This is a genomic window from Arthrobacter sp. UYCu712 (assembly GCF_040547005.1).
Lineage (GTDB): Bacteria > Actinomycetota > Actinomycetes > Actinomycetales > Micrococcaceae > Arthrobacter.
Window position 1 is genome coordinate 1 of record NZ_JBEPOZ010000006.1, and the last position, 114147, is coordinate 114147.

Consider the following 114147-nt stretch of genomic DNA (forward strand, 5'->3'; position numbering starts at 1 on the left):
GATCCCGGTCACCGCTTCGGTGAGCGGCAACACCTCCTCGCTGAAGTTGCCGGCGGACCGCGGCGTGCTGGTGCCGGGCACCTATCTGCTCTTCGCCATGGACGCCAACGGGGTTCCCAGCGTCGCCTCGACGATTAAGATCAGTTGACCCCCGGTTGAGCTATCACTTGGAGTCCCTCTGGGGGCCATCCAGTCATCGGGTCAGTGCAACGTCCGCTCCAACGAGACTCTCGAACTTGGCTATGGCGCCAGCCACATACTGATCTGCATCAAACTGGGCCGGTTGGACATTGCCGGCCAGATACGCGCGCATGCCACCAACAAGGCCTGCTACCGAGTTCGGCACGAGCAATCCGTGTTCTCCGTCCGGACCTGCGAGGACTCCCCTGGAGCCGTCAATGTCTGTCGCAACAATGGGCATGCCAAGAACCATGGCTTCCAGCAGGACCATTGGCTGGCCCTCATGGTTGGACGAGAGGATGAAACAGTCGCTCCTTCGCAAGATCGCGAATGGATTGTCCTGCATTCCGGCAAATAGGACGGAGCCCTCCAGACCAAGCTCGCTGGACAACCTCCGCAACTCCCCTGCAAGTACCCCGTCACCGATCATGATGAGTCGCGTGTCCGGTGACTCGTCGACTATTTGCTTGAACGCCCGCAGTAGCTTGGCGTGGTCCTTCTCCGGGGAGAGGCGCGCACTTATCGTGAAGACCTTGCCGGGGCCCGACATCCAACCAGCCAAGGCGGGGTCCACAGGCTCGGCGGCCCGGGCGAGAATGCGATCCGGGATCACGACGTTGGGCGTATAGCCAAATTTCTCGTTCGGGATACCGAAGCTGTCCGACAATTTTGCGGCGTTGACGTCGCTGAGCGCCTTCGAAACGGAAACCACTCCGTCAAACTCGCGATAAAGCGCAAACATTTCACGCAAGTACGGATACTTGGAACTGGACTCGGCCAGCATGTCGTTGTGCAGAAAGATCTCACTCTTGTTCGTGTCATCGCGGCCGCCGAGCAAGATCGAAGCCATAAAGGGTGAGTAACCGTCAAATTCCACTAGGGCATCGAAGGCAGACTTGCCGAAAAGCCGACGGAATTCTCGGCTGTACGCCTGAAAATAGAGCTGCTTTTGCTCTTCTGTTGCAAAGCTATTCAACCTGTTGAAGGTTGAAATTATCCAGCGCTCCTCCACGGAGGCGACGTGGCGACCCACCCGACCAACCGTGCGGACATTACCGGGAAGCGATTTGAAAGCTGCCTGCCGTTGGGGATCGTTTGAGACCCCCGCCGCATCAATGAGCAGCGTCAAGGCATGGCGTTCCGGATTCAGTGCCTGAAGCAGGTTGAGCAAGGAAGCCGTCATGCCATTTGGGTTCATGCCGTGCCTGAAAAGTAGGGAGCTTTCCTTCTTCGGCAGCAATACCTCGCGGCTGGTGTCGCCCTCGAAGAAGAAAGCAACTGCCCTCGCTGCAGCGTTTCCGTCCTCGGCCGGCGTGAAGCGTTCCTGGTTCGCCGCATACGAGGGATGGACCTGGTCGGAAGCAAGTCCGTTCCGCACGCCAGCCAGGACCTCTTCGACGGTGCCGCATACCGCACCTGGGAGGCTGCCCATATCAAAGTAGAGTCCCCGTTCCGCCGCATATTCGTCGAGGTCGGGGACATAGAACACCACTGGGCGTCCAGTGGACATGTAGTCGAAAACGACGCTCGAGTAGTCGGTAATCAGTACGTCAACCACGGACAACAAATCATTCGTTGTGAGCGTCCGCGGCACGACGGCGATTGACTGGTCACTCCCGACAAGGAGGTCCTCGGTGTAGTGGTGGGCACGCACCACCAAGTGGAAGTCCTTTGATGCAGCCAGAGCTTCGATGTCGTGAGCCATGGCCTCCGCGTCAAGGACCTTGGCGTTCATGCTTCCCCGCCAAGTGGGGGCGTACAAGACAACTGGCTTGTGATCCTCGGGATCTATCCCAAGCTGGCGGAACACCTCATCGCGGCCGGCAGCGGAAGATCGAACCGTCTTGTCAATGCGGGGATAGCCGGTAAGCGCAACCCGACCGCTGAAGATGTGATCAACACCGAATGCGCGGGTAAGCACATCCGTCGTGTGCTCGTTCGAGCTGAGGACATGGGTGGCCTGCAGCAGGTTGCGGGTGACGTTGGCGTGCTCGAGGGCGGCACCCTCGACGTCTGTCCCCATCTTCTTCAGGGGTGTCCCGTGCCAGGTGTTCAGATAGGACTGGCCGTCCTTGCGGATGAAGTAGGACGGGAACGTTGAGTTGTTGATGAGGTACTCGGCCGTGGCAAGGTAGCGCAGATATAAATCAGACTGTTTCGCCACGATGCGAACGTTTTCGCGTTCAAGGAGGCTCGCCGGCAGCGAGACATCCCCGTCTGCAACCGTCCAGATATGCGTGTAATCCGAATATTGCGGATCATCGACAATTTTTTCATAAATGGACAACGGGTTGCAGTCGATAGAGGCGGCCAAGTTGCTTTCGTAGAGAACAGTATTCTTCACGATGGGCAGAGTCTCGTAGTACTCGACATATTCAATGACAGTCTTTACGGCAGAGTCCTTGGAATAACCCTGTTCACTCACGCCATACGGTCGCGCGAAAACGCGGCTCATGCGGAAGGCGTCGCAGGCCTTCTCCGCCTGGCCGGATTTCGCGAGCGCGTGCCCGAGCCGGTTGTACCACGCGGGTCGGTGGTCATTACTCCGCTGCACGGCCTGCTTGTAGAGCTCTGCTGCTGCCAGCCAGTCCCCCAGCTTTTCGGCGTCCTGTCCGACGTGATAAAAGGAATTTGCGTCCAGTTTGTTCTTTATGGATCCGGCGAGCTGCCTCACCAAGCCAATAAGCCGGTCTTGCACATCTGTCGTCTGGGCCCCAGCCGAATTGCCGAAATCTCGTTCAAGCGTGGTCAGGTTCGCCGCCGCGATGTACGCTTCACTGGCTTCCTCGAAGCGACCCATCTCCTGGAGGACATAGGCCGACCGGAACAGCCAGTATGGTTTCCGGGTTTCGCTGACTTGAATGGCAGCTTCATACGAATCTGCCGCTGCCTGCATATTCTGCAGCCGCTCCTGTGCGAAACCCAGCCGATAGTGCCAATAGGCATCGCCAGGATTCAGGGCGACAGCAGCTTTATATGAAGAGACTGCTTCGGACCACATGTAGGCCCGGTCGCATGCAAATCCGTGTCGATAATGCAGTTCTGCATCCAAGGGCACGCGCTTGAGTTGTTCCAGATACGCCCCAGCCGCACTGTTCCAGTCCTTCTGGGCCTCGAAAAAGACGCCGTGGCCATATCGGGCTGCGTCCAACTCACGGTCAGCATCCACTGCGCGGGCGAACCATGGATGGGCAGCGGCGGGACCGCCATTACCGGCGTGAGCCAGGCCGGCAGCGAACAGCAAGCCTGCATCCTTGGGACGCAGCAGCAGTGCTCGCTCGTAGAGTTTCGCGGCCTCTGAGAAGCGTTCCATTTCAAAGTAGGACCGGGCAAGCTTGATCAGCCACTCCGCGTCCTGCTGGTGGAGCGCCAGGCCATCCTCCAGCGCTTCGATCTCCTGCCAGCGGGCTGCGCCTTGGCCCAGCAGTTTTCCCAATGCCTTGTGGAACTTGGCGCTCTTCGGGTCGAGATGAATAGCTGAGCGCAGCGACTCCTGCGCCGCAACCTTTTCGCCCAGTGACTGTTCGCACTGGGCTTTCCGGTAGAACCATTCGGCCTGCTGGGGGTCCAGACGGGTAGCCGAAGTGTAAGAGTGCAGCGCCTCTGCCCACAATTTCTGGCGTTCCTGGATGAAGCCGAGGCGGTAATGCCAGGCGGCGTTTTTTGGATCCAGCCCAACGGCACTGGAGATATACTGCCGGGCAAGGTCAAGGTTGTCCAGCCTGAAGTAAGCATGACCGAGTTTGTAAGCGACCCTGGCGTTGGCAGATTCCCCCTGGTCCCAGAGCTTCTGATAGACGGAGGCAGCTGATTTCCAGTTGCCGCGTTTCTCGAGCTCGCGACCGCCCCAGTAGCCGAATTGCCAACCAATCATCAATTTCCTCCATGTTAAAAGAACCGCCGGGCAGACACGCTGCCGGCCCCGTCCATCTCTAAAGTTTACGTTGCCAACTAGGCGTGCCCACGATTCACCACTGGCTGCTCACACTTTCAGCGGGCCAAATTTTGCCGACTACCCTGTCGGCAGCTCCGCCGTCATCCAAGGCCGCATACGTCGCCTGGAAGCGACGGTAGGCAGCGTCATCAACTTGCCTGCCCGACCCGATGGCTTCACAGAGCTGGTCCGTATCCGAGCACAATGGTCCGGGAGCTGTTGCTTCCCAGTCCAGGTAAAAGCCGCGTATCTCATCCCGGTACTGGTCCAGGTCAGGAACCAGGAAGTACATTGGTTTGCCGGTGACGCAATAGTCGAAGGAAATCGACGAGTAGTCTGTCACGAGCAAGTCCGAGGCCAGGATCAGATCGTTGATCTCCGGATACATAGAAACGTCGATCAGGTTCGATCCAACTTGGGTGGACGAGCCGCCGGCAACGTTGTGGTGCCCACGGATAAGGAACACATAATTCGAGCCGAGGGACCTCCGTGCCCTGGCGAAATCCAAATGAGTCACCAAGGTATGGCGCTCAGAACCGTCTTTGGCACTATCGCGCCACGTGGGGGCGTACAGGACCACGATTTTCTCCGGGGTAATACCCAAATCCAGCCGTATCTGTTGGGCCCGGCTTTCCCGGTCAGGCGCCGCCAGGGCGTCGTTGCGGGGATAGCCGAGCGTCAGAACATCGCCGTTGTAACCAAAAGCTTCGGGCAGGACTTCCGAGGCAAACCCGTTTTGGGCCAGCATGACGTCCCACATCCGGGCTTCCCGTTCCATGAGCCGTCGATAGGATGCCGAGAGATACCGGGTGGGCGCGTGCCGGGCCAGCTTTTTCAGCGGCGTTCCATGCCATGTCTGAACGTAACGCTGTCCCTCGGATTTCCTGAAGAAGGACGGGAAATTGTTGTTGTTGACAACTGTCCTGGAGGTCTTCAGCCTGTCGAACCACTCGCGCGAGCCCCGGAGGACCGGGACCGCGTATTCGGGATACTCCACGGAGAAGTCGTTGATGGACCAGTAGATGGGCACATCGGCTGACGTGGCATGCAGCGCATCCGAGATGGCGCGCGGACTGTCGGTGCAGCTCTTGCCAGCAAAGCTCTCGAAGAGGACGGTTTCAGTGAGTGCGCGGGCGCCTGTGGTCGCGGCGTACTCAGCGCGCAGCAGGCGTTGGTTGTACTTCCCGCGCTCCGCCGGTTGCAGCGGCGGCGCGATTCCCACGGCGCAGGCTCCGGACGAGGCCTGAAAAATCCGGACCGTGGCGTGTGGATACCCGTGTTCCAGGGGCAGCAGACCCGTCCATCGATCATCGGTCATGACGGGCATCGACGACTGGTTCAGGCCGTTTCCGCCGCTCGCGTAACGCAGCGTGTAGGCGCCGGGGATCGGCGCAGCGGTTTCCCTGCCCCACGTGGTCTGTTTGAGGGGAAAAGTAAATACCCGGCCGTCCGGACGGAGCTCCTCGACCGACGTCGGACGCACAGTATTCCGGGCAGTCACCATGGCGACGTCAAGAGTCGCAAGCGCCGGCGCCATGGCGCGCGGGACCCGTACGCATACGCTGAACTCGTCCCGCTCCATGTCGAAGGTGACGTCGGTGGCCACGGGATGCAGGGGTGCGGAGCCGTTCCCGGCGCCGATGGCGTCCCGGAGCGGAGGACTCACCACGTGCCGGCGCTCAAAGACTTCCTGGCCTACAGCCAGTCTGATGCGAACCTGGATCGGTGCGGTGGGGACGTCGCCGAGGAAGTCGGCGCCGATGCGGCACGTGAATCCCGACCCGGCGTGGCTGGCGTGCGGATCGTTGCCGAGCATGTCCAGGTGCGGATCCTGGACGCGGTTGACCTCCAGGTCCCGGAGCATGCCCGCTTCGTCCTTGACAAGGACGCTGATCCCACCGGGGTAGGCCGCGGAATCGAGTCCGGGCAAGTAGAAATGTCCGGCCAACGTCAGGGAGCCATCCTGTGACCACCCGGCGCTCCGCACGTGCGAATCCGGTGCCAAAGCTGCGGAGGGGAATTCCAGCAGGTCGTCCGGGAAGCGCGTGGCCAGCGAGTCCAGATATTCGAGCCGCGCAAAAAACCGGTTATTGCGGATTTGGGATTCAAACCCGGTGCCGTTTTCGGCCCGATAGATGAGCACGTCTTCGAGGTCACCGCGCGCTCCTTGTGCCGCCAGGCTGCACAGGATCTGCTCGTGCGGCCCGATGTTCCCCAGCACAGTCGCCGAAAGTTCGCCGCCCAGGCTCCGCACAGAGGAGAGGATTTTTGCCAGGCCGGTGTGAAGAGTGTCCCAGTAGTCATCCCCGGCGTACGGCACCTGTTCGAAGTAGGGAACGAGGTCCGATCCCAGGACTCTTGTGAACCAGACCAGGAGGGCATCCGGTCCGCCTTCGGCCACCAGCAGTTGACTGACGGAATCCACAACGCACAACCGGTCTTCCAGGTCCCGAAGGGAGTGCTTGTTCTGCGTGATGGAGGATCCATCCTGACGGATCCGCCAGTGGTAGACAGTGTCCGGAATAATGTCGAACGCCCGGGCCCGCGCATACGCCCTGGCCGTAGTTTCCTGATCCTCGTAGAGGACATCCTCGGGAATGGAGCCCATGGCCGAGTCCCAAAAGTCCTTGCGGAACATCTTGTTCCACAAGAAGACGTCGGACATGATGTCGGGGTAATCAGCCAGGCTGATCGAGTCCCGCGGGATGGCGTGAAGCCTGTCCATCATCTTCACCCTTGACCGCTTCCGCCCCAGCAGCCGGTCGGAGGAGCCCACAACGAACTGGGACGACGTCTCATGCAGCTTCGTGATCATGGCCCCGTAGGCGTGTGGTGCCACCACGTCATCGGAATCCGCAAAGGTGATGAACTTGCCCGTGGCCTTTTCAAGGCCCGCGTTCCGCGCGCGGCCGTTACCGCCGTGGGCTACGCCGAGCACGTGGATCCTTCGGTCGCGGCGGGCGAAATTCTCGGCTATGGCCCGTGAGCCATCCGTGGATCCGTCGTCGATCACGATGATCTCCAGGTACGGATAGCTTTGGGCGACGATGCTTGCCAGGCAGTCGGCCAGATAGGGCTCGACATTGAATACGGGCACTATTACGGTCAGCCGCCCCAGCTGCTTGTGACGGCCCCGGACCAGGCGATGAAGCCGCGACTTGTCAGCCGGATGCATGGCCCCGCTAAGACGGGACGTCATGCGTCGCAGCCGGGGGGTCAGCCCGAACCGGGGTGACCCTCCCATGCCGGTGGATTTCATTGCCGTCCGTTGCGTGTCTTCATAGCTCAGCGCCAGAACCCCCGGGTATCGATGATCCTCTTTCCCTCGAGGCTGGCGGGCTCGATCTCACGGAACTTGTCGTGGTCGACCAGCAGCACCACCACGTGGGCGGCCGCGATCGCCGTGTCTGTCTCCACGAGACGGACGTTGGGAAGTGCGGCGAGTTCCTGCGGGAGCCGGTTCTTGTGCGGCGCCGCGACGAGGATCTCGGTCTCCGGCTCCAGCACGGCGACGCGGCGGACGATCTCCAGCGCCGGCGACTCGCGGACGTCGTCGATGTTGGCCTTGAATGCCAGGCCCAGGCAGGCAATCACAGGACGGTCAATGTCGCGGACGGCCTTCCGGACCTGGTCCACGATGTAGCCGGGCTTTCCGTCGTTGACTTCACGGGCGGTCCGGATCAAGGCGGAGTTCTCGGGGTCGGCAGCCACGATGAACCACGGATCCACGGCGATGCAGTGGCCGCCGACGCCCGGGCCGGGCTGGAGGATGTTGACCCGGGGATGGTGGTTGGCGAGGCGGATGAGTTCCCAGACGTCGATGTCCAGGTTGTCACTGATGACAGAGAGCTCGTTAGCAAACGCGATGTTGACGTCACGGTAGGCGTTCTCGACCAGCTTGGACATCTCTGCCGTGGCCGCGTCCGTGAGGTGGATTTCGCCCTGGCAAAACACGCCGTAGAGTGCGGACGCGGCCTCGGCGGCCTCGGGCGTGAGGCCGCCTACCACCCGGTCGTTGGTGACGAGTTCGATCATGATCCGGCCCGGCAGCACCCTCTCGGGGCAATGTGCAACAAGCAGCACGGGCTTGCCGTCCTGGCCGTCGAGGCTGAGGTCCGGGCGCAGCCCGAGGATCAGCTCGGCCAGCCGGCGCGTGCTCCCGGGCGGCGACGTCGACTCGAGGATCACCAGCTCACCGCCGCTCAGCTTCGGGGCGATGGCCCGGGCAGCAGCGGCGATGTAGGACATGTCCGCGGACTTGTCCGCCTTGAACGGCGTCGGCACGGCCACAATGTAGGCATCCGCGCAGGGTGTTTCGAGCTGGGCCCGCAGCCGGCCTTGGCTGACCGCGCCCGCGACGTGTACGCCCAGGTCGGGTTCCACAAAGGGCACGTCGCCGTTGTTGATGGCGGCCACAGTGTCCGGATTGACGTCGACGCCGATCACCTCGAGACCGTTGGTGGCCAGAACGGCCGCCGTGGGCAGTCCGATGTAGCCGAGACCGACGACGGCGACCGTCTTGATCGGGGCTTCGGTCTCCGCAGTCCTAGATGTCAACATGATCATTTAGCTTTCCATAGAATTTGAGGTCCCCGGATGCGAGGAGCTCAGCGTCCTCGACCTGCCAGGTGTGTCCATCACCGGTACGGACCTGAAAGTAGTTGAAGCGGTCCGCCGAGTAGACGATCTTACCGGCGGCATGGGCTGCGCGGAGAAATCCTGTGTCCTCGCCCACTGTTACGTGCTGGAACGGATGGTCGATAAAGACGTCCCTGCGGGCCATGATGGTTGGCCCCATCACGAAGTCGGTGAACCGGTGCTCCCTGCCCGCGAACCGCAGGATTGCGGCGTTGGAGGTCTCAAGATGCATGTAGTGGGCCTGTTTGCCCACGACGTCGGCACCTGAGTAAGACAAGGCATGCAGCTGGTCGCTGAGGTAGTTCGGTCCATAGTGGTCGTCGTCGTCCATTTTCGCCAGGACTTCCCCGCTGGCGGCAGCAACGCACCTGTTCAGGCACTCCCCCAGCGAGACGTCCTTCGATGCTTCGAGGAGCACCACGTTGTGCAGCCCGAACGTGTTGGAGAGTTCAGTGAGGCGTTCCTGGGAGAGCCGGAAGCCGTGCGTGAGCAGCACCAGTTCCTGTTCCACTCCGCGCTGTCCGGCGATGGTGCGGAAGACGCTCTCCAGGTTTTGCGGCCGGATGGTCGGCAGCAGCACCGAGACGGAGGCCCTTTGGACGCCTGTACCACTGCCCGGCAGTGCGTGCTGCAGCACTGTGTCCGCGCGGTGTGCGTAGGTGTGGGCCGCCCAGATGGCGCGTTGGGCCAAGTGGGCCGTGCGGTCGTTGAGTTCCGGGTTGGAAACCAGCGCCCGGGTCAGGTGTTCGGCTTCCGTGCGGGTGGTGGCCACAGGCACCGCAGCCTGGGTGAAGAACTGTCCCATGGCCTGGCTGGGCGCAGTCACCACCGGTGTCCCGGAGGCCGAGATCTCGAAGATGCGCCTGGCACACATGCTGGGCGAGTCAACAACGGAGTTGACGTTGAGGAAGACCTTGTAAGCCTTGTAGGCGGAAAGCGTCTGGGCGTAGGTCAACGATCCGACTACCCGTGAGTCCAGCGGCGCGGGGAACTGGTACTCGGCGTTGCCGCCTAGCTGGCGGGAGAAGATTTCCAGCCCCGTCCCCATCCGGGCGGACGCGTCCAGCGCGCCCCCGAGGAGGAAGTCCATCTGGGCCCGGCGCTCGGGATACTTGTGGGCAAAATACATCCCCGCAAAGGCAACGTCCCGTTTGTGCCGGCCATGGCCAGGCCGCACCGGGTTGTGGATCGCCGGCTGGGCTGCGAACGGAAGCACCGCGACGCGCTCGTGGCCGAGATCCGCCGTGTATTGCGCGATCCGGCCGGCATCGGACGTGAAGACCTGGTCAAAGAGCCGGGCGGAGGGCAGGAAGTCGTCATAGTGCGGCGGGTCTTCTTTGTTCCAGAAAACCGTGGGGATTGCCTGCTCCCGGCACCACTGGACCAGCTCGCGGAACTCGTCGCTTGGGCCGTTGGGTCCGGCCAGTTTGCCGCGCCACAGCCCGCCGTTTCCGGCCCATGCCGACTCGACGAACAGGAGATCGATGTCGCCGGCGGCCAGGTCGCTGCGCCAGGTGTGCGGGTGGACGGGGTTGGTGGCCCACTCGTAGCCGAAGGCAAGCGCAGAAAAGTCGTCCAGGATCACCGCGGCGCGGACATCCGGCCTCGCCGGCTGCTGCGACGGCAGGTCCGCCGGAACCAGCGACAGCCGCCGCTTGCGCCCGCGGCCAGTCCACGCCGCTTCCACGCCCTGCACGTTACGGGGTGCGGCGAAGCCTTGTTCGATCCGCTGGCGGGAACGCCAGGACTTGAACTGGGCGGGGCCGCCGCGCCTGAGGTGCCACAAACCGGTGCGTAGATCCTGCAGGGCCGGCATCAGCCTCGGCTCCGGCGCGAGGACCGCCCGCGGACTTCGGTGGCCACGAGATTCGCTTTAGCGTCGTCGAGAATCTTGGTGGCGGAAATGTTGTTGCCCTTGGAGAGGTGGCGGGTGAATTCCTGATAGGCCTTGATGGCCACATCCGCGTCCCCGTCCATGATGAGGTCACCCTTGTCCAGCCAAATCACCCGGGTGCACATGTCCTTGATGGTTTCCAGGCTGTGGCTGACCAGGAAGACGCAGCCTGCCTGTTCGCGAAGTTCATCCATCCGCAGCTTGCTGCGATCCGCGAACTGCGCGTCACCGGTGTTGAGGGCCTCGTCCACGAGGAGGATCTCGGGGTCGACGCTCGCTGCGATGGCAAAGCGGAGACGCGAAGCCATACCCGAGGAGTAGGACTTCATCGGCAGGTGGATCGACTTCTCAAGACCGGACAGCTCCACGATGCTGTCGAACTTCTCGTCCACCTGGGCACGGCTCATTCCCATGGCGAGGCACCCGAGGATCACATTCTGGTCCCCCGAAAGGTCCTGGACCAGGGCGGCGTTGACGCCCAGCATGATCGGCGTGCTGGAAGCGTACACGGCTCCCATGGAAGGCTTTGACTGGCCGCAGATGATCTTCATCAGCGTGCTCTTACCGGAACCGTTCCTGCCGATGATCCCCACCGATTCACCGCGTTCAACGACGAGGGAGAGCTTGTTCAGGGCCTGCACGGTCACCATGTTCGGCTTGCTGACGGCCCGGCGCAGGAAGCGCGGCCGGCTCGATTCGTCAGCCGCCGCGGCAGCGCTGGAGGCGACGCGGTAGCGCATCTCAACGCCGTCCACCACAACACAGGGATGTCCTTCGATGAATAGTTCCTGATCATCCGCGTCCATAGGATTCCTCCCCTTTCCAGAAGTACACCAGGCCAATGGCCAGCGCCCCCAGCGCCCAGGCGGCAAGGATTGCCCACGACTGCCATTGCGGAACCCGCGCGTAAAGCACGCAGTCCCGCACGATGTCGATCACGTTGAACAGGGGGTTGAGCTTGATGGCCGCCAGCACCTCGGGATGCGTCACGAAGCGGTCGTAGGTGTAGAAGATGGCGGAGCCGTACATCCAGGCCCGCAGGACGAAGGGCAGCAGGTGGGTGACGTCGTGGACACGGGAGATGATGCGGGCCAGGATGAGCCCCACTCCGAGGTTGAAAAGTGACTGCAACACGATGGCCGGGATCACCAGTATCCAGAGCCAGGTGATTTCCTCGGCGGGCGGCAGCACCACCACGATCAGGAGCATTGCCAATACGAGCGGCACGGCGGCCAGCAGTTCCCTCACATTGGCCCCGATGGGGAGCGCGGCTCGCGGGAAGTTGAACGCCTGCACCACGGACTTGTTGTTCCGGATGGACCGTGCGCCGGATGTGATGGCCCCGGAGCTGAACTGGAACACGAAGATTCCCACGACGAGGTATCCCACGAAGTTCTCGACGCCACGGCTGGTGTTCAGCAGCAGCCCGAAGATCAGGTAATAGGTCAACCCGTTGAAGATCGGGTTCAGGAGCAGCCAGGCGCTGCCGAGGCGGTCGCGGCGGGTACCGCTTTGAACGCGGGCCCGGGCATCGTAAAAAATAAACTGCCGGAAGTCCCAGAGCTGAACAAGGTAGTCCAGGAAACTTGGCCGCGAACCGACACGTGTCAGCCGCCGCATATCCACGGAGAGCGGCTGTACGGCCACCTGCTCCGGGTCTATTGCACTATCTGCGGACACTACTCGTTCTCCTCATGTTCATGGTGCAGCCCAGCGTATCGTGTGGCCAGGGCCTTGGCGTTGGCAGCCCAGGTCCTCTCGGCCAGCACTGCGGCCCGGCCGGCGAGCCCCATCGATGCCCGGCGGCTCCCGTCAGAGAGCAGCGCAGAAATCGTGCGTGCCAGTTCACCCGGTGACGCGGCAGGGGCCAGCAGCCCGTTGCCGCCGTCGTCTATTATCTCCCGAAGGGCGGGTAAGTCACTGCCAACCACCGGCCGGGCACTCGCCAGGGCCTCCACCGGCTTGAGCGGAGTGACCGCACGGGTCACGTCCAGATCCTTGCGGGGAACCACAAAAACGTCCAGGGCCTGATGATAAAGCGGTGCCAGATCCCGCGGTACCCGGCCCGTGAAAATTGCCCTCCCGGACAGTCCGAGGGTACGGACCTGCTCCTGCAGGGCGGGGCCGGCCACTCCGTCACCAACAATCAGCAGGCGCAGCTGCGGAAAGTCCGGCGCCAGCAGAGCGAAGGCGCGCACAAGGTCATCCAGGCCTTCATACCCGACCAGGCTGCTGACGGTTCCGATGTAGAGTCCGTCCTCCGGCAGGCCCAGCGCCCGGCGTGCAGCGGCAGTATCCAGCGGCGGCTCCAGGAAAGCTCCGCCCACGGCATTCGGGGCGATCATGACCTTCGCCGCCGGGATGCCTACCGCCACGATGTTGGCTTTCATGGCATGTCCAAGCGTCACCACCAGGTCGGCAGTCCGCATGACATCGGTTTCCCGTTCCTGGAACTGCCGGTACTTTTCACTGTCCCGGGACTGGGGCCCGCGCGTGGCTGCCCAGGTGTCGGCCAGCTGGCCGCGGACCTCATAGACCCAGGGAATCCCCAAGGCTTCGGCCACCGCCCGGACCACCAGTCCGTTGACGAAGTGTGTGGTGGTGTGGAGTACGCTCGGCCGGAATTCCAGCGCCACGTTCAACAGTTCGTCGGCCTGCTGCTGCAGGCGCGCATCCATGGTTGTTGCCAGCCGTGACGGGAGGAGGCGCTGATAGCGGATGCCGTCAACGACGTCGGCCGCCTGGGCCAGGAGCTTGCCCACCTGCACCGGATACGCCAGCCGGGTGACGGCCAGCACCTCCCAGCCTGCTTCCTGCTGGGCCACCATGATGGAGTGGGACCGCTGGGCGTAACCGCTGGCGGTGTGGGGCAGGGAATTGGTCAGCAAATGCAGGACCCTGCCGGGCGCCGGCGTGAACTCCTGCCGGGGCAGCGAAGGTGCCGTGCCGGCGTAGACGGCCGCTTCGCCGGCAAGCCGCGCCTTCTGCCGCCTACCCGCCGGGCGGGAGCCGTTCAGGACGGCGACGGCGCCACTGAGGTTCCCGTCGTGCCAGAGCCTGCGGGCCAAAGCTGATTCGAGACCTGGCGCCTGGGCTGCGCCGGATAACAGCAGGTCCGCTAGCTCCAGCCGGTTGGCGACGAGCGCGATGTCGGCGAGCTTCCGGGCCTTCTCGCCCGTGACCTGACGGTCTACGGCGAGCCGGAGGCGGCGGGAGACGTCGTCGTCGTCACCGCAAAGGAGCGACGCGAGCAGCACTGGGACCGCCGCTGAAGACTTCGGTGCCGCCGCGCACGTGAGGCGGGCCAGCGGACGGACAACAGCGGACGGAAGCCGCCGGGACACCTGGAGGAACAGCACCATGGGATCGTCCGTGAGGTGTTGTCCCGCGGTGTGTGCGGCGAGCCGGGCATTTTTTAGAACCTGGATCATCGCGTGGTTACGGATGCCTTGCCCAGGAGGTCAGAGATGAGTTGCATGTAGCGGACGGAAAGCTGTTCGTATTCAGCGTGGGTCTTGACCCACTGCCGGCTGTCACCGTTGCGGACGAGCCGTCCGCGGTCGGCGGCAAGCCCGCGCCACAGGGCTGCGACCGCCTCCGGGTCGCTGGCCACGATGTCCCCGGCTTCTGCGTCGGCGACGATTCGGGCCGCCTCGCCGCGCACCATGGCGGTAACGTGGCGGCCCAGGGCCAGGACCTCGTAGGTCTTGGACGGGACGGTGGTTTCGAAGGATTTCCAGTCATCGCGCAGGGAAACGAGGCAGGTATCGGCGGATGCGTAGCGCTCCATCATGGCGTCGCCGTGAAGCGGCGCGTGGAAGGTCACCGGGGCCTTCAATTCGCGGGCGAGCTTTTCCAGTGCCGGGCGCTGGGTCCCGTGGCCCACCATGTGCAAGTGCATCGAGTCGCCCACCAGCGCGCTGGCACGGATGGCGACATCCAGCCTCTGGCTCTCTCCGTGGTTGCCCAGGTAGAGGGCTTCGAAGACGGGTCGTTCCAGTTCAGGGGCGCCAAGCACCGGGATGGCGTCCAGGGTGAGTCCGTTACTGACGGTTGCCACGTTGCGGATGCCGCGGGACCGGAGAGTATCGGCGAATCCCTCGGTAACGGTGACTACGAGGTCCGCTCGGTGCTGGACGAAGTCCACAACGTGCTCAACGACGCTCTTCACGCTGCCCTGCACCAGGCGCGCATCGCGGGCGAGGTCCGGCCACGCGTCGCGCATTTCCACGATCAGCGGCACTTTGCGCAGCCGGGCCAGGGCATAGCCGGCCGCGAGTGACGGCAGGCCCGGCGCGGTGACAATCACGACGTCGGGCTTCCGGAGAAGCATGCCAGCCGGGATCGAGAACGCTGCCGAGTAGCACTGGTCCACGAGGCGCGCGGCGCGCGAGTTGCCGTGCCGGAGATAGGGCACCCGGAGAATCTTCTCGGTAAATTGCCCTTTCTGCAGCCGGAAGGGCCGGCCGGCCATCTTCCGCGGCAACGCCCGGCGGCCGAACGGATAGTGGGCGACGGGCGTGACGACGTCGACCGCCCAGCCGGAGCGGGTGAATTCCTTGACCATGGCGGTCCAACGGCGCTGGGGCGGGCTCTGCTCCGGCCAGTACGAGTGGGTCAGCAGCGTGATCCGTACCGGGGCAGTGCCAGTTCCTGTGCGGGCAGCTTCACTCCCGGCGTCATATCGCATTCTCGTTGCTTACTTTCCGGCCTTGGCGGCAAAGCTTGGGGTCTTGCCGGCCAGGAATCGGAAGTACACGACGCCGGCTGCAAGGAGGATCATCACTGTGATGAGCTGGACCACCAGCGGGCTCCCGGTCGCAACGGCCACGGCGGCCTGGATCTCGGTCTTGATGATGGTGGGCGGCTCTGCCGGGGCCGCAATCGCGGCAGCTGCCCGGGAGGACGCCGGCTCAGGCGTGAGCGTGGGGGTGGGCGTCGGGGTAGCCGTCGCGGCGGACTGGTCGACTCCAGCAGGCGTCGCCGCCGGGCGGACCGGCTTGAGCGTCGGGACCGGGGTGGCTACGGCGGCGGGTGAAGTCGCAGGCGGTGCGACCGGGGCGGGGGCTTCAGGAACGGGTGTAGGGGCTGGCTCCGTCGGGGCGGGGGTGCCCGGGTCAGCGGGCGAGGGCACCGGCGCCGGGTCACCCGGCGTGGGTTCAACCGGGGCGGGGTCAGCCGGTGGGGGCTCCACTGGTGTCGGCTCCACCGGGGCCGGAGCGGGGTCCGTGGGGGCGGTAATCACGATCACGGGATCAGGAAGTGTCGTGTCCTCAGCGTGCGCCGAGCTGACGGGTCCGGCGAAGGCCAGGCCCAGGCCGACTGCAAGCGCGAGCATTCCAGCGCGCACTGAATTGGCCATGCGGCAACGTACAGACATAAATACTGTCTCCCCCTTGGATACGAGATTTTTCCAACCGCGCCTGTGTTCCGGCCACAGCTGACCTCGCTGTCGGCAGTGCCCCAGAATGCACGATCTTCCCATTCTACGCGATGGCACCTAGCAGCCCCGCCAACGACGTTCCCGTGACGGCCTCCGGTGAGTCGGTTTTGGCGGCCGGACCGGCCGCACCGCACGTCGGGGCGGCCGTCTCCGCCGGGATAGGCTTGAATAATGCACCAGCTCCGCACCCCGGTTTCCGCACGCCTGCTCCGTATCCTGGCGGTCGCCGCAGCCTCCGCCGCGGCGCTCACAGCGTGTGCGCCCGTGGTGGATGTGACCCCGGCCAAGGACAGCGCGAACGCAGCCTGCGCACCCATGATGGTGTCACTGCCGGATGCCATCGGCGATTCCAAAGTTCGCAAGACAAACAGCCAGGGAACGGCTGCCTGGGGCGACCCTTCACTGGTGATCCTGCGCTGCGGCGTCAACGTGCCGGGTCCCACCACGGACCGCTGCGTCACCGTGAACGGCGTCGACTGGGTCATCAAGGAAGGCGACCCGGTGTGGACGCTGACGACGTTCGGCCGCGAACCGGCCACTGAAATCCTGATGGACCCGAACAAGATCAGCTCCGCGACGGTCCTCGCAGACCTGTCCGCCTCGGCCGCCAAGATCAAGGCGACCCGGGGCTGCGTTGGCCAGGAAGACCTGCAGAACCTGCCGCCAAGCTAATAGGCGGCGTGCTAGCGCAGCCCGGTGTTGCGGTGCAGTGCCAGGTGGATCAGCTCGTCGATCAGCTCGGCGTAGCCCAGGCCCGATGCCTTCCACATTTGCGGATACATGCTCTTGGGCGTGAAGCCGGGCATGGTGTTGATCTCGTTGATGATCAACTCGCCGTCCGGCGTGTAGAAGAAGTCGACCCGGCTCAGCCCTTCGGCGCCGACGGCGTCGAACGCGACCGCGGCAAGCTCGCGGACCCGGGTGATGGCCTCTTCGGGGAGGTCGGCCGGGCAACTGAGCGCGGCGGCGTCGTCCTCCACATACTTGGCGTTGAAGTCGTAGAACTCGTGCCCGCCGCCCGCGACGGAAATCTCCCCGGGCATGGACGTGCGTGGGGCTTCGGTTCCGCGGCCTTCGAGCACGGCGCACTCAATTTCGCGGCCGAGGATTCCGGCCTCGATCACGAGCTTCGGATCGTGCTCGCGGGCGGCCTCGATGGCGGCGTCGAGCCCCTCCAGGGAATCGACCTTGGAGATGCCCATGGAGGACCCGGCCCGGGCGGGCTTGACGAACACGGGGAAGCCGAGCTGGTCCACGCGTTTGCGGACCTTTTCCGGATCGTTGCGCCACTGCCGGTCCGTTACGGCAATGTACGGCCCCACCTGGAGTCCGGCGGATTCAAACATCACCTTCATGAAGTGCTTGTCCATGCCGACGGCGGAGGCCAGCACGCCGGCACCCACGTACCTGGTGTCGGACAGTTCCAACAGCCCCTGAATGGTGCCGTCCTCGCCGAACGGCCCGTGCAGCAGCGGGAAGACCACGTCCACGGAGCCAAGCTCCTGGGGGACTTCGTTCGGGGAGGCCACGATGAGCTGGTGCTCACCGCCGATTTCGGCCAGCGCGACGGTCTGCTCCGAGGGAGCGACCTCGGGCAGCGAGGCAGCCGAGAGCGACCACTCCCGGGTGTCGCCGGAGGCCAGCACCCATTGGCCGGTCTTGGCAATGCCGATCGGGATGACCTCGTATTTGGACTGGTCGATCGCGCCAAGGACACCCGCCGCGGTCACGCAGCTCACCGCGTGTTCGCTGGAACGGCCGCCGAACAGCACCGCGACGCGGGGCCTGGACCGGACGGGACGGCCCTCTGTGCTCACGTTTTCTTCCGACACGCTCAGTAATCGCCTTCGGGTTTCAGGTCCCTGGACAGCAGCAGCGGTCCCAGTTCGTCGACGGACAGTTTTCCGGCCAGCACGGCGACGACGGCGGCGGTGATCGGCATTTCGACGCCGAGCTTTCCGGCCAGTTCGTGAACGGCCTGGCTGGACTTGATGCCTTCGGCCGTCTGCTTCATTTCGGCCGTGACCTGGTCGAGGGTGAGGCCCTTGCCCAGCAGCCTGCCTGCGGTGTGGTTCCGGGACAGCGGCGAGGAGCAGGTTGCCACGAGGTCGCCCAGGCCGGCCAGGCCGGCCATGGTCTGCGCCTCGCCGCCCAGGGCGAGTGTCAGCCGGGAGGTCTCCGCAAGGCCGCGGGTGATGACGGAGGCTTTGGTGTTGTCGCCCATCCGCTTGCCCTCGCAGATCCCGACCGCCAGGGCAATGACGTTCTTGACGATCCCGCCGATTTCGACGCCGGTCACATCGGTGGTGGTGTACGGCCGGAAGTAGGGTGCCGTGCAGCTGCGGGCGATCCAGCCGGCCGCTGCGGAGTCGGTGCACGCAACGACCGAGGCCGTGGGCTCTTCCCGCGCGATTTCCATGGCCAGGTTGGGGCCCGACACAACTGCGATGCGCTCCGCGGGAATCCCCAGCTCCTCGCTGATGACCTCGCTCATGCGCGCGTCAGAATGTAGCTCGAGGCCCTTCATCAGGGACACCACGAACGCGCCGGGGGGCACGAGGTCTTTCCATTCGCGCAGCTGCGGCCGCAGGGTCTGGGCGGGGACGGCGAGAATGACCAGCTCGGCGCCGTCGAAAACCTCGGCCACGTCGGTGGAGGCGGTGATGCTGGGCGGAAGGACGATGTCCTTGAGGTACTGCTCGTTTTTGTGCAGGGTATTGATTTGCTCCACGATCTCGGCACGCCGGCCCCAGAGGCGGATGCGGCGTTCAACACCGGAAGCGGTGGCAGCATCCGCGACGATCTTCGCAAAGGTGGTCCCCCAGGAGCCTGCCCCCATGACGGCTACCGTGCTTGCCGATGTTGCTCGTTCAAGATTGACCGTCATTCGGTATTGTCCCCATTATTCTCGTTTGATGCGCCGCCCTCGCGGGGGGCCTTGCCGCGGCCAGTCTCGCCGCGTTCGATGAAACGGCCGTGACTGGCCTGCTTGTGCGCCGAAGGATCCCAGCGTACCGCCGGCGGCTGCCCGCCGCGGAGTGTGGCAAGCAGTTCGGTAATCGCGTCCATGATCGCCTTGGTTGCCTCAGCGAGGGTGGCCCGGTCCAGCGGCCGCCCGGCAAAGGCGCTGAGGTCCACCGGTTCACCGATGATCAGGCGGGACGTTTTCCTCGGGAAGATGTGGAACCGCTTCGCGTACCGCGGAAAGACCTCGTGGGCGCCCCAATGGGCCATCGGCACCACTGGGATGCCACTCTCGAGCGCCATCCTGGCGGCACCGGTGTGGCCCTTCATCGGCCACAACTCCGGATCACGGGTCAGGGTTCCCTCGGGATAGATGATGATGGCACCGCCCTCGTCGACTACGTCCTGGGCGATCTGCAGCGAGCGGTTGGCGCCCGACGTCGACCGTTCCACCGGAATCTGCTTAGTGGCGCGCAGCACCGCTCCCAGGACCGGGACCTTGAAGAGTCCGGCCTTGGCGAGGAAGTGCGGCATCCTTTTCTGGTTGTAGAGCATGTGCCCGACCACCAGCGGGTCGATTTCGGTGCAGTGGTTGGGGGCAGCGATGAAGCCCCCGGCCGGGAGCTTCTCGAGGCCCTCCCACTTTTTCCTCATCAGGAGGTTCATCGTGGGCCGGACGATGCCGGCAACAATGACAAAGGTGATGTGACTCTTCGCGGGTTCCTTCACAGCTCCCCGTTACTCGGCTGTGGTGATGTCAAAATCGGCACCAAGCCCGGCGAGCTTCTCCGTGAAGCGCTCATATCCGCGGTTGATGATGTCGATTCCGGTGACCCGGGAAGTACCGGTGGCCGCGAGGGCGGCGATCAGGTGGCTGAATCCGCCGCGCAGGTCCGGCACGTCGATGTCGGTGCCGGACAGCTGGGTGGGCCCCGAGATCACGGCGGAGTGCAGGAAGTTGCGCTGGCCGAAGCGGCACGGCACGCTGCCGAGGCACTCCCGGTGCACCTGGATGTTGGCACCCATCCGGATCAGCGCGTCGGTGAATCCGAACCGGTTCTCGTAGACCGTCTCGTGGACGATCGAGACGCCCTCGGCCTGGGTCAGGGCGACGATCAAGGGCTGCTGCCAGTCCGTCATGAAGCCGGGGTGCACATCCGTCTCGAGGACCAGCGGATTCAGCTTGCCGCCCTTGTGATAGAACCGGATACCGTCGTCGCCGATGTCCATGCCGCCGCCGACCTTGCGGTACGTGTTCAGGAACGTCATCATGTCACGCTGGGTGGCGCCTTCGACGAAGATGTCGCCGCGCGTGACGAGGGCAGCGGATGCCCAGGATGCGGACTCGTTCCGGTCGGAAAGTGCGCGGTGGTTGTAGCCGCCCAGGTCCGGGACGCCCTCGATCCGGATGGTGCGGTCAGTCTGGACGCTGATGATCGCGCCCATCTTCTGCAGCACCGCGATGAGGTCGACGATCTCGGGCTCAGTGGCGGCGCCGCTGAGTTCGGTGATGCCATCGGCCCGTGTGGCGCTCAGCAGCACCTGTTCCGTCGCCCCGACAGAGGGGTACGGAAGGGAAATCTTGGCACCCTTGAGGCCGCCGGGCGCGGAGATGTGGATACCGCCGGGGCGCTTTTCCACCACGGCGCCGAACTGCCGCAGGACGTTCAGGTGGTAGTCAATCGGCCGGTCGCCGATCTTGCAGCCACCAAGGTCCGGGATGAAGGCCTCGCCGATCGCGTGGATCAGCGGTCCGCAGAGGAGGATCGGAATGCGGGAGTCGCCGGCGTGCGCATCGATTGCCGTGCTCGACGCCGTCTTGGCACCCTTCGGGTCGAGGGTCAGGTCCCCGGTGACGGGGTCCTTCTCGACGGTGACTCCGTGCAGTTGGAGCAGGCTGGTGACAACCTCCACGTCCTTGATTTCAGGGACGTTGCGCAGCACGGACGGCTCGTTGCCCAGCAGGGCGGCGACCATCGCCTTGGGGACAAGATTCTTGGCCCCACGGACGGTGACGCGGCCAGTCAGCGGGACGCCTCCGCGGATTGTCAGAACACTACTCATATACCGGTTTCCTAACGACTACTCGCCCCCAAATCCTTACAAAGGCTCCAGCTAAGCATAGGAGCTTGGGTTACCGATCTGAAATACGTGCAGGTGTTGGCGCCATTGGGACCTCGGATTCACCGACGCAGTAAGAGCCGCTCCGGTGTCACAGGTGACAACGTTATGGCCGCGTTGAGTCGCCCCACAACTTAGCCGCAGCCCACAGATGCGCCCCGCCGGTGGCCGGTCCGCGCTCCCTCCCGGAAAAGCAAGTATTCGCCGCCCAAAGACAGGTACTGCTCCCCATTAAACGGGTAGCCGGCCTCGTAGCCTGACGTGCTCCGAGGCCACCATCCTCAAAAGTAGCCGCTTGTCGAATGCAACGACACAGTGCGGCGTGGTGACCAAGGAGGGTGAGTCCAATGCCGTTTCCCCGGCTTCGTCGATTGTCCCGGCTATTCCTCGCTGCAGCTGCAGTTGCAGCGCTGGCGGGGAGCACGTCGGCGGCCCCCCGCGCCTTTGCGGATTCCGGATGCCCGGCTGGCTCTGCAATGCACATCGTTGCCCACCAGGACGACGACCTGCTGTTCCAGAGCCCCGCGCTCATCGCGGCGATCCGCGGCGGAATGTGCGTACGCACCGTTTACGTCACGGCCGGAGACGCGAACGAACCGGCCACATATTGGGCATCGCGAGAGAGTGGAGTCAAAGCGGCGTACGCGCAGCTCGCCGGCGTCGCCAACACCTGGACGACGGCAGATGCCGGCATTGCCGGCCACCCGATTCCGGTTGCGACGCTCGACGGTGCGACGAATATCTCGTTGGCATTCATGCGGCTGCCTGACGGGTTCCCAACTGGAGGAGGCGCATCAAATAGCGGATACCAGAGCCTCCAGAAACTGTACGGCGGCGTCATCAACTCGATGACCGCAGTCAACGGCTCCTCCTCTTACACTCTCTCGACGCTTCAGGGCACTTTGCTGGCGTTGATGAACAGCTACCAACCGAACCAGATCGCCACACTGGACTTCGCCGGTAGCTACGGCGACGGGGACCACAGCGACCACCACACCGTCGCCTACCTCGTGCTGGCCGCTCAGCAGCAGTACAGCCTGCCTCACACGGTCACCGGATATGAGGGATACGGTATCGCCCAACGCCCGTCGAACGTGTTCGATCCCGACCTGACGACCAAGACTAATGCCTTCCTGACCTACGCCCAGTACGACTACAGGACGTGCAACACTGCCGACGCGTGTGCCGCCGGTGCGATGGGCGCCCGGTTCTCGCGGTCATACACCGTACCCTTGCCTGCCATGACGCCAAATGGCGCCACCAGCTCCACCGGCCCCAACGCAACTGGCACGAACATCGCTGCGTCGGCGACGGTCACCGCCAGTTCCCAGAACTCCACTACCGGCCAGGCGGCCAGTAAGGTCATCGACGGCGTCATCGCCGGCTACCCCACCGACTCAACCCGGGAGTGGGCCACCGCCGGCGGCCAAGCCGGAAGCTACCTCAACCTTGCTTTTCCCGCCGCGGTGAACCTGAGCCGCATCGTGCTCTACGACCGGCCCAATACCGCCGACCAGATCACTGCCGCGACACTCACCTTCTCCGACGGCACCACAGTGCCGGTGCCTTCCCTGGACAACGCCGGCAAGGCGACCTCAATCAGCTTCACCAGCCGCTCCACCACCAGCTTGCGGCTGACAGTCACCACCGTCAGCGGCACCACCAGAAACGTCGGACTCGCCGAATTCCAGGCCTACACGAGCACCAACATCGCTGCGTCGGCGATGGTCGTCGCCAGTTCCCAGAACTCCGCCACCGGGCAGACCGCCGTGAAGGTCATCGACGGCGTCATCGCTGGCTACCCCACCGACTCAACCCGGGAGTGGGCCACCGCCGGCGGCAAAGCTGGAAGCTACCTCAACCTTGCCTTTCCCGCCGCGGTGAACCTGAGCCGCATTGTGCTCTACGACCGGCCCAATACCGCCGACCAGATCACTGCCGCGACACTCACCTTCTCCGACGGCACCACAGTGCCGGTGCCTTCCCTGGACAACGCTGGCAAAGCGACCACAATCACCTTCTCCGGTCGCTCCACCACCAGCTTGCGGCTGACAGTCACCACCGTCAGCGGCACCACCAGTAACGTCGGACTCGCCGAACTCCAGGCCTACGGGGATTGATATCTGGCGTCCCGAGATGACCCGGTCGCCTCCGCACAGAAGTGCCGCCGTCGAGCTCGACGGCGGCACTTCTAAATTCGGGTCCGGCTGCGGCCGGACGGTCAGGTCAGGCCTGGCCAGGTCAGGACAGCTCAGTCCAGGTCAGGACAGCTTGGCCGGCAGCGTCTTGGGCTTGAAGGCGGGCCTCGTGGCCTCGTACGCGGTGATGTCTTCCTCATGCTTGAGGGTCAGGCCGATGTCGTCCAGGCCTTCGAGCAGCCGCCAGCGGGTGTAGTCGTCGATCTCGAAGGGTGCCACGATGTTGCCGCACTGCACGGTCTTGGAGACGAGGTCCACGGTGACCGCGGTGCCGGGCGCGTTTTCCAGCTCTTTCCAGATGAGTTCAATGTCGGCCTGAGCCAATTCAGCGGCCAGCAGTCCCTGTTTCCCGGAGTTGCCGCGGAAGATGTCCGCAAAGCGCGAGGAGAGGACAGTCTTGAAGCCGTAGTCCTTGAGCGCCCAGACGGCGTGTTCCCGGGATGAACCGGTCCCGAAATCGGGTCCGGCCACCAGGACGGAACCTACGTCAAAGGGCGGCTGGTTCAGGATGAAGGCCGGGTCCTTGCGCCAGGCGGCGAAAAGGGCGTCCTCGAAGCCGGTGCGGGTGATGCGCTTGAGGTAGACAGCGGGGATGATCTGGTCCGTGTCGACGTTGCTCTGGCGCAGCGGTACGCCGATTCCGGTGTGGGTGGTGAACTTTTCCATGGCGGATCCTTTTTCGGCTGTGTGGATCGGGGCTGTCGGCAGCTACGCTGCGTCGATGCGGACGGCAGCGGGCTCCGGGGCGGGGTCCAGGTCCGACGGCGAGCTCAGCGTGCCGCGGATGGCCGTGGCTGCGGCCACCACCGGGGAGACGAGGTGGGTGCGTCCGCCTTTGCCCTGGCGGCCCTCGAAGTTGCGGTTGGACGTGGAGGCGCAGCGCTCCCCCGGTTCCAGCTGGTCCGGGTTCATGCCCAGGCACATGGAGCAGCCGGCGAAGCGCCATTCGGCGCCGAAGTCCTTGAACACCCGGTCCAGGCCCTCGGCCTCGGCCTCGAGGCGCACACGGGCGGAGCCGGGCACCACGAGCATCCGGACGTTGGGGTCCTTGGTGCGGCCGCGGACAATGTCCGCCGCGGCCCGCAGGTCTTCCATCCGGGAGTTGGTGCAGGAGCCCAGGAAGACCGTGTCCACCCGGATGTCCTTCATCGGGGTGCCGGCTTCCAGGCCCATGTACTGCAGCGCACGTTCCGCGGCGGCCTTGGCGTTCTCGTCGCCGAAGTCCTCGGGCGAGGGCACCTTGGCGGAGAGGGAGACGCCCTGGCCGGGGTTGGTTCCCCAGGTCACGAACGGTTCCAGGGTGTCGGCGTCGAGGTCCACTTCGACGTCGAACGTGGCGTCGTCGTCAGTGCGCAGGGTGTCCCAGTACTCGACGGCGTCGTCCCATTCGGCGCCCTGGGGCGCGTGCGGGCGGCCGTACATGTAGTCGTAGGTCGTCTGGTCCGGGGCAACGAGTCCGGCGCGGGCTCCGGCCTCGATGGACATGTTGCAGATGGTCATCCGGGCTTCCATGGACAGCGCCCGGATCGCGGAGCCGCGGTATTCGAGCACGTAGCCCTGGCCTCCGCCGGTGCCGATCTTGGCGATGACGGCCAGGATGATGTCCTTGGCGGAAACACCCGGGCGCAGGGTGCCCACGACGTTGATGGCCATGGTCTTGAACGGCTTCAAGGACAGCGTCTGGGTGGCCATGACGTGCTCGACTTCGGAGGTGCCGATGCCCATGGCCAGCGCGCCGAACGCGCCGTGCGTGGAGGTGTGCGAGTCGCCGCAGACCACCGTCATGCCCGGCTGGGTCAGGCCCAGCTGCGGGCCCACCACGTGGACGATTCCCTGCTCGGCGTCGCCGAGGGAGTGCAGGCGGACGCCGAACTCCCGGCAGTTGTTGCGCAGCGTCTGGATCTGGGTCCGGCTGGTGAGGTCGGCGATAGGCTTGTCGATGTCCAGCGTGGGAGTGTTGTGGTCCTCGGTGGCGATGGTGAGGTCAGGCCGCCGCAGCGGGCGTCCGGCCAGGCGCAGGCCCTCAAAGGCCTGCGGTGAAGTCACCTCGTGCACCAGGTGGAGGTCAATGAAGAGAAGGTCAGGCTGGGCGTTGGCTCCTTCGCCGTCGCCTTTGCGCACCACATGCGCGTCCCAGACTTTCTCGGCCAGTGTCTTTGCCACGGCCTTCTCCCTTCACTGCAATGTTCGTTGATACCGACTTAATATGTCCACTGAATCAGCAGTCCACTGTGCGGCGCCAGCGCGTTGACTTGCATCTCAGATAATGAGACGGCAATATCATTACATGGACAATTCTAGTGGAGTCGGTGTCATCGATAAAGCGGCCCATGTGCTTGACGCACTTGAGGCCGGCCCCACCACCCTGGCGCAGCTTGTAGCCGCCACGGGGCTGGCGCGGCCAACCGTGCACAGGCTTGCATTGGCGCTGGTTCACCACCGCCTCGTGAGCCGCGATATCCAGGGCAGGTTTGTCCTTGGCAGCCGCCTCGTGGAGCTCGCCTCCGCCGCCGGCGAGGACCGGCTGATCGCCTCGGCCGGGCCGGTCCTGATGCAGCTGCGTGACGCCACCGGGGAGAGCGCCCAGATCTTCCGCCGGCAGGGCGACTGGCGCGTTTGCGTCGCCTCCGCCGAGCGTCCGATCGGCCTGCGCGACACGATTCCCGTCGGCACGCAGCTTTCCATGAAGGCCGGTTCCGCGGCCCAGGTGCTGCTCGCCTGGGAGGACCACGACCGTCTCCTGGAAGGCCTGCAGGCCGCCCGCTTCACCCCCACCGTCCTGGCCGGAGTCCGACGCCGGGGCTGGGGACAGAGCCTCGGCGAACGCGAGCCCGGGGTCGCCTCCGTTTCGGCACCGGTCCGCGGTCCGTCCGGCCGTGTGATTGCCGCCGTCTCTATTTCCGGACCCATCGAGCGCCTGACCCGCCAGCCCGGACGTCTGCACGCCGAAGTGGTCTGCAACGCCGCCCGTGTCCTCACCGAAGCGCTGCGCAAGACGAACGACTGACAGCATAGGCTGTGCGCATGAACAGCTATGCGGTGTTCCTGCGCGGCATCAACGTGGGCGGGATCAACATTAGGATGGCCGACCTCAAGGAAGCCTTGAAGGCACGGCCCTTTTCCGGTGTGAAGACACTCCTCGCCAGCGGCAACGTGGTACTTGCCAGCGAACTGCCGCCGGCCAAGGTCAAGGCCGAGTTCGAGGCCTGCCTCCGCGAGGCGTTCGGCTATGACGCCTGGGTGGTAGTGCTGGAGGCAGCCCGCGTGGCGGAGCTGGTGGCGGCGTGTCCCTACCCCGCGGACGATGCCTCCACCCATACCTACCTCACGCTGGCCTCGGATCCGGACATGCTGACGGAGCTCTACGACGCCGGAACAGGCCTGGACGGTGCCGAGCTGACGCGCCTGGGCCCGGAGGCCATGGCCTGGCTGGCTCCTGCGGGCGGCACCCTGGACAGTCCGTTCAGCAAGCTGTCCGCGAAGCCGAAGTACAAGGCCACCACCACCACCAGGAACCTGCGCACCATGGTCAAGGTCCGCGACGCCGCAGCGGGCCTCTGACGGAAGCCGCACGATCATAGGTTTCTCAAGGCTCACCGGTTCACAATGGCCGAGGAAACGTTGTAACCCGGGTGAAAGACGGCTCGTCATGTCCGTGACACGTAGAAGTGCCATTATTGTCGGGGGTCTCGGACTAGCTGCCGCCCCGCAGGGTATCCAGGGCGCCTCGGGTCACTCCGGCGCGGCGCTGGATCCCCCGTCCGGCCACGGCGGAGTTTTCATCAACGCCCGCGATTACGGCGTGACCGGCAACGGAACGACTGATGACCGGGCTGCATTGCTGGCAGCGGCGAACGCGGCGGTGGCCCTCGGCTACCCGCTGACCATTCCTTCCACCTTCACCATGATCCTCGGCGCCGCGCTGGTCCTCCCCGCGGGGCTTTGCCTGCACACCAACGGCGCGAAGTTCCGGGCCCGCGCCCGGACCGGCCGCACCCCGCAAATCCGGATCGGCTCAAATACCACCGTCACCGGGGGCATCTACATCACCACGCTGGGCGGCCCCAGCGGCTCTGGCCTGTCCATCCAGGATGCAACGAACGTCCGGATCGACGTGGTGGACGTCGAATCGAGCACCCCGGGGCAGGGCAGCGGGAACGTCCGGGACAATGGGCTGAACATCAACGGCTCCAGCTATATCACCATTGACCGGGCGCGGATCAAGAACTTCGACTACGCGGTGTTCGCCGAGACCGTTCCGAACCTGACGATCAACTGGCTCGAAATCGAAAGGTACGTCCGCGGCGCGGACTTCCGCGACGTATCGCACCTCCGCCTCAACGGAGGCTGGATCCGAGGCGCCTCCCCGAACTCGACCTACACGCCCGGACACAACGGGATCCTGCTGGAATCGAACAACCCGGCCGAGGACCTCCGCATTGACAACGTCGCCGTGCACGACGCCGGCGAGCACGGTTTCCGGATCTCCGGCCCGGCCCAGATCAGGAACCTCTGGATCAACAACTGCTCCGCCATCAACTGCACCGGCACCGGGTTCAAGGTTCTCGGCAGCCTTCGCGCCTTGAGCGTCTTCAACGAGAACCTGTTCCTGGTGAACTGCCTCGCGGAAGACTGTGGCCTCGTGAACCGGAACACGTGCGGGTTCCTGATCCAGATGGCCAACTACGTCAAGATCGTCAGCCCCATCGTCCGCAACCGGAACAAAGCAAGTTCGGGGTACTCCGGTATCCGCATCGGCGGTGTGACGCACCTGCAGATCACCGATCCGGACATTAGAAAAGCCAACAACTACGGCATTTTCATCGATTCCGAGCTGGGCAACGTATCCGATGTGAAGATCAATGGCGCGAACATCGACCAGGCGACAGGGTGGGCGATCTACCTCTCCAACGGTCAGTCCGGCGGGGCCGCGAACAACTTCAACAATCTCGAGATCGACGCCACAATCAACATCACGGACGGCAATGCCGGCGGATTCTACGCCGGCAAAGGCGCCTACGCCGTCGAGGGCTCCTGGACGGGATTCAACCGGGTAGCCCTCCGGTTCCAGGATTCGGTGGTCCAGACCGTGTCGGCGTCGGCCTCGTCCCGGCAGTTCCACGCCGACATCATCGGAAAGAAGAACACGACCGCGGTGTTCAAGAACGGTTCACGCTGGACGGACACGACCACCGGTAACTGCCTGCTCGTCAGGGCCGGTGCCTGGGTGACGGCCTAGCACCGCCCCTGCGTTTGGCCCGTCCTAACGCGCCGCCGCCTGCAGCGCTTTCCGGAACGAACGCAGCCGGCCGACCTCGGCGTCCACCGGCTCCACCACGAGCTTCCCCGCGACGGTCTCCACGGAAGACTTGAGCCGTTTCCGGGCAGCCGCCCCGCGCGCCCGGGCGGCTGCGCCCGCAATGAACTTGCCGGCGATCGCCAGGACGATCCCCAGCAGCGCTCCCCCGGCGATCATGACCGTGGGGACCGGCCAGCCTTCCACGAGGGGTGCGTCCGGGACCGGCAGCTGCAGATACCCCAGGGCGGCCAGGACACCCAGCCAGGCGAACCCGCCGAGAGCGGTCAGCAAGGCCAGCCACTGGATGACGTTGAAGACCGTCCACCACCAGGACTTCCGGCCCGCCTTGAGGTCCGTGGACGCGATCGCCTGGTCCAGGGCGTCCGGCAGCTGTTCCCGGCCCTCGCGGGCCGCACCGCGGATGACCGCACGCCAGGGTCCCGGGACGCCGTCGGACGCCGCGTCCGCGAACTCACGGACGGCGGCATCGGTGCGCGCCCGCTCCGGGGCGCCCGCAGGCGGCAGCGAGGTCCGGTTCAGCTCCGGCTTGGCGCCGTCACGGCGGAGGTTCAGCCGCCTCAGGGGGTCCGGCCGGAACCGGACCAGCCAGCGCGTGACCGGCCAGCCGGTGCGGCGCGTTGCTTCCTGCCGGTAGGAACGGACCACGGCATCCACCACGAGCGGGACATTGGCGGCGACAGCCAGCTCCTCGGCCAGCCTGGCCCGGGAGGCCGCCTTCACCCCGGCCGGTTCCCCCTCGCCCGAGGCGTCCGCGAGCCGGGCCGAGACCCGGGTGACGTCCGCGGCCAGGCGCTGCGAAAGGGCCTGGCGCTGCATGGCCGCCTGGCGGATGGCAGCCCTGACCTTGTCCACGCCGGTGCCCACCACAGCCGAGGCTCCCAGGACCTGGACCTTGCCCAGGCCGTCGCGCGCGAGGATGCCGTGCAGGGATTCCAGCACCGGCCGCACATCGTGGTCCGGCAATCGGTCCACCTGGTTAAGCACCACGAGGGTGACTGCCCCGTGGGAGGCCAGGGGCACCAGGAAATCATTGTGCACCGCGGCATCGGCGTACTTTTGCGGATCGAGGACCCAGACGAGCACGTCGACGAGTCCGACCATCCGTTGCACGATCTCCCGGTTGGCTGCCCGCGTCGAGTCGAAGTCCGGCAGGTCCAGCAGGATCAGGCCCGTGCTTTCGTCGGCGAAGCCCGGCACGGGGGCGGCATGGTGCCGCTTACGGACCTCGAGCCAGTCGAGCAGGGGCTCGCTGCCTTCGGCGCCCCAGATGCCGGCGAGCGGTTCCGAGGTGGTGGGGCGCCGGGCCGCCGCCGTCGCGATCTCCGCGCCGCTGACGGCGTTGAAGAGGGAGGATTTTCCGCTGCCGGTCGCGCCGAAAAAGCCCACCACTGTGTGCTCGGCCGAGAGCGACCGCCGCGAGCTGGCACGGTCGATCACGCCGAGGGCCTCCTGGAGGACGTCCTCCGGGAGCGCGCCCGCGGCCAGCCCGCGTGCCTCGTCCAGGGCTTCGAGCCGGCGGCGCAGCTGGGAAGCTTCGCGGGCGGCGCCGTGGCGGCTCATGCTGCGGCCGCCAGGCGGCGGAGCGCGGCGGCGTGACCTGCGAGGACATCCGGCGTAGCACCCCCGGAGGCGTGCAGCCGGGAGAGGAAGCGTTCCTGTTCGGCCTGGAGCAGCTTCTGGCAGCGGGCGTGCAGGTCCTCGCGGGCGGTTTTGGCGAGCCGGCGGACGGCGTCCTCGCCGAACACCGCTTCCAGCAGCCGCTGCCCGACGACGGCGGTGCCGCCGGCGACGCCGATCTCGAGTCCCGTCAGCCCGGCGGTCATCGAAAAAACGACGATCATGAGGGCTGCCCCGAGGCCGTTGACGCCGAAGGACAACCAGCGGGCCTGGGTGCGTTTGCCCTGGCCCTCTGTCCGGATGAGCTCCATGAGGCTCCCCTGCCACGCCCGGATCTCGGCTGCCACTGTCTCGGGAAAACCGTCCGAAGTCCCGGAGAGGTCGTCACTTCCCAGCAGTTGGCGGCCGGCGGGGTCGGAACGCCAGCGCTGGTCTGTGTCTTCCGCGGCGTTGGCGGCTTCATCGATGATGACCGACTGAAGCCCGGATTCGATTGCTGTCTCCACTCTGACCGCCGGGGCCGGCTCACCGCGGAAGAAGGCGCCCATCCGGTCCCGGAACCTGCCGATGTTCTGCTCCATGACCCGGAAGAACTCACCCGTGCCGACGAAGTCCTGCCAGCGGGCCAGGACTTCGCCGCGCAGCAGGGCGCCGTCGCGGGTCGCTTCGAGGATCCGTGCCACAGCATCCTGGTAGGCGGCGCGGGCGTCTCCGGCGAGGACCTGCGCCGCATGCTGCTGCTCCCCGGCGGATTGTGCCACGGCCTCTACCCGGGCACCGAGCTCCTTCACGGTTCCGTTGAGGGTCCGCCGTGCGATGCCGGCCCGGCCCGCGGCGTCCGCCGCCAGGTCTTCGAGCCAGGACCGGATCGGGGCCAGGGCGTCGGCCGGCAGCATCCCCATCGCGTCCAGCACCAGCTCGGGCACCACAAACAGCCGTGCTTCGCCGAGTCCCTCCCTGCTGAGCATGGCCTGCAGGTCGGCCCGGACCTCGGCTTCGGCGGCGGGCGGCACCCGGTCCAGGACCACAGCCACCATGATGTCCCGCGAAGCGGCGCCGAGCAGCAGCCGCCAGGGGACGGCGTCGGCGTAGCGGTTGGCGGTGGTGACGAACACCCACAGGTCGGCGGCGGCGAGCAGCTGGCCCGCCAGCTTGCGGTTGTCATCCGAGATGGAGTCGACGTCGGGGGCGTCCAGCAACGCAACCCCGCGGGGCACCGCGCCGTCGGAGACCAGCACGAGGGAGGAGACCGCCGCCGCATCCGGCGTGGGTCCGGCCTGGCTGGCCGGCAACGGGCCGCTGACGAGCGTGCCGCGGATCCGGTTGAGGCTGGGCAGGACACGCTGGTCCTCGAACCAGGCGGCATCCGAGGGGTGGTGCAGCAGGATCGGCTGGCGCGTCGTGGGCCGGATAGCCCCGGCGCGGGTGACGGCGTGCCCCACCAGCCCGTTCACGAGGGTGGACTTCCCGGCGCCGGTGGAGCCGCCCACCACGGCGAGCAGGGGTGCCTCGAGGCTGCGGTAGCGGGGCAGGATGTAGTCATCCAGCTGGGCCAGGGAGTTGCGGATGTCCTGCCGGGCCCGCTCGGCATCCGGCAGGGCCAGGGGCAGGGCTGTTGCGGCCAGCGCGGCGCGGACTGCTTCCAGCAGTTCGATGGCGGCGGCTGCCCGCGGTGCCGGGGTCCCGGCTGTGCCGGGAGATTCGTCGGAGGTCACAGCATCATCATGCCAGTTCAGCTCCGGTGTCTGGGCGTACAACAGAAGCGGCCCCGGGCTGATGCCCGGGACCGCTCCATTCTGTGACCCCAGCGGGATTCGAACCCGCGTTACCGCCGTGAGAGGGCAGCGTACTAGGCCGCTATACGATGGGGCCGCGTACTCTCCAGAACAGCATTCCTGCCGTCCGCGCTCAGTGATTATTTCATACACTCAGCAAGCGTTTCAAATCGATTCAACCGTTTTGAAACCCCTGATTCACCGCTGAATTCCGCGGAATTTATCAGAGCTGGGATACCAGGACTCGAACCTAGAATGACGGTACCAGAAACCGTAGTGTTGCCAATTACACCATATCCCAATGGAACTTTCGGGCCGGTTCCGCAGGTTCAAACCCGCGCTCCCAGCGCCTCAGCACGAGTAATTACTTTACCCGAGAGTTTTCACATCCACAAATCGACGTCGCCGCCGCCGCCCGAAAGTGTCCGACGTCACGCGGGCGGCAGCAGCTCAAGCAGCTCCAGCAGGGAGCCGACCTCGCGGCCGGTGAAACCCGGGGCCGGCTCCCCGCCGCGGTTCAGCCAGACCCCCAGCAGGCCCGCCGCCGTCGAACCTTCCGCGTCGAGCAGCCGGTTGTCCCCGACATAGAGGGTTTCGCCCGCACCGGTTCCGAGGCGGCGGACTCCCTCAAGGTAGATGGCAGGGTCCGGCTTGGGGACACCGATCGTGTCCGTGCCGACCAGCACGCCGATGCGTTCCAGCCCGGCGGCGTCCAGCTTGACCCGCTGGTAGTCGTGGACGTTGTTGCTGACGGCGCCATAGGGGATGCCGGCCGCGTCCAGGGCGTCGAGCAGCGGCGTGACGTCGTCGAAGGCCCGGATGTAGCCATGCTGGCGGCTCGCGTACGAACTGACCCAGTGCTGGGCCTGCTCGCCCTCTTCCAGTTCGACGCCGAAGTGCCCCAGGGCCGCCCGGCCGCGCAGCAGGCGCTGTTCGTTGAAGCTCAGCTCGCCGGTCAGGTAGCGGTCATAGTAATGCGTGGTTTCGCGGGTGAAGATCCGCCCGAACTTCTCCCACCCGGCCTGGTCCAGGCCGGGCAGGAGATGCTCGCTGGCGTCACGCACCGCTGCGGTCATCGCGAATTCCAGGTCCACCAGGGTGTCGTCGATGTCGAACAGGACACCGCGGATGACCCCCCGGCCGTTTGCCAGGAGCCCGCTCGCGGCCTGCGGTGCGCCCATCATCAGCCGCGGAACGCCCGGAGCCGGGCCAGGGACGAATCCTTGCCCAGGATCACCATGGATTCGAACAGCGGCGGGGAGATGCGGCGGCCGGAGATGGCCGTGCGCACGGGTCCGAAGGCCAGACGGGGCTTGACGCCGAGTCCCTCCACGAGAGCCTCCTTCAGGGCGGCCTGGATGTTTTCCGCGTTCCACCCGGTGACCGGCTCAAGGGCCGCGAGGGCCGCGTCCAGGACCTCGGCCAGGTTCTCCGGGAGTCCCTTGCGGGCGTCGTCCGCGACGTCGATCGCGTCGTCGTTCTTGAAGAGGAACGCGAGCATCTCGGGTGCTTCGCCTAGCAGTGCGATCCGTTCCTGGATCAGCGGCGCCGCTTCGGCGAGGATCTCTTCCTGGCGGGCGGTGAGGTTCTCGCCGACCAGGCCGGCCGTGCGCAGGTACGGGACCAGCCGGACCCGGAAATCCTCGGGCTCGAGCATCCGGATGTGGGTGCCGTTGATCGCTTCGGCCTTCTTGATGTCGAAGCGGGCGGGGTTGGCAAGCACGTCGTTGACGTCGAAGTGCTCGATCAGCTGCTCCACGGTGAAGATGTCCTCATCGGCGGAGAGGCTCCAGCCGAGCAGCGAGAGGTAGTTCAGCAGGCCCTCGGGGATGAAGCCGCGGTCGCGGAGCAGGAACAGGTTGGACTGCGGGTCGCGCTTGGAGAGCTTCTTGTTGCCGTCGCCCATGACGTACGGCAGGTGGCCGAAGACGGGCATGTAGCTGGCGACGCCGATGTCCATCAGTGCGCGGATCAGGACCACCTGGCGCGGGGTGGAGGAGAGCAGGTCCTCGCCGCGGAGCACGTGGGTGATGCCCATGAGGGCGTCGTCGACCGGGTTGACCAGGGTGTACAGCGGGGAACCGTCTGCACGGACGATCACGTAGTCGGGAATGCTGCCGGCCTTGAAGGTGATCTCGCCGCGGACCATGTCGGTGAAGGTGACGTCCGAGTCCGGCATCCGCACGCGGAGCACGGGCTTGCGGCCCTCGGCCTGGAACGCGGCGAGCTGCTCCGCGGAGAGCTCGCGGTCGAAGTTGTCGTAGCCGAGCTTGGGGTCGCGTCCGGCGGCGCGGTGGCGGGCCTCGACTTCCTCCGGCGAGGAGAAGCACTCGTAGGCGTAGCCGGCGTCGATGAGTTTCGCCACAACGTCCTTGTACAGGTCCAGGCGCTGCGACTGGCGGTACGGCTCGTGCGGGCCGCCGACTTCCACGCCTTCCTCCCAGGAGATGCCAAGCCATTTGAGGGCTTCGAGCAGCTGCTGGTAGCTCTCCTCCGAGTCGCGCGCCGCGTCTGTGTCCTCGATGCGGAACACGAACGTGCCCTTGGTGTGGCGGGCGTGGGCCCAGTTGAAGAGGGCCGTGCGGATAAGGCCGACGTGCGGGGTGCCGGTCGGTGACGGGCAGAACCGGACACGGACGGGAGTGTCGGCGGTGACATCACCAGTGGAGGCAGCAAGCGGGGCGGAGCTGGAGGCGGCGTCGGGCGCAGTAGGAGTAGTCATAGTGACACCAACTTTACCGCCTGCCCGGCGTGCCCTACCGGCGCCCGGCGGGGCGTCCCCTCCGCGGGCCGCGCAGCGCCCGTACGAGGTAATACCCGGCCAGGGCCAGACCTATCCCGGCGAACAGGAGGCCGAGCCATGCCGGCCCGTCGAGCCAGTGCACGGCCCGGGCCGCGATCACGAACGTGCCGAGGGAGCCCAGCGCGTACAACAGGAAGGAGCGGCGGTTCCCGGACCGTGCCCGGGCACCGCTCCAGCCGCCGTTGACCATGGCTTGCTCCCCCGCCCTGGCTAGCGGCGGACGACGGGGTTGGAGAGACGGCCGATGCCCTCGATTTCGACCTCGAACCGGTCGCCGGCCTGGACGAGCCCGACGCCGGCCGGAGTCCCGGTCATGATGACGTCGCCGGGCAGCAGGGTGAAGGCCTGCGAGACGATGGAGACGAGCTCGCGGACTCCGCGGATCATCTGGCTCGTGCTGCCGTCCTGGCGGATTTCGCCGTTGAGCCGGCCTTGGATCTGCAGGTCCTCGGTGTCGAGTTCGGTTTCGATCCACGGCCCCAGCGGAGCGGACGTATCGAAGCCCTTGGCCCGGGCCCACTGCAGGTCCGTTTTCTGGACGTCGCGGGCGGTGAGGTCGTTGCCGCAGGTGTAGCCGAAGATGACGTCGTCGACGCGTTCCTCGGGGACGTCCTTGCAGATCCGGCCGATGACGACGCAGAGTTCGGCTTCGAAGGACACTTCGTCGGAGAACTCCGGCAGGATGATCGGATCGTTGGGCCCGATCACCGAGGTGTTCGGCTTCAGGAACAGCAGCGGCTGCTTGGGGACCTCGTTGCCGAGTTCCTGGGCGTGTTCCGCGAAGTTGCGGCCCACACCGATGACCTTGCTGCGCGGAATGATCGGGGCGAGCAGGCGCACGTCCTCCAGTTTGTGCCTGACGGCGGTCCGTTCCACACCGTGGAAGAAGGGGTCACCGTTGATGACAGTGATTTCCTCACTGCCGGGCTCACCTTCAACAATGCCGTAGAGGGGATCAGAATCAGCTACAAACCGGGCGATACGCATGGATCCAAGCGTACCTGCTCACCAGGGCGTGCTTCCGCCGGACCGGAGGTAGTCGAGCTGGGCCGCGACCGAGAGTTCCGCCGCCGGCCGCACGGCAGGATCGACGTCGGCGTACACGGCGTCGGCCACGTCCTCCACCCCGGCCCCGGCGCCGAGATCCGCCAATGCAGAACGGATCTGCGCGAGGCGGTCCTGCCGGTGGTCCCGGTAGGCACGGACGACTTTGTCCAGGGCCGGCAGCATCGGGCCGTGGGCCGGCAGGACGGTGGCCGCACCGAGGGGCTCCAGCCGGTCCAGGGAAGCCAGGTAGTCCGCCAGGGTGCCGTCGGGGTAGTCGAGTACCGTGGTGCCAAGGCCCAGGATAGTGTCTCCCGTCAGCACGGAACCGTGGGCGCCGTCATGCGGGAGATGGAAGCACACCGAATCGGACGTGTGGCCGGGGGTGGCGAGCACCCTGATTTCAACCCCGGCCGCGTGCAGGACCTCGCCGCCCTTCAGGGGGCTGCCGCCGTGGCAGTGGGCGGGGTCGGCCGCCCGCACCGGCGCTCCGGTGATTCCGGCGAACCTGGCCGCGGCGGCGGTGTGGTCGGCGTGCCGGTGCGTGATGAGGATGAGTTCCACCGGACCAGCGTCCGCAAGCTCCTGCAGGTGCTGCCCGTCCAGGGGCCCCGGGTCCACCACGACCGTCGACGCGGACCCGGGGGCAGCGATGACGTAGGAGTTGGTGCCGTGCAGGCTCATCGGCCCGGGATTCGGGGCAAGCCGGAAGCGGGTCAGCTCTGTGCTGCGGACAACGTCGCTGGAGTCTTCGGGAATCACTGTCCCATCTTCCCAGAACGACGCCGGCCCCGCACGAAGGTGCGGGGCCGGCGCCGAACGCTAGTGGAACCGGACGCTGCTAGGCGAGGCGGGTCAGCCAGCCGTGGGTGTCCTCGACGGTTCCGGTCTGGATGCTGAGGAGCTGCTCGCGGATGGCCATGGTGGTCTCCCCCGCCTTTGCGTCCTCGGAGCCGATGAACTCGGTGTTGTCCTTGAGCACGCCGATGGGCGTGATGACGGCGGCGGTGCCGCAGGCGAAGACTTCGGCGATCTCGCCGCTGGCCACACCGTCACGCCATTCGTCGAGGGTGATCTTGCGTTCGGTGACCTCGCGGCCCATGTCCTTGGCCACCTGAATGACGGACATCCGGGTGATGCCCTCCAGGATGGTTCCGCTGAGCGCGGGGGTGACGAGGGAGCCGTCCTTCATCACGAAGAACACGTTCATGCCGCCGAGCTCTTCCACGGCGTTGTCATTGAACTGGTCCAGGAAGAGGACCTGCTTGCAGCCGTGGGCCTCCGCCTCCTGCTGCGCGATGAGGGACGCGGCGTAGTTTCCGCCGCATTTCGCGGCGCCTGTTCCACCGCGGCCGGCGCGGGCGTATTCGCGGGAGATCCAGATGGAGACGGGCTTGAGCTCGCCGCCGAAGTAGTTGCCGGCCGGGGACGCAATGACGCGGAAGGACACTTCACGGGCTGCCCGGACGCCGAGGAAAGCCTCGGTGGCGATCATGAACGGGCGCAGGTAGAGCGCCTCGCCGTCGCCGGCGGGAACCCATTCCTTGTCCGCGGAGACGAGTTCGCGGATGGCGCCCAGGAAGAACTCTTCCGGAAGTTCGGGGAGGGCCAGCCGGCGGGCAGACTTGTTGAGCCGTGCGGCGTTCGCTTCGGGCCGGAAGGTCCAGATGGAACCGTCGGCGTGGCGGTAAGCCTTGAGACCCTCGAAGATCTCCTGGCCGTAGTGCAGCACTGCGGCGGACGGGTCCAGCGAGATGGGGCCGTAGGCCTCGACGCGGGCATCGTGCCAGCCGCCTTTGCCCTCGTCGTCGACGCTGTAGTCGACGATCGCGGTGTGGTCGGTGAAATAGTTGCCGAATCCCGGGTTCGCCAGGATGGCTGCACGCTCTTCAGCGGACTTCGGGGTGGCCGAAGGTTGCTGGGTGAATTCGACGCCATGGGCAGTCTGAGTCATGGTTCCTCCACGGTCGGCTGCCTGGTGTGTGAACGTGGTTCATCCTCGGACCACGGCAGCATGTTGGTGATTCGAAACAAGCTTACGCCCGTTGGCCGGGCCCAGGAGCTCGCCTAGAGGGCTGCGGCGATGGCGTCGCCGACGGCGCTTGTGCTGCGGACGGTGCCGCCCCGGCCGGCGACGTCGGCGATGACGGCAACCTCGATCTTCCGCGCCGCGGCGGCGTAGCCGAGGTGGTCCAGGAGCAGGGCGGCGGAGAGGATGGCGGCGGTGGGATCCGCCTTCTGCTGGCCGGCGATGTCCGGGGCGGAACCGTGGACGGGTTCGAACATGGACGGAGCGGTCCGTTCCATGTTGATGTTGCCGGAGGCCGCCAGCCCGATTCCGCCGGTCACCGCGGCGGCGAGGTCGGTGATGATGTCGCCGAAGAGGTTGTCCGTGACGATCACGTCGAAGCGCGCCGGGTCCGTGACCATAAAGATCGTGGCGGCATCGACGTGCAGGTAGTCGTGGGTGACCTCCGGGAATTCCTGGGCGACGGCCTCCACGGTGCGCTTCCAGAGGTGGCCGGCGAAGACAAGGACGTTGTGCTTGTGCACGAGCGTCAGCTTCTTGCGGGGGCGGTCATTGGCGCGGCGGAAGGCGTCCCGGACCACACGCTCCACACCATGCGCGGTGTTGAGCGAGACCTCGGTGGCGACCTCGTGGGGCGTGCCGGCGCGCAGCACGCCGCCGTTGCCGACGTAGGGGCCTTCGGTGCCTTCGCGGACCACGATGAAGTCGATGTTCCCGGGGTTGGCGAGCGGGCTGCCGACGCCCGGGTACAGGCGGGAGGGCCGCAGGTTGACGAAGTGGTCCAGGCTGAAGCGCAGCTTCAGGAGCAGTTCCCGTTCGATGATGCCGGAGGGAATCCTGGTGTCGCCGGGGGCCGCCCCGACGGCGCCGAAGAGGATGGCGTCGCGGGTGCGGAGATCGGCGAGGGTCTTGTCCGGCAGCGTCTCCCCCGTTTCGAGCCAGTGCTGGGCACCGAGCTTGTAGTGGGTCTGCTGCAGCACGATCCCCTCGGCCGCGGCAGCCTTCGCCAGAACCTTCAAGGCTTCGGCCGTGACTTCGGGCCCGATGCCGTCGCCGGGAATAACGGCCAGATCAATCGTGGATGCGCTCATGTTTTCAGCGTAGCCAAGTCATCCACATGCTGGTCAAGTCGTCTCAGTATCCGAACAGCCCACCCGGGGTGCGGGCGGGCAGGCGTCGGAGTGGCCTAAGCCTCGGTGGGTTCCTCGTACTTAGGGAAGACCGGGGCCGGCGCGGGCAGGGCCGTCCCCGCGACAATCGGTTCCGGCAGCGCGGTGAACCGGCGGGCGTCGCCCTCGGGCTGGCCGAGGGTTTCCAGGATCGCCGCCGCCGCCGCCGGCATCACCGGCTGGGCGAGGATCGCGACGATCCGGAGCACCTCGAGGGTGACATAGAGGACCGTGTTCATGCGCTCGACGTCGGTCTTCCGCAGCACCCACGGCGCCTGCTCGGCGAAGTAGGCGTTGGTGTCACCCAGGACGCCCCAGATCGCTTCGAGGGCGCGGCTGAACTCCTGCTTCTCGAACGCGGAACGGGAGATGTCCAGGAGCCCGTTGGCCTGGCCCAGCAGCGCGGCGTCCTCGGCGGTGAACCCGGCCGGCGCCGGGACGCGGCCCTCGCAGTTCTTGGCCACCATGGACAGCGAACGCTGGGCCAGGTTGCCGAAGTTGTTGGCGAGGTCGGCGTTCATCCGGCCCACGATCGCGTCGTGGCTGTAGGAACCGTCCGCGCCGAAGGGGACCTCGCGGAGCAGGAAGAAACGGACCTGGTCCAGGCCGTACTGGGCAACCCAGTCGGCGGGCGCCACAACGTTGCCCAGCGACTTGGACATCTTGACGCCCTGGTTGTGCAGGAAGCCGTGGATCATGACGCGCTTGGGCAGTTCCAGCCCGGCGGACATCAGGAAGGCGGGCCAGTAGACCGCGTGGAAGCGGGAGATGTCCTTGCCGATCACATGGACGTCGGCCGGCCAGTACTTCTTGAATGCCTCGGACGCGGTGTCAGGGAAGCCGACGCCGGTCAGGTAGTTGGTCAGTGCATCGACCCAGACGTACATGACGTGGTCCGGGTTGCCGGGGACCGGGACACCCCATTTGAACGAGGTGCGGCTGATGGACAGGTCCTCCAGGCCGCCCTTGACGAAGCTGACGACCTCGTTGAAGCGGTTGTGCGGCGCGCCGAAGCCGGGGTGGTCCGCGTAGAGGGCAAGCAGCCTGTCCTGGTAGGAGGCGAGCTTGAAGAAATAGCTCTCCTCTTCGGTCCAGGTCACTTCGGTGCCGGTTTCGCTCGCGTAGCGCAGGCCGTCGGCCTGCACTTCGGTCTCGTCCTCCACGAAGTAGCGTTCGTCCCGGACGGAGTACCAGCCGGCGTACTTGGACAGGTAGATGTCGCCGTTGGCTTCCATCCGCTCCCAGAGGGCCTTGGCCGCCTCGTAATGGTCCTGGTCCGTGGTGCGGATGAAACGGCTCAGCGAAATGCCGAGGTCATCGCTCATCTGGCGGAATGCGGCCGAGTTGCGGTCGGCGAGTTCCTTGACCGGGATGCCTTCCTTCTCCGCCGTCTGCTGCATCTTGAGGCCGTGCTCGTCGGTACCCGTCATGAAGAAGACGTCATAGCCGTCCAGCCGCTTGAAGCGGGCCATGGCGTCCGTAGCGATGACTTCATAGGCGTGGCCGATGTGCGGCACGCCGTTGGGATAACTGATGGCCGTCGTGATGTAGAACGGGGTCTTCTCGGAAGTTGTCACAGTTTTAACCTAGATCAGTTCGGTCAGGGTATCGCTCTGGCGGACCAGTTCGTGGTCATGTGAAGCGACCAGCACGGCGATGCCGTCCGAGGTGGTGTCCTTGAGGATGCTGATGATGCGGTTGGCCGCGGAGCGGTCCAGGCTGGCGGTCGGTTCGTCCACCACGAGCACCCGGGTGCCGAGGATCAGGGCCCGGGCGATCGCCACGCGCTGGCGCTCACCGCCGGAGAGCTGGGCCGGGCGGTGGCGCATGCGCCGGCCGAGGCCAACGAGGTCCAAGAGGTCCTTGGCCATGTCGCGGCGCTTGTCCACCTCGCCGTCGGGAACGGCCGGGAGCAGGACGTTCTCGAGGGCGCTCATCCCGTCAATCAGGGCACCGCCCTGGTCGACGTAGCCGATCAGGGCCCGGCGGCGGTCGGCGATTTCGTCGTCGCCCATGCTTTCGAGGGAGTCGCCTTCCCAGAACACCCGGCCCGACGTCGGCAGGGTCAGGCCCGCACCGACGGTCAGGATGCTGGTCTTGCCCGAGCCGCTGCGGCCGGCGATGCAGTGCATCTCACCGGCGTGCAGCGTCATGTTGAAGTCGTCCACCACGTTGACGGCTTCCGCACCGCCCTTGCCACCGCCGTAGTGGATGGTGATGTTGCTCAGTTCCAGCGGGGTGGCGTGGTCCGTTGCTTTCACGATCGTGTTGGCGCGGGTCTGGTGGGCACCGCGGCGGGTGCTCTCCGTCATTCGGTCGTGAGCCGCCCGGTCAAGGTTCAGGTCGTTGTTCATCGGACCACTTTCGTTGCAATGGGAATCCAGCAGAGTACAGCCACGAGCCCGGCGATTGCGGCCCAGAGCGCGGCATAGGGAGCGAGGAGCAGTCCGACGCCCAAGGCGCCGACCACACCGAGGGGCAGCGCGACCGCACCGACCATGGCATTTTCGAAGAACCGGACCTGGCCGAGCATGTCGGGGTTCCAGCCCATCGCCTGCAGGGTGCTGAGGTACTGCCGCTTGGCCTGCAGCTCGAACCGGCCGGTGACCATGGTCAGCAGCAGCCCGACGGCCACGCCAGCCAGTCCCAGGACGATGCTGGGCAGCGCGATGCTGGCCGCGGCCAGCCCGCTCAGGGCGCTCGCACCTGCTGCCCGGGGGATGTCGATCAGCAGCGCGATCAGCCCGCCCACCGCGGCACCGAAGACGCCGACGGCGACGGCCAGGGAGATGGTGTTGAACTTGTTGGTGCTCAGCTGCCGGTTCGCGAAGGTCAGCGGCGAGTCGACGGCGATGAGGCGCTCGTCGTGCTGCGGTTCCTGGTCGATGACCTCACGGTGCCGCAGCTGCTGCGCGGCGAAGAACGCCGCGCCGATGTAGAGGGCCACGACGGAGGCCGAGACGACCGCCGTTTCCACGTTCCAGCTGATCAGGCTGAGGACGGTTCCGGCGACGGCCAGCAGGGCCGCTCCGACGCCGAATTCGGCCAGCACCCAGGAGCGGATCTTGCGCTGGGTCCAGCCCATGGCGCGCAGGGTTCCGGCCTCGCTGCGGCGTTTGCGGACGTAGCTCACGGTGGAGGCACCGGTGAGCAGCGCGGCGCCGCAGAGCGTGATGAAGAGGAGGGTCAGGTTGGTCGCGGTCAGGGATCCGGACACGGCGTCCGCGGCGTCCTGGCGGACCCACGATTGCTGCACGGTGCCGAGCGGGGATTCCTTGCCGGCGTCGTCCTTGGAGTAGCCGGGAACGGAGATGCTGGCGTCCTCACGGGCCGAACCTGCGACCACTGTCGCCTGCAGGCCCATGTCGCGGATCTCGTCGGCAAGCTTTGCAACCTCGGGCTGGGCCTGCTTCCAGCTGCCGGGCACCTTGGCGCGGACCCGGATGGCGTCGATCACGTTGGCGTTCTGTTCGAAGCCGCGGGCGGCGGCCAGGCCGTAGTAGTCGGTGATGGCACCGGCGGACTGGCTGGCCAGTCCGGTGGCGCTCAGCGAGGGCTTGAGTTCGGTGTTCTCGACGTCCTTGCCGGACGCGTCCTTCGTCAGGGTGAGGGGCGTCGGGTCGTAGCCGCCGAGGGGCAGGCGGTTGACGTCACCGGCAACATCCTTGACCTGGCCGGCGTCGAACGTGCCGTAGACCATCGCGAGGGGCGTGGCGAGCTTCTTGCCTGTTTCCAGGTTTTCCCGATAGGAGCGTTCGTCAACGGGTTCGCGTTGCGTCTGGTCGACGGCGTCGCCGTTGGCGCCCTTTTCGGGCAGGCGGTTGACGGTGACCCATTCGCCGGGGGTCGCGCTCTTGTCCACGGCCCCGTTGCCGGCGGTCTCGCCATCCTTGTATTTCGGTGCGGCGGCGAAGTCGGTGCTCCAGGTGGCCGGGTTGTAGAGGCCCTGGCTGAAGCTGCCGGTATCGCCCATCAGCTGTGTCAGGTCCTTGGAACCGGGCCAGGCGAGGGAGAACGGGGACTTCGAGACGAACGGGAGGTAGTCCTTGTCCAGGGAGCGGGTCACGGTGCCGACGTCCTTGGTGACGTTCCCGGACGCGTCGATCTCCTCGATCTTGACGGAGTATTTGAGGTCCAGCGACGTGCCCGAGCGGACGATCAGCGGGATGGCCTGCGAATCGGCGGTCAGCTGGCCGCTGCGCTTCGCCTGCTGGTACTGGGTCATCAGCGGGGCCCAGTACTTGAGCTTGACGCCGAGGAAGTCCGGGCCTTCCTTCAATTCGTCCATGCCGATGCCGTTGGTGAAGAGGCTTTCGAAGTGGCGCCCGATCGCGCCGGCGTTGCGGGCGTCTGCGGGCGGCGCCTTCTCCAGCGGGGCCAGGAAGTCACCGGCCGTTCCGAGCAGGGCGCGCTCGGAGACGGGATCGACGGCGACGACGGATTCCGTCACCTGGGGGGCCTGCGGCAGCGAGACTGAGAGGTTGAAGAGGTTGTGCTCCGAGCCGCCGGCCGGGGCCGGGAACTTGATGCCGGTCTCCCCCTCCGGGCCTGCGATACGGACGTTGGTGCCGCCGTCCACCTGCTCTTCGACGAGCTCTGCCTTGCCGAGGGAGCCCTCGGCCATGGTCTTGAAGAGGGTCTGGTCGGAGTGCCCGTCCGAGCTGACGGCGCTGGCCGTGAGGCGGTACTTCTTGGGGGTGTCGGAGAGGACGGATTCGGGGGCCGGCCACTTGGCCGGGTCGGTGGCGCTCGGGTCTCCGGCGGTGCCGGCGAGTCCGGCGTTGAAGCCCAGGTAGTCCGTGGCCTCCAGCCGCGGGGCCTCCAGGTTCTGGGTCACGCGGGAGACGAGGCTGATCGGGGCCGCCACGGACGTGCCGGAGAGTTTCCTGATGCCGTCCAGCTGCTCGAAGCTGATTCCGCCCTGGCCGGTGGCGATCTCGGGCTGCATCAGCCCGCCGTTGTCGTCGGCCTTGGCCTGGACGAGAACGTCGTAGAGCCCCCGGGAGTTCTGGTCAACGGTCCGGTTCAGCGCAGCCTGGGACTGCCCCTGAACGAGGACCGAAAGACACATGGCCACGATCAAAATGGACGCGGTCAGCAGAAGCACTCTGCTTCTGATGAACCTCTGGACGGCGTTCATTGGGCTCCTGAAAGCTGGATTGCGTGCGCACACCATGGTCCACTCCGCGTGGAAGTGGAGGCGTCCCCTGCCGGGTGTGCAAAAAGTAAAGGCCGGGCTACCGGCTGGATCCGAGATTCGGACCTAGCCATTGTACGCAGAACGGCCGGTGCTTCGCGGACGCCGGCGGCAAGGTGCCCGCCGCCGGCGTGCGTTCAGAGGACATCAGTCCTCGAGGTCGACTTCCCGGACCATGTCCGCGCCGATGCCGGCCTTGATCGCATCAAGGACCTGCTGCGGCACCGAACTGTCGATGGTCAGCAGCGCCAGCACCTGGCCGCCCTCGGTCTGGCGGGCAACCTGCATGCCCGCGATGTTGATGTTGTTCATGCCGAGGATGTGCCCGATGGTGCCGATCACGCCGGGGCGGTCCGAGTAGGCCACCACCACGAGGTGTTCGCTGATCGGGATCTCCACCTCGTAGCCGTTGACGCCGACCAGTTTCTGGATCTGCTTGGGCCCCGTCAGGGTTCCGGCGACGGAAATCTGGCTGCCGTCGCTGAGGGCGCCGCGCAGGGTCAGGACGTTGCGGTACGACTCCGTGTCCGGCGTCGTGATGAGGCGGACGTTGATGCCGCGCTGCTCGGCGATCACGGGGGCGTTGACGTAGGAGACCTGCTCGGTGACGACGTCGGCGAAGATGCCCTTGAGCGCCGCGAGTTCGAGCACCTTGACATCGAGCGAGGAGATTTCGCCGGCCACCTCGACGTCGAACTGCGTGAGCGAGGCGTGCGTCAGGGCGGTGAAGATGCGGCCCAGCTTCTCCATCAGCGGGATGCCCGGGCGGACGTCCGGGGCAATGATGCCGCCGGCCACGTTGACCGCGTCGGGTACCAGCTCGCCGGCGAGGGCCAGCCGGACGGACTTGGCCACCGAGACGCCGGCCTTCTCCTGGGCTTCGTCGGTGGAGGCGCCGAGGTGCGGCGTCACCACCACGTTGTCGAGCTTGAAGAACGGAAGGTCGGAGCTGGGCTCCTTGACGAAGACGTCGACGCCGGCACCGGCGATCTCGCCGGCCTCCAGGGCCGCGTACAGGGCTTCTTCGTCGACGAGGCCGCCGCGGGCGACGTTGATGACGTAGGCGGTGCTCTTCATCTTCTTGAAGGCGTCGGCCCCGAGCATGCCGACGGTCTCCGGGGTCTTGGGCATGTGGATGGTGATGAAGTCCGACTGCGCGAGCAGCTCGTCAAAGGTCACCAGCTGCACACCGAGCTGGGCGGCCCGGGCCGAGGTGATGTAGGGGTCGTACGCGAGGATCTTGGTCTCGAAGCCCTTGAGCCGGGCCGCGACGAGGGCGCCGATCCGGCCCAGGCCGATGATGCCGATCTTCTTCTCGAAGAGTTCGATGCCGGTGTACTTGGAGCGCTTCCATTCGCCGTCTTTGAGGGCCGCGCTGGCCTGCGGGATGTGCCGGGCGAGGCTGAGGATGTGGCCGACGGTGAGCTCGGCGGCGGAGACGATGTTGGAGGTGGGCGCGTTGACCACCATGACGCCGGCCTGGGTGGCGGCCTTGATGTCCACGTTGTCGAGTCCGACGCCGGCGCGGGCGATCACCTTGAGGTTCTTGGCCGCGGCGAGGGCTTCGGCGTCCAGCTGCGTGGCGGAGCGGACGAGGATCGCGTCGACGTCGGCGATCGCAGAGAGCAGCTGGGAACGGTCGGCGCCGTCGGTCTGTCGGATTTCGAAGTCCGGGCCGAGGGCCTCGATCGTGGCGGGCGAAAGTTCCTCAGCGAGGAGTACTACAGGTTTGGTGCTTGTCACCGGTGACCTCTTTAGCTCTCTTGTATAACAGGCGGGGATTTTGGTGCATCGCGTGGTGCAAAAACGCAGGGAAGCCGGACCCCAGAAATGGTGTCCGGCCTCCCTGCCGGTCAGTGCCTAGCGGGCGACTGAGCCTTCGGTGTAGTCGTCTTCGTTCTTGATCCAGGAGAACAGCTTGCGCAGTTCGCGGCCGGTGGCCTCGATCGGGTGGTCCTCACCCTTCTGCCGCAGCGCCTTGAACTCCGGCGCTCCGGCGTCCTGGTCGTCGATGAAGCGCTTGGCGAAGGTGCCGTCCTGGATGTCCGCCAGGACAGCCTTCATGTTTTCCTTCACCTCGGGGGTGATGACGCGCGGGCCGGAGACGTAGTCGCCGTATTCCGCGGTGTCGGAAACGCTCCAGCGCTGCTTGGCGATGCCGCCTTCAACCATGAGGTCGACGATCAGCTTGAGCTCGTGCAGGACCTCGAAGTAGGCGACCTCGGGCTTGTAGCCGGCCTCGGTGAGGGTCTCGAAGCCGTACTGGATCAGCTGCGAGGCGCCGCCGCAGAGGACAGCCTGCTCGCCGAAGAGGTCGGTTTCGGTCTCTTCGGTGAAGGTGGTCTCGATGACGCCCGCACGGGTGCCGCCGATGGCCTTGGCGTAGGACAGGGCCAGTTCCTTGGCCTTGCCGGACGGGTTCTGCTCGACGGCGATCAGGTCCGGCACGCCGCGGCCGGCTTCGAACTCGCGGCGCACGATGTGGCCCGGGCCCTTGGGGGCGACGAGGGCGACGTCGACGTCGGCCGGCGGGTTGATGTAGCCGTAGCGGATGTTGAAGCCGTGTCCGAAGAACAGGGCGTCGCCGGGCTGCAGGTTCGGGGCGATGTCCTCGGCGTAGACGTGGCGCTGGACCTGGTCCGGGGTGAGGACCATGATGAGGTCCGCTTCGGCGACGGCGTCGGCAACGTTGAGGACGCGCAGGCCCTCGGCTTCGGCCTTGGCGCGGGACTTGGAGCCTTCTTTCAGGCCGACGCGGACGTCAACACCGGAATCGCGCAGGCTGAGGGCGTGGGCATGGCCCTGGGAGCCGTAACCGATGACGGCAACGGTGCGGCCCTGGATGATCGACAGGTCGGCGTCGTCGTCGTAAAACATTTCAGTCACTGGAGTGTCTCCTTTTGAATGGATTCTTGGGTTGGCTTGTCTGTGGGTCTTGCTGTGGTGCGGTACTGCGGCATGCGTGGGCGCCCGCCGGGTGCGTGCCTTAAGCGGTGCGCAGGGCCCTGTCACTCATGGAGCGGGATCCCCGCCCGACGGCCAGGGTGCCGGACTGCACGATTTCGCGGATGCCGAACGGCTCGAGCACTGAAAGGAGTGCCGTGAGCTTTTCGGGGTGGCCTGTTGCCTCAATGACGACCGACTCGGTGGAGACGTCGACCACTGAAGCGCGGAACAGGTCTGCAGCCTGGGTTACCTGCAGACGTGTTGCGGCATCCGCACGTACCTTGACCAGGATGTGGTCACGCTGTACGGAAGTTTCTGGGGTGAGCTCAACGATCTTGATCACGTTGACCAGCTTGTTCAGCTGCTTCGTGATCTGCTCGATCAGCTCGCCGTCGGCGTCGACGACGACTGTCATCCGGGACATGCCGGGGACCTCCGTCGGGCCGACGGCCAGGGAGTTGATGTTGAAGGCGCGGCGGGCGAAGAGGCTGGCGACGCGGGTCAGTACACCGGGTTTGTCTTCGACCAGAACGGACAGTGTGTGGCGGGTCATGTTCAGTCCTCCTCTTCCCATTCCGGGGTCATGTTGCGGGCAACCTGGATCTGGTCGTTGCTGACTCCGGCGGGGACCATCGGCCACACCATGGAGTTGGGGCTAACGACGAAGTCGATGACCACGGGGCGGTCATTGATTGCCAGGGCCTTCTGGATGGTCTCGTCGATGTCCTCGTCGCGTTCGCAGCGGAACGCGGCGCAGCCGTAGGCATCCGCCAGCTTGACGAAGTCCGGGATCCGGACGGTGTTGTGGCCGGTGTTGAGGTCGGTGTTGGAATAGCGGCCCTCGTAGAAGAGGGTCTGCCACTGCCGCACCATGCCGAGGGAGGAGTTGTTGATGATGGCGACCTTGATCGGGATCTTGTTGATCGCGCAGGTGGCCAGTTCCTGATTGGTCATCTGGAAGCAGCCGTCGCCGTCGATCGCCCAGACCACACGGTCCGGTGCACCGACCTTGGCACCCATGGCCGCCGGTACGGCGTAGCCCATGGTTCCGGCTCCGCCGGAGTTCAGCCAGGCGTGCGGGCGCTCGTATTTGATGAACTGTGAGGCCCACATCTGGTGCTGTCCCACGCCGGCGACGTACACGCCCTCGGGACCCGTGAGGGCTCCGATGCGTTCGATCACGCGCTGCGGGGCGCTGAGGCCGTCCTCCGGTTCGGTCCAGCCGAGCGGGTAGGTCTCCTTGAGGTTGTTCAGGAAGGCCCACCAGTTGGTGAGGTCCGGGGTGCCGGAGGCCTCGAACTGGAGCCGCAGGGCCTCGCTGAGTTCCGGGATGATCTCCTTGACCGAGCCTACGATCGGGACATCGGCCGTCCGGTTCTTGGAGATTTCCGCCGGGTCGATGTCGGCGTGGATGACCTTGGCGTTCGGGGCGAACGACTTCAGGATGCCGGTCACCCGGTCGTCGAAGCGGGCTCCGAGGGTGATCAGCAGGTCGGACTGCTGCAGCGCCGTCACGGCCGAGACCGTGCCGTGCATGCCGGGCATGCCGACGTGCTGCGGGTGCGAGTCGGGGAAGACGCCGCGGGCCATGAGGGTCGTGACCACCGGGGCACCCGAGAGCTCCGCGAGCTCGCGCAGTTCCGCCGAGGCATGGGCCTTCACAACTCCGCCACCGACGTAGAGCACCGGCTTGCTGGCCGCCGCAATGAGCCGGGCGGCCTCGCGGACCTGCTTGGAGTGGCCGCGGAGCACCGGACGGTAGCCGGGGAGGTCGATCTTGGGCGGCCAGGAGAAGGTCATCTGACCCTGCTGGGCGTCCTTGGCGACATCCACCAGGACGGGTCCCGGGCGGCCGGTCGAGGCGAGATGGAAAGCCTCGGCCATAACGTGCGGGATGTCGTTGGGGTCCGTGACCAGGAAAGAGTGCTTCGTGATCGGCATGGTGATGCCGACAATGTCCGCTTCCTGGAATGCGTCGGTGCCGATGACCCCGCTGGAGACCTGGCCGGTGATGGCGACGAGCGGCACGGAATCCATGTGGGCATCCATGATGGCGGTAACGAGGTTGGTGGCTCCCGGGCCGGATGTGGCGATGCAGACGCCAACCCGTCCGGTGACCATGGCGTAGCCTTGCGCGGCGTGGCCGGCTCCCTGTTCGTGACGGACCAGAATGTGGTTCATTCGGGAAGCCATCAAGGGGTCGTAGGTGGGCAGGATCGCGCCACCGGGCAAACCAAAAATATCGTCCACGCCGAGTTCTTCGAGCGAGCGGACAATTGCTTGTGAGCCGGTCATCACCGTCGGGGGTACGACGTTGTTCGGCCCAAGGACAGGAGAGACGGCAGCAGTGTCGACGCCGGCGCCAGCCGGACGTTCGACGCGTTCCGAAGCCTTGTGGGCTCCAGCGGACTTCGTGGCCATCAGCGAGGGGCTGATCGGCGATCCTTTGCTCATCGGACTCTTCCTTTGGGGATCTGCTGTGGTGATCTTCTGTGATCGTGGGACTGCTGGTAATGCTTGGTACTGGTGGTGCGGGTGGTGCGGAAATAAAAAAACCCCTCAGCCTGACGGCTCTTCGAGGGGTTGCGCGTGACGGTTCGTTACCAGTGAAGGCTATTGAGCCACGCGCTTGGTAAGTACGACGGATACACCTGCAGTGGTGCCGGCGGTAACGAATTCGATCATGCGTTCAGTTTTCCCTCTTAGCCAGACGGGTGTCAACGAGCCCGCCCCCTATCTCACTATTTGGACAACGCTGTCCACAAGCTGGTCCTGTCGGAGGCGGCAGCGCCGCCTCCGACAGGCAGTATTACCCGCAGTAGGCGCCGGTGGAGGCGCTGTGGACCAGCTTCGCGTACTTGGCGAGGACGCCCTTGGTGAACTTGGCCGGGAGCGGCACCCAGCCGATCTTGCGGCTTTCGAGCTCCGCCTCGTCCACGAGCAGATCGAACGTGCGGGCAGCCATGTCCACGCGGATCCGGTCGCCGTCCTTGACGAAGGCGATGGGGCCGCCGTCGACCGCTTCCGGCGCAACGTGGCCGATGCACAGTCCGGTGGTTCCGCCGGAGAAGCGCCCGTCCGTGAGCAGGAGGACATCCTTGCCCAGGCCGGCGCCCTTGATGGCGCCGGTGATGGCGAGCATCTCCCGCATGCCCGGGCCGCCCTTGGGGCCCTCGTAGCGGATGACGACGACGTCGCCGGCCTTGATCTTGCCGTTGTCCAGCGCGTCCAGGGCTCCCTGCTCGCGCTCGAACACGCGGGCGGTGCCCTCGAAGACGTCGGCATCGAAGCCGGCGCTCTTCACGACAGCGCCTTCCGGAGCCATCGAACCGTGCAGGATCGTGATGCCGCCGGTCTTGTGGATCGGATTGTCCAGTGCGCGGAGGATCTTGCCGTCCAGATCCGGCGGGTTAATCGCCGCGAGGTTCTCGGCAACCGTCTTGCCGGTCACGGTGAGGCAGTCGCCGTGGAGCAGTCCGGCGTCGAGCAGTGCGCGCATGATGACCGGAACGCCGCCGATCTTGTCGACGTCGGTCATGACGTAGCGGCCGAACGGCTTCAGGTCGCCCAGGTGCGGGATCTTGTCGCCGATCCGGTTGAAGTCATCGAGCGTCAGCTCAACTTCGGCTTCGCGGGCGATGGCGAGCAGGTGCAGGACGGCGTTGGTGGAGCCGCCGAATGCCATGGTCACGGCGATGGCGTTCTCGAACGCCTTCTTGGTCATGATGTCGCGGGCAGTGATGCCGAGGCGCAGGAGGTTGACCACTGCTTCGCCGGACTTGCGGGCGAATTCATCGCGGCGGCGGTCCGCCGACGGCGGGGCGGCCGAGCCGGGCAGGGACATGCCCATGGCCTCGCCGATGCAGGCCATGGTGTTGGCGGTGTACATGCCGCCGCAGGCGCCTTCGCCGGGGCAGATGGCCTTTTCGATGCGGGTCAGGTCTTCGAGGCTCATCTTGCCCGCGGCGCAGGCTCCGACGGCTTCGAACGCGTCGATGAGGGTGACTTCCTTTTCGGAGCCGTCCTCAAGCTTGACCCAGCCCGGCATGATCGAGCCGGCGTAGAGGAACACGCTGGCCAGGTCCAGGCGGGCCGCTGCCATCAGCATGCCCGGGAGGGACTTGTCGCAGCCGGCCAGGAGGACGGAGCCGTCAATGCGCTCAGCCTGCATGACGGTTTCGACCGAATCGGCAATCACTTCGCGCGACACGAGCGAGAAGTGCATGCCCTCGTGGCCCATCGAGATGCCGTCCGATACGGAAATTGTGCCGAACTGCATGGGGAATCCGCCCCCGGCGTGGACGCCTTCCTTGGCGCCCTGCGCGAGCCGGTTCAGCGAGAGGTTGCACGGAGTGATTTCATTCCACGAGCTGGCAACACCGATCTGCGGTTTCGCAAAGTCGTCGTCGCCCATGCCGACCGCCCGGAACATCCCGCGCGCCGGCGCGGCGTGGATTCCATCGGTAACGACCCGGCTGCGGGGTTTGATGTCCGGTTTGGTGTCTGTTGCTGTTTGGGTGTCCTCACTCATGGCTCAAAGTCTAGGGCTCCGTTGCGCAGGGCAACGACCCCGGATGGAGCATTAAGCGGAAAAACGGGAATGTGTCGATCAAATAGTGGACTCTCGTCTCACCTGATGGACTTTGCACTTTGCTCCCCGTCAACTAAGGCGGGCGGCGTCCCGCAGCTCGGGGGCGTCCGCGAGCGCCAGCGCCTCCGCCTTGAGCAGGGACAGGACCTGCTGGATGGTGGTCCGGGCCGCGACATCGGGGCGCGCGAGCGCCACGATGCTCCGGCTGGCCTTGACCCCGGCCAGGGGCCGCAGGACGAAGCCCCTGCCCTGGTTCTTCAGCGCCGTGTAGCGCGGCAGCAGGCTCAGTCCGTGCCCCGCGCTGACAAGGGCTTCCAGGACGCGCAGGTCCGGGTAGAGCTGGGCGCGGACGGCCGGCGAGTCCGCCTGCACTTCGATCTGCCGGAGCACCGTGTCGAACGGGAAGCCGTCGGGCACGCCCATCCACGGATAGCCGATCACGTCCCGGGCGAACAGGGTGTCCTTGCCGGCGAGGACATGGCCCGCCGGCATGGCGACGTCCAGCGGCTCCTCCAGCAAGGGTTCGACCACGAGGCCCAGCCGCGCGAAGACCTCGGGACCGTCGACGCTGTGGGCCAGGACGATGTCGTAGTCGGCGGTCAGCCCCGCGAATCCGGCCACATTCGGGTCCTCGAAGTGGGCCTCGAACCGCAGGCCGTCGATCGCCTTGACCCGGTGCAGCAGCCCGGGCAGGAACATCTCCGCGGCGCTGGGGAAGAAGGCGGCCTTGACGTGCGTCTGCCATCCCAGCCGGTAGGTGTCGATGGTGGCCTCCGCGCGCGCCATAGCCGTGGAGACCTCGGCCGCGGCTGCGGCCATGGCCAGTCCCGCCTCGGTCAGGCGCACTCCCCTGCCGGATTTCTCCACGAGGACCACACCCAGTTCGTCCTGCAGGGTCTTGAGCTGCTGGGAGACGGCGGACGGCGTCACCTTCATCGCCTCGGCGGTGGCGCCGACGGTGCCGCGATCGGCGAGCTCCCGGAGTATCCGCAGTCTCTTGAAATCCATGAGGAGAGGCTACCTTGCGGGCGCCCGGGAGGGTGGACAGCCGCCGCGGCGCGGACGTACCGTCAAGCAACGGCAACCTTGCCTCCGGACAGAAGGGCTGTGCTATGGACTGGATTATCTGGCTCATCGTCATCGTGGCGATCGTCGCCATCGTCTGGGGGCTGCTGAACCGCAACTCCCGTAAGGGCAACGGCACGTCGGATGCAGGAACAGGCGCAGCCGCCGGTCCCGCCGCGTCCACGCCTGCCTCCGCGAACCAGGTCGCCCACGATGGCGCACTGTCCGGCGGCAGCGCCGCGGCATCGGCCGCCGCAGCCGCCACCACAGGCATGCCGGCCGCTGCGGGGTTCGGCAACGCCGAGCCGATAGCACCCACCACCGCAGAGGACTCGAAAGCCGCTGGGCCTGCTGCGCAGGAGCCTGCCGCGGGAACGTCCGCGCCGACTGCTGTGCAGACTTCCACGGAACTTGCTGCGGAACCTGCCACCGCGACGTCCGCCGGCGTCAGCGGAGCCGCCGGCGCCGCGCCGGCCGAGTGGGAGACCCAGTGGTCCGAGACCCCGCCGGTGGATGAAGCACATGCCGCGGTGCATCTCGGGCACGCCCAGGGCGGCACGGCAGCGTTGCCCGGCCCCGGTGCGGCCGGAGCGCCGGTCCACCACGCCGAATACACCGAATCCCATGCCCCCACCCTCCCGGGCGCGGAATCAGCCGCAGCCGAAGCAGAGGCCGAGGCTGAGGCAGCACCTGCCCTGCCGGAGGCCGCTGCCCTGCCGGAGGCCGCTGCCCTGCCGGAGGCCGCTGCCCTGCCGGAAGCCGAGACGGCCCAGACCGCGATGTCGTCCGCCGCGGCCGAAACCGCAGCCAGCCACACCGCGGAGCCCTCCGGGCACCTCGCCCTGGATCAGCCCTACGGGGAGGGATCGGCGGCACCGGCCGCGGACGGCACCGGTCCCGAAGGCTTCACCGTCAAAGGCAATGCGTCCTCGATGATTTATCACGACGAGACCAGCGCCTCCTACGAAGAATCCCGGGCAGAGGTCTGGTTCGAGTCCGCAGCCCATGCCGAAGCCGCCGGTTTCCGGCCTCCGCGCCGGTCCCGGCTGTAGGGTACGGCAGGCGGGCCATGGTCACGGGCGCGCGGGACGGGACGGGCTGATGACCAGCCACGGTCCGGGCAGGAACGCCGGGGCGGCATTGGCTGCCGCGGCGACGATCCTGCTCGCTGGCTGCACCGCAGCCGGCAGCGGAACGCCGGGTACCGCATCCGCAGGTTCCCCTCCGCCGGCAAGCGGCAGCCCCGCCGCCAGCAATCCGGCAACAGCGCCGGCAATTGCTCCGGCCGGCGAACCGACGGTCACCGGCCGGATCGAAGCGCAGCTGCAAACGCCCTGGGCCACGGTCTTCCTGCCCGATGGCACCGCGGTCATTTCCGAACGGGACAGCGCCCTGCTCCGAACGGTCAGCAGGGACTCCGGCGCCGGACCGGCCGGAACACTGGGCAAGGTGCCCGGCGTCGTACCCGGCGGTGAAGGCGGGCTGCTGGGACTGGCCCTTTCCCCGGATTTCACCGCCGATCGCTACCTGTACGCGTACTTCACGGCAGAGAGCGACAACAGGATCGCCCGCCTCCGCCTTGAAGAGAGCAGCGGCGGGCTGCGCCTCGGGGCCCCGGAGATCATCCTCAGCGGGATCTCCAAGGCCTCGACCCACAATGGCGGACGGATCCGGTTCGGGCCGGACGGGTACCTCTACGTCGGTACCGGCGATTCGCAACGGCGCGAGCAACCCCAGGACACAAATGCCTTGGGCGGCAAGATCCTGCGGATCACCCCCGAGGGCAGGCCGGCGCCGGGGAACCCGTTCGGCGACAACCCGGTCTACAGCTTCGGCCACCGCAACGTCCAGGGCCTCGCCTGGGACGGCGCGGGCAGGCTCTGGGCCAGCGAGTTCGGCCCCACCGTGGACGACGAGCTGAACCTGATTGTGCCCGGCGGCAACTACGGCTGGCCCGACGTCACTGGCGCCCCGCACCGCACGGGCTTCATGGATGCCAAGGTCGTGTGGCCTTCGACGGCGGAGTCCTCCCCCAGCGGACTCGAAATAGTCGGCGATACCGCCTACCTCGGCGCCCTCCGCGGCCAGCGCGTCTGGTCCGTGCCGCTCCGCGGCGAGTTCGCCGCGGACCCTGTGGGCTATTTCACACGGGCGTACGGCCGAATCCGGGACGTCGCACGGGCTCCGGACGGCAGCCTGTGGGTCCTCAGCAACGGCCAAAACCCTGATTTTGTGCTGATTTTGACCCTCCCCGGCTAGGGCACCCCGCGGCGTCCCCGGCCGATTTCACAGTCCGCCCAAACTCGTGTAGAGTTTCATGTCGTTGCGGAGAACAACGAGGGAAACAAAAAGCCCCGGTGAACGAAAACAACAGCTGCACCTCTAGCTCAACTGGCAGAGCAATTGACTCTTAATCAATGGGTTCCGGGTTCGAGTCCCGGGGGGTGCACCAACAAAAAACCGCTCCATTACTGGCGAAAGTCGGCACTGGAGCGGTTTTTATTTGCCCAAAAACAGGGCTACTCGTCGTTTAGTCGTCGTCTGAACGGTGGTCTACATTGCCGATTCCTGGACCAGAATGACGCCTGGTTCATCTGCTCCAGAATCAGCGACGAATCCGGGGCGTTACGATTCCGCTCAATGTAGTGCTTTTTCGTGATCGCATCAGAGCTGTGTCCAAGCTGCCGGGAAGCAATCAAGGATCCAGACTCACGCTCGATCAGCGTAGCAACCGCCTTGCGGAACGATGACGGCTTGACCGCCTCCCACTGCTTGCCCCTGGCCTCACGCCACAGCCTGCGGAAATTCGCCGGCTCCATCGGCTTGCCGTTGCGGTTCGGGAAGATCAGGTCACCGTGGGACGAAGCCTTGCGGCGCCGCACCAGCTCGATGCCGAACAGCGGGAGCGTAAGAACCCGCTTGCCCGACTCCGACTTGGGTAACGCCTGCCGGTGTGGCCCGTTGACGGAATCCCGCTTGACCGTTCCGGATACAGCGATCGTACCCATGCTGAAATCGACGTCGGAGAACTGGAGTGCCAGCAGCTCCCCCGGCCGTAGACCAGTCGCCAGAAATAGGTCCATAGCGTCGAGGGTGGCGGCGCGGCCCGGCTTCTCACCCGCCCACTTCGCAATTTGGATCCGCAACTCCTGGACTTCCTCGACGGTCAGTGCGGAAACGTGGTGCTTCTCCCCGGCCTGCATCATCGCTTCCCGCACCGGGTTCATGTCGATGATGTCGTAGCGGACGGCGAGGCCCATCATGAGAGACAACACCACGCGGCTCTGCGATGCCATGGATGGTGCCGTTGCTTGCAATGGACCACCGGCCCGACCGTCCTCCAGCACCTCCCCCGAGGAGGAGGACATGTTCGAACAGACAGACCGCGACAACCTCGAAAAGCTGGTCAACGGCGAGGCCTGGGAAGGCATCCTGCTCAACTGCCTAAACGCGAAGATCGACGATCTGGTGAAGGCGTCCATCGAAGGCTCAGCCTACGAGCAGCGCGTCAACGAGAAAGTCGACGAGGTAGTCGGGAACCTCCGCAAGGCAGTCTGGAACAGCGAGGAAACGAAGATCATGCTGCGGAACCAACACAGGAGGCCAACCCGGGGCGCGCCGCCATCAGGACGGCCGTGCAGGTCGGCATCCCCGCGTTCGTCGGCCTGCTGGGCATCCTGCCGCTGATCATCATGACCATCGTGGACGGGTTCGGGCAGCATCTCCCGCCCTCGCTGTACTTGTGGCTGACCGGGGCGGCCGCGGTGATCACCGCGGCGTCGGCCACGCTGGCACGTATCAGCGCGATCCCCGGCGTCATCGTCTGGACCCGGCAGTGGGCGCCCTGGCTGGCACCCGACACCAAGTAACCAAAGCGCCCCACCCCTCACAGGGTGGGGCGCCTCCGTCGTTGGCCCCGCTACCATTGACGGACGAATCAATTCTCGGCTAACCGCAGTCGCGGACGTAAGGTTTCAAGTGAGTGATTTTCAACCCATCAAGGTTGCCGTCTTTGGTAGCTGCGTAACTATAGACAACTTCAACAGGACATTCAATCCCGGATACAAGGATCTGTTCGAATGCGTGGCCATGGCCGACCACGTCTCGATGGTGAGCTTGATGAGCGACCCCATCAATGTTGACCCTGCCACCCTGGATGGTTTGGAAACTCGAATCTTCGACAAGTTGCAGCGCGAGTTTTCGCGAGCGTATCTGTCCGAACTCAAAGACTCACAGCCCGACTACCTCGTCATGGACTTCTGGCCAGACCTCATTTTTGGATTCGCTCGGCTAGGTGGCGGCGAATACATCACCAATAACGCATGGTCCACCGTGAACACCATGTTCTACAAGGCCCAAGAGGCTGATGTGTGCCGGATCAACAGCCGAACCGATGAATTCATGACAGTCTGGACGGCAGCCGTAGATCGATTCATGGCCTACATCCAAGAGGAATGCCCGCACACACGGGTTGTTGTGCACCGCTCCCGCAACGTCGGTTCGTGGCTCGACAACTCCGGCGCCACACACGATTTCAGTCCCTGGGCCGCGTCGATGAACCGGCATTGGGAAGCGATGGACGACCATCTCTCCGCGAACTACGAAGTCGACTGCATCGACGTCATGCCCGAGGGTCTGCAAAGCTTCGAGGGCCACCCGTGGGGTAAGTTCCCCGTCCACTACACCTTCGACTATCACGCATTGTTTCTGGCCCGCATGGCCCAGATCGCTTTGCGGCACCGAAGCATGCACTGGATGCCAACCAAAATCAGCCGGCACAACCTCCCCCGACACCGAGCGGATGCGCCTTAGGTGCCGTCTACCATTGCCCCATGGCATCCTTCACCCTCAGCGGCGTGACGTACGAGTACCTCACGCCGGACCCGGACCACGGAACCATCACGATCACCAACGGCGGCAAACACGTCGCATAACAAAAGCCCCGCACTCACCACGAGTGCGGGGGCTTTTTGCTTCTAGGTTGCCAGGAATGCCCTCAAGGTCACCCCGAACTCCGCGGCGATACTCTCCAGCTTCTCCTGGGCGCCCACCGTCACGTACCCGGGGTAGGTCTCAACCTGATCCCGCAACGCCAGGTAATCGGCCGCCAGATCCAGTAGCTTCTTTTCCATTGCTCCCCATAAGTAAGATATACCTTTCACATAGTAAACCAAATTAGCCAGTTCACTTACTATGTGTCGATGGCATCCTTCGCCCTCGACGGAATGACGTATGAGTACTTCCGGCAGGACTCTTACTACGGCCCGGGCGCGATCGGTGATTGGACCTACGGCGAGTACCCGAAGGTGATGGCATCAGTCCCTCTGGCTGGCGGCAGGACCGTGGGTGTGTACGCCCGCGCCAGCCGCTGGAACCCCACGCAAATCCTCGTGTCCTGGCAGGACGACGACATGCGCCCGCACTCGGCGTGGGTCCCTGCCGCCAACGTCCATAAGCTCAACGACTCCGAGTGGGACATCGAGGAGCACCGACGGTGCCCCGAAATCCTCCGCCACATCCGCTGGGCGAAGCGGCTTCCTGGGTTCCCGCCTGAGACTGATGTGGCGGACTAACCCGGATTTTTCATCGGACGGTGGTCGGGGCGCCGGGCCCGGTTTTTGCCGTCCGGGCGGGCTGAATCGGATTTCGGGCGTGGCTGATGGGCCCGGTGTTGGCGGGCGGGGGGCGGGCTTCCACTGGTCCCGTTGGTGTTCTTCTTTCCTGCTCGTTGGTTGGCGGGGGCTGCGGTGTCAGGTCCGCAGCAGGAGTGCGGGGCGGTTCGCGGCTGCGGCGATCCGGCTGATGGCTTCGAGCAGCGTGGCGATGAGGGGTTTCTCCGGTGCGGCGTCGGGCAGCAGCAGGTGGTTCCGGCGGGCGCGGGTGATGATCTTCCCAGCGGTGGCGAAGAGCCGGTAGCGCCAGCGTTTGATGTCCCAGCCCCGTGCCTTGTGGCCGTCGGGCAGGGCGGTGAGCTGGAGCCAGGAGGCCTGGTTTGCGGCCAGGACCGCGAGGTTCGCCCAGGCCTGGTTCGCGGGAAAATCGAAGAACGGGAGCTTGCCCAGGCCGGTGTTCTTCAGCGTCTTGATGCGGTTCTCGCAGCGGCCGCGGGCCCGGTGCCGGGCATCCAGGAACAACAGGCTTCGCGTCGTATGACATGGGCAGCAGCTGGTATGCGAGTGGTCAATCCATTCAGCCATGGGCAACACTCTGGCACGACCCGTCGTTGTTATCGCGGTGGGTAGTCACCTGCGTCAACGACGCTGCCATCTATTCGTCGTTTGGTCGTCTTTTAATCCGTGGTGAATCCAAGCGGCTCGTGGAGCGCAGTGGATGGAGCGGCCCAAAAACCCCGGAATCTAGCGGGATACACATGGATGATGGGCCACTGTCGTGGAGGATCGTGGAGCATGCAAGAGTCAACATATTCAGGAACAATGGGTTCCGGGTTCGAGTCCCGGGAGTGCACCAACAAGGAAAAGGCTCCTCACCTGCGGAAACGCGGGTGGGGGGCCTTTTTCGTGTTCGGGGTCGATGTGGCGTCAGACTTGCACGCGCCCCACGAAGCACTCGTTGCCGGGGAGGCTTACGCGGGCTGCCGCGTGCGCGGCCGGGCCGGCAACCTGGCGGCCGGCCTGGGCCGGCCGGGAATCGGCAGTTCAAGCTGGATGGGGCGGTCGCCGATTGGCTCGTCGAGCAGCTCGTTGATCGAGCGCTGCCCTTCCAGCTCCGGGGGCGTCAGCGGGTCCATAAAACGACCCTATCGGGAGCGCTGTCCGGTCCTGATGCCGGACACGCGGGGCCTGCACGGCGGAATGCAACAGCCGTTCAGTTGATGCGCGTTGCCTCGACGGTTACGCCCGGCTCCGCAGCGGTGACGATGGCCTTGGCGTCCGGCGCGGAAATGCGGGTGGCCAACTCGGAGACGACGGCCTGGAGTTCCTGCCGCAGCACGTCCGGATCGATTGATGCTGCAGCGAGCACCGAGCGCTCCATGTCCGCAGCCTCGAATACGGCCTGGCGGCCACGGTCCGTCAGGCTCACGACGTGGCTTCGGCGATCGGAGGTGCTCCGCTGCCGGGAAATGTGGCCGTGGGCTTCCAGACGGCTGAGGGTCTTGCCCATGGTCTGGGCCTGGACCCTGACCAGCTGGGCCAGTTGGGCCTGTGTCATCGGGCCGTTAACGGAGAGCACTTCCATCGCGATCACGCCGGCATGCGTCAGGCCGATCGCCCCCAGTTTTTCGTTCCAGGAGTGTTCAACGAGGCGAGCCGCCGTGGACAATAGGCGCCCAGTGGGCCAGCGATCCATATCAGGCATACCACTGAGTATAGCGAGCACGGGATTCGCTGCCTGCACCAACGCTCACTAGGCTGGTATACCGCCACCCTCCGAAGGAGAATAACTTGCCTGATCGACTCGTTCCCGGAACCCCTGCCCCGGACTTCACACTGAAGAATGCGGACGGGAAGGACGTCAGCCTGGCCGACTTCCGGGGCCGCAGCACAGTGATCTACTTCTACCCGGCGGCCTCCACCCCGGGCTGCACCAAACAGGCCTGTGACTTCCGGGACTCCCTCGCCTCCCTGCAGCAGGCAGGCTATGAGGTAGTGGGGATCTCCCCCGACGCGGTGGGCAAGCTGGCCACATTCGCCGCCACGGAGGGCCTGAACTTCCCGCTGCTCTCCGATGAAGACCACGCCGTGGCCGAGGCCTATGGGGCCTGGGGTGAGAAAAAGAACTACGGCCGCACCTACGAAGGGCTCATCCGTTCCACGGTGGTTGTAGATCCGGAGGGCAGGATCGAGGTGGCGCAGTACAACGTGCGCGCCACCGGCCACGTAGCGAAGCTTCGCCGGGACCTGAAGGTGGACGCCTAGCCGGACAGGCCTCCGGGACCGTCCCCCGCCGGCGATATCAATCGGCGGACTGCACCGGCAAACTGTATGATGGAGGCTGGCATCCGCCGTCGAGGTCAGCAGACCTGCAGCCGGCGCCGCCGAGCGCGAGTGGTGAAATTGGCAGACACGCAGGATTTAGGTTCCTGTGCCTTCGGGCGTGGGGGTTCAAATCCCCCCTTGCGCACAGATACAGAGAGAACCCCGGTCTTCGGACCGGGGTTCTCTCCTGTTTAACCGCCGCTATCACGCCACCGTCCGGCGCCCAAAAAAGAATTTCAACACTCCACCCATCCGTTTCCCCCGAGCCCGCGAATACCCTTTGAGACACCAACCAAGGGTCGGTGCCCAACCAGTCGGAAAAGGGCCACAGCGGCAAATTTCGTCGCAGGCAATGATCGGCAAACTAAAAGGAGAAACCAAAATGCAGACCATCAAGCGCACTACTTTCGCCGTCGCAGGTATCGCTGCTGCAGCCATGCTCAGCCTCACTGCCTGTGGCGGTTCCAGCAGCACCGCTCCCAGCTCCTCGGCTCCGGCCTCCACGCCGTCGGCCTCCAGCATGGCGCCGTCACCGGCCACGAGCTCCTCCGCTGCCGCCATGGATCCGGCCGCCAACCTCGTTGGTTCCGGCTGCGCCGCCTACGCCGCCCAGGTTCCCAGCGGTGCCGGCTCGGTTTCCGGTATGGCCCTGGACCCGGTAGCCGTCGCGGCCTCCAACAACCCGATCCTCACCACCCTGACCGCCGCTGTTTCCGGCAAGCTCAACCCCAAGGTCAACCTGGTGGACACCCTGAACGGCAGCGAATTCACGGTCTTCGCACCGACGGATGACGCCTTCAAGAAGATCGATGCCGCCACGATCGAAACGCTGAAGACGGACGATGCCCTGCTCAGCAAGATCCTGACCTACCACGTAGTCCCCGGCAAGATCAGCCCGGACCAGATCGTCGGCACGCACAAGACGGTCGAGGGCGGTTCCGTGACGGTCACCGGCACCAAGGACGCACTCAAGGTTGACGACGCCAACGTCGTCTGCGGCGGCGTCATGACTGCCAACGCCACCGTTTACATGGTCGACTCCGTCCTGATGCCCAAGTAGGCAACACCAGACGCTCCTGCTGCGGTTCCAGCCTGACTCCCTGGACCAACAAGGAGAACCGAAGGCCCGCACCGGACGGTGCGGGCCTTCGCTTTGCGCTGGTTGACCCGGCCGTCAATTAGACTGGGGCTGTTCCGCAGCCGGCGATCCATCCAGTTCCCCCGAGGTGATTCACGAGTGCCCAGCAGTACAGTGGCCAGCAAAACTTTGCGCCGCATTACAGCCGGAATCGGCGCCGTCCTCCTCATGCTGCCGCTCGTATCCTGCACCGGGGTGCCCACGCCCGGCCCCGCCCCGTCGACTGCCTCGGCCGGCACAACCGATGCAGGCCCCAGTGCCGTGTTCACCTTCGGCACGGCCTCGCAGCCGCTCGGCCTCGATCCGGCCCTCGTGTCCGATGTGGAGTCCTACCGGATCACCCGGCAGGTCATGGAAGGCCTCGTCGGAGTCGACCAGACCACCGGCCAGCCCACCCCGCTGCTAGCCACAGAATGGCAGAACAGCGACGAGGGCCGCAGCTACACCTTCAAACTCCGCGACAAGGTGACCTTCCAGGACGGGACCCCGTTCGACGCGGCATCCGTCTGCAGCAACTTCAACCGTTGGTTCAATTTCCCGGAAGCGCTCCGCCAGCAGGCCACCGGAAGCACCTTCAAGGGCGTCTTCAAGGCCCACGCCGACCAGGCCGCCCTCTCCATCTACAAGGGCTGCACGGCCCTCGCCCCGGACAACGTCCGGATCGACCTCACCCAGCCTTTCACCGGGTTCCTGCAGGCCCTGACCCTGCCCGCTTTCGCCATGTCCTCGCCGCAGGCACTCGCCACGCAAAACGCCGACGTCCTGGACCAGAGCCGCGACGGGCAGGCCGTCTCCGCCTACGCGCTGCACCCGGTGGGCACCGGGCCCTACTCCTTCGATTCCTGGGACGGCGGCAGCATCACGCTCTCCAGCAACAAGAACTACTGGGGGGACAAAGGGCAGATCGGGACCATCCAGTTTGTCACCTACGACCACCCGCAGACCCGGATGCAGGCCCTGCTGGACGGCAAGATTGACGGCTACGACACCGTGACGGTGGGCAACTTCGACCAGCTGGTCAAGCGGGGCCAGCAGATCATCCAGCGGGACCCCTTCTCCGTGATGTACCTGGGCATGAACCAGGAAATTCCGATCCTGCAGAACCTCAAGGTCCGCCAGGCCATCGAAATGGCCCTGGACAAGGACACGTTGATCCGGCGGTTCTTCATCGACAACACCGCCCAGGCCTCCCAGTTCGTCCCGCCCAAGCTCAGCGGCTTCAACAACAACGCCCCGTCCCTGGGCCACAACCCGGCCAAGGCCAAGGAACTGCTCGCCGAAGCCGGGTATCGGGGTGAGGAACTGAAGTTCTACTACCCCCTGAACGTCACCCGGCCCTACCTGCCGACCCCGGAAAAGGTGTACGCGGAGATCAGCCGCCAGCTGACCGCCGTCGGGCTGAACGTCAAACCGGTACCGGTGGAATGGTCCGAGGGGTACCTGCAGAAGGTCACCTCCCCCGGCGACCATGCCCTGCACCTGCTGGGCTGGAACGGTTCCTACTCCGACCCGGACAACTTCGTGGGCCCGCTCTTCGGCGAGAACACCGGCGAGTTCGGCTACCAGGATCCGCAGGTGTTCTCCAAAATCGCCCGGGCCCGCGGCCTGCCCGACGGCAAGGAACGGACCGGGGAGTACCAGACCATCAATGCGCAGATCGCCGCGACGGTTCCCGCTGTTCCGATCGCCTTCCCGATCTCGGCCCTGGCCTTGTCCGACCGTGTCCTCAAGTACCCGGCATCACCGGTCCTGAACGAAGTTTTCACCAAGGTCGAGCTAAAGCCTTGACGGACTGGCCCAATTTCAGTTAGTGGGCGGTGCGGGATATTCTGTGACAGCCAGACCCGCTGCTATCGGAGACTGATTGTGACTTTCATTTCCAAGACCCAACATGCCGACGTCGTCCTGATTGGCGGCGGCATCATGAGTGCCACTCTTGGCGCCTTCCTCAAGCAGCTCGAGCCGGACTGGACCATCTCCCTGTTCGAGAAGCTGGATGAGCCGGGACTGGAAAGCTCCGGACCGTGGAACAACGCCGGCACCGGACACGCCGCCCTGTGTGAGCTTAATTACTCCCCCGCCGCCAAAGACGGCTCGGTGGACCCTTCCAAGGCACTGCTCATCAACGAACAGTTCCAGCTTTCCCGCCAGTTCTGGTCCCACCTGGTCACCAACTCGCTGATCGGCTCCCCCAAGGGCTTCATCAACACGGTGCCGCACATGAGCTTCGTGATCGGCGACAACAACGCCAAGTTCCTGCGCACCCGCTACGAGTCCCTCAAGCCGAACCCGCTGTTCCGCTCCATGGAGTACTCCGAGGACCACGCCCAGATCGCCAAGTGGGCACCGCTGATCGTCAAGGGCCGCGACCCGAAACAGCGCATTGCGGCAACCCGCGCGGCGGAAGGGACCGACGTCGACTTCGGCGCCCTGACCCGCGAACTGACCGGTTACCTGGGCAACAACGGCGTCGAAATCAACTATGGCCACGACGTCTCCGGCATCAAGCGCGCGTCCGACGGCGGCTGGGACCTCGCGATCAAGCACCCGCAGTCCGGTGAGCACGGCTCGATCCACGCGAAGTTCGTCTTCGTGGGGGCCGGCGGCGGCGCGCTGCACCTGCTGCAGGCCTCGGGCATCCCGGAAAGCAAGGGCTACGGCGGCTTCCCGGTCTCGGGCCAGTTCTTCCGCTGCACCGACGAGGCCCTCGCGGCACAGCACAGCGCCAAGGTCTACGGCCAGGCGTCCGTCGGCGCGCCGCCGATGTCCGTGCCGCACCTGGACACCCGCTACGTCGACGGGAAGCGGTCGCTGCTGTTCGGCCCGTACGCCGGTTTCTCCACCAACTTCCTGAAGAACGGGTCCTACCTGGACCTGCCGCTGTCCATCCGGGCTTCGAACATCATCCCGATGCTGGCCGTCGCCAAGGACAACATGGACCTCACCGCGTACCTGGTCAAGGAAGTCGCCAAGCGCCACGGTGCGAAGGTGGAGGCCCTGCGCGAGTACTACCCGGAAGCGCAGGACGGCGACTGGGAACTCATCACGGCCGGCCAGCGTGTCCAGATCATCAAAAAGGATCCGAACAAGGGCGGTATCCTGCAGTTCGGCACCGAAGTCATCGCCGGACGCGACGGCTCCATCGGCGCCCTGCTCGGGGCATCCCCGGGCGCCTCCACGGCGGTTCCGATCATGATCGAGCTGCTGCAGAAGTCCTTCCCGAAGAACTTCAAGGGCTGGCAGTCCAAGTTCAAGGAGATGATGCCCGGCTACGGCGTCAAGCTCAACGAGAACCCGGAACTCGCCGCCAGCCTGGAAGCCGAGACGGCCAAGGCCCTGCAGCTCGAACCGGTCAGCGCCACCCGGAGCTGACGCCCTCCGCGGGTCACGGCAGGCCAGCGCTTTGATTTCCCCCTTCGAAGTACCTCCGTCGACCCATCAGGAGACCATGAGATGTTCCGGCTCGCAAAGCTATCCCTGGCAAACCGGGCACTGATCGCGCTGATCACCGCGTTCGCGTCGGTTTTCGGCGTGATCACGATGTCCTCGCTCAAACAGGAGCTCATCCCGTCCATCGAGTTCCCGCAGATCACGGTCATCACGTCGATGCCGGGGGCCTCGCCGGAAGTCGTGGACAAGCAGATCAGCGGTCCGCTGGAGACGGCGCTCAACGGCGTCGAAGGCCTGGAGTCGACGTCGTCGACCTCGCGCAACGGGGTCTCGCAGATCAGCATGGTGTTCACCTACGGGTCGAACCTGGACCGGGCCCGGAACCAGATCGACCGGGCCATCTCCAACGCCAAACGCTCGCTGCCGGACGATGTCCAGCCCCAGGCCATCGCCGGCAGCATCAGCGATTTCCCGATCGTGTTCCTCGCCGTGTCCTCAGACAAACCGCTCAGCGAGCTGAACGCGGACCTCGCCCGGCTCAGTGTGCCCCGGCTGCAGAAGCTCGACGGCGTCCGCGGCGCCGAAGTGACCGGCGGCGCCAGCCAGCACATCAGCATCCTCCCCCGCACCGAGGCCATGGCGGCGTCCGGGGCGACCCTCCAGTCGATCAGCAACGCCCTGAAGAACAACGGCGCGCTGGTCCCGGCCGGCACCGTCGAGGAACAGGGCAAGACGCTCTCGCTCCAGATCGGCAGCCCGGTGGACTCGCTCGACGCGATCAAGGCGCTCCCGCTGGGTGGCACCAGCAACGCCGCCACCATCGGCAGCGTCGCGGACGTCAGTATCACCGAGGACGCCCGCACGTCGATCACCCGGACCAACGGCAAGGAAACCCTGGCCCTGTCCGTCACGAAGAAGCCCGAGGGCGACACCGTGGGCATCTCCCACGCGGTGAAGGATTCCATCCCGCAGCTGGAGGCCGAGCTCGGCTCGAACGCCAAATTCACGCCGATCTTCGACCAGGCGCCTTTCATCGAGAAGTCCATCAAGGACCTCACCACCGAGGGCCTGCTGGGCCTGGGCTTCGCCGTCGCGGTGATCCTGCTGTTCCTGATGTCCGTCCGCTCCACGCTCGTGACGGCTGTTTCCATCCCGCTGTCCCTGCTGATCACCTTCATCGGGCTGTCTGCCACCGGCTACTCGCTGAACATCCTGACCCTCGGCGCGCTCACCATCGCGATCGGCCGGGTGGTGGACGACTCGATCGTGGTCATCGAAAACATCAAGCGCCACCTCAGCTACGGCGAGCAGAAGATCACCGCCATCCTGACCTCCATCCGCGAGGTCGCCGGCGCCATCACGGCGTCGACCCTGACCACCGTGGCAGTGTTCCTGCCTATCGCCTTCGTCGCCGGACTCGCCGGGGAGCTGTTCCGGCCCTTCGCGCTCACCGTGACCATCGCGCTGCTGTCCTCGCTGCTCGTGTCGCTGACGATTGTCCCGGTGCTGGCGTACTGGTTCCTCCGCAATCCGGCCGAGAAGGCCGGCGCGTCGGGAGCATCCGCACGGGAGATCGCGGCGAAAGCCCACGAGGCCGAGCAGCGCACCCTCCTGCAGCGCGGCTACCTTCCCGTCCTCACCAAGACCCAGAAGCACCCGGTGGTGACCCTGATCGCGGCCGTGCTGGTCCTGGGCGGCACCGCGGCCATGACCCCGCTGCTCGCCACCGACCTGCTGGGCCGCTCGGGCGAGAACAGCATGACGGTCCGGCAGGCCCTGCCGGCCGGCACCAGCCTGGCGGAGGCGGGCGCCGCGGCAGTCAAGCTCGAAGACGTGCTCCGGGACATCGACGGCATCAAGGATGTCCAGGTCACCACCGGAAATGCCCAGACCGGCTTCTCCGCGCTGCTCTCCGCCGGAGCCTCCAACTCCAGCTTCACCGTGGTGACCGACGAGAAGGCCAACCAGGGCAAGCTCCAGGAGACGGTCCGCAGCGAGCTCGCCAAGGTCCCCGGCGCCGGCAAGGTCACCGTCGGATCCCAGCAGGGCGGCTTCGGCACGGCCTCGACGGTCGACATCACACTCAAAGCCGCCACCACCGCGGACCTCCGGACGGCCAGCGATGCCCTGGTCAAGGCCCTGGACGGGGTGCCCGGCAGCAGCGAGGTCGCAACCAACCTGGCCGCAAGCCAGCCGGTGGTCCAGGTGAAGGTGGACCGTGCCAAGGCGGTGGCCGCCGGCCTCAACGAGGAACAGGTCGCCGGCGTGCTGGCTTCCACCATCAGCCCGATCCCGGCCGGCACCGTGCGGATCGACACGAACGACTTCCCGGTACGGATCGGCGAAGGCACCCGCTTCACCAGCATCGACGCCGTCCGGGCCATCCCGCTGCCCACCGCGGCGGGACCGGTCCCGCTGGCCAGCATCGCCGCCGTCGAACAGCTTGACGTGCCCGTCTCCATCACCGCCAGCAACGGCCAGCGGACCGCGCGGGTGTCCGTCACGCCGTCGGGCTCCAACCTCGGCGCCGTCAGCACCGAGGTACAGGCCCGGCTCAAGACCGTCGAGCTGCCGGCCGGTGTCACCGCGACGATCGGCGGCGCGACAACGCAGCAGGCCGAGTCCTTCGGACAGCTTGGACTGGCACTGCTGGCGGCCATTGCGATTGTCTACGTGATCATGGTGGCCGCGTTCAAGTCCCTTGTGCAGCCGCTGATCCTGCTGGTCTCCGTCCCGTTCGCGGCCACCGGTGCCATCGCCCTGCTGCTGGTGACAGGTGTCCCGCTGGGACTTCCCTCACTGATCGGCATGCTGATGCTGGTGGGCATTGTGGTGACCAACGCGATCGTGCTGATCGACCTGATCAATCAGTACCGCCAGCCCCGGAACGATGAGCCCGGGATGAGCGTGGCCGAGGCCATCACGCACGGTGCCCGCCAGCGGCTCCGGCCGATCCTGATGACGGCCCTGGCCACCGTGTTCGCGCTGACGCCGATGGCGCTGGGCCTCACAGGCGGCGGCGGGTTCATCTCCCAGCCGCTCGCGATTGTGGTGATCGGCGGACTGATCTCCTCCACCGCCTTGACCCTGGTGCTGGTGCCGGTTCTCTACCGGCTGGTGGAAGGGCGGCGGGAGATGCGTGCCCTGCAGAAGGCGGACGCCGCGCCGCCGGTACCGGTACCGGCCTCCCGCGGCCGCCGCGCGAAGCCCACCCCGCCCGACGCCTCGGCTGACCCTGACGCGGCACGTGACGCCGACGTCGACCTCGACGTCGAAGAGGCCGGCGAGCCGGACCAGGCCCCGGCGCTCCGCTGACAGCCAGCTCAACCCCCCGGCGTTGCTCCGACTAGTTGACTTTGCCCCCGGCCCATAAGGACGCTAAGTGCCAGCTCAACCGGCACGGGCTCAACCGGCGCGGGCGGGTAGGACGGCGGCGGCGGGAGCCGGGTCGGAGAACGCCAGCCGCGGCACCAGGACCAGCGCGGCGGCCGCGGCCAGGCCGGTCATCCCGCAAATGGTCCACACCGTAAGGTAGCCGGCCAGGGGCGCTGCGGTCTCCCCGGAAGCCACCGCGGCGGCGCCGGCCTCCCGGAGGACGTGGCTCAGCAAAGCGATGCCGAACACGGCTGAGGCGAAGGCCCCGCCGATGGTCTTGGTCGTGTTGGTGAGGCCCGTCGCCATCGCGGTCCGGTTCAGCGGGGCCGCCGACGCGGCGGCCGAGGGCAGCGCCGCGACCAGCGCTCCGGAGCCGACGCCGGCCACCGCCATGTTCGCCAGCGCTTCGGCCAGGCTGCTGTGGAAGGGCAGGAACAGCAAATAGCCCAGGCCCACCAGCGCGGCGGCGCCCACAAGGGTCCAGCGCGGCGTGATCCGCCGGGTCACGAGCGGGTAGAGCAGCGCACCCACCAGCAGCGCCAGCACATAGACGCCGATGATGATCGAGACCTGGCCGGCGCGCAGGCCCAGGCCGTAGCCGTGCAGCGCCGGATCGGTCCGCGCGAAGGTCGACAGCGGCGCCTGCGCCCCCAGCACGGAGACGCCGAACAGCCCGGCGGTCAGCTGGACCGGCCACATCGACTTGTCCCGCAGCATCCGGATGTCCACCAGCGGATCTGCGCGTCCCAGCTCGAAGCGGGTGAACGGGACGAAGACCAGGAGCCCGGCAGCCGCCAGGGCCCATGGCCACCAGGCGCCGGGACCGTTGAGGCGCATGAAGGTCAGCCCCGAGGTGATCAGCAGGAGCCCGAGGGCGAGCAGCGTGAAGCCGCGCGTGTCGACCCGGCCGCCGCTGCGGGCCGTGGACTCGGGGACCCCGAACCGGATGGCAAACCAGCAGGCGGTCACCGCCACGGCGGGAACCAGCAGCACCAGCTGCAGCTGGCCGGCGAAGGCCTCGACGAGGGCTCCGGCGGCCAGGGCGCCGGCGATGACGCCGAATTCCAGGGCGCCGACGAGGATGCCGGCCGCGCGCCGGGTGCGGGCGGCGCCGTCGGGAAGCTGGTGCACGCGGCTGAAGATCAGGGCTATTTCCAGTGGCAGCCAGACCACATAGAAGCCCTGCAGGGACCACGCCGCGAGGAACGTCCAGAAGTCGGGCGCCAGGGCCACGCCCCAGGAGGCTGCGGCGGTCAGCACCGTGGAGGCCAGCAGGATTTTCCGCTGGCCGTACATGTCGCCGAGCTTCGCGAGCACCGGCACCGCGAGGGCGCTGACCATCAGCTGGGCGGCCTCGAACCAGTTGACGTCGCCGTCGTGGATGTTCAAGTGCCTGGCGATATCCGTGAGGATGGGCGTGTAGTACCCCTGCAGGATTCCGCTGGTGATTTCCACCAGACACAGAAAAGCGACGACGCGGCGCATGGCTACCTTCCGGGCGGGCTGAACACCTGACGCCAGCCGATTGATTGCATCCTAGGCCAGCGCTCCGCGCCGGCGGGGATACCGGCACGGGAATATTCGTCCGTGACGGGCGTTATACCCGTCGATAGATGCAAATGCATGTATACCGGTTATAGTAGAAGCAGCTCCCGGATCCATCCGGCCACGGAAAGGCACACCATGCAGATCGGCGTATTCAGCGTCAGCGACATCACCACCGACCCCACCACGGGCCGCACCCCGACGGAGCACGAGCGCATCAAGGCGTCCGTGGCCATCGCGAAAAAGGTCGAGGAAATCGGCATGGATGTCTACGCGATCGGCGAGCACCACAACCGCCCGTTCTTCTCCTCCTCCCCCACCACCACACTCGCGTACATCGCGGCCCAGACCGAGCGCATCATCCTGTCCACGGCCACAACGCTCATCACCACCAATGATCCGGTGAAGATCGCCGAGGACTTCGCGATGCTGCAGCACCTCGCCGACGGCCGCGTGGACCTGGTCCTGGGCCGCGGCAACACGGCGCCGGTGTACCCCTGGTTCGGCAAGAACATCCAGGACGGGGTTGAACTCGCGATCGAGAACTACTCCCTCCTGCGCCGCCTCTGGGACGAGGACACCGTCAACTGGTCCGGCAAGCACCGCACCCCGCTGCAGAACTTCACGTGCACGCCCCGCCCGCTCGACGGCGTCGCCCCCTTCGTGTGGCACGGCTCCATCCGCACGCCGCAGATCGCGGAAGTAGCCGCCTACTACGGCGACGGTTTCTTCGCGAACAACATCTTCTGGCCCAAGGAGCACTACCAGCAGCTGATCAGCCTCTACCGCGAACGCTACGAGCACTACGGCCACGGCAAGGCCGACCAGGCGATCGTGGGCCTCGGCGGGCAGTTCTTCATGCGCAAGAACTCCCAGGACGCCGTCAAGGAATTCCGCCCCTACTTCGACAACGCGCCGGTCTACGGCCACGGCCCGTCGCTGGAGGACTTCACCTCGCAGACCCCGCTGACGGTCGGCAGCCCGCAGGAAGTCATCGAAAAGACGCTCACCTTCCGGGAGTACTTCGGCGACTACCAGCGCCAGCTGTTCCTGATCGACCACGCCGGCCTGCCGCTGAAGACCGTGCTGGAGCAGCTGGACCTGTTCGGCGAAGAGGTCCTGCCGGTCCTGCGGAAGGAATACGCCGCCCTCACCCCGGCCCATGTCCCGGAACCGCCCACCCACGCCGGACGCGTGGCAGTTTCCTTGGCCGGAGCCGGCGAGGCGTCCGGCCCGGCTGAAATCCCCGCCAATGAGAGTGCGTGATGTCCGCCAAGACCACAGAATCACCGGTTCGCCTGGCCGCGGAAACCTGGGAGTCCCTGTTCCGCGCCCAGGTGGCCGTGATGCGCAGGCTGCAGGCGGGGCCGGCGTTCAAGAGTATCGCCCTCAACGAGTACGACGTGTTGTTCACGCTCTCCCGGTGCCCGTCCGGCTGGCTCCGCCTCAACGAGCTTAACGACCACGTCCTGCTGAGCCAGTCCAGCCTGAGCCGGCTGGTGGAACGGCTCGAAAAGCGCGGCTACGTGGCCCGGATGCCGGCCCCCGACGACGGCCGGGGGGTCCTGCTCAAACTCACGGAATCCGGCTGGGAGCTGCAGAAGCAGATCGGCCGGGAGCACGTCCGCGACATCGCCGCCCTAGTGGTCCCGGCCCTCACGGCCGCCGAACAGCAGGAGCTGCTGCGGCTGACGGAAAAGCTGCGGGCGTCGGTGGCCGCCCGCTAAGGGACCCCGGCCCTGAGGGACCCCGCGCTAGTGGATGACGACGAGCCCGGCCGGGTCCTCCACCGGCAGTTCGCCGTGGACGATCGCCGTGACCCTGAGTTCCTTGAGGATCAGGCTGCCGCCCACCGTGGACAAGAAGGCCGTGTCGGAGGAATCGCGGCCGGCGGTGATCCGGATCATGCTGCTGCGCGGCGCCAGGCCGGTGGGGTCGATGACATGCCACTCCCCGCTGATGTACGCCTCGGCGACCGCGTGGAAGTCCATCGGGCTCAGCCCGGGGGCATATACCGCGGCCAGCCGGGTCGGGACGTTCTTGGAGCGGAGCAGGGCAATCGCCAGGTGCGCGAAGTCCCGGCAGACGCCGCGGCGGTGCAGCAGCGTCTCGACGGCGCCGTCGGTCCCCCGCGAGGACCCGCTCACGTAACTCAGCTCGCTGAAGACCCAGTTCCGCACGGCGTTCAGGAGCTCTTCGCCCTGCAGCCCGCCGAATTCCGCATAGGCGGTCGGCAGCAGCCGGTCGGACTCGGCGTAGCGGCTGGGCCGGACGTAGCGGATGAGCTCCATCAGGCCAGGTTCCTCCGGCAGGGCGAAACCGGCGACGGTGGCGGAGTATTCCACCAGGACCTCGGTGGGCTCAGCGAATTCCATGTAGTGGAACCGCCCGCCGTGGTGGTCCGAGAGTTCCGTCAGGGCGACGTCCACACCTTCGGCCGTGACGGACAGCGATTCCTCGAAGCCGCTGTAGCCGGCGTTGCGTGCCACTGACACCGCCAGTGCGACTTTGGTGTCGGCCACGGTCTTGAAGGCCATGCGTGCGGCGACAGAGCGTTCCATGTATCTCCGGGGGTGAGGTGGCAACAGATTGGCAGAAGGCCGTCCGCCGTCGCTGGCCCGTCGGTGGCCGGAGCGGCGCGGTACTAGTTTTTGACCTTCAGAGACATTAGCATCCGCTGGACGTTGGCGAATTCAGTGCCTTCGTTGACGTATTTGGCGGCCTGGACGAGGGTATCGAAGGACTTCGCCGGGGCCACCTTCTGGTCCGGGGCCAGCGCCTTCAACATGGTCAGGTCACCGAAGGAGTAGTCGCCCTTCCCCTGGGGTCCGCGGACCACGTTCTGCAGGCCGCAGGATTTTCCGCCGGCGCCGCCCACCACGTTGGTGATGCCGTAGGAGCCGAAGAACTTGTAGCCCTGGATCACCCGGAACACGGCGTGCGGGTCGATGGTGCCGTCGCCGCCGCGGTGCGGCAGGTCCACCGGAACGCTGCTGACCACGACGTACTCCTTGGCTGCGTCGTCCGGGCAGGCCGGGACCGGCTGGGGCTGAAGCCCGGTCTGCAGGGTGGCGAGGTAGCCGCCCGTGGCGTCCTTGACCTCGATCTTGAGCGCGCCGGGCAGGGTGCCCTGATCCGGCGTCACGGACTGGGCAATCCACTCCTCCGGGAGCTCGAAGCTCACGGTCTTGGCCGGATCGGTGAACACCTTCCAGGCCGACGCCGTCGAACCGGGCGAAGAGCCGGGCGCCGCAGAGCCGGACCCGGACGCCGTGGCCTCCGGCGATCCGCTGGGGGATCCGGTGCCCGCGGACGGTACCGCCGACGTCGTGCTTGCGCCCGGGCTGCCGCCGGCGGTCCAGACCGGTGTGCCCTTCCCGTCGCTGCTGCATCCCGAAAGCGCGGCCGCGGTGAGCGCCAGCGCCGCGGCGATCCTGATCCCCAGGGAGATAGCCGTCCCAGTCATGCTGCCAGCGTAGTCCGGCCCGGCGGCGGCTCAGAGTTCCCGGATCAGCGTTTCGTAGAAGCGGACGCCCCGGCACAGGGTCTCGAGCGAAATCTTCTCGTCCACGCCGTGGATGGATGCGCGCGCCGGGACATCCATGGAGAAGGGTGCGAACCGGTAGACCGCGTCGCAGATCCCGGTGAAGCGGCGCGAGTCCGTCCCGCCCATCATGATGTAGGGCGTGATGATCGCGTCCGGGAAGGTCGCCGCGATGGATTGCTCCACCAGGTCCCATTGCGCGCCCGTGGACAGCGAGACCGGGGAAGGCTCGTTGGACTCCACCACGCGCAGTGCCACATTCGGGTCACGGATGATCTTCCGCAGCCGTTCCACGGTCCCCGCGACGGTCTCCCCCACGGCCACCCGGATGTTGGCGTTGGCCCGGGCCGTTGCCGCCAGGACGTTGGCCCCGGCACTGCCCTCGAGCATGGTGATGGCCACGGTGGTGCGGGTCATCGCGTTGGTCTCGTTCCCGAGCCGGCCGAAAAGCCACGTCAGCGGCACCCTGAGCAGGGACACGTTGGCGAAGACGGCCCGCATCGGTGCCGGGGTGTGCGGGCCGAACCGCCGCAGCATCTCCTCGGTCACCGCGGGCAGGGACTGCGGGAAGGGATGCCGCTCAATCCGGACGATTGCCCGGGCGAGGCGCGCGGTCGCGCCCATCCGGGGCGGCGCCGAGGCGTGCCCGCCGGGGTCGCGGGTGAGCAGCTCCACGTCCAGGATCCCCTTTTCCGCCACCCCGACGACGGCGGCCGGCTGCCGCACGCCGGGGAACGCGCCCCCGGCCACGGCTCCGCCTTCATCCAGCACGAGCCAGGGCCGGATTCCCCGGACCTCCAGCAGTTCCGCGGCGGCCGCGGCGCTGGCCCCGGCCGTTTCCTCATTGTTGCCGAAGGAGAAGTAGAGGTCATGGGCCGGGGCGAACCCGACGCCGAGGAGCGCCTCGGCGGCTTCCAGGACCGCCACCAGCTGGCCCTTGTCATCCAGGGTTCCCCGGCCCCACAGGAAGGTTCCGTCGTTGTGGCCCGAGAACGGCGGCCGGGTCCAGGCGTCCGGGTCCCCCGCCGGAACGACGTCGTAGTGAGCCATCAGCACCGAGGGCCGGGAAGCTGCGCCGTGGCCGGTCCCGGGCCAGCGGTACAGCAGCGCGTGGCCGTTCACCCGTTCCAGCTCAAGCGCTGCGTGCACGGCTGGATAAAGCCGGGCCAGGGCGGCGATGAAGCCCTCGAACGCGCCGGTGTCCACCTCGCTCCCGGTCCGGCTCGAGACGGTGCGGAACTGCACGAGTTCGGACAGGGAGGCGGCGGCGCGGCTGGCGGACCCGGGGGCGGCGGTATCTTGCATGCGCGAAAGTCTATGTCCCGCCGGGGGCTTTACCGCGGCGCGGTGCGGTTGAGAACGCCGCGGGGAAAGCGGGATACGCTTGGGGGCATGGCGGAGCAGCGTTTTGACGGAACGAATTTTGGTGACGAGGACAGCGTGGCGGACATCTCCGCCGTCGACATCGCTGACTGGAGGCTCCGGACCTTTGCGCTCTATGCCACGGTGCGGAAGCTCGCCGCGGAGGACCCCGCCGAGGCCCATTCGTACTGGCGCCACGAACGGGACCGGATGTTCGGCACCCACCCGGCGTCGCCGCTGACCGCCGCGGCCAAGTCAAACTTCGGCGGGCTCAAGACCGCGGACTACGATCCCATCTACCGCTTCCACATCCCGCTGACCAGCGAGGGCGCCGGGCGGGAAATGAACGTGGATGCGGGGACTGACGGCCTGGTCCGCTTCGTCCGGCTCGGCACCTTCGACCTTCCGGAGCTGGGCCAGCTGGCCGTCTGGAAACTGAACGGCTACGGCGGCGGCATCTTCGTGCCGTTCCGTGACGCCACCGCCGGGCAGCCCGGCGGCAGCTACGGCGCCGGCCGCTACCTGCTGGACACCATCAAGGGCGCCTACCACGGGGTGAACGGGTCCGGCCCGGACGCCGAGTTCGTGGTGGACTTCAACTTCGCCTACAACCCCTCCTGCGCCTACAACGAGGCGTGGGCATGCCCCCTCGCCGGCCCCTCCAACCGGCTTGCCGTGGAGATCCCGGTCGGCGAACTGTACTGAGCGGATGGATTCCCAGCTCGAACAGCAGGCTCCTCCCGCCGCCGTCGTCCGCAGTCCGGCCAGCCGCCGCCACCGCGGGATCCTCCGCTACCCCCTGATCCGGCAGCTGATCCGGTTCACCGGAGTCGGCATCGTCTGCACTATCACGTCCCTGGCCCTGTACGCGTTTCTCCGGCCGTGGATCGGCGCCCAGCCGGCCAACGCGGCGGCGCTTATCCTCACTTCGCTGATGAACACCGCACTGAACCGCCGCCTGACGTTCAAGATCACCGAGCGCCGGCGGATGAAACGCGACCACCTCAACGGGCTGATCGTGATCCTCGTGGCGCTGCTGATCACCGGCGGCAGCCTCGGCATCCTGCACTGGATCAGGCCGGACGCCACCGTGACCGAGGAGCTGTGGACCACAACGCTGTCCGGCTTCGTTGCCACGGCCGTGCGCTTCACCATGCTGCGGCACTGGATTTTCCGCCGGGCCCGGCACCGCTAAACCCCTCGTCAGCCCTACCTCCGGTTAAGCTATCTGCTGGAGTCGCTATTCGGGCCCGATAAGGACTCAAAGTGGTAGCTCAACCCGGTGGTGGGGGCGGCTAACCGGCGGGGCGGCTGCCGAGGGCGCGGACGCTTGCGACGGCGGTGCGCACCGCGGCTGCCGCCTCCTGCAACGCAGCGGCCGTGATGGTCGAATCGAAGCTGAACCGCACGGCCGTGTGCGCTACTTCGGCGTCGATCCCGAGGGCGAGGAGCACCGGGGACGGCGCGTCGGACCCCGCGGCGCAGGCGGAACCGCTCGAGCAGATGACTCCCTGGCGTTCGAGTTCCAGCAGCACGGACTCGCCGCTGGTCCCCGGAAAGCAGAAGGACGCCACTGAGGGCAGCCGTCCGGTGGGGTGGCCGGTGAGGACCGCGCCGGGGACATCGTCCAGCACGGTCCCGATGAATGCGTCGCGCAGGGCGGAAACCCGTGCCGCGAGCTCCTGCTGTGACCCCCGGGCCAGGGTGAGCGCCGTTGCGAGGGCCACGGCGCCGGCAACGTTTTCGGTGCCCGAGCGACGGCCGCGTTCCTGCCCGCCGCCGTGGATCACGGGCTCCAGCCGGGTCCGGCCGCGCACGAAGAGCGCCCCGTTCCCCTTCGGCGCCCCCAGCTTGTGGCCGGAGAGGCTCAGCGCATCCACGCCGAGGGCTGCGGTGTCGAGCGGCAGCCAGCCGGCGGCCTGGACGGCGTCGGTATGGAACGGGATGCCCTGCGCGCGGGCCAGCTCGGCGAGCCGGGCGATGGGCTGCACCGTACCGACCTCGTTGTTGGCGTACATGATGCTCACCAGCGCCGTCTCCGGCCGGAGGACCGCGGCGAGTGCCTCCTCGGTGACGCGGCCGTAGGGGTCCACCGGGACCACGTCGACGGCGAAGCCGTGCACCCGTTCGAGGTACCGGGCCGATTCCTCCACGGCGGGATGCTCGACGGCGCTGATCACCACGCGGTCCAGCCGCGGGTCCGCGGCGCGGCGGGCCAGGGCAATGCCCTTGACGGCCAGGTTGTCCGCCTCCGTGCCGCCGGAGGTGAAGATGACCTCGCCCGGGCGGCAGCCGAGGGCCGTGGCCGTCGCCGCCCGGGCACCCGCGAGCGCCGTGGCCGCGGCGTCGCCGAGGGAGTGGTGGCTCGAGGGGTTGCCGAACTCCCCCGTGAGGTACGGCCACATGGCTTCAAGCACCTCGCGGCGGACCGGGGTGGTGGCGGCGGCGTCCAGGAAGATCATGGCGGTCCTCAGCCGGCCGGCAGTTCCGTGGCGGGAACGGGCTCGAGTTCGATGTCGAGTCCGAGGTCCAGCGCGGTGACGCTGTGGGTGAGCCCGCCGATCGAGATGATGTCCACCCCGGTCGCGGCGATGCCGGCCACCGTGGCCAGGTTGACGTTGCCGCTGGCTTCGACGCGGGCGCGGCCGTCGACCAGTGCCACTCCGGCGGCGAGCTCGGCCAGGGAAAAGTTGTCCAGCATGATGGTGTCCACGCCGGCGGCGAGCACGGGTTCGATCTGCTCCATGCTGTCCACCTCCACTTCGAAGTGGGTGGTGTGGCCCAGCCGGGCTTTGGCCTCCTGCAGCACCGCCGTGAGCTTGGACGCGTCTCCCCCGGTGAGGACGGCCAGGTGGTTGTCCTTGGCCAGCACGGCGTCGGAGAGGCTGAAGCGGTGGTTCGCGCCGCCGCCGCAACGCACGGCATAGCGTTCCAGCACCCGCAGCCCCGGCGTCGTCTTCCGCGTGTCGGTGATCCGGGCCCTGGTGCCGTGCACCAGCGCCACGAACTCCGCCGTCTTCGTGGCGATGGCGCTCATCCGCTGGACCAGGTTCAGGGCCACGCGTTCGGCAAGCAGCACCGCGCGCGCGTTCCCGCGGACCCTCGCCAGCGGCGTCCCGGCGGCAAAGCCCGCACCGTCCGCGACCAGGAGCTCGACGTCGGCAGCGGCGTCCGTGAGCTTCATGGCGGCGGCGAACACTTCGCCGCCGCTGAACACGCCGGGCACGCGGGCGGCCAGCACCGCGGTCGCCCGGGCCTCCGCGGGGATGAGGGTCTGCGAGGTGATGTCCCCGTACGGGGCGTCTTCCTGGAGGGCGGCACACAGCACGGCCTGGACGGCGGATGCGGGCAGGGTCCCGGCGAGCGCCGGCGGCACGGCGGGGCGTGCGGTGGTTGCGGTGGTTGCAGTGGCAGCGGGTGCTGTCATGACGAGATCCTTTGCTTGGGCCGGGATGCGGAGGCATGCCGGTGGCCGGACGTACCGGCCATCGAGAGGGAGCGGGCGGGCGCAACCAGCACCGCGGAGTGCGCGGCGCCGGCCGTGCTGTCGGAGCGGAAATGCGCGCCGGCGGAGACTGTCCGCTTCCGCGCCGCCGCCACTAGAAGCTGCGCGGCGAGCAGCAGGTTCCGGTCCTCGTGGGCGGTCTGCTCGGGTTCGGTTCCGGGCTCCGCGGCGGGGGCTGCCGCCCACAGCGCGAGCCGCACCGCGGCGTCGTCGAGCCCGGTTCCGGTGCGCATCACGCCTGCGGCGCCGGTCATCAGCCCGCGCAGGGCGTCCCGGCTGAACGGGACCGTCGACGTGCCGGGCTCAGCGGCGGGGAGTTCGTCCCTGCTGCCGGCGACAGCCGCCGGGACAGCCGCAAGGCCGTTCTCCGTGCCCGGTCCGCCGAGGAAAGCTTCCACCGCGCGACGGCCGAAGACGAGACCCTCCAGGAGCGAGTTGCTGGCCAGGCGGTTGGCGCCCTGCACCCCAGTGCAGGCCACCTCGCCCGCGGCGTACAGTCCCGGCACGGAGGTGCGTCCCCAGATGTCAGTGGCCACACCGCCCATCCAGTAGTGGGCCGCCGGGGAGACCGGCAGCGGTTCCGTGGCCCAGTCGTAGCCGGCGGCGCGGGTGGCCGCTGTGATGGTGGGGAAACGCCGGGCCAGGAAGCCCTGTCCGCGGGCTTCCTCGACACCCCGGGCGTCCAGGTACACCGGGCTGTCCGGCGCCGCCCCCGTGGCGGCGAGATGCAGGGCGATGCTGCGGGAGACGACGTCGCGCGGGGCCAGTTCCGCGTCCGGGTGGTAGTCCGGCATGAAGCGGTGGCCGGCGGCGTCCAGCAGCACTGCGCCCTCGCCGCGGACGGCCTCGGAAATCAGCAGCGCAGGGGGGCCGCCCGGGACCTCGGCCGCGGCCAGGGTGGTGGGGTGGAACTGGAAGAACTCCAGGTCCCGCACCGCCGCGCCGGCTCGCCACGCCAGCGCGAGGCCGTCGGCGGTGGCCACGGAGGGGTTGCTGGTGCGGGCAAACAGCCGTCCGGCACCGCCGGTGGCCAGCAGCACCGCGTCCGCGGCAAGCTGGCTGCGCTCGCCGCCGGAGAGGTAGGCGATGCCGGTCACGCGCCCGGACATCGGATCGGTCAGCAGTTCGGTGGCGAAGGCGCCCGCCAGGATCCGGAGCCGGCCGCCGGCTGCGCGTGCCAGGACGGCCGCCACCAGCCCGCGGGCGATGCAGGCGCCGGTGGCATCCCCGCCGGCGTGCAGGATGCGGGGGGCGGAGTGGGCGGCCTCGAGCCCCAGTGCGGGGCCGCCGTCGGGCTCCGCGTCGAAATGCACGCCGAACCGCCGGAGCCCGGCGATGTCCCGGACAGCTTCGGTGCAGAGGATCCGCACGGCCTCCGGGTCGTTCAGCCCGGCCCCGGCGGCCAGGGTGTCGGCAATGTGGGCCGCCACCGAATCGCCGGGGAAGGCGTCGCCCGGTGACAGGACGGCGGAGACGCCGCCCTGGGCGTAGAAGGTGTTGCCCTGCTCGAGGGTCCCCTTACTCAGGAGCACCACCTCGACTGCGGGGCTGCCGCCCGGGGCGCCCGGGGCGCCCACAGCCTCGGTCCCCGCAGCCTCGGAGGCGAGCAAGGCGGCGTAGAGACCGGCGATGCCGCTGCCGACAATCACAAGCCGCCTGGTCACGGCCGCGCCGCCAGCATCCGCTCGAGGGCAACCCGTGCCGGGGCCGCGACGCCGTGGTCGACCGTTATGCGGTTGAGCACCTCACCGCGGACGAGTGCCTCCAGCACCCAGGCCAGGTAGCCCGGGTGGATGCGGTACATCGTGGAGCAGGGGCAGATCACCGGGTCCAGGCAGAAGATCGTGTGCTGCGGGTACTCCGCGGCCAGCCGGTTGACCATGTTGATCTCGGTGCCGATCGCGAACGTGGTGGGTTCGGTGGCCGCGGCGATGGCCTTCTTGATGAAGTCGGTGGACCCGGCGGAATCGGCGGCATCCACCACCTCCATGGGGCATTCCGGGTGCACGATCACCTGGACACCCGGGAAATCGGTGCGGGCCTTCTCGATCTGGCCCACGTTGAAGCGCTTGTGGACCGAGCAGAAGCCGTGCCACAGGATCACCCGGGAATCGAGCAGGGCCTGCTGGTCGTTGCCGCCGAGGTCCTTGCGCGGGTTCCACATCGGCATCTGCTCCAGCGGTACGCCCATGGCCTTGGCGGTGTTCCGGCCCAGGTGCTGGTCCGGGAAGAACAGCACGCGCTGGCCGCGGTCGAACGCCCACTCCAGCACCGTCGAGGCGTTGGAGGACGTGCAGACGATTCCGCCGTGCTCGCCGCAGAAGCCCTTGAGCGCGGCCGAGGAGTTCATGTAGGTGACCGGGATGACCGGGACCCGGCCGTCGGCGTCGGGCTCCGTGCCGAAGAGTTCCTCGAGCTGTTCCCAACACTCGGTGACGGAGTCGATGTCCGCCATGTCCGCCATCGAGCAGCCCGCGGCCAGGTTCGGCAGGATCACGGCCTGGTCCGGCCGGGACAGGATGTCAGCCGTCTCAGCCATGAAGTGCACGCCGCAGAAGATGATGGCCTCGGCGTCGGGGCGGGTCAGGGCGGCGTTGGCCAGCTGGAACGAGTCGCCGACGAAGTCCGCGTACTCAATGACTTCGTCGCGCTGGTAGAAGTGGCCCAGCACCACGGCGCGGTCCCCGAGGGCTGCTTTGGCGGCCCGGATCCGGAGGTCGAGTTCGGCGTCGCTGGCGAGCTTGTACTCCTCAGGCAGCTGGCCCTGGCGCGGCGTGGCCACGGGGGCGACGTCGGCGCTGGAGGCACCCGGGCCGTAGGCAGGCACGCCGGCGAGGGCCTCGGCGAGGTCGTAGTCCCAGGGGCCGCGGGCGAGTGCCGGGCTGCAGGTGGAAGCGGTTGCTGCAATGCCTGCCGTAGGGCCCATGGCCCCCTGTTCGGCCTGTTCGCGCGTGATCAGCTGGATGGCTGTGTTGACGCTGCTCATGGTGTGCTCCTGTTGTCTGGATCAAGGCCCGGGCGGCCGGTAAAACGGTAGAGGCGGGGCGGCCGGTGTTTGCCGCCCTGCAGGTACTGGTCGGTTTCTTCGATCTCGGGCGTGGCCTTGACCTGGCGGCGGAAGTTCGCCGGATCCAGTTCGCGGTCCAGGACGGCCTCGTAGACCTCCCGGACCTGGGCCAGGGTGAAGTATTCGCCGAGCAGGTGGTAGGCGATGGAGCCGTAGGCCATCTTGTTGCGCAGCCGCCAGAGGGCGTAGTCGATGATCGCGTTGTGGTCGAAGGCCAGCTCGCCCAGCCGGTCGGCCCGGAACCAGCGGACGTTCTCGGATTCGTCCGCGAGGGCGGCCTCGGTGGGCTGGACCAGCGCCCAGTAGACGATCGACACGACGCGCTGGGTGGGCGAGCGGTGCAGCCCGCCGAAGGCGTACAGCTGCTCGAGGTAGCTCGGCGCGAGCCCGGTGGTGTCCCGCAGGTTCCGGGAGGCGGCGTCCGGCAGCGACTCGGAATGGCTCAGCGGGCCGCCGGGGAGGGCCCAGAGCCCCTTGAACGGTTCGCGGATTCGCCGCACCAGCGGGATCCAGAGGGTGGGGCGCCCGGAACGTTCGCTGGGGCGGAGCGCGAAGATCACGGTGGAGATGGCCAGCGACGGCGGCGCGAGCTGGCGCTCCGAGACGTTGGCTGCTGTTGTGTAAACGGTGACCCACCCCGTCTTCCCAGGTTTCAGGACCGGCAGGGAACGGCCTGCCCGGTCAGTCCGGCCCGATCGCCGGAGTAGTTATAGTCAGATTGACTAGAACTAATCATACGACGGCGCCCACCGCGTGCAAAATGTTTCCGGTCACATTCCCCGGGCGGCGGCTTCCAGCAGCGGAAGGGTGCGGCCCTGGAAGTGGGTGTTGAGCACGATCACCGAGGAGGAGCGCAGCACGGTCCGGGTGGCGATCATGGCATCCAGCACACGCTGCAGGTCCGGGTTGGAGCGGGCGGCTATCCGGGCCATCAGGTCCGAGCTGCCGGAGACGGTGTGGATCTCGATCAGTTCCGGAATCTCCGCGAGAGCCTCGACGACGGCGTCGTGCCCCAGGTCCTGGTTGATGGTCAGGGAACAGAAGGCGACCACGGGGAAGCCGAAGTGCGCCGGATCCGGCTGCGGCACCCAGGAGCCGATGACGCCGCTGCCCTGCATCCGGTCCAGCCGGGACTGCACTGTGGCGCGGGCGACCTTCAGCACCCGGGAAGCTTCCAGCACGGACGCCCGCGGCGAGTCCGTGAAGAATCGGACAATCTTCGCGTCCAGAGCATCAACGTCCATCGGATTTTCCTCCTGAAGCAGCTGCGATCAGACAAACGGCTGATACAACTCCCGTTTCGACTGACAAACTGCCACCATGCTCTCACGGCGGCGGAGCGGCGGCAGCCCACCGGGCAGCGCAAAGGCGGTAAATTCAATAGGTCCCATAAGGACCACAGGATCCAAACCACAAGAAGGTTCGCCAGCATGACAATGACGTCCACCGCGGAGCGCCCCGGCCTGAAACTGGGCCACAGCATGAAGCCACGCCAACTCACCATGATGGGACTCGGCAGCGCCATCGGCGCCGGCCTGTTCCTCGGCTCGGGGGCAGGAATCCAGGCCGCCGGACCGGCCGTCCTGATCTCCTACCTCGTCGCCGGAACGCTGATCATCCTCGTCATGTGGGCCCTTGGTGAAATGGCCGCCGCCAACCCCAACAGCGGGGCCTTCTCGGTCTACGCGCAAAAGGCCATGGGCCCGACGGCGGGCGCCACCGTCGGCTGGCTCTGGTGGCTGCAGCTCGTCGTTGTCATCGCGGCGGAGGCCCTCGGGGCCGCCGGGCTCCTCTTCACCGTCTGGCCGGCCATCCCGGTCTGGGCGTTGTCGCTGATCTTCATGGTTGTCTTCACGGCCATCAACCTCACCGGCGTGAAGAACTTCGGTGAGTTCGAGTTCTGGTTCGCCATCCTCAAGGTGGCCGCCATCGTGGTGTTCCTGGCCATCGGCGCCGCCCTGCTGCTCGGCTGGCTGCCGGACGTCCCCTCCCCCGGACTGACCAACATCACCTCCGATTTCGCCCCGGCGGGCCTCGGCGGCATCGCCACCGCCCTGTTCGTTGTGATCTTCGCCTTCGGCGGCACCGAGATTGTCAGCGTGGCCGCCGCCGAGACCGAGAACCCGGAGCGCAGCGTCGCCCAGGCCATCCGCACGGTGGTCTGGCGGATCCTGGTCTTCTACATCGGCTCCGTATTCGTCATCGCCGCCGTCCTTCCGTACACTTCCGAGGCACTGAAATCGCCGTTCGCGGGGGTCCTCGACGTGGCCCGCATCCCCGGCGCCGGTGCCGCCATCACGCTCGTCGCCGTCGTCGCGCTGCTCTCGGCCCTCAACGCGAACCTCTACGGCGCGTCCCGCATGGTGTTCTCGCTCTCCGAGCGCGGCGAGGCCCCGCGGTTCCTGTCGCGGCTCAACAAGGCCCGGGTCCCCGTAGTGGCGGTCGGTGTCTCGGTGGCCTTCGGCTTCATCGCAACAGTGCTCGAACTGCTGTTCCCGGAGCAGATCCTGCCCGCGCTGTTCCAGCTGGTCGGCTCCACGTGCCTCGTGGTCTGGGGTACGGCCCTCGTGTCCCAGCTGATCCTCCGGCGCCGCGCGGACCGCGAGGGCACCGCGCTGCCGCTGCGGATGAAGGGCTTCCCCGCCCTGACGATTTTCGGGCTGGTGCTCCTGGCGCTGATCTTTGCGGTCGGCTTCAGCGGCCCGGACAGCAGCAAGCAGCTCTTCAGCACCATGGGCCTGGTCGCCGGGATCGCCGCGGCCTGCTGGATCGGCGCCCGGCTCAGCCGCAAGAAGTAGTCCCGGCTGGACTGCACAAACTGTAACGCCCGACGGCGGTCCGGCCGGCAGCATTGTGCAGTCTGATCAGCGATTCCCGCGCTGATTGCCCAGCCGCGCGGGGGTGACTAGGGTCACAGGCATGGATACACTCCCTCCCGTGGCTTCCGGCGATACCGCCGGGCCGCTCACCCCCGCCCAGCTCCGCGAGCTCTATTCGCTGATGGTGGCCGTCCGCCACCTCGACACGTCCGCCATCGCGTGGCAGCGGCAGGGCATCATCCCCGGCTATGCACCCGAGCTCGGCCAGGAAGCAGCCCAGGTGGGCAGCGGCTACGCGGTGGACACCACCCGCGACTTCGTTTTCCCGACCTACCGCGAAATGGGCGTCGCCCGGACCATGGGCGTGGACATGGTGGCGTACATGTCCACCCACAAGGCCACGTGGCACGGCGGGCTCTACGACCCGATGGCTTCGCGGCTCGCGCCGATCCAGGCCGTCGTGGCCGGTTCGGTGCTGCATGCCGTCGGCTGGGCCCACGGCCAGACGCTGGATCAGAAAGACGGCGTCGCCCTGACCTACTTCGGCGACGGCGCCTCCTCGCAGGGCGATGTGCATGAGGCGATGAACTTCGCCGCCGTGATGAAGGCGCCGGTGGTGTTCTTCGTGCAGAACAACGGCTGGGCGATCTCGGTCCCCACCGAACGGCAGGTGGCCGGCGGCTCGGTCGCGGCCCGCGCGGCCGGTTACGGGATCCCGGCCCTGCAGATCGACGGCAACGACGTCGAGGCGGTCGTGGAGGCCACCCGCCGGGCCTTCGCGCATGCCCGCTCCGGCAAAGGCCCGGTACTCATCGAGGCCATGACCTACCGCCGCGGCCCGCATTCGACCGCGGATGATCCGGGCCGCTACCGCTCCCTCGATGAGGAGCGCGACGGCGCCGGCATGGACCCGCTCGCACGCTTCCGGCAGCGGCTGCTGGCCGACGGAATCGCGGACGAGGCATTCTTTGCCGAGGCGCTGGCCGCGGCCAAGGCCGAAGAGGAGCAGATCCGCACCGGCATCCAGGCCCTCGGCTCCCGGCCGGGAACTGAAATGTTTGACCTGGTCTTCCAGGAAACCACCCCTGCCCTGCAGGCCCAGGCCGCCAGCTGGCGCGAGGAGTCCGAACATGTCTAACTCGATTCTCGAAGGCGCAAGTGCCGCAGGCATCAACACCGCCGAAAGCCCCGCAGCCCCCACCGTGATGTCCATGCAGCAGGCGCTGAACCGGGCCCTCGACGAGGTCCTCGCGGACAACCCCAAGGCCGTCATCTTCGGCGAGGACTGCGGCCGGCTCGGCGGGGTCTTCCGTATCACCGACGGACTGCAGGCCAAGCACGGCGAACAGCGCGTCTTCGACACGCCGCTGGCGGAATCGGGCATCCTGGGCATGTCCGTGGGCCTGGCGATGGCCGGCTTCCACCCCATCCCCGAAGTCCAGTTCGACGGCTTCGCTTACCCCGCCATCAACCAGATCGTCTGCCAGATTGCGCGGATGAACTACCGCAGCCGGGGCACCATGCCGATGCCCATCACCCTGCGCGTGCCCAGCTTCGGCGGCATCCGCGCCCCCGAACACCACGGCGAAAGCCTCGAGGCGCTCTTCGCCCACGTCCCGGGACTGAAGGTGGTCTCGCCGTCGAATCCGCACGAGGCCTACCACCTGCTCAAGTACGCCGCCACGCGGCCGGACCCGGTGATCTTCATGGAGCCGAAGTCGCGGTACTGGCAAAAGGGTGAGGTGGTCGCCGCCCGGCACGATGCAGGCGGCGGCTCCCCCACCGGCGCCAAAGTCATGCGCGCGGGCCGCCACCTCACACTCGTCGCGTGGGGTGCCATGGTGGCGCGCTGCCTGCAGGTGGCCGAGCTTGCGGCCGAGGACGGGATCGACATCGAGGTCCTGGACCTGCGCTGGCTCAAGCCGATCGACGCCGAGGCGCTGGCCGCCTCCGTGCGCAAGACGCGCCGCGCCGTCGTCGTCCATGAGGCGCCGCTGACCTCCGGCCTCGGCGCCGAAGTGGCGCAGCTGATCACGCAGAGCTGCTTCGACACCCTCAAGGCACCGGTGGAGCGCGTCACCGGCTTCGACGTCCCCTACCCCTCGGGGGACCTGGAAGATGAATACATCCCGAACATTGACCGGATCCTCTTTGGCATCCAGCGAGTATTGGAGTACAAACGTGGCTGAAATTTCTTTCCCGCTCCCGGACCTCGGCGAGGGCCTGATCGAGGCAACCGTGCTGGAATGGCTGGTTTCACCGGGCGAGCAGGTGGAGCGGAACCAGCCGCTCGTGGAGGTCGAAACCACCAAATCGGCGGTTGAATTGCCCAGCCCGCAGGCGGGTAAGGTAGTGCGTATCTACGGCGGGCCCGGCGACAAGATCAATGTCGGCGAGCCCCTGATTGTGTTCGAGGTGCCGGACAACACCGCCGGCATCGTGGGCACGGTCCCGAAGGAAGAGGCACCTAAGCGCCGGGTCCGCCTGAGCGCCGTACTTGATGAGGACTGAGAGCATGAGCGGCAGGCACACCGGAGAACAGCATTCCCACACCGTGGAGGGCACCGACCCCCAGCTGTTTGTGGCGGTGCACGATCCCAAGGACGACGCCGGGCTGCGTCCGGTGCTGCTGCTGCACGGCTTTTCCTCCTCCGCGAAACTCAACTGGGAGGACTCCGGCTGGATCCCGGCGCTGCTTGAGGCCGGCCGCCGGGTCATCACCGTGGACCTCCCGGGCCACGGCCGCAGCGGCGCACCCGAGGACAGGGACTCCTACGCCCCCAGCCGGATCCGCGCGGACCTGCTCCAGATCGCGTTCGACGCCGGAGCGCGCCCGCTGCGCGACGGCGACCCGTCCAGCGGCCTGGACGTGGTGGGCTACTCGCTCGGGTCCCGGCTGGCCTGGGAGTTCGGCGCAACCCAGCATGAGCTGGTGCACCGGCTGGTGCTCGGGGGCCCCAACGTCGCTGATCCGCTGGCGGACTTCGACCTCGTGGCCGCGCAGCGCTACCTGGCCGACGGCACACCGATCGCGGACGAGTCAACCGCGGGACTGCTGAAAATGGCCATGCTGCTGCCGAGCAACAACATCTTCGCGCTGCTGTCCCTGGTCGAGGCGATCAAGAGCGAACCGTACGATCCCTCCGAAGCCGTGCCGCACATGCCGATGCTCCTGGTGGCGGGCGAAAACGACGAACGCGCCGCCTCCATGCCGGAGCTCGCCGCGCTCGGCGCCAAGGCAGGCGCCATGGTCGAACAGCTGGTGCTGCCGGGCCGCAGCCACACCAACGCCATCACCAGCCGGGCCTTCAAGCAGGGCGCCATCAGCTTCCTGGGGGTCTAGCCGCGGTCCGGTCCCGGGCGGTCAGCAGTCGACGCCCGGCTCGGGCGTTCCAGCCATTTGGAAGCACGCGGAAGAGGACAGGACGTTGAGCGCGTTCCGCTCCGGGTTGAACTCGATCGAGTGCCGGAAGCCTTCCTCGCTGACGATCACCAGCTCAGGGTCGCCGTTGACGCTCGTCTTGTCCTTGACAGTCCAGCCGCTCTTGGCGGACCAGTCGGTCTTGAGCTGCTCCAGCAGCGCCGCGCCGTCGGCGTCTCCGCTGAGGACCACATCCATGGTTCCCGGCCAGTCGTAGCCGCCGGCCTGGCACTCGAAGAGAGCGCGGGAGCTTTCGGTCTGCTTCGTCGTCGACACAGCCGAGGGAGGGACCGCCGACAGCAGCTCGTCCTGCTGCGCGCGGGTGGACTGTTTGGCGGTGGCAAGATCCATGCTGGGACTCCGGGGGTCGGCGGCGGGTGCACAGGCTGCCAGCGAGGCTGCCAGGCAGGAGGCGGATACGGCTGCAGCCAGCCGCAGAAGAAGTTTGGTGACGTTCATTTTCGGCTCCCAAAGAGCACGCGTGCGATGTCCTCGCGGGCCCCCCGGTTCTTGGCTTCCTGCGCGCTGGCGATCATGCTGTGGTTGTCTATTTTTGCCATCGGGTCGGTGGTGAAGTCCGCAACTGCTCCGCGTCCGCGCCGTAGAAGATCCCTGCCATTGATTGCCCCAAGTAGTCCGGTGCCCCGAAGGCCGGTCCGCCAGCGCGGCAGGCCGCCCACCGGACATGCTACGGGCGTATTTCCATTCGATGGATGGATAGAACTGCCCGCGTGGGGGTGCAGGCACAGCAAAGGAGGCGCGGACCGCGGCCCGTGCCTCCTTTGCTTGTGCTTTTTGTGCTTTGTCTGCCGGAGCAGCAGCCTAGTGGTGGCTGCTGACGCCGAGCGGGCGGCCCTTGGTTTCCCCGGCGAGGATGACGCCGACCGCGGAGATGACGCAGAGGATCATGATGTAGATACCGATGGAACCGGTCCACTTGGTGCCCTGCAGCAGGGCCTCCGCGATGGTGGCCGCGAAGGCGCCGCCGAGGATGGCGCCGAAGGCGTAGCCGATCGAGATGCCCGAGTAGCGCACGTTGGCCGGGAACATCTCGGCGTACATGGCGGACATGGGGCCGTAGGACAGGCCGAGGCCGATGGTCAGGACGAACAGCGCGACGCCGTAGAGCACGATGTTTTTGGTGTCGATGAGGGCGAACATCGGGATCATCCAGGCGAAGACGATGCCGTAGCCGATCAGGAAGGTCTTGACCCGGCCGATCTTGTCCGACAACCAGCCGCCGACGAGGGTGAAGATGAGCCAGCCGAAGGATGCCAGGGTGGTGGCCAGCAGGATCTGCGGGGTGGGCATCTTCAGGGACTTGGTGGCGTAGGAGATGAAGAACGCGATCAGCAGGTAGCCGGCAGCATTGTTGCCGATGAAGATCATCGTCGAGTAGAGGACTGCCTTCTTGTGCTTCCGGAAGAGCTCTCCGAGCGGCGCCTTGCTTTCTTCCTTGCGCTCCTGCATCTCCTTGAAGACCGGGCTCTCGGCAACGGCACGGCGGATCAGGTAGCCGACGATGATCAGCACGATCGAGAGCAGGAACGGCACACGCCAGCCCCAGGACGCGAAGTCTTCCTTGGACATGCCGGTGTTGAGGAAGTAGAGCAGGCCGGTGGCGAGGATCATGCCGACCGGAACACCGATCTGCGGGTACGCGCCGAACAGCCCGCGCTTGCTCATGGGTGCGTGCTCGACGGCCATCAGCGCGGCGCCGCCCCATTCACCGCCGGCCGAGAAGCCCTGGATGACGCGGAGGAGGATCAGCAGGACCGGAGCCCAGACGCCGATCTGGGCGTAGGTGGGCAGCATTCCGATCAGCGCCGTGGCGGCACCCATCATGATGAGGGTGAAGACCAGCATGGCCTTGCGGCCGAGGCGGTCACCCAGGTGGCCGGCGACGACGGCGCCGAGCGGACGGAACAGGAAGCTGATGCCGATGAGGGCGAAGGACAGGATCTGCGCCAGGCCGGGGTTGGAGGCGTTTAGCGGCGCCAGGAACAGCGGCGACAGCAGCGTTGCTGTCAGCTGGGCGAAGATGAAGAAGTCGTACCACTCGATGGTGGTCCCGACCAGCGTGCCCGCGAGGACCTTGCGTTCCTCATGCTTGCTGCTGGGGCCCGCCTCGGAATCGACACTGGAAGTTGCGGTCATTGAAACTCCGTTGCTGGGGGCAGTGGTACTGCCCGGGGTGGGTGCGAAGAGAATAACTGAATGCCTCGTGAATTACTGATCGAACGGTCAGTTAGTATCCTGAATACTACTATGAAATGTGTTATAGAGCACACGTTTTGCGAAAAACCTTCGCCTGTGCCCGCTTATGTGCCCTCTGCCAGGCGACCGCCGCTGGCGGCCGTCCGGGAGCCTGGCTCAGTCGGTGCGGGTGAGCAGTTCGCGGATCCGGGCCCGGAGGGGCTCGCGGTCATAGCTGTTCACCATGGCACCGGCCATCCGGACCGGGTCACCGAAGAAGAAGTACTCGTAGAGCGACTGGCGGCCGGAGAAGCCCGAGACCGAGGCATCGAAGGCGAGCTTGAACAGCCGCACGCGCTCGGGTCCGGTGAGGCTCTTGCCCTGCAGGTACATCTCGATGTCCGCCCGGGCGTCGCTGTTGACGTCCGCCTCGCCGGGCAGCGCCATAAGCCCGGAGGCGCAGAACTTGCGGATGATCTGCGGAAAGCGCTGGGCGACCTTCGGGTACCAGTTGCGCGCCGCGTTCAGCGTGGACCACTTCGGCAGCATGACGCCGGCCTCGTTCAGCTGGGCATCGACCTCGGAGGCGCGGATCAGCGCCCGGCCGATTTCGACGTCGACAATCAGCTCCGCGATGTCCTCCTGGATGTGCTGGAAGCCGTCGATGCCGATGGAATCGGCCAGCTCGGACGCCAGGCCCAGGAAGAACTCGCTCTTGGCGATGGTGCGCGTGACCACCTGGTGCGTCATGAGCGCCCCGGCGCCGGTCTCCGAGTAGAAGCCGTTGCAGAGCTGGGGGTTGCCGAGCATAAAGATGCGCTCATTGGGGACGAACACGTTATCGAAGATCGCGACGGCGTCCATTTCCTCGTAGCGGGAGGCGAGCGGCTCGTCGTGGGTGCTGCCGCCGTTGTACAGCGAAGTGCGGCAGAGGTAGCGCAGTCCCGGGGCATCGTTCGGGATGGCGAAGGCGTAGGAGTACGGGGCGTCCTCCGGGGTGCCGCGGAGCACGGTGGAGGGGAACACCAGCAGCTCATCCGCGATCGGGGCAATGGTGGCCAGCATCCGGGCCCCGTGAATGACGATGCCGTCCTCGCGCTCCTCGACAATCCGGGCCGAAAGCTGGCCGCCGAGCTGTTCGGAGCCAGAGACCGAGCGGTTGACCTGCGGCGGGATCAGGGTGTGGGTGGCGAGGACGTCGTTTTCCCGGGCCCACTCGTAGTACTTGCGGATGTTCTCGCCGAACTTGGGGTCGGCCTGCGAAAACCACTTCTCGGCCGTGCTCAGGGCCGTGAGCGAGGAGTTCATGTAGTCGCCGGAGCGGCCCAGGAAGCCGTTGGAGGACTCGGCCCAGGTGGAGATCGCGCGGCGGCGGCGTTCCAGGTCCTCGACGGTCTTCGGCACCAGGAAGGAGGCGTTGACGAGATCGCCGGTGGTGGGCGAGGTGTAGGTCAGCGCCTCCTGGTACTTCGGGTCGTGCTGCATGTCGAAGAGCTTTGCGTAGGACCGGGCGACGTTGCGGAAGGCGGGGTGTTCGGCGATTTTGTCGCTGACCACCTCGCCGTCGATCACCACGTGCGGTGTCATCGCGTTGAGCTTGTCCAGGTACTGCTGTCCGGTACGGATACCCATTGTTGTCTCTCCAGTCGTCTTTGAGCTGTGTCGTCTTAGCGGTGGTGCGTCAGAGCAGGTCTTCCATGCCCAGCTGGCTTTCCGGGATGGTGGTGAAGGTGCTGTTGGCGAAGGCCAGGGCGTCGCCGTTGCGGTAGTTGAAGTCCACCACCTCGCCGATGTACAGGGTGTGGTCGCCGCCGTCGTACGCCGCCCAGGGCTTGCATTCGAAATAGGCGAGCACATTGGAGAGCCGCGGCGCCGTTTCGCCTTCCACCCAGAGCGGTTCCGTGCCGGGCCGGCCGGCGAAGTGCATCGCGAGCTGGCGTTGTTCGGCGCCGAGGATGTTAACCGTGAAGGGCCGGCCGGACAGTTCGTCGTGGGCCTTCGTGGTCCGGGCGATGCTCACCAGCACCAGCGGCGGGTCCATAGAGACTGAGGTGAAGGAGTTCACCGTGATGCCGTGGCGCTTGGTGACACCGTCGAACGTCACGATCGCGACGCCGGTGGCGAACCGTCCCAGGCTGCCGCGGAAGTGACGGGCGCGCGGGTCCGAGGTCCGGCCGGGGACAACCGGGACCGGCTCGGTGCGGGGCTTGGCAATCATCATTGATCCCTTGCGTTTAGTGATGGCTTCGTGGGGCTGTCCCAGAATCGAACCTATTTGGCTATCGACTCCGCTCTTCATCCAACGTGTTCTATAATCGAACACATAGTTCCCATATAGAACGCTAGCGCACGGTGATCCGGAGCACAAGACTCTGTCCGGTGAACCCGGCCTGGCGACAGCCCCACCTAGGATGGACCCCATGACCCCGACCGCCGGCACCACCCAGGCCTCCCCGTCCCAGACGCTGTCGCGCGGCATCCGCGCCCTGGAGATCCTCGCCGAGGCGCAGCAGCCGCTGACCATCGCCGAACTGGCCGACGCGATGGGCGTCCACCGCTCCGTGGCCTACCGCATCCTGCGCACCCTCGAGGACCACTCCCTGCTGGTGCGCGACGACGGCGGCCGGGTCCAGCCCGGCCCCGGCCTTGCCGTACTGGCCCGGGGAGTCTCGCGCAGCCTGCAGACGGCGGCCCTGCCGGAGCTCACCCAGCTCGCCAACACCCTGGCCATGAGCGCCTTCGTGGCGGTCTGGGACCACGAGGACTGCGTCACGCTCGTCACGGTCGATCCGCGGCACACGGGGGCCGCCGTGGTCCAGCATCCCGGCTCCCGGCATCCGATCAGCGCCGGCGCGCCCGGCATCGCCATCCAGTCGGCACACTCCGAGCAGGAATGGAAGGCTGCCGCGCCCGGCATCCCCTACCGCGCAGAGGCCGCCGAGGCACGCCACCGGGGCTACGCCGCCAGCCATGACGAGGTGATCGCCGGGGTATCCTCGCTGGCCGTTCCGGTCCGGATGCCGGGCGGACGGCCGGCAGCCCTCGCCGTCGTTTACATCCGCTCGTCCCAGAACCCGGAGGAGGTTGCCGCGGCCCTGGCCGCGAGCGCCGGGCGCATCGAGGGCCAGCTGGGCTGACGCCGCCGGGTGCCGCCAGATGATGATTGACAAGCCGCCCGCTCGGGCAGGTTGTATCGTATGCGATTTCATACTCAATGAGGAGATGCGATGGAGCAGCTTTCGCAGGACACCCTTGATGCCGCGGGCAAAGTCATCGCCGTCCACATCAACTACCCCCGCCGCGCCGCACAGCGCGGCCGGACGCCGGAGCAGCCCTCCTACTTCCGATTCCCCCTCCCGTTGCGCTATCACTTAGGGTCCTTCTGAGGCCCTCTTAGCCACGCAGAATGATAGGGCAACCCGGGCTGGCGGAGGTCAGGCGGAGACTGGTGCCGCTGACTTCTTCCGGTGCAGGACGACGGCGGCCGCGGCGCCGAGCAGGAAGAGCGCCGAGGCGGCGCAGACCGGAACGAGGAAGGCCGCGGAGTAACCGTGGTTCTGCGCGAGCTGTCCCGCGATCGAGGATCCGAGGGCGGTGCCGGCGACGATGCCGCTGGCCAGGGCCGTCATGACCGTGCCGAGCTTCCCGGCCGGGGCGACGATTCCGCCGATCGCGAAGACTGTGACCATCAGCGGGCCTACCGGCAGGCCGAGGACCAGCAGCACCAGGATCATGGGCAGCGCCGTCGAGGGCAGCAGCAGGAGTAACGCGAGGCCGGCCATCAGCGCCGCGCAGGCCAGCCAGCGGGCGTTGACCGTGAACCGCGGCGTCCAGTAGGCAACCGAGAGCGCTGCCGCGGCGGAGCTCAGGCCCATCACCGCGTACAGCAGCCCGGCCAGCTCGGAGGTGGCAAAGCTGGCGGAGAAGGAACTCAGCGCGGTCTGGGTGGAACCGAAGAACGTGCCCATGCAGACCATCGCCAGGACGGGAAGCGCGACGGCGGCGAAGGCCCCCACGCGCTGGGCGGCCGGCATGGCGGTGCGGCGCTGTTTCTCGAGGGCCGACGACGCCGCGGTGCGCGCAGGCGTCCGGATGACCGCCTGGTGGGTGGGGTGCACGGCGAAGGCCGGGACCAGGGTGATGGTCAGCGCGGCGGCAAGGGCCAGCGGCAGCCACGGCGCGATCAGGCCGGCGAGGATGCCCACAAGGGCCGGGCCCAGGACGAAGGTCAGCTCGTCGGCAGTGCTTTCGTAGGAGAGGGCGGTATCCAGGTCCGCCGTGTTGGCGTCGCGTCCGCCCCGGGAGGTCAAAGCCATCCAGCGGACCCGGGCCAGGGGACCCACCTGCGGGCAGCTCGCGCCGGCCACGAATGCGGCGGCGAGCACGGGGACGGCCGAGGCCATATCCGGTCCGCCGGGGATCAGGTAGGCGGCGAGGATCAAGGCAATGACGGCGACGGTGTTGAAGACCGCGGCAACCACCAGCACAGGGCGCTGGCCCAGCCGGTCCGCCAGCGCGCCGAGGATGGGAGCTCCAAGTGCCGAGCCGATACCGACGGCGCCGGCCGACAGGCCGCCGACCGCGTAGGAGCCGGTGACGGCGGTGACCAGGGTCAGGGCACCGACGGTCAGCATGGCGAGGGGAAGCCGGGCGAAGAGTCCCAGCGGGATGAAGCTCCGGCCTGCCAGGAGCGGGAGCCGGGCGAAGCGTCCCGTGGACGGCGCCGGCGTGGACTCGGCGGGCGTGGGTCCGTGACGTGTGGGCTCAGGGGATGTGGTCTCGGCAGAGACGGGCGCCTCGGAAGCGGGCGCCCGGGAAGTGGTTGAAGTGTTCATGATTCCGGGTTCGTTCAATGGCGCATCGTCCCTCCTCCCGATGCGCGCGACCCGGTAACTATTCGATTATAGCCGAGCCGCCGGACTTCAGGGCGTGGCGTCGTCGGAGATGTGCAGGGTGGAGCCGTTGCGTTGCTTCACCACCTGCAGCTGGGTGCTGATCCGCTGTTTCATCTCCGCTACATGGCTGACCAGCCCGACCACGCGGCCGCCGTCCCGGAGCCCTTCGAGGGCGTCCATCACCTGTTCGAGGGCCTGTTCATCGAGGCTGCCGAAGCCCTCGTCCACGAACAGGGTCTCGATGTCCACCCCGCCGGATTCCTCCTGCACCACGTCCGCCAGGCCGAGGGCCAGGGCCAGTGAAGCCATAAAGGACTCGCCCCCGGAGAGCGTCGCCGTGTCGCGGCGCTGCCCGGTCCACTGGTCCACGACTTCCAGGCCCAGGCCGGACTTGGCCCCGCGGGCTGCCTTGGCGTCCGTGTGCTGCAGGGTGTACCGGCCATCGCTCATGCCGATCAGCCGCTCCGAGGCGGCGACCGCCACCTGTTCGAGCCGGGCGGCGAGCACGTAGCTGTTCAGGCTCATCCGGTAGGTGTTGTCTCCCCCGCCGCGGGCGGCGTCCGCGACGGCGTTCAGCAGTGCTGCCCGTTCGCGCGGTTCCCGGCCGGCCACGGCAAGCCCCGCGTAGCCGGCCGCGATCCGCTCCAGCGTCCGCACGGACTTCTCCGCAAGCCCCGAGGCGAGGACCGCCTGGCGCGCGGCCAGTTCCGCGGCGGCTGCGCCGGTGCGGAGCTGATCCAGCTCCTCGTCCTGCAGTGGCCCCTCGTTTTCGAGTTCACGGGCGGCCAGGGCGAGTTCGTCACCGGCGAAGAGTTCCTCGATCCGGGCAGCCTCATCCTGCGCGGTCCGGATGGCGGTTTCCAGCCCGGTGGCGTCCGGCGCGGCGAGGATGACGGCCCGGGCCTCCGCAGCGGCGGCGAAACCCGCTGCCGGCAGCGCCTGCTCCAGCTGTCCCCGGGCGTCCACGGTGCGGGCTTCAGCCTGCTCCAGCCTGGTCCGTGCGGCATCGGCCTGCTCCAGAACGGCCGTGGTCCCCTGCAGGGCAGCGATCCGTTCCGCCAGGCCGGGGTGGCCGGCGCGCAGCTTCGCCAGTGCCAGCTCGAGTGCCTGGGCCTGTTCCACGACTTCCGTGATGGTGGTCTGGTTCCGGGCTGCGGCCGAGGCGGCGGCTGCCTGGTCCTGTTCCGCGGCGATGATCTCGCCTGCAAGCTCCGCCTGCCGGTTCCTGCTGGCGGCAAGTTCCTGAGCCGCCAGGCTTGCCTCGGCCGCGCGTTCCGTGGCCAGCGCCGCATCCAGGCGGGCTTCCTCGGGCGGCGTGTTGCCGCCTTGCGCCGCCAGGACGGCGACGTCCTGCTGGGCGTCGGCCAAGTCGCGTTCCAGCGTTGCAAGGGTTGTGTCCGCGGCCTCGCAGGCTTCCTGGGCTGCCTGTTCCGCCTCGGCGACGGCCAGGGCGGAAGCGGCAGCGGCAGCGGGAGCGGGGTGTTCGGCGCTTCCGCAGACCGCGCACGGGATTCCGGGCAGCAGCTGGGCGGCGAGCTCGGCGGCCGCGTTGGACAGACGTTCCTCGCGGAGATCGAGCCAGCGCTGGCGCCGGTCCTGGTACTCGTCCCGGGCATGGCGGTGGCGTTCCGTCGCCGCCCCGCAGGCGGCCACGGCGGCGGCATGGCGCCCGACCATCACCACGAGTTCGTCGGCGGCGGCGGCTTCCTTGCTGCGCAGCTGGAGTTCTGCGGCGAGTTCTTCCAGCGGGCGCAGTCCGGCGAGCAATGCGTCGGATTCCGCCCGGAGTGCGGCCAGAGCCAAGGCCCCGGTGCGGTGCCCCGCTTCGAATTTTTCCAGTGCCGCACGCAGTTGCAGGGAGCGGGTGTTCAGCCCGGCTAGCCTGGCCTCGTCGGGCAGCCGCTCTTCGAGCACGGCCCGCACGGACCGGAGACCGGTGAGGGTGGTCCGCAGTGCCGCACCGTCGATGAGGCCGCCGGTGGATCCGCCGCCGAGAGCCGTCAGCTCGGGGTCCGTGCCGGCGGCGGTGCGGAGTTCTTCCGTTGCGCGGGCGAGGGCCGCGGTTGCCAGCTCCGTGGCCGCTTCGGCGCTTTCCACTGCCTGCAGCTGGCCGCCGAGCACTTCCGCCTTGCGGTGCAGGCCAAGCTTTTCAACCTGGACCAGCAGTTCCGGCGCGGCTGCCCCGGCGGCGGCCCGACGGCATTCGGCCGCGGCAAGTTTCCCCTGGCGGGCGGCGCGGGCGGTGGCCGCGTCCAGCTGAGCCGTGTTTTCGGCCTGCAGCCGCTCGGCCTCGGCCGCGGCTGCCCGGCGCTCAGCCGCGGCGGACGCGGCGCCGGACTCGAGCCAGGCAAGGAATGCGTCGGCATCGGCCCGGTCCGGCGCGTCCGCGGTGCGGAGCTCGAGGGCGGCCGTTTCCGCCCCTGCCTGGGCAAGCAGTAGTTCCAGCTTGCCGTTGAGGCCGGCAACCTCGGTGCCGGCGGCCTTCGCCTTACGCGCCAGTTCCTGCTCCACGGCCTCGAAACGCTGGGTGCCGAACAGGCTCTGGAGCAGCTCGAGGCGGTCGGAGGCCTTGGACCGGAGGAAAGCCGCGAAATCGCCCTGGGGCAGCATCACCACCCGGGTGAACTGGTCCCGGTTCATGCCCAGGACGTCGGTGATCTCGGCCCCGGCTTCGTCGTTGCGGCCCGACTTTTCGATCCATTCGCCGCCCACCCGTTCGCGCAGCAGCGTGTTGGCCTGCTGCACCGTGAATCCGTTCTTGCCCCGGGCACTGGGTTTGTCCCAGGCCGGAGACCGGGAGACTTCGAAGTGCCGGCCGCGTGCCGAGAACTCGCATGTGACACGGGGCTCGGCGGCGGCGTCCGCGTGGTCGCTGCGCAGCCTTTTGCCGTCCTGCCGGGCGCCCGGCACCGAGCCGTAGAGCGCGAAGCAGATGGCGTCCAGGACGCTGGTCTTGCCGGCGCCGGTGGGCCCGTTCAGGAGGAACAGCCCGTGCGCGCTCAGGCGGTCGAAATCGATGTGTTCGGTGCCGGCGAACGGGCCGAAGGCGGAGATTTCGAGTCGGTGGATCCTCACAGGGATATTCCTTCCAGGCGCACGGCTTCCAGCGCTTCGGCGAGCACGGCAGATTCGGCGTCGCCGGCGCCGCGTCCGCGGACGTGCTCCAGGAAGCCGCAGCAGATGGAGAGGTCGTCCTCGGCGTCGGCGAGCCTGCTGCTGTAGCTGGCCTTGGCGCCGGCGACGGCGCCTTCCGGATCGAACCCGAGCACCAGTGTGTCGGGGAAACGGGCGCGCAGCCGCTCCATGGCCTGCGCCGGACGCTGCGCGTCGGTCAGGGTGATCTGGCAGTAGGCGGGTTCGGCCCAGGCAAGGCCTTCGGCGGAGAGGAGTTCGTCCAGTTTGCCGCGCAGCACGGCCAGGGTCCGGGGCGCCTCCCAAAGCACTTCGCGGACCTCGCCGATTCCGGCAGCATCCGCCTCCACGAGCCAGCTGCCCTTCTTGTGCTTCGCCTCGGAGAAGGAATACGCGAGCGGCGACCCGGAGTACCGCACGGTCGCCGAGAGTTCCTGCCGTCCATGCAGGTGGCCGAGCGCCGTGTAGCCAAAGCCGTCGAAGAGGTCCAGCGGGACGGCGCCGACTCCGCCGATGCTCAGGTCCCGCTCGCTGTCCGAGCTGATGCCGCCGCTCGCGAAGGTATGCGCCAGGACCACCGAATGCACGGTCCTGGTCCCGGCCCGGGCGGCGAGATCGGTGCGGATGCGGTCCGTGGCGGCCCTCGTCACCTCGAAGTGGCTCGCGGTTTCGACGCCAAGCTGTCCGGCCACGAGACGGGGTTCCAGCCAGGGGATGCCGTAAACAGCGAGGACCGGGGCGGCATCGTCCGTGGCGTCACCGCTGAGCGGGAACAGCACCGGCTGGTCCAGTGCGGCCAGACGCGTGCGCAAGTGCACTCCCCCGCGTTCCAGCAGCCGGGAAGCGAAGCCGAGCCGGATGGCGGAATCGTGGTTGCCGCTGGTGAGCACCACCTCGGCGCCGGCGTCGGTCAGCCGGACGAGCGCGTCGTCGAGCAGGCCGACGACGTCCACCCCGGGCAGGGCACGGTCATAGACGTCGCCGGCGATGAGGACGACGTCGACCGACTCGTCCCGCACGAAGGTGACCAGCTGGTCGATGAACGAGCGCTGGGCGTCAAGCATCCCGACGCCGTGGAACGACCGGCCCAAATGCCAGTCCGAGGTGTGCAATAGCCGCATGGTCCTACGGTATCGGCTGGCACCGACAGTATTGCGCCAACGCCCCGGAGCCGCCGGGAACGGCTCCGGGACCGGCTCCGGGACCGTCGCTGTGCCTACTCGCCGCGCTTGCTGTCGAAGAAGTCGCGCGCCTCGTCGCGGCCCGGTTTGCGGGGCACGTCGGCGCGGACGGGACCGGCCGGCACAGGCTTGGTCCCGGCAGGCTCGGACCCGGCAGACCCGGCGGGTCCGTCGTCGGCGCCTGGATCGTCGGCGCCGAGATCATCGGGTTCCTCGGCGTCGAAGTCCTCATCTGCGGGCCCGGACGCGTCGCCGGGAACCGGTGCGGCAGCGGCCGGAGTGCCCTGCGCAACGACCCGGAAAACCAGTCCCGCGACGGCCGCGCCGACCAGCGGGGCCACCCAGAAGAGCCAGAGCTGGCCCAGCGCGTCCGCGTTGCTGAACAGCGCCGACGCCGTGGCGCGGGCGGGGTTGAAGGGCGCGTTTCCGATCGCCTGGCCGAGCTGCAGCAGCACGGCCATGGTCAGTCCGACGGCGAACGGAGCCGCGGCCCGGGAAGGGTTCCGGACCGAGGTGGAGCCGAGGTAGACGGCCACCAGCAGGGCGGCGCCGAGAACCTCCACGAGCAGCGCGCCGGCCATCGGCGCCTGGATGATGGAGTGCTCACCGAAGCCGGCGGTGACGGTGTCAAACGCGCCACGGGTATCCGCAATCTTGGGGATGGTCCGGAGGATGCCGAACAGCGCAACCACGCCGAGCAGCGCACCGACGAGCTGGGCGCCGAGGTAGGCCGCGGCGTCCGCGAGGCGGGTGCGGCCGGCGATGACGTTGCCCACGGTGACAGCCGGGTTGAAGTGGCCGCCGGAGACGTACCCCAAGGCGAGCATCGCGGCGGTCAGCGCCAGCCCCGCGGCCAGCGAGGCGGAGAGCGGGTTCGACTGCGGGATGGTAAACAGCGGCACGCCCAGTCCCACCACCACCACAAACAACGTCCCCAGGGCCTCGGCGTACAGCCGGGCCAGGAGTCCGGACCGCTGGGGATCGTCAAGGGCGGCGGACGGCCGGGCGGCTGTCACCGGGGCTGGCACGGGCGTGGTCATGAGTGAAGATTCCTTTGCTCGAAAATGGTCCGCCAGCAGTCTGCCAGCGGAATCTGGACGTTGGCTGGACCCGGGCTCGACGTCCCCCGCTCCCCCGCGCTACCGTCCCAGCGCAATTGCGGCGACGGTGCTGCCCGCAAGGGCGACGACGGCGGCCGCGGCCCAGCGGATGAGGACCGCGGGCGGAGCAGCGGCGGAACGCCGGAGTTCCCGCCCCCGGACCAGCACACAAAGGCCCAGCACCACCGTGGCAGCCATCGCCGTCAGGGCGCAGATGCCAAGGTAATCGGGGGCACCGGCCGCCGGAATTGAACCTGGCTGCGATCCTGCGAGCCCCCAGCTGCGCCAGATCAGCAGGTCAGCCACCACCAGGCCCAGGAACGTCCGACGCCATGACAGCAGCGTCCGCTCCGGCTGCAGCCCGGGATCCCGCACCGGCTGGACGCTCACGGGGCCAGCAGGATCAGGACGGCACACGTGAACGCCGCGGCCGCCACCCCGATGGTCATCACCAGCATGATGCCGGAAAACCGCAGCTCACGGCTGGTGCGCATCGCGGCCTCCATCTGGCCCCAGCGGCGGTAGGACAGCGCGGCCAGGCCGGCACCGATAACGGCCAGCACCACGCACAGCGCGATCCGGAGCGGGGCCGGGGCGATCTCCGGGGCCAGCTGGTCGATCGCGAGGGCTCCCGCGATCAAGGCCAGGGAGGTCCTGATCCACGCCAGGAACGTCCGTTCGTTGGCCAGCGAGAACCGGTAGTCGGGGGTGGTTCCGGTCTTCCGCCATGCTGGTTCGCGCATAAGTCCCCTGTTTTCCCGGGCCGGTCCCTTCAACAGCACCCTACCCGGCCCTGCTCCCCACCTGCCCGGCGCCGGCCCGTGCCTTCCGGGACAGGCCGCCGGGGTAAATTTGACCTTATGAGCAGCGAGCCCGGCACCACCCCAGCAGTGACCACCTCAGCGACCCCCGCACCGGCACCGTCGCACGAGTCCCGCATCCACGGCTGCCTGCTGGGCGGTGCCCTGGGCGATTCGCTGGGCTACGCCGTCGAATTCGAGGACATTGCCGGGATCCGCGCGAAGTACGGTCCCGCGGGTCTGCAGGACTTTTCCGCGCTCGACGGCGGCAGCCACTTCTCCGACGACACCCAGCTCACGCTCTACACCGTGGACGGGCTGCTGGAAGCGCTGGAATGGGCGAACTCGGGCGTCGGCGCCGATACCAACGCGTGCCTGTGGCTCGCCTACCTGCGCTGGCTGGGCAGCCAGGGCTTCCCCGCCCCGGAGGCGGCCCCGTTCCAGCCTCCCCGCTGGATCGATTCCCACGAGGTCCTCAAGCACCGCCGGGCCCCCGGGGACGCCTGCCTGAGCGGCCTGGCCACCGGCGAGATGGGAACGTTCTACCGGCCGGTCAACCCGGAGTCCAAGGGCTGCGGCACCGTGATGCGCTCGGCTCCGTTCGGGCTGATCCCCTACATCGCCGCCGCAGCCGTCTACAAACTCAGTGCCGACGCGGCGTCCCTGACCCACGGGCACCCCGCTGCCCGGCAGAGCGCCGGCGTCTTCAGCCTCGTCATCCACGCTCTGACGGCGGGCAACGGCCTGCGCGAGGCCGCCGGATACGCGCTCGGGCAACTGGACGCCGGATACCTGCACAAGGGTGAAGAGCCCGATCCTGACCTGGTGGTGCGGCTGGAGGCGGCGTTGCGCCTGAGCGGTGACACCGCGGCCGGCGGGGTGCTGGCGCCCGAGCAACTGGTCCTGGAACTCGGTGAAGGCTGGGTGGCTGAGGAGGCGCTCGCCGTCGCACTCTACGCGGTGCTCGCCACCGTACCGGATCCGGCGGCGCAGGTCGACGGGCAGCCGGAGGTGCACTTCCGGGCGGCGGTCGCCCTGGCCGTCAACCACAGCGGGGACAGCGATTCGACGGCTTCCATTGCCGGGAACATCCTGGGCGCCTATTACGGCGAGCAATGCCTGCCGGCAGACTGGCTCGCAGCGCTGGAAGCGCCCGAGGTCATCCGGGGCATGGCGTCCCGGCTGGCGGCGGTCACCGGCCCCTGACCGGCCGTCGCCCGGCCCTATTGCTTCCCCACGGCCACCCGCATTCTGTCCTCGGGGGTGATGAGATGGTCGTGGCTGTCATCGCCCGGGTCGATCTGCACCTCGGCTGTTTCGTCGGCCGAGAAAAGTTTCGGGTGGGTGGCTTCGATGTGCCCTGTGGCTAGCTGCTTGCCGTCCTCAAAAAGGGTGATTTCCGCGCCCTTGCCCAGTCCCCCGCCGTCGTAGGTGAATTCCGCGCGCACTTGGTGGGCGCCCGCGGCAAGTGATTCGGGAGCGGTAATGTGCGTGGTGTTCAGGGCCCAGGGAATTGTAGGTGTAGTTCAGCTTTCCGTCGTCCACGGACAGTACCCACCCGCCGCCAGGGCCGCCTTGGGCGAAGACGGTACGGATCGAATACGGACGTTAGGGATGCACCGGCCCGTCACGGGGCCAGGATGGCTGCCTTAGGCGCGGAGCGGGATGTTGTTGCAGGCCTCGCACACGTCGTCGGGGATCATGCCACGGCGCTGCAGCCAGCCGAAGATGGTGCAGCCGAGGCAGAAACCGGCGAAGGCCTCCAGGGATGCGGCCAGTATCAGGACCGCCAGCAGGATCCAGGCGGCCGGTGCCAGCCCGGCGGCCAGCAGGATGGCGGCAGCGGTGGACATGGCCGCACCGATGCCTTGGGCAAAGCGCTTCGGCGGCCCGGGCACCAGCCGCTTCTTCCCCAGCAGCGGCGTCAGGATCTTGACGGAGAGCACGGCGAAGGGCGAGATCCGCGGGCCGAACAGCACCCGCAGCCAGAACCCGACGGCGATCACGGCCAACCCCCAGCCGAAGCCGGTCAGCAGGGTGGCCACGGACAGCAGCACCACGAGAGCGGCCGTGATGCGCGCGGAGTACTCGTTGACGGGATTGGGGAACGCGAATACCTTGCGCCAGTCGATCAATTCACTCATCACCCAAGGCTAGGAGCGGGCGGACCCGGGGGAAATGATTGTTGCGCCGTGTGACCCTTGGGGCGTTCGGCTCTGGGGCCTCAGGCCAATGCCGCGGGGGCCACGTGGCCGCCGACCATCTGCAGGAATTCGCCTTCCGAGAGGACTTCGATCCGCTGGCCCCGCTCGTGCAGTTCCATAACCCGCCGGGCCTTGCCAGTGATCCGGCCGGAGCGCAGGTCGGCGGCCACAAAGCCGTCCCCCACCACCAGGACGGTGGTGCGGGCGGTGACCCGGCTTTCGGGCCTGGCGCCCAGTTCGGCGGAGCGGACCTTGGCCTCGGGCCGGGGAATCGCGAGTTCGCCGGTGAACACCACGGTCTGGCCGAAGAGTGGATGGCCGGGCTCGGCGTCGGCGTTCGGGAGCGGGTTGGCGCCTTCTTCCGGCCAGCCGGGCTGGAACGCTCGGACCGCCGGTCCTGCTCCCGGTCCGGCGGCGAGGGCTTCGAGGGCCGACTGGCTGGCTTTGGACAGCGGGTCCCGCAACGGATCGAAGGCCGGCTGCCGCGAGACGGCCAGGCCCAGGGACAAGTAGAGTTCCGCGATGCTCCCGGCGCCGTTCCGGGCGGCGATGTCGATCAGGATGCCGGCGCAGGCGCGCGCATCCTCGGCGGCGTCGTGGTGGTTGACCAGCGGGACGCCGGCTTCCTCGGCCGCGTAGGGCAGGGAATTGGACACCAGCGAGTAGCAGCGCCTGGCCAGCATCACGGTGCAGACGTAGTCGTAGGCGGGGCCCGCCAGCCCGGAGACTTCCAGGCCGGAGCGGATGACGCCGAGATCGAAGGCGGCGTTGTGGGCCGCGAGCACGTCGCCGCCGATGAACGCACCGATCTCCGGGAAGAGCTCGCCGAAGCGGGGAAGTCCGGCCACCTGCTCCGGACGGATGCCGTGGATCCGGACGTTGTGATGATCGAAGCGGTCGTGGTTTTCCGGCGGCCGCATCAGCCAGGAGGCCTCCTCGACGACGACGCCGCCCCGGACTTTCGTCAGGCCAACAGCGCATGGTGAACCACGGAAGCCGTTCGCGGTCTCAAAGTCGATCGCCGTAAAGTCCAAACCCACGCCCCGACTTTACCGCCCGCGGGCCCTCCCGCCCGCATCGGTCCGCCGCCCCGGCCGCCGCCGCGTGCCGAACGTCCGACGGCGGCCGTCAAGTACCCTTAACAGGTGAACCCTTTAGCTATGAGTGACTTTGCCGTGTCCATGATCGGCGGGGCCGGCCCGGTGCAGCCACACCTTGCCTCCTTCCTTCCCGACTGGCTCAACCCTCAGGTCTTCCTGGCCGATCCGGCCCTCGCGCCCTGGGTTGTGCTGCTGGTCTGCGGCATCATCTTCGCCGAGACGGGCCTGCTCATCGGCTTCTTCCTGCCGGGTGACTCCATGCTCTTCACCGCCGGACTCCTCGTCGCGACCGACACCATCAAGTTCAACATCTGGGCCTTCGCGGCGCTGATCATCGTCGCCGCGATCCTGGGCAACCAGACCGGCTACCTGATCGGGTCGAAGGCCGGACCGGCCATTTTCAACAAGCCCGATTCCAAGCTGTTCAAGCGCGAGAACGTGGAAAGCGCACACGCCTTCTTCGAGAAGCATGGCGGCAAGGCCCTGATCCTGGCCCGCTTCGTGCCGATCATCCGGACCTTCGTACCCGTGATCGTGGGCGTGGCGCAAATGGACAAACGCAAGTTCTTCCTCTTCAACGTCATCGGAGCCGTGCTCTGGGGCGGCGGCGTCACGCTGCTGGGCTACCTGCTCGGCGACAAGGTGCCGTGGGTCCGGGAGAACCTGGACATTATCTTCATCCTCATCGTGCTGGTTTCGGTCATCCCGATCGGCATCGAAGTGGCCCGCGGGTTCATCGCCAAGCGGCAGTCCGAAAAGCACGGCACGGAGCTCGTGGAAGAGTTCATCGAAGAGCACGAGCCCGAAGAGGACCGAAAGACCCCCTAGCGCGCCGGCGCTGGCCGGCTACTTCCCGGCCAGCGCCTCCACAATCGCCGGCAGCAGTGCCCGGAACGCCTGGCCGCGGTGGCTGATGGCGTTCTTCTCCTCCGGGCTCAGCTCCGCGCAGCTGCGGTCCAGGCCGCTGGGCTGGAGCACCGGGTCGTAGCCGAACCCGCCGGCGCCCCGGGGTTCGCGCAGCAGCGTGCCCTCGAGCTGCCCGTACTCCACCACCTCACGGCCTTCCTCCGGGGAGGATCCCGGCACGGCCAGGGCCGCCGCGCAGACAAACGCGGCGCCCCGGTACCCGTCCGGCACATCCGCCAGCTGGTCCAGCAGGAGCTGCAGGTTGGCCGCGTCGTCCCCGTGCCGTCCGGACCACCGGGCCGAGAAGATCCCGGGTGCGCCGCCAAGCACGTCCACGGCGAGCCCTGAGTCGTCGGCAATCGCCACGAGCCCGGTCGCCTGCGCCACGGCGCGCGCCTTGAGCAGCGAGTTTTCCGCGAAGGTCACCCCGGTCTCGACGACGTCGGGGGCCCCGACGTCGCCGGCATCCACCACTTGCGTGTCGACGTCGAGGCCGGGCACCTGGCCGCGCAGCAGTTCGCGGAGCTCCCGGAGTTTGCCCTTGTTGTGCGTGGCGAGGACCAGAACAGGCACGGGCGCGGGGCTGTTTTCTGCCGGGCCTGCCGTCACGGGGCTTCGGCCAGGGTCTCGCGCTGGATGGCGGCGAGCTGCTCGGTGCCCAGCAGGGCCAGGTCGAGCAGCTTGTTCAGCTCGTCGCGGTCGAACGGGGCGCCTTCGGCCGTGCCCTGGACCTCGACGAACTTGCCGGATCCCGTGACCACGACGTTCATGTCGGTCTCGGCGCGGACGTCCTCGACGTACGGCAGGTCCAGCATCGGGATGCCGTCGATGATACCGACGGAGACGGCGGCAATGGTGTCTACCAGGGGCTGGGCGTTGCGGGCGATCATCTTGTTCTCGCGGGCGAAGCGGATGGCCTCGGCCAGGGCCACGTAGGCGCCGGTGATGGCGGCGGTGCGGGTGCCGCCGTCGGCCTGCAGGACATCGCAGTCCAGCACGATCGTGATCTCGCCAAGGGCCTTGGTGTCGATGATGGAGCGCAGCGAGCGGCCGATCAGCCGGGAGATCTCGTGCGTGCGTCCGCCGATCTTGCCTTTCACGGACTCCCGGTCCGAGCGGGTGTTCGTGGCCCGCGGCAGCATGGCGTACTCGGCCGTGACCCAGCCGCGGCCCTCGCCCTTGAGCCAGCGCGGGACGCCTTCGGTCAGGGACGCCGTGCACAGCACCCGGGTATTGCCGAATTCGATCAGGGCCGAGCCTTCGGCCTGCTTGGACCAGCCGCGGGTGATGCTGATCGGCCGGAGCTGGTCCGGGGTGCGGCCATCGGCGCGGATAACGGGGGCAGTAAGAGCTTCGGAAGTCATGCCTTTAGCTTATCGACTCGGCACCCGGTGCCGTGCCGGTGCTGCTCAGACCGTGTAGTGCACACCCGCGACGGCGACGGCGACGTCCCCGCCGAAGACCGGTTTGGCCTCGGCCATGACCGTGCTCGGGGAGGTCCAGACGGGGATGTGCGTCAGCAGCAGGCGGCGCGCCCCGGCGGCCTTGGCGGCCTCCCCGGCGCGTTTGCCGGTCAGATGGACATCCTTGATGCCGTCGTCGCGGCCTTCCTCGAAGGCCGCCTCGCACAGGAACAGGTCGGCGTCCCGCGCCGCGTCCTCCAGGCCGCTGCACGAGTCCGTGTCGCCGGAATAGCTCAGCACACGGGCCACCGGCGTGCCGTCCTTGCCCGGTTCGGTGACCTCCACGCGGAGCGCGTAGGCCTCCTCGACGGGGTGGTTCACCGCATAGGGCGCCACCGTGAACGGGCCCACCGTGACGGGCTTGCGCTCGGCCCAGTTGCTGAAGTCGAACTCCTCGTGCATGCCCGGGTCCAGCTCCAGGCCGTAGGCGGTGGCCATCCGGTCCGCCGTCGCCGCCGGTCCCCAGACCGGGATCCTGCCCCGTCCCCAGCCGCCCGGCTTCCAGCGCACAGCGACGTGCAGCCCGCACAGGTCCATGCAGTGATCCGGGTGCAGGTGGGTGAGGAAGATCGCGTCGATGTCCTCGAGGTCGGTGTACCGCTGGAGGGCGCCGAGGGCGCCGCTCCCGAGGTCCAGGACGATCTTCCAGTTCCGCTCGCCGTCGTTGGCGGTCAGCAGATAGCACGACGCCGGCGACCCGGGGCCCGGAAACGATCCGGTACAGCCAACGATGGTCAGCTTCACAGGCCAGGCCCCCACAGGGAAGACGGCGCCGCGAAGTTGGAGATCTGCGGCCGGACCGGGCCGGCCTGCGCGGCGGCGATCATTTCCGGGGTGATCCGGGCCAGGCTGCCCGTCGGATACTGGGCCGCCACATGGTCCACGTGGCGGACACTGAGGACTTCCGGGCCCAGGAACCGCCGGGCGAGGGACTCGAACTGTGCGGCGTCGCCGGTGGCGATGAAATTGTGCTCGGGCGCGGCGGCGTCCTGGCGTTCCAGGCCGCGGGACGCGAGGGCCCGGTAGACGTCCTTGGCTGTCTCCTCGGCGCTCGAGACCAGGGTGACGTCCTCGCCCATGACGTAGGAGATCACGCCGGTGAGCAGCGGATAGTGGGTGCAGCCCAGCACGACGGTGTCCACTCCGGCGGCCTTGAGCGGTGCGAGGTACTCGCGTGCCACGGCCAGCAGCTCCGGGCCGGTCGTGATGCCGGCCTCCACGTAGGGCACAAACGCCGGGCACGCCACAGACGTGATGGCCAGGTCCGGGGCGGCTGCGAAGGTGTCCTCGTAGGCGCGGGAACCCACTGTGGCGGAAGTGCCGATCACGCCCACCCTGCCGCTGCGGGTGGCGGCGACGGCGCGCCGCACGGCCGGCTGGATCACTTCGATCACCGGGATCCCGTAGCGCGCCGTGTAACGTTCCCGGGCGTCCCGCAGCACGGCGGCGGACGCGGAGTTGCAGGCGATGGTCAGGAGTTTGACGCCGGAATCCACCAGCTCGTCCATCACGCCCAGGGCATTGGCCCGGACTTCTGCGATGGGCAGCGGCCCGTAGGGGCCGTGGGCGGTGTCGCCGACGTACAGGATGGATTCGTTCGGCAGCTGGTCGATGATGGAACGGGCAACCGTGAGTCCGCCGACGCCTGAATCGAACACCCCGATGGGCCGCGATCCCAGCCGGCTGGTTGCGGTACTGCTCGCTTCGGAGTCCGCAACAGCTTCCGCTGCCGGATCGATGTTCGATGCTGAAGTCATGATTATTCGAGGATAGGGCTTAGCCCGGGGTGCGGCCATCACATTGTGGCGTCCGACTCATGTCTAATTTGTCACACCCGGGCAGGGCCATCCGCTTACCGGAGGTTCCTCTCAGCCGCGCGCTTCGATCGACTGCAGCATGGCCTGGACCAGGGACTCCTGCAGCCACGTGGTGAAGTTGTAGACGAGTGCCAGGTAACTCTCCACGTCTTCGGCCTGGGACCAGTCCTGCATGAGGTGGACATGCTCGGCGTCCGCGTCGTCGCGGATGTCGAGGCGTTCGGCAAGGACCAGCCGGACGTCGTTGAGCGCCGCGGACCAGTGCCGGGCATCCGCCGGGGTGAGGAGCAGTTCGTCCCTGTCCAGGCCCAGGGCCGCGGCCTTCAGGGCGCCGATCTTGCTCTCCCGCAACGAGCGCTCGGTGTACCGGCGGAATTCAAGGGAGGCCTCGTCGTCGTTCTTCATGACGTTGGGAAGGAGCCGGCGCAGGGCCCGGTCCGAAGGTTCCCGGGCCTCCGTGTCCAGCCCCACGAGCGCGGCGAGCGGGTCCTGGTTGGCGCGTTCCTCCGGCTCCAGCATGGAGATGACGTCTGTGAACAGGCTGCGCAGCAGTTCCCGTTCCGCCGGTTCCAGGTAGCCGGTGATGCCCTTGAGCCCGTATTTGAATGCCTTAGCCACGTTTTCCCTTGCCCTTGCCTGATCCGCCGCCTGACCCGGCTCCGCCGGAGCCGCCGGTGGCCTTTTCCACGGTGGCCCAGAGACCGTAGCCGTGCATCGCGACCGCGTGCTGCTCCACCTGTTCCTTGCTGCCGTGCGCCACGATGGAGCGTCCCTTCTTATGCACCTCCAACATGAGCTTGTTGGCCTTGGCCTCCGGATAGCCGAAATAGCTGCGGAACACATAGCTCACGTAGCTCATCAGATTTACGGGATCGTTCCAGATCACGAGGTTCCAGGGGATGTCCGGGGCGGTCAGGACGTCCGTGGACGCCGCTGTTCCGGTCTTGGTGCCGGCCTGGGTATCGGGGCCGAGCGCAACGCTAAGGGTCATCTGTCCATTCTATGGGGATGCACACTAGAGTGAATTTGTGAGTACCTCAGCTGGCTGGGACCGTCCCCGCACGTCCCTGTACACCGACCACTACGAGCTGACCATGCTGCAGGCCGCGCTGCATTCCGGCGCCGCCCACCGCAAATCAGTGTTCGAAGCCTTCGCCCGGCGCCTGCCGGACGGCCGGCGTTACGGGATCGTGGCGGGCACCGGGCGCCTGCTGGAAGGCATCGCCGACTTCCGGTTCGGCGACGCCGAACTGGACTTCCTGCGCCGCACCAACGTGGTGAACGAGGAGACCCTGGAGTACCTGGCCGGATACTCCTTCTCGGGCGATATCTGGGGCTATCCGGAGGGCGAGGCGTACTTCCCGAGCTCCCCCATCCTCATCGTCGAATCGACTTTCGCCGAGGCCTGCATCCTTGAGACGTACATCCTGTCGGTCCTCAACCACGACAGCGCGATTGCGTCGGCGGCCTCGCGGATGATCACGGCGGCCGGCGGCCGGCCCTGCGTGGAGATGGGCTCCCGCCGGACACAGGAAGAGTCTGCCGTCTCGGCCGCCCGGGCCGCCATCATCGCCGGCTTCGATTCCACCTCCAATCTGGAGGCCGGGCTCCGCTACGGGCTTAAGACGGTTGGCACCGCAGCGCACTCCTTCACCCTCCTGCACGACACCGAACGTGAGGCCTTCGAGGCGCAGATCGCCTCGATGGGCGCCGGCACGGCCCTGCTCGTGGACACCTACGACGTCGAGGCAGCCGTCCGCAGCGCCGTCGAACTCGCCGGCGACAAACTCGGAGCGGTCCGGCTGGACTCCGGGGACCTCGTGGCGCAGGCCCAGTGGGTCCGCCAGCTCCTGGACGACCTCGGCAATGAGCGCACCCGGATCATCGTCACCTCCGACCTGGACGAGTTCGCCATCGCGGCGCTGCAGTCCGCCCCGGTGGACTCCTACGGGGTCGGCACCTCGCTCGTGACCGGCTCGGGCGCCCCGACGGCGAGCATGGTCTACAAGCTGGTCAGCCGCACGGACGACGACGGCGACTTCGTCCCGGTGGCCAAAGCCGCCAAAAACAAGGCCAGCAAGGGCGGGCGGAAGTACGCCTTGCGCAAACTCAACGAGCGCGGCACCGCCAGCCAGGAGATCGTGGGCATCGGCCACCGTCCGGAAGACGACGGCAACGACCGCCCGCTGCTCCAGCAGTTCATCAAGAACGGTGAGCTCCTGCCCGGCTGGACCGGCCCGGACGGGGTTGTGCGCGCCCGCCGCCGCCACGCGGCCACCATGAAGGAGCTTCCAGCCGTGGTCAACCGGCTCCAGCGCGGCGAACCGGCCATCCCCACCATCTACGAGGAGTACTGAATGTCCCGCGCCCTAATAATTGTTGACGTGCAGAATGATTTCTGTGAAGGAGGCTCGCTGCCCGTTGAGGGCGGGGCGGGGCTTGCCGCAGAGATCAGCGAATATGTCGATGCCCACCACGCCCAGTTCGACCACATCGTCGCGACCCAGGACTGGCATGTCGATCCGGGCGCGCATTTCTCGGCGGAACCGGACTTCCTGGACAGCTGGCCGCGGCACTGCGTGGCGGGTACGCGCGGGGCGGAGCTGCACCCGGACCTCGACACCGAATACATCCAGGCCTATTTCCGCAAAGGCCAGTTCACGGCGGCCTATTCGGGCTTTGAGGGGCTCCTGGCCCCGGACGACGCCGTGCCCACCGGCGACCGCAAACCCGGCGCCATGCCGCTGGGCGGCAGCACCGACACGGTGGCCGGCGGGGACACCGACGAGGAACCCGGGTCCCTTGCCGCCGGCGAGGACGCGATCGGCCTCGACGACTGGCTGCAGAGCCACGACGTCGAGGATGTGGTGGTGGTGGGAATCGCCACCGACCACTGTGTGAAGGCCACTGCACTGGACGGCATCCAGGCCGGGTACTCGGTGACCGTGCTGCGCGGCCTGACCGTGGGGATCTCCGAGGACCTGGACGATGCCGTCGCCGAAATGGAACTCGGCGGCGTCGACATCGCCTGAGGCCCGGAGCATCTTCCCCGACCGCGCGATTGTGGCAACGGCGGGCCGGAAGGCGCCGCCACCACAGTAGACTCGAAATCCTGCCACTATCGTCTGACCCGTATAACCCCGGAGTACACCATGAAAAAGACCCTCACCCTCCTGATCGCTGCCGGGGCCCTGCTCGGCGCCGCCGGCTGCTCGGCCCCGGCTACCCTGAGCACCGAGGAGACCTGCGCCCGGATCCAGGGCGTCGGCGCAGGCCCGACGTCCAACGCCGACAAAACAGGCATGACCCGTCTCGCGAACCGGCTGCGGCCCCTCGAAGCGGCCGCCGCCGAGGAGCTGAAGGCCCCGGTGCAGTCCATCATCGATTTCCTCGACGAGTCGGCGAAAGCCGAGCCGGACTCCGCCAAGGTCCAGGAACTGCAGGCCAAGTACACGTCCGCCGGCCAGACCCTCAACGAGGTCTGCGGAGCCGGCGGCCAGTAACGGCCGCCGAAGCCACAAAAAAGGGGACCGGGTCACCGGTCCCTTTTTGCTCACCTCCTGCGGACGTTGCGGCCGCAGGAGGTGCAGCCTGCCGGTGCCGCACGCCGGCACGGGGCTACTTCCGCCCGATGAACCAGTCCTGCAGCTTCCGCAGCCGGGTCTGCAGTTGCTCCTCGTTGGCCTGCGCCACGGCCGGACCGCCGCAGACCGTCCGGAGCTTCGTGTGGACCACCCCGTGCGGGGTCCCGGTCCGGGCGGACCAGGCCGCGACGTTCTTGGCGAGCTCCGTGCGCAGGTCCATCAACATCCGGTGGTCTGGAATGGCCGGGGCCGCCGCGGCCGCAGGCGAGGCAGCAGACTGCGGGGCGCGCGCGTTCTTGCGGTTCAGCTGCTCGTGCTGGCGCTGGCGCAGCAGTGTGCCGACCTGGTCGGCGTCGAGCAGGCCGGGGATGCCGAGGAAGTCGAGCTCGTCCTCGGAGCCCACCTCGCCTCCGGTGCCGAACTCGCCGCCGTCGAACAGCACGCGGTCGAAGGATGCCTGCGAATCCAGGGCCTCGAACTTGCCCTTGGTCAGCGAATCGGAAGCCTTCTCCTCACGGTTCGCCTCGTCCATGAGCGAGTCTTCGGGGTTGAAGAGGCCGTCGCCGTCGTCCTTATCCGGGCGGTCCAGGGCGTGGTCCCGTTCTGCCTCCATCGAGTTCGCCAGCGCCATCAGCTGCGGTACCGAGGGCAGGAAGACCGATGCCGTCTCGCCGCGCTTGCGGGCACGCACGAAGCGCCCCACGGCCTGGGCGAAGAACAGCGGGGTGGAGGTGGAGGTCGCATAGACGCCCACGGACAGCCGCGGGACGTCCACGCCTTCGGAGACCATCCGGACGGCCACCATCCAGCGCTTCTCGCTCGCGGTGAACTCCTCGATCTTGCTGGAGGCCTTGGCGTCGTCGGAAAGGATGACAGTGGGCGATTCGCCCGTGATCCGCTTCAGCTGCCCGGCGTAAGCCCGCGCGTCGTCGTGGTCGGTGGCGATCACCAGGCCGCCGGCGTCGGGGACCGTCCGGCGCACTTCGCTGAGCCGTTTATCGGCTCCTGCCAGCACTGCGGGGATCCACTCGCCGGCCGGGTTCAGCGCCGTGCGCCAGGCCTGCGAGATGATGTCCTTGGTCACTGCCGATTCGCCGAGCGAGGCGGCCATTTCATCCCCGGCGCCGGTGCGCCAGCGCATCTGCCCGGAGTACGCCATGAACATGACGGGGCGGACCACGTGGTCACGGAGCGCCTTGCCGTAGCCGTAGGTGTAATCGGCCTTGGAGCGCCGGATGCCGTCGCGGTCCTCGGCGTACTCGACGAACGGGATCGGCGAGGTGTCGGAGCGGAAGGGCGTGCCCGTCAGGGAAAGCCGGCGGGCGGCCGGATCGAAGGCCTCACGGAGCCCGTCGCCCCAGGAGAGGGCCTCACCGCCGTGGTGGATCTCGTCGAGGATGACGAGCGTCCGGGCCGCTTCGGTCTTGGCGCGGTGCAGCATCGGTTTGCTGGCCACCTGCGCGTAGGTGACCGCGACGCCGACGAAGCCGCGGCCGTGCTGGCCGTCCGCGTTCTTGAAGTTCGGGTCGATGGCGATGCCCACCTTGGCCGCGGCGTCGGCCCACTGGCGCTTGAGGTGGTCGGTCGGCGCCACGATGGTGACGCGGTTGACGGTACCGGCCTCGATCAGCATGGAGGCGACCCGGAGCGCGAAGGTCGTTTTACCGGCCCCCGGCGTGGCGACCGCGAGGAAGTCTTTCGGGTGGACGCTGAAGTAGCTGTCGAGGGCTTCCTGCTG

Annotated in this window: 101 protein-coding genes, 4 tRNA genes and 1 pseudogene (1 of these 106 only partly in view); 36 read left to right on the forward strand and 70 right to left on the reverse strand. The window is 67.2% G+C overall.

The features are described 5' to 3' along the window. Window positions 1–19: 19 nt before the first annotated feature. On the forward strand, window positions 20–148 hold the full coding sequence (locus ABIB51_RS07805) for a galactose oxidase-like domain-containing protein (RefSeq protein ID WP_354187503.1): 129 nt from the start codon (window positions 20–22) through the stop codon (window positions 146–148). 45 nt (window positions 149–193) lie between these two features. Here ABIB51_RS07805 and ABIB51_RS07810 read toward each other — a convergent pair whose 3' ends face one another. The 9 genes from ABIB51_RS07810 to ABIB51_RS07850 form a co-directional block, all read right to left on the reverse strand. Continuing rightward, window positions 194–4054, reverse strand: a complete 3861-nt coding sequence (locus tag ABIB51_RS07810; protein WP_354187141.1) for a CDP-glycerol glycerophosphotransferase family protein — start codon at window positions 4052–4054, stop codon at window positions 194–196. Between the two features lie 94 nt (window positions 4055–4148). Next, window positions 4149–7211, reverse strand: coding sequence for a bifunctional glycosyltransferase/CDP-glycerol:glycerophosphate glycerophosphotransferase (locus ABIB51_RS07815; RefSeq protein WP_502916092.1), 3063 nt, complete (start codon window positions 7209–7211; stop codon window positions 4149–4151). A gap of 188 nt (window positions 7212–7399) precedes the next feature. Beyond that, the gene (gene wecC, locus ABIB51_RS07820; protein WP_354187145.1) at window positions 7400–8680 is read right to left on the reverse strand and encodes a UDP-N-acetyl-D-mannosamine dehydrogenase; all 1281 of its coding nucleotides are present in this window, start codon (window positions 8678–8680) and stop codon (window positions 7400–7402) included. After that, window positions 8661–10568, reverse strand: coding sequence for a glycosyltransferase family protein (locus ABIB51_RS07825; protein ID WP_354187147.1), 1908 nt, complete (start codon window positions 10566–10568; stop codon window positions 8661–8663). The genes wecC and ABIB51_RS07825 overlap by 20 nt, the downstream gene beginning before the upstream one ends. Next, window positions 10568–11452, reverse strand: a complete 885-nt coding sequence (locus tag ABIB51_RS07830; protein WP_354187149.1) for an ABC transporter ATP-binding protein — start codon at window positions 11450–11452, stop codon at window positions 10568–10570. The genes ABIB51_RS07825 and ABIB51_RS07830 overlap by 1 nt, the downstream gene beginning before the upstream one ends. After that, complete coding sequence (locus ABIB51_RS07835; protein ID WP_354187151.1) at window positions 11439–12326, reverse strand: ABC transporter permease; 888 nt, start codon at window positions 12324–12326, stop codon at window positions 11439–11441. Before ABIB51_RS07835 ends, ABIB51_RS07830 begins: the two co-directional genes overlap by 14 nt. Further along, window positions 12326–14077 carry a glycosyltransferase family 4 protein gene (locus ABIB51_RS07840; protein ID WP_354187153.1) on the reverse strand — a complete coding sequence of 584 codons (1752 nt, stop codon included), beginning with the start codon at window positions 14075–14077 and terminating at the stop codon, window positions 12326–12328. Before ABIB51_RS07840 ends, ABIB51_RS07835 begins: the two co-directional genes overlap by 1 nt. Beyond that, on the reverse strand, window positions 14074–15336 hold the full coding sequence (locus ABIB51_RS07845) for a glycosyltransferase family 4 protein (protein WP_354187155.1): 1263 nt from the start codon (window positions 15334–15336) through the stop codon (window positions 14074–14076). The genes ABIB51_RS07840 and ABIB51_RS07845 overlap by 4 nt, the downstream gene beginning before the upstream one ends. Before the next feature lie 9 nt (window positions 15337–15345). Then, on the reverse strand, window positions 15346–15984 hold the full coding sequence (locus ABIB51_RS07850; protein ID WP_354187157.1) for a hypothetical protein: 639 nt from the start codon (window positions 15982–15984) through the stop codon (window positions 15346–15348). A gap of 276 nt (window positions 15985–16260) precedes the next feature. Here ABIB51_RS07850 and ABIB51_RS07855 point away from each other — a divergent pair, with 276 nt between their 5' ends. After that, a complete protein-coding gene (locus ABIB51_RS07855) occupies window positions 16261–16761 on the forward strand; it encodes a DUF3515 domain-containing protein (protein WP_354187159.1) in 501 nt (166 codons plus the stop codon). An 11-nt stretch (window positions 16762–16772) separates the two neighbouring features. Here ABIB51_RS07855 and ABIB51_RS07860 read toward each other — a convergent pair whose 3' ends face one another. The 4 genes from ABIB51_RS07860 to murA are packed head-to-tail and all read right to left on the reverse strand — an operon-like array spanning window position 16773 to window position 21117. Next, window positions 16773–17921: a D-alanine--D-alanine ligase family protein gene (locus ABIB51_RS07860; protein WP_354187161.1), complete on the reverse strand. Its 1149-nt coding sequence runs from the start codon at window positions 17919–17921 to the stop codon at window positions 16773–16775. Window positions 17922–17923: 2 nt separating this feature from the next. After that, window positions 17924–18976, reverse strand: coding sequence for an NAD(P)H-dependent glycerol-3-phosphate dehydrogenase (locus ABIB51_RS07865; protein ID WP_354187163.1), 1053 nt, complete (start codon window positions 18974–18976; stop codon window positions 17924–17926). After that, entirely contained in the window at window positions 18973–19782 is an 810-nt protein-coding gene (locus ABIB51_RS07870; RefSeq protein WP_354187165.1) for a lysophospholipid acyltransferase family protein, read from the reverse strand. Before ABIB51_RS07870 ends, ABIB51_RS07865 begins: the two co-directional genes overlap by 4 nt. Before the next feature lie 9 nt (window positions 19783–19791). Then, on the reverse strand, window positions 19792–21117 hold the full coding sequence (murA, locus tag ABIB51_RS07875; protein ID WP_354187167.1) for a UDP-N-acetylglucosamine 1-carboxyvinyltransferase: 1326 nt from the start codon (window positions 21115–21117) through the stop codon (window positions 19792–19794). Window positions 21118–21650: 533 nt separating this feature from the next. On the opposite strand from murA, the gene ABIB51_RS07880 reads away from it, so the two are divergent. Beyond that, window positions 21651–23294, forward strand: coding sequence for a DUF7402 domain-containing protein (locus ABIB51_RS07880; RefSeq protein WP_354187169.1), 1644 nt, complete (start codon window positions 21651–21653; stop codon window positions 23292–23294). Between the two features lie 141 nt (window positions 23295–23435). Here the strand turns inward: ABIB51_RS07880 and leuD are convergent, their stop codons facing one another. Together leuD and leuC are read right to left on the reverse strand one after the other, a co-directional pair. Beyond that, complete coding sequence (gene leuD, locus ABIB51_RS07885) at window positions 23436–24038, reverse strand: 3-isopropylmalate dehydratase small subunit (protein ID WP_354187171.1); 603 nt, start codon at window positions 24036–24038, stop codon at window positions 23436–23438. Between the two features lie 42 nt (window positions 24039–24080). After that, entirely contained in the window at window positions 24081–25535 is a 1455-nt protein-coding gene (gene leuC / locus ABIB51_RS07890) for a 3-isopropylmalate dehydratase large subunit (RefSeq protein ID WP_354187173.1), read from the reverse strand. Window positions 25536–25659: 124 nt separating this feature from the next. Here leuC and ABIB51_RS07895 point away from each other — a divergent pair, with 124 nt between their 5' ends. From ABIB51_RS07895 to ABIB51_RS07905, 3 genes are all read left to right on the forward strand, one after another. Then, entirely contained in the window at window positions 25660–26379 is a 720-nt protein-coding gene (locus tag ABIB51_RS07895; protein WP_056426387.1) for an IclR family transcriptional regulator, read from the forward strand. A 17-nt stretch (window positions 26380–26396) separates the two neighbouring features. Then, window positions 26397–26933: a DUF1697 domain-containing protein gene (locus tag ABIB51_RS07900; protein WP_354187175.1), complete on the forward strand. Its 537-nt coding sequence runs from the start codon at window positions 26397–26399 to the stop codon at window positions 26931–26933. Window positions 26934–27021: 88 nt separating this feature from the next. After that, window positions 27022–28611, forward strand: a complete 1590-nt coding sequence (locus tag ABIB51_RS07905) for a hypothetical protein (RefSeq protein ID WP_354187177.1) — start codon at window positions 27022–27024, stop codon at window positions 28609–28611. Between the two features lie 24 nt (window positions 28612–28635). On the opposite strand, the gene ABIB51_RS07910 is transcribed toward ABIB51_RS07905, so the two are convergent. The 20 genes from ABIB51_RS07910 to ABIB51_RS08005 all read right to left on the reverse strand — a co-directional run bounded on the left by ABIB51_RS07910 (window position 28636) and on the right by ABIB51_RS08005 (window position 52871). Beyond that, window positions 28636–30252: a GTPase gene (locus tag ABIB51_RS07910; RefSeq protein ID WP_354187179.1), complete on the reverse strand. Its 1617-nt coding sequence runs from the start codon at window positions 30250–30252 to the stop codon at window positions 28636–28638. After that, entirely contained in the window at window positions 30249–32024 is a 1776-nt protein-coding gene (locus tag ABIB51_RS07915) for a dynamin family protein (RefSeq protein WP_354187181.1), read from the reverse strand. Before ABIB51_RS07915 ends, ABIB51_RS07910 begins: the two co-directional genes overlap by 4 nt. Before the next feature lie 84 nt (window positions 32025–32108). After that, window positions 32109–32181, reverse strand: a tRNA-Glu gene (locus ABIB51_RS07920). Window positions 32182–32313: 132 nt separating this feature from the next. Further along, a tRNA-Gln gene (locus ABIB51_RS07925) sits at window positions 32314–32385 on the reverse strand. A 130-nt stretch (window positions 32386–32515) separates the two neighbouring features. Further along, window positions 32516–33265 carry an HAD family hydrolase gene (locus ABIB51_RS07930; RefSeq protein ID WP_354187505.1) on the reverse strand — a complete coding sequence of 250 codons (750 nt, stop codon included), beginning with the start codon at window positions 33263–33265 and terminating at the stop codon, window positions 32516–32518. A 2-nt stretch (window positions 33266–33267) separates the two neighbouring features. Further along, on the reverse strand, window positions 33268–34806 hold the full coding sequence (gltX, locus tag ABIB51_RS07935) for a glutamate--tRNA ligase (RefSeq protein ID WP_354187183.1): 1539 nt from the start codon (window positions 34804–34806) through the stop codon (window positions 33268–33270). 34 nt (window positions 34807–34840) lie between these two features. Further along, window positions 34841–35077 (reverse strand): hypothetical protein, encoded by a 237-nt coding sequence (locus ABIB51_RS07940; protein ID WP_354187185.1) that lies wholly within the window; start codon window positions 35075–35077, stop codon window positions 34841–34843. Window positions 35078–35097: 20 nt separating this feature from the next. After that, the gene (locus ABIB51_RS07945) at window positions 35098–35874 is read right to left on the reverse strand and encodes a fumarylacetoacetate hydrolase family protein (RefSeq protein ID WP_354187187.1); all 777 of its coding nucleotides are present in this window, start codon (window positions 35872–35874) and stop codon (window positions 35098–35100) included. 18 nt (window positions 35875–35892) lie between these two features. Continuing rightward, window positions 35893–36693, reverse strand: a complete 801-nt coding sequence (locus ABIB51_RS07950) for an MBL fold metallo-hydrolase (protein WP_354187189.1) — start codon at window positions 36691–36693, stop codon at window positions 35893–35895. 79 nt (window positions 36694–36772) lie between these two features. Then, window positions 36773–37885 (reverse strand): branched-chain amino acid aminotransferase, encoded by a 1113-nt coding sequence (locus tag ABIB51_RS07955; protein WP_354187191.1) that lies wholly within the window; start codon window positions 37883–37885, stop codon window positions 36773–36775. Between the two features lie 113 nt (window positions 37886–37998). Further along, complete coding sequence (locus ABIB51_RS07960; protein ID WP_354187193.1) at window positions 37999–39051, reverse strand: 3-isopropylmalate dehydrogenase; 1053 nt, start codon at window positions 39049–39051, stop codon at window positions 37999–38001. Between the two features lie 95 nt (window positions 39052–39146). Next, window positions 39147–40706 (reverse strand): methionine--tRNA ligase, encoded by a 1560-nt coding sequence (gene metG, locus ABIB51_RS07965; protein WP_354187195.1) that lies wholly within the window; start codon window positions 40704–40706, stop codon window positions 39147–39149. Between the two features lie 9 nt (window positions 40707–40715). Beyond that, window positions 40716–41483 (reverse strand): ABC transporter ATP-binding protein, encoded by a 768-nt coding sequence (locus ABIB51_RS07970; RefSeq protein ID WP_502916093.1) that lies wholly within the window; start codon window positions 41481–41483, stop codon window positions 40716–40718. Next, window positions 41480–44269, reverse strand: a complete 2790-nt coding sequence (locus ABIB51_RS07975; protein WP_354187197.1) for an ABC transporter permease — start codon at window positions 44267–44269, stop codon at window positions 41480–41482. The genes ABIB51_RS07970 and ABIB51_RS07975 overlap by 4 nt, the downstream gene beginning before the upstream one ends. 204 nt (window positions 44270–44473) lie before the next feature. Then, window positions 44474–46069: a phosphoglycerate dehydrogenase gene (gene serA / locus ABIB51_RS07980; protein WP_354187199.1), complete on the reverse strand. Its 1596-nt coding sequence runs from the start codon at window positions 46067–46069 to the stop codon at window positions 44474–44476. A 117-nt stretch (window positions 46070–46186) separates the two neighbouring features. Further along, on the reverse strand, window positions 46187–47212 hold the full coding sequence (gene ilvC / locus ABIB51_RS07985; protein ID WP_354187201.1) for a ketol-acid reductoisomerase: 1026 nt from the start codon (window positions 47210–47212) through the stop codon (window positions 46187–46189). A 100-nt stretch (window positions 47213–47312) separates the two neighbouring features. Then, the gene (gene ilvN, locus ABIB51_RS07990) at window positions 47313–47825 is read right to left on the reverse strand and encodes an acetolactate synthase small subunit (protein WP_354187203.1); all 513 of its coding nucleotides are present in this window, start codon (window positions 47823–47825) and stop codon (window positions 47313–47315) included. A 2-nt stretch (window positions 47826–47827) separates the two neighbouring features. Next, entirely contained in the window at window positions 47828–49726 is a 1899-nt protein-coding gene (locus tag ABIB51_RS07995) for an acetolactate synthase large subunit (RefSeq protein ID WP_354187205.1), read from the reverse strand. A 355-nt stretch (window positions 49727–50081) separates the two neighbouring features. Continuing rightward, a complete protein-coding gene (gene ilvD / locus ABIB51_RS08000) occupies window positions 50082–51803 on the reverse strand; it encodes a dihydroxy-acid dehydratase (protein WP_354187207.1) in 1722 nt (573 codons plus the stop codon). Between the two features lie 129 nt (window positions 51804–51932). After that, window positions 51933–52871 carry a LysR family transcriptional regulator gene (locus ABIB51_RS08005; protein ID WP_354187209.1) on the reverse strand — a complete coding sequence of 313 codons (939 nt, stop codon included), beginning with the start codon at window positions 52869–52871 and terminating at the stop codon, window positions 51933–51935. A gap of 104 nt (window positions 52872–52975) precedes the next feature. Between ABIB51_RS08005 and ABIB51_RS08010 the strand changes: the two genes are divergently transcribed. From ABIB51_RS08010 to ABIB51_RS08020, 3 genes are all read left to right on the forward strand, one after another. Further along, window positions 52976–53980: a sunset domain-containing protein gene (locus ABIB51_RS08010; RefSeq protein WP_354187211.1), complete on the forward strand. Its 1005-nt coding sequence runs from the start codon at window positions 52976–52978 to the stop codon at window positions 53978–53980. A gap of 49 nt (window positions 53981–54029) precedes the next feature. Then, window positions 54030–55187, forward strand: coding sequence for a PQQ-dependent sugar dehydrogenase (locus tag ABIB51_RS08015; protein WP_354187213.1), 1158 nt, complete (start codon window positions 54030–54032; stop codon window positions 55185–55187). A gap of 117 nt (window positions 55188–55304) precedes the next feature. After that, a tRNA-Lys gene (locus tag ABIB51_RS08020) sits at window positions 55305–55380 on the forward strand. 67 nt (window positions 55381–55447) lie between these two features. On the opposite strand, the gene ABIB51_RS08025 is transcribed toward ABIB51_RS08020, so the two are convergent. Next, the gene (locus ABIB51_RS08025) at window positions 55448–56224 is read right to left on the reverse strand and encodes a site-specific integrase (RefSeq protein ID WP_354187215.1); all 777 of its coding nucleotides are present in this window, start codon (window positions 56222–56224) and stop codon (window positions 55448–55450) included. A 70-nt stretch (window positions 56225–56294) separates the two neighbouring features. On the opposite strand from ABIB51_RS08025, the gene ABIB51_RS08030 reads away from it, so the two are divergent. The 3 genes from ABIB51_RS08030 (at window position 56295) to ABIB51_RS08040 (ending at window position 57740) form a co-directional block, all read left to right on the forward strand. Further along, window positions 56295–56615: a hypothetical protein gene (locus ABIB51_RS08030; RefSeq protein WP_354187217.1), complete on the forward strand. Its 321-nt coding sequence runs from the start codon at window positions 56295–56297 to the stop codon at window positions 56613–56615. Then, complete coding sequence (locus tag ABIB51_RS08035) at window positions 56564–56797, forward strand: hypothetical protein (protein WP_354187219.1); 234 nt, start codon at window positions 56564–56566, stop codon at window positions 56795–56797. Before ABIB51_RS08030 ends, ABIB51_RS08035 begins: the two co-directional genes overlap by 52 nt. A 109-nt stretch (window positions 56798–56906) precedes the next feature. Further along, entirely contained in the window at window positions 56907–57740 is an 834-nt protein-coding gene (locus ABIB51_RS08040) for a DUF6270 domain-containing protein (RefSeq protein ID WP_354187221.1), read from the forward strand. A gap of 164 nt (window positions 57741–57904) precedes the next feature. On the opposite strand, the gene ABIB51_RS08045 is transcribed toward ABIB51_RS08040, so the two are convergent. Further along, window positions 57905–58060 (reverse strand): hypothetical protein, encoded by a 156-nt coding sequence (locus tag ABIB51_RS08045; RefSeq protein WP_354187223.1) that lies wholly within the window; start codon window positions 58058–58060, stop codon window positions 57905–57907. A 69-nt stretch (window positions 58061–58129) separates the two neighbouring features. Here ABIB51_RS08045 and ABIB51_RS08050 point away from each other — a divergent pair, with 69 nt between their 5' ends. Beyond that, on the forward strand, window positions 58130–58501 hold the full coding sequence (locus ABIB51_RS08050) for a hypothetical protein (RefSeq protein ID WP_354187225.1): 372 nt from the start codon (window positions 58130–58132) through the stop codon (window positions 58499–58501). 177 nt (window positions 58502–58678) lie between these two features. On the opposite strand, the pseudogene ABIB51_RS08055 reads toward ABIB51_RS08050, so the two are convergent. From ABIB51_RS08055 to ABIB51_RS08065, 3 genes and pseudogenes are all read right to left on the reverse strand, one after another. Next, a pseudogene (locus tag ABIB51_RS08055) lies at window positions 58679–59068 on the reverse strand (transposase); the annotation flags it as partial. 443 nt (window positions 59069–59511) lie between these two features. Then, the gene (locus ABIB51_RS08060) at window positions 59512–59676 is read right to left on the reverse strand and encodes a hypothetical protein (RefSeq protein WP_354187226.1); all 165 of its coding nucleotides are present in this window, start codon (window positions 59674–59676) and stop codon (window positions 59512–59514) included. 77 nt (window positions 59677–59753) lie between these two features. Further along, window positions 59754–60236 carry a MarR family winged helix-turn-helix transcriptional regulator gene (locus ABIB51_RS08065; RefSeq protein ID WP_354187509.1) on the reverse strand — a complete coding sequence of 161 codons (483 nt, stop codon included), beginning with the start codon at window positions 60234–60236 and terminating at the stop codon, window positions 59754–59756. Between the two features lie 95 nt (window positions 60237–60331). On the opposite strand from ABIB51_RS08065, the gene bcp reads away from it, so the two are divergent. The 6 genes from bcp (at window position 60332) to ABIB51_RS08095 (ending at window position 68708) form a co-directional block, all read left to right on the forward strand. After that, on the forward strand, window positions 60332–60805 hold the full coding sequence (gene bcp / locus ABIB51_RS08070; RefSeq protein WP_354187228.1) for a thioredoxin-dependent thiol peroxidase: 474 nt from the start codon (window positions 60332–60334) through the stop codon (window positions 60803–60805). A 123-nt stretch (window positions 60806–60928) separates the two neighbouring features. Further along, window positions 60929–61010: transfer RNA gene (locus ABIB51_RS08075), tRNA-Leu, on the forward strand. 237 nt (window positions 61011–61247) lie between these two features. Beyond that, complete coding sequence (locus tag ABIB51_RS08080) at window positions 61248–61925, forward strand: fasciclin domain-containing protein (protein ID WP_354187230.1); 678 nt, start codon at window positions 61248–61250, stop codon at window positions 61923–61925. A 246-nt stretch (window positions 61926–62171) separates the two neighbouring features. Beyond that, window positions 62172–63791, forward strand: coding sequence for an ABC transporter substrate-binding protein (locus ABIB51_RS08085; protein WP_354187511.1), 1620 nt, complete (start codon window positions 62172–62174; stop codon window positions 63789–63791). A gap of 78 nt (window positions 63792–63869) precedes the next feature. After that, window positions 63870–65375, forward strand: coding sequence for a malate:quinone oxidoreductase (locus ABIB51_RS08090; RefSeq protein WP_354187232.1), 1506 nt, complete (start codon window positions 63870–63872; stop codon window positions 65373–65375). An 81-nt stretch (window positions 65376–65456) separates the two neighbouring features. Then, the gene (locus ABIB51_RS08095) at window positions 65457–68708 is read left to right on the forward strand and encodes an efflux RND transporter permease subunit (RefSeq protein WP_354187234.1); all 3252 of its coding nucleotides are present in this window, start codon (window positions 65457–65459) and stop codon (window positions 68706–68708) included. Window positions 68709–68798: 90 nt separating this feature from the next. On the opposite strand, the gene ABIB51_RS08100 is transcribed toward ABIB51_RS08095, so the two are convergent. Then, window positions 68799–70223 carry an MFS transporter gene (locus ABIB51_RS08100; RefSeq protein WP_354187236.1) on the reverse strand — a complete coding sequence of 475 codons (1425 nt, stop codon included), beginning with the start codon at window positions 70221–70223 and terminating at the stop codon, window positions 68799–68801. 228 nt (window positions 70224–70451) lie between these two features. On the opposite strand from ABIB51_RS08100, the gene ABIB51_RS08105 reads away from it, so the two are divergent. Together ABIB51_RS08105 and ABIB51_RS08110 are read left to right on the forward strand one after the other, a co-directional pair. Then, window positions 70452–71579: an LLM class flavin-dependent oxidoreductase gene (locus tag ABIB51_RS08105; RefSeq protein ID WP_354187238.1), complete on the forward strand. Its 1128-nt coding sequence runs from the start codon at window positions 70452–70454 to the stop codon at window positions 71577–71579. After that, window positions 71579–72040, forward strand: a complete 462-nt coding sequence (locus ABIB51_RS08110) for a MarR family winged helix-turn-helix transcriptional regulator (RefSeq protein WP_354187240.1) — start codon at window positions 71579–71581, stop codon at window positions 72038–72040. Before ABIB51_RS08105 ends, ABIB51_RS08110 begins: the two co-directional genes overlap by 1 nt. Window positions 72041–72067: 27 nt before the next feature. Here the strand turns inward: ABIB51_RS08110 and ABIB51_RS08115 are convergent, their stop codons facing one another. Then, the gene (locus ABIB51_RS08115) at window positions 72068–72874 is read right to left on the reverse strand and encodes a transglutaminase-like domain-containing protein (RefSeq protein WP_354187242.1); all 807 of its coding nucleotides are present in this window, start codon (window positions 72872–72874) and stop codon (window positions 72068–72070) included. A gap of 83 nt (window positions 72875–72957) precedes the next feature. Then, complete coding sequence (locus tag ABIB51_RS08120) at window positions 72958–73521, reverse strand: hypothetical protein (protein ID WP_354187244.1); 564 nt, start codon at window positions 73519–73521, stop codon at window positions 72958–72960. Here ABIB51_RS08120 and ABIB51_RS08125 point away from each other — a divergent pair. Beyond that, window positions 73514–73792 carry a hypothetical protein gene (locus tag ABIB51_RS08125; RefSeq protein WP_354187246.1) on the forward strand — a complete coding sequence of 93 codons (279 nt, stop codon included), beginning with the start codon at window positions 73514–73516 and terminating at the stop codon, window positions 73790–73792. The two genes, ABIB51_RS08120 and ABIB51_RS08125, sit on opposite strands and share 8 nt — an antisense overlap. A 17-nt stretch (window positions 73793–73809) precedes the next feature. Here ABIB51_RS08125 and ABIB51_RS08130 read toward each other — a convergent pair whose 3' ends face one another. Then, window positions 73810–75162, reverse strand: a complete 1353-nt coding sequence (locus ABIB51_RS08130) for a M20/M25/M40 family metallo-hydrolase (protein ID WP_354187248.1) — start codon at window positions 75160–75162, stop codon at window positions 73810–73812. An 87-nt stretch (window positions 75163–75249) separates the two neighbouring features. Between ABIB51_RS08130 and ABIB51_RS08135 the strand changes: the two genes are divergently transcribed. Continuing rightward, on the forward strand, window positions 75250–75924 hold the full coding sequence (locus ABIB51_RS08135; protein ID WP_354187250.1) for a DUF1684 domain-containing protein: 675 nt from the start codon (window positions 75250–75252) through the stop codon (window positions 75922–75924). 4 nt (window positions 75925–75928) lie between these two features. Further along, a complete protein-coding gene (locus ABIB51_RS08140; RefSeq protein ID WP_354187252.1) occupies window positions 75929–76414 on the forward strand; it encodes a GtrA family protein in 486 nt (161 codons plus the stop codon). Between the two features lie 100 nt (window positions 76415–76514). On the opposite strand, the gene ABIB51_RS08145 is transcribed toward ABIB51_RS08140, so the two are convergent. The 6 genes from ABIB51_RS08145 to ABIB51_RS08170 form a co-directional block, all read right to left on the reverse strand. Next, window positions 76515–77681, reverse strand: a complete 1167-nt coding sequence (locus tag ABIB51_RS08145; protein ID WP_354187253.1) for a cysteine desulfurase family protein — start codon at window positions 77679–77681, stop codon at window positions 76515–76517. 8 nt (window positions 77682–77689) lie between these two features. Next, entirely contained in the window at window positions 77690–78646 is a 957-nt protein-coding gene (gene nadC, locus ABIB51_RS08150) for a carboxylating nicotinate-nucleotide diphosphorylase (RefSeq protein WP_354187255.1), read from the reverse strand. Further along, window positions 78643–80388 carry an L-aspartate oxidase gene (gene nadB / locus ABIB51_RS08155; protein WP_354187257.1) on the reverse strand — a complete coding sequence of 582 codons (1746 nt, stop codon included), beginning with the start codon at window positions 80386–80388 and terminating at the stop codon, window positions 78643–78645. The genes nadC and nadB overlap by 4 nt, the downstream gene beginning before the upstream one ends. Then, window positions 80385–81710 carry a quinolinate synthase NadA gene (gene nadA / locus ABIB51_RS08160; protein ID WP_354187259.1) on the reverse strand — a complete coding sequence of 442 codons (1326 nt, stop codon included), beginning with the start codon at window positions 81708–81710 and terminating at the stop codon, window positions 80385–80387. Before nadA ends, nadB begins: the two co-directional genes overlap by 4 nt. Beyond that, window positions 81707–82447: an NUDIX hydrolase gene (locus ABIB51_RS08165; protein WP_354187513.1), complete on the reverse strand. Its 741-nt coding sequence runs from the start codon at window positions 82445–82447 to the stop codon at window positions 81707–81709. Before ABIB51_RS08165 ends, nadA begins: the two co-directional genes overlap by 4 nt. 114 nt (window positions 82448–82561) lie before the next feature. After that, window positions 82562–83035 (reverse strand): Lrp/AsnC family transcriptional regulator, encoded by a 474-nt coding sequence (locus tag ABIB51_RS08170; protein WP_354187261.1) that lies wholly within the window; start codon window positions 83033–83035, stop codon window positions 82562–82564. 186 nt (window positions 83036–83221) lie between these two features. On the opposite strand from ABIB51_RS08170, the gene ABIB51_RS08175 reads away from it, so the two are divergent. The 5 genes from ABIB51_RS08175 to ABIB51_RS08195 all read left to right on the forward strand — a co-directional run bounded on the left by ABIB51_RS08175 (window position 83222) and on the right by ABIB51_RS08195 (window position 87953). Next, complete coding sequence (locus tag ABIB51_RS08175) at window positions 83222–84589, forward strand: amino acid permease (protein WP_354187263.1); 1368 nt, start codon at window positions 83222–83224, stop codon at window positions 84587–84589. A gap of 121 nt (window positions 84590–84710) precedes the next feature. Continuing rightward, window positions 84711–85748 (forward strand): thiamine pyrophosphate-dependent enzyme, encoded by a 1038-nt coding sequence (locus ABIB51_RS08180; RefSeq protein WP_354187265.1) that lies wholly within the window; start codon window positions 84711–84713, stop codon window positions 85746–85748. Then, window positions 85741–86799: an alpha-ketoacid dehydrogenase subunit beta gene (locus tag ABIB51_RS08185; protein ID WP_354187267.1), complete on the forward strand. Its 1059-nt coding sequence runs from the start codon at window positions 85741–85743 to the stop codon at window positions 86797–86799. Before ABIB51_RS08180 ends, ABIB51_RS08185 begins: the two co-directional genes overlap by 8 nt. After that, the gene (locus tag ABIB51_RS08190; protein ID WP_018775751.1) at window positions 86792–87121 is read left to right on the forward strand and encodes a biotin/lipoyl-containing protein; all 330 of its coding nucleotides are present in this window, start codon (window positions 86792–86794) and stop codon (window positions 87119–87121) included. Before ABIB51_RS08185 ends, ABIB51_RS08190 begins: the two co-directional genes overlap by 8 nt. Before the next feature lie 4 nt (window positions 87122–87125). Next, on the forward strand, window positions 87126–87953 hold the full coding sequence (locus ABIB51_RS08195; protein ID WP_354187270.1) for an alpha/beta fold hydrolase: 828 nt from the start codon (window positions 87126–87128) through the stop codon (window positions 87951–87953). A 21-nt stretch (window positions 87954–87974) separates the two neighbouring features. On the opposite strand, the gene ABIB51_RS08200 is transcribed toward ABIB51_RS08195, so the two are convergent. From ABIB51_RS08200 to ABIB51_RS08215, 4 genes are all read right to left on the reverse strand, one after another. Then, complete coding sequence (locus ABIB51_RS08200; protein ID WP_354187272.1) at window positions 87975–88490, reverse strand: hypothetical protein; 516 nt, start codon at window positions 88488–88490, stop codon at window positions 87975–87977. A gap of 363 nt (window positions 88491–88853) precedes the next feature. Next, the gene (locus tag ABIB51_RS08205; protein ID WP_354187274.1) at window positions 88854–90188 is read right to left on the reverse strand and encodes an MFS transporter; all 1335 of its coding nucleotides are present in this window, start codon (window positions 90186–90188) and stop codon (window positions 88854–88856) included. Window positions 90189–90404: 216 nt separating this feature from the next. Further along, window positions 90405–91859, reverse strand: coding sequence for a 4-hydroxyphenylacetate 3-monooxygenase, oxygenase component (gene hpaB, locus ABIB51_RS08210; protein ID WP_354187276.1), 1455 nt, complete (start codon window positions 91857–91859; stop codon window positions 90405–90407). A 49-nt stretch (window positions 91860–91908) separates the two neighbouring features. Next, window positions 91909–92448 (reverse strand): flavin reductase family protein, encoded by a 540-nt coding sequence (locus ABIB51_RS08215; RefSeq protein WP_502916094.1) that lies wholly within the window; start codon window positions 92446–92448, stop codon window positions 91909–91911. A 199-nt stretch (window positions 92449–92647) separates the two neighbouring features. Between ABIB51_RS08215 and ABIB51_RS08220 the strand changes: the two genes are divergently transcribed. Then, window positions 92648–93364 (forward strand): IclR family transcriptional regulator, encoded by a 717-nt coding sequence (locus ABIB51_RS08220; protein WP_354187278.1) that lies wholly within the window; start codon window positions 92648–92650, stop codon window positions 93362–93364. A 90-nt stretch (window positions 93365–93454) separates the two neighbouring features. Further along, entirely contained in the window at window positions 93455–93613 is a 159-nt protein-coding gene (locus tag ABIB51_RS08225; RefSeq protein ID WP_354187280.1) for a hypothetical protein, read from the forward strand. Between the two features lie 48 nt (window positions 93614–93661). Here the strand turns inward: ABIB51_RS08225 and ABIB51_RS08230 are convergent, their stop codons facing one another. From ABIB51_RS08230 to ABIB51_RS08255, 6 genes are all read right to left on the reverse strand, one after another. After that, complete coding sequence (locus ABIB51_RS08230) at window positions 93662–95062, reverse strand: MFS transporter (protein WP_354187282.1); 1401 nt, start codon at window positions 95060–95062, stop codon at window positions 93662–93664. A gap of 87 nt (window positions 95063–95149) precedes the next feature. After that, on the reverse strand, window positions 95150–98197 hold the full coding sequence (locus ABIB51_RS08235; protein ID WP_354187284.1) for an AAA family ATPase: 3048 nt from the start codon (window positions 98195–98197) through the stop codon (window positions 95150–95152). Then, entirely contained in the window at window positions 98194–99375 is a 1182-nt protein-coding gene (locus ABIB51_RS08240) for an exonuclease SbcCD subunit D (protein ID WP_354187286.1), read from the reverse strand. The genes ABIB51_RS08235 and ABIB51_RS08240 overlap by 4 nt, the downstream gene beginning before the upstream one ends. A 95-nt stretch (window positions 99376–99470) precedes the next feature. Further along, window positions 99471–100475 (reverse strand): MIP/aquaporin family protein, encoded by a 1005-nt coding sequence (locus ABIB51_RS08245; RefSeq protein ID WP_354187288.1) that lies wholly within the window; start codon window positions 100473–100475, stop codon window positions 99471–99473. A gap of 99 nt (window positions 100476–100574) precedes the next feature. Further along, window positions 100575–100925: a DUF202 domain-containing protein gene (locus tag ABIB51_RS08250; RefSeq protein WP_354187290.1), complete on the reverse strand. Its 351-nt coding sequence runs from the start codon at window positions 100923–100925 to the stop codon at window positions 100575–100577. Then, entirely contained in the window at window positions 100922–101278 is a 357-nt protein-coding gene (locus ABIB51_RS08255; RefSeq protein ID WP_354187292.1) for a YidH family protein, read from the reverse strand. Before ABIB51_RS08255 ends, ABIB51_RS08250 begins: the two co-directional genes overlap by 4 nt. Before the next feature lie 117 nt (window positions 101279–101395). Here ABIB51_RS08255 and ABIB51_RS08260 point away from each other — a divergent pair, with 117 nt between their 5' ends. Continuing rightward, entirely contained in the window at window positions 101396–102541 is a 1146-nt protein-coding gene (locus ABIB51_RS08260; protein ID WP_354187294.1) for an ADP-ribosylglycohydrolase family protein, read from the forward strand. Between the two features lie 17 nt (window positions 102542–102558). Here the strand turns inward: ABIB51_RS08260 and ABIB51_RS08265 are convergent, their stop codons facing one another. The 3 genes from ABIB51_RS08265 to ABIB51_RS08275 form a co-directional block, all read right to left on the reverse strand. Then, on the reverse strand, window positions 102559–102783 hold the full coding sequence (locus tag ABIB51_RS08265; RefSeq protein ID WP_354187296.1) for a hypothetical protein: 225 nt from the start codon (window positions 102781–102783) through the stop codon (window positions 102559–102561). Window positions 102784–102984: 201 nt separating this feature from the next. Continuing rightward, window positions 102985–103479: a DUF4395 domain-containing protein gene (locus ABIB51_RS08270; protein WP_354187298.1), complete on the reverse strand. Its 495-nt coding sequence runs from the start codon at window positions 103477–103479 to the stop codon at window positions 102985–102987. Between the two features lie 80 nt (window positions 103480–103559). Continuing rightward, complete coding sequence (locus ABIB51_RS08275) at window positions 103560–104579, reverse strand: 3'-5' exonuclease (protein WP_354187300.1); 1020 nt, start codon at window positions 104577–104579, stop codon at window positions 103560–103562. Window positions 104580–104699: 120 nt separating this feature from the next. Here ABIB51_RS08275 and ABIB51_RS08280 point away from each other — a divergent pair, with 120 nt between their 5' ends. After that, window positions 104700–105467 (forward strand): VTT domain-containing protein, encoded by a 768-nt coding sequence (locus tag ABIB51_RS08280; protein ID WP_354187302.1) that lies wholly within the window; start codon window positions 104700–104702, stop codon window positions 105465–105467. 18 nt (window positions 105468–105485) lie between these two features. Here ABIB51_RS08280 and rdgB read toward each other — a convergent pair whose 3' ends face one another. From rdgB to clpS, 6 genes are all read right to left on the reverse strand, one after another. Further along, window positions 105486–106118 carry an RdgB/HAM1 family non-canonical purine NTP pyrophosphatase gene (gene rdgB, locus ABIB51_RS08285; RefSeq protein ID WP_354187304.1) on the reverse strand — a complete coding sequence of 211 codons (633 nt, stop codon included), beginning with the start codon at window positions 106116–106118 and terminating at the stop codon, window positions 105486–105488. Between the two features lie 32 nt (window positions 106119–106150). Next, window positions 106151–106909 carry a ribonuclease PH gene (gene rph, locus ABIB51_RS08290; protein WP_354187306.1) on the reverse strand — a complete coding sequence of 253 codons (759 nt, stop codon included), beginning with the start codon at window positions 106907–106909 and terminating at the stop codon, window positions 106151–106153. A gap of 45 nt (window positions 106910–106954) precedes the next feature. After that, on the reverse strand, window positions 106955–107752 hold the full coding sequence (locus ABIB51_RS08295) for an MBL fold metallo-hydrolase (protein ID WP_354187308.1): 798 nt from the start codon (window positions 107750–107752) through the stop codon (window positions 106955–106957). Then, a complete protein-coding gene (murI, locus tag ABIB51_RS08300; protein WP_354187310.1) occupies window positions 107749–108804 on the reverse strand; it encodes a glutamate racemase in 1056 nt (351 codons plus the stop codon). The genes ABIB51_RS08295 and murI overlap by 4 nt, the downstream gene beginning before the upstream one ends. A 72-nt stretch (window positions 108805–108876) precedes the next feature. Continuing rightward, on the reverse strand, window positions 108877–109443 hold the full coding sequence (locus ABIB51_RS08305) for a DUF2017 domain-containing protein (RefSeq protein WP_354187312.1): 567 nt from the start codon (window positions 109441–109443) through the stop codon (window positions 108877–108879). Beyond that, window positions 109436–109816 carry an ATP-dependent Clp protease adapter ClpS gene (gene clpS / locus ABIB51_RS08310; RefSeq protein WP_354187314.1) on the reverse strand — a complete coding sequence of 127 codons (381 nt, stop codon included), beginning with the start codon at window positions 109814–109816 and terminating at the stop codon, window positions 109436–109438. The genes ABIB51_RS08305 and clpS overlap by 8 nt, the downstream gene beginning before the upstream one ends. A gap of 37 nt (window positions 109817–109853) precedes the next feature. Here clpS and ABIB51_RS08315 point away from each other — a divergent pair, with 37 nt between their 5' ends. The 3 genes from ABIB51_RS08315 (at window position 109854) to ABIB51_RS08325 (ending at window position 112328) form a co-directional block, all read left to right on the forward strand. Beyond that, complete coding sequence (locus tag ABIB51_RS08315; protein WP_354187316.1) at window positions 109854–111182, forward strand: nicotinate phosphoribosyltransferase; 1329 nt, start codon at window positions 109854–109856, stop codon at window positions 111180–111182. Continuing rightward, window positions 111183–111857, forward strand: a complete 675-nt coding sequence (locus ABIB51_RS08320; RefSeq protein ID WP_354187318.1) for an isochorismatase family protein — start codon at window positions 111183–111185, stop codon at window positions 111855–111857. It begins immediately after the preceding gene. A gap of 120 nt (window positions 111858–111977) precedes the next feature. Continuing rightward, complete coding sequence (locus ABIB51_RS08325) at window positions 111978–112328, forward strand: hypothetical protein (RefSeq protein WP_354187319.1); 351 nt, start codon at window positions 111978–111980, stop codon at window positions 112326–112328. A 115-nt stretch (window positions 112329–112443) separates the two neighbouring features. On the opposite strand, the gene ABIB51_RS08330 is transcribed toward ABIB51_RS08325, so the two are convergent. Next, window positions 112444–114147, reverse strand: the 3' portion of a protein-coding gene (locus ABIB51_RS08330; RefSeq protein WP_354187321.1) for a DEAD/DEAH box helicase. Its footprint extends 90 nt past the window's final position; only the last 1704 of its 1794 coding nucleotides appear in the window; its start codon lies beyond the right edge, outside the window; the stop codon is at window positions 112444–112446.

Bases quoted from the DNA above. Each gene is read 5' to 3' on its own strand.
- ABIB51_RS07810 (WP_354187141.1), bottom strand. From the start codon at position 4,054: ATGATTGGTTGGCAATTCGGCTACTGGGGCGGTCGCGAGCTCGAGAAA.
- wecC (WP_354187145.1), bottom strand. From the start codon at position 8,680: ATGATCATGTTGACATCTAGGACTGCGGAGACCGAAGCCCCGATCAAG.
- ABIB51_RS07825 (WP_354187147.1), bottom strand. From the start codon at position 10,568: ATGCCGGCCCTGCAGGATCTACGCACCGGTTTGTGGCACCTCAGGCGC.
- ABIB51_RS07830 (WP_354187149.1), bottom strand. From the start codon at position 11,452: ATGGACGCGGATGATCAGGAACTATTCATCGAAGGACATCCCTGTGTT.
- ABIB51_RS07840 (WP_354187153.1), bottom strand. From the start codon at position 14,077: ATGATCCAGGTTCTAAAAAATGCCCGGCTCGCCGCACACACCGCGGGA.
- ABIB51_RS07845 (WP_354187155.1), bottom strand. From the start codon at position 15,336: ATGCGATATGACGCCGGGAGTGAAGCTGCCCGCACAGGAACTGGCACT.
- ABIB51_RS07850 (WP_354187157.1), bottom strand. From the start codon at position 15,984: ATGCTCGCGCTTGCAGTCGGCCTGGGCCTGGCCTTCGCCGGACCCGTC.
- ABIB51_RS07855 (WP_354187159.1), top strand. From the start codon at position 16,261: ATGCACCAGCTCCGCACCCCGGTTTCCGCACGCCTGCTCCGTATCCTG.
- ABIB51_RS07865 (WP_354187163.1), bottom strand. From the start codon at position 18,976: ATGACGGTCAATCTTGAACGAGCAACATCGGCAAGCACGGTAGCCGTC.
- murA (WP_354187167.1), bottom strand. From the start codon at position 21,117: ATGAGTAGTGTTCTGACAATCCGCGGAGGCGTCCCGCTGACTGGCCGC.
- ABIB51_RS07880 (WP_354187169.1), top strand. From the start codon at position 21,651: ATGCACATCGTTGCCCACCAGGACGACGACCTGCTGTTCCAGAGCCCC.
- leuD (WP_354187171.1), bottom strand. From the start codon at position 24,038: ATGGAAAAGTTCACCACCCACACCGGAATCGGCGTACCGCTGCGCCAG.
- ABIB51_RS07895 (WP_056426387.1), top strand. From the start codon at position 25,660: ATGGACAATTCTAGTGGAGTCGGTGTCATCGATAAAGCGGCCCATGTG.
- ABIB51_RS07900 (WP_354187175.1), top strand. From the start codon at position 26,397: ATGAACAGCTATGCGGTGTTCCTGCGCGGCATCAACGTGGGCGGGATC.
- ABIB51_RS07905 (WP_354187177.1), top strand. From the start codon at position 27,022: ATGTCCGTGACACGTAGAAGTGCCATTATTGTCGGGGGTCTCGGACTA.
- ABIB51_RS07910 (WP_354187179.1), bottom strand. From the start codon at position 30,252: ATGAGCCGCCACGGCGCCGCCCGCGAAGCTTCCCAGCTGCGCCGCCGG.
- ABIB51_RS07930 (WP_354187505.1), bottom strand. From the start codon at position 33,265: ATGGGCGCACCGCAGGCCGCGAGCGGGCTCCTGGCAAACGGCCGGGGG.
- gltX (WP_354187183.1), bottom strand. From the start codon at position 34,806: ATGACTACTCCTACTGCGCCCGACGCCGCCTCCAGCTCCGCCCCGCTT.
- ABIB51_RS07940 (WP_354187185.1), bottom strand. From the start codon at position 35,077: ATGGTCAACGGCGGCTGGAGCGGTGCCCGGGCACGGTCCGGGAACCGC.
- ABIB51_RS07945 (WP_354187187.1), bottom strand. From the start codon at position 35,874: ATGCGTATCGCCCGGTTTGTAGCTGATTCTGATCCCCTCTACGGCATT.
- ABIB51_RS07955 (WP_354187191.1), bottom strand. From the start codon at position 37,885: ATGACTCAGACTGCCCATGGCGTCGAATTCACCCAGCAACCTTCGGCC.
- ABIB51_RS07960 (WP_354187193.1), bottom strand. From the start codon at position 39,051: ATGAGCGCATCCACGATTGATCTGGCCGTTATTCCCGGCGACGGCATC.
- ABIB51_RS07970 (WP_502916093.1), bottom strand. From the start codon at position 41,483: ATGAACAACGACCTGAACCTTGACCGGGCGGCTCACGACCGAATGACG.
- ABIB51_RS07975 (WP_354187197.1), bottom strand. From the start codon at position 44,269: ATGAACGCCGTCCAGAGGTTCATCAGAAGCAGAGTGCTTCTGCTGACC.
- ilvN (WP_354187203.1), bottom strand. From the start codon at position 47,825: ATGACCCGCCACACACTGTCCGTTCTGGTCGAAGACAAACCCGGTGTA.
- ABIB51_RS07995 (WP_354187205.1), bottom strand. From the start codon at position 49,726: ATGAGCAAAGGATCGCCGATCAGCCCCTCGCTGATGGCCACGAAGTCC.
- ilvD (WP_354187207.1), bottom strand. From the start codon at position 51,803: ATGAGTGAGGACACCCAAACAGCAACAGACACCAAACCGGACATCAAA.
- ABIB51_RS08005 (WP_354187209.1), bottom strand. From the start codon at position 52,871: ATGGATTTCAAGAGACTGCGGATACTCCGGGAGCTCGCCGATCGCGGC.
- ABIB51_RS08010 (WP_354187211.1), top strand. From the start codon at position 52,976: ATGGACTGGATTATCTGGCTCATCGTCATCGTGGCGATCGTCGCCATC.
- ABIB51_RS08015 (WP_354187213.1), top strand. From the start codon at position 54,030: ATGACCAGCCACGGTCCGGGCAGGAACGCCGGGGCGGCATTGGCTGCC.
- ABIB51_RS08025 (WP_354187215.1), bottom strand. From the start codon at position 56,224: ATGGCATCGCAGAGCCGCGTGGTGTTGTCTCTCATGATGGGCCTCGCC.
- ABIB51_RS08030 (WP_354187217.1), top strand. From the start codon at position 56,295: ATGTTCGAACAGACAGACCGCGACAACCTCGAAAAGCTGGTCAACGGC.
- ABIB51_RS08045 (WP_354187223.1), bottom strand. From the start codon at position 58,060: ATGGAAAAGAAGCTACTGGATCTGGCGGCCGATTACCTGGCGTTGCGG.
- ABIB51_RS08050 (WP_354187225.1), top strand. From the start codon at position 58,130: ATGGCATCCTTCGCCCTCGACGGAATGACGTATGAGTACTTCCGGCAG.
- ABIB51_RS08060 (WP_354187226.1), bottom strand. From the start codon at position 59,676: ATGGACCCGCTGACGCCCCCGGAGCTGGAAGGGCAGCGCTCGATCAAC.
- ABIB51_RS08065 (WP_354187509.1), bottom strand. From the start codon at position 60,236: ATGGATCGCTGGCCCACTGGGCGCCTATTGTCCACGGCGGCTCGCCTC.
- ABIB51_RS08080 (WP_354187230.1), top strand. From the start codon at position 61,248: ATGCAGACCATCAAGCGCACTACTTTCGCCGTCGCAGGTATCGCTGCT.
- ABIB51_RS08085 (WP_354187511.1), top strand. From the start codon at position 62,172: ATGCTGCCGCTCGTATCCTGCACCGGGGTGCCCACGCCCGGCCCCGCC.
- ABIB51_RS08095 (WP_354187234.1), top strand. From the start codon at position 65,457: ATGTTCCGGCTCGCAAAGCTATCCCTGGCAAACCGGGCACTGATCGCG.
- ABIB51_RS08105 (WP_354187238.1), top strand. From the start codon at position 70,452: ATGCAGATCGGCGTATTCAGCGTCAGCGACATCACCACCGACCCCACC.
- ABIB51_RS08110 (WP_354187240.1), top strand. From the start codon at position 71,579: ATGTCCGCCAAGACCACAGAATCACCGGTTCGCCTGGCCGCGGAAACC.
- ABIB51_RS08115 (WP_354187242.1), bottom strand. From the start codon at position 72,874: ATGGAACGCTCTGTCGCCGCACGCATGGCCTTCAAGACCGTGGCCGAC.
- ABIB51_RS08130 (WP_354187248.1), bottom strand. From the start codon at position 75,162: ATGCAAGATACCGCCGCCCCCGGGTCCGCCAGCCGCGCCGCCGCCTCC.
- ABIB51_RS08135 (WP_354187250.1), top strand. From the start codon at position 75,250: ATGGCGGAGCAGCGTTTTGACGGAACGAATTTTGGTGACGAGGACAGC.
- ABIB51_RS08140 (WP_354187252.1), top strand. From the start codon at position 75,929: ATGGATTCCCAGCTCGAACAGCAGGCTCCTCCCGCCGCCGTCGTCCGC.
- ABIB51_RS08145 (WP_354187253.1), bottom strand. From the start codon at position 77,681: ATGATCTTCCTGGACGCCGCCGCCACCACCCCGGTCCGCCGCGAGGTG.
- nadC (WP_354187255.1), bottom strand. From the start codon at position 78,646: ATGACAGCACCCGCTGCCACTGCAACCACCGCAACCACCGCACGCCCC.
- nadA (WP_354187259.1), bottom strand. From the start codon at position 81,710: ATGAGCAGCGTCAACACAGCCATCCAGCTGATCACGCGCGAACAGGCC.
- ABIB51_RS08170 (WP_354187261.1), bottom strand. From the start codon at position 83,035: ATGGACGTTGATGCTCTGGACGCGAAGATTGTCCGATTCTTCACGGAC.
- ABIB51_RS08175 (WP_354187263.1), top strand. From the start codon at position 83,222: ATGACAATGACGTCCACCGCGGAGCGCCCCGGCCTGAAACTGGGCCAC.
- ABIB51_RS08180 (WP_354187265.1), top strand. From the start codon at position 84,711: ATGGATACACTCCCTCCCGTGGCTTCCGGCGATACCGCCGGGCCGCTC.
- ABIB51_RS08185 (WP_354187267.1), top strand. From the start codon at position 85,741: ATGTCTAACTCGATTCTCGAAGGCGCAAGTGCCGCAGGCATCAACACC.
- ABIB51_RS08195 (WP_354187270.1), top strand. From the start codon at position 87,126: ATGAGCGGCAGGCACACCGGAGAACAGCATTCCCACACCGTGGAGGGC.
- ABIB51_RS08200 (WP_354187272.1), bottom strand. From the start codon at position 88,490: ATGAACGTCACCAAACTTCTTCTGCGGCTGGCTGCAGCCGTATCCGCC.
- ABIB51_RS08205 (WP_354187274.1), bottom strand. From the start codon at position 90,188: ATGACCGCAACTTCCAGTGTCGATTCCGAGGCGGGCCCCAGCAGCAAG.
- hpaB (WP_354187276.1), bottom strand. From the start codon at position 91,859: ATGGGTATCCGTACCGGACAGCAGTACCTGGACAAGCTCAACGCGATG.
- ABIB51_RS08215 (WP_502916094.1), bottom strand. From the start codon at position 92,448: ATGATGATTGCCAAGCCCCGCACCGAGCCGGTCCCGGTTGTCCCCGGC.
- ABIB51_RS08220 (WP_354187278.1), top strand. From the start codon at position 92,648: ATGACCCCGACCGCCGGCACCACCCAGGCCTCCCCGTCCCAGACGCTG.
- ABIB51_RS08225 (WP_354187280.1), top strand. From the start codon at position 93,455: ATGGAGCAGCTTTCGCAGGACACCCTTGATGCCGCGGGCAAAGTCATC.
- ABIB51_RS08230 (WP_354187282.1), bottom strand. From the start codon at position 95,062: ATGAACACTTCAACCACTTCCCGGGCGCCCGCTTCCGAGGCGCCCGTC.
- ABIB51_RS08240 (WP_354187286.1), bottom strand. From the start codon at position 99,375: ATGCGGCTATTGCACACCTCGGACTGGCATTTGGGCCGGTCGTTCCAC.
- ABIB51_RS08245 (WP_354187288.1), bottom strand. From the start codon at position 100,475: ATGACCACGCCCGTGCCAGCCCCGGTGACAGCCGCCCGGCCGTCCGCC.
- ABIB51_RS08255 (WP_354187292.1), bottom strand. From the start codon at position 101,278: ATGCGCGAACCAGCATGGCGGAAGACCGGAACCACCCCCGACTACCGG.
- ABIB51_RS08260 (WP_354187294.1), top strand. From the start codon at position 101,396: ATGAGCAGCGAGCCCGGCACCACCCCAGCAGTGACCACCTCAGCGACC.
- ABIB51_RS08270 (WP_354187298.1), bottom strand. From the start codon at position 103,479: ATGAGTGAATTGATCGACTGGCGCAAGGTATTCGCGTTCCCCAATCCC.
- ABIB51_RS08280 (WP_354187302.1), top strand. From the start codon at position 104,700: ATGAGTGACTTTGCCGTGTCCATGATCGGCGGGGCCGGCCCGGTGCAG.
- rph (WP_354187306.1), bottom strand. From the start codon at position 106,909: ATGACTTCCGAAGCTCTTACTGCCCCCGTTATCCGCGCCGATGGCCGC.
- murI (WP_354187310.1), bottom strand. From the start codon at position 108,804: ATGGCCGCACCCCGGGCTAAGCCCTATCCTCGAATAATCATGACTTCA.
- clpS (WP_354187314.1), bottom strand. From the start codon at position 109,816: ATGACCCTTAGCGTTGCGCTCGGCCCCGATACCCAGGCCGGCACCAAG.
- ABIB51_RS08320 (WP_354187318.1), top strand. From the start codon at position 111,183: ATGTCCCGCGCCCTAATAATTGTTGACGTGCAGAATGATTTCTGTGAA.
- ABIB51_RS08325 (WP_354187319.1), top strand. From the start codon at position 111,978: ATGAAAAAGACCCTCACCCTCCTGATCGCTGCCGGGGCCCTGCTCGGC.